Below are 111795 nucleotides of genomic sequence, written 5' to 3' on the forward strand. Positions count from 1 at the left end.
AGCGTGCTCAAGAAGATCGGACAGGGCGTCCAGACCGGCCTCGACGTCGGCCACAACCTCGGCATCTTCAGCGCTGGCCAGCCGGGCCAGCAGGCGGCGGGCGCGCAGCCCACCGACATGGAGCTGCAGAGCTTCTGGAGCGTGCTCAAGAAGATCGGTCAGGGCGTCCAGACCGGCCTCGACGTCGGCCACAACCTCGGCATCTTCAGCGCCGGCCAGCCGGGCCAGCAGGCGGCCGCCGCGCAGCCCACCGACATGGAGCTGCAGGGCTTCTGGAGCGTGCTCAAGAAGATCGGACAGGGCGCGCAGACCGGCCTCAACATCGGGCACACGCTCGGCATCTTCAGCACCGGCCAGCCCGCAGGCACGATGCACTAGGACGGCGGATCTGAAGCAGCGACCCGCGCCATTCGCAACGCGGGTCCAAGCAAGCAAGGCGGTGGGCGCACGAACAGTCCGCCCACCGCCGACCTGACATGGAGGGAGCGACGCATGGCGGATCCGAACTCAGAGCAGGAATTCATCGTGCAAGGCGAGCCGGTCAAGTCCGGCCAGCTTGCTGATCATTTGAGCCGCGAGCCCGGCGTGAAACGCGTCGGTCAGGTCGCGCCCGACGTCGTCATCCTGTCGATGACGAAGAGCCAGGCCGACCGCCTCCGATCGACTTTCAGCACGATCGTGGTGGAACCGAATGCTCCGCTGAAACCCTTTGGCGCCGGCTGACTTCAGCCGCGCCCTCCCCGACGATGTCACGAGCGAGGATGAAGGAGCCCGCAAATGGCCGCACGAAGCAAACCTGAAATCTCGGATCCGAAGAAGGATGCGGCCGGCACGGCCGTCAACGGCACCGGAGCACGGCCCGGAGCGGAGCAGCCACCAGCCGAGGCCGTTGCCGCACCGCGGGCTACAACGCCGGCAGCCGCCGCTGCAGCACCTGCCGCGCAAGGCACGGGCCGCAGCGACGGCGGCAAGGACGGCGGCAAGGCGCCGCCGGCAGCGGGCCAACCCGTCGCAACGATCTCGCAGCGACGGGCGCAGTACATCCTGGCCCCGCGCCAGCAGACGGGGCTTGCGACCTTCAGCGCCGACTTCATCGTCCAGCAACTGACAAACACTCCCGACATCGACGTGGTGAAGACCATTCAGCCGCCACGGCTGCTCGGATTCCAGAGCGCCGACCCGGGGCAAGCCCCGCTCGGCCCGATGGTGCTGGCCCGCATGGCGCCCGACAAGGCCGAATTGCTGAAGGCCCAGGCCGGCGCACGGCTCGCGGTCGAGCGCGATGCGCCGCTCACCTACATGCTCGATCCGACCGTCCCGCAGGTGCCGGCGCCGCATCAGCTTCCCAATCCCGGCGTTCTCATTCCCTTGGCCGACGGGTTCTCGACGACGATCGAAGTGGTCGGCGAGAGCGGCCCGCTGCCGGAGGTGGAAGTGTACGTGTTCGGCAGCGTGTGGCCGGTTCAGGGCGTCACCGACGCCAGCGGCCGCGTCACGCTCAAGATTCAGGGCGAGACGCCCGACACCATCCGCTCGATCCTGATCAAGCCGCGGGTCGATTACTGGACCTTCTGGCTCGATCGTCCGCAACTGACCCCCGACAGCGTGAACCGCATCGCCGCGAAGACGCTGGGTGCCTACCTGCGCGGCTTTCCCGGCCAGCAATTGCTGGGATGGGGCCAGCGCGCGATGGGCCTCGACCGCGTTCCCCTCGCCTACAATGGCGCAGGCGTGAAGATCGCGGTGATCGATTCCGGCGCAGCACCAACCCATCGCAATCTGCACGGCGTCACGATCGGCAAGAGCATCGTCGGCAATGATCCCGCGAGCTGGACCATCGATACGATTGGCCACGGCTCGCATTGCGCCGGGATCATCGCCGGCGGGCCTGTCGGCAGCGGCGGAGGCATTCGCGGCTTCGCTCCGGCGGCCGAAATCCATGTCTGCCGGATCTTCCCGGGTGGCCGGTTCAGCGATCTCGTCTCGGCGCTCGACTACTGCATGGAGAATGGCATCGACGTCGCCAACATGAGCCTGGGCGGCGGCGAGCCGTCGCAGATCATCGAGGAACGGATCTTGCGGGCCAAGCAGATGGGCCTCGCCTGTATCGTCGCCGCGGGAAATTCGTCGGGGCCGGTCCAGTTTCCCGGCTCGACGCCGCATTGCCTGTCGGTCGCCGCGATGGGCAAATGGGGCGAGTTTCCCGAGGACAGCTTCCACGCCCAGCAGGGGTTGGACGGCTTCCGGAGCGCCGACGGATATTTTCCGGCCAAGTTCAGTTGCTTCGGGCCGGAGATCGACGTCTGCGCGCCGGGCGTCGGCATCGTGTCCTCGCTGCCGGCGGATGGCTTCGGCGCCTGGGACGGCACCTCGATGGCGACGCCGCACGTCACCGGTCTCGCCGCGCTCGTGCTGGCGCATCATCCCGACTTCAAGGGCCAGTTCGCGACGCGCGACGCGCGGCGTGTCGAGCGGCTGTTCCAGATCCTGAAGGAGACATCGACGCCGCTGCAATTCGGCGATCCCAATCGTGCAGGAGCCGGGCTGCCGAATGCGATGCGCGCCCTCGGCCTGGAGGCGAGCGTGGCCTCCGCGCCCGCGGCCGATCCCTCGCTCGACGTGCTCCGTCGCCTGTTGGGACTGGCGCGCGGCGCGCGGAACGGCGCGACGTCTCCGACGCTGGCGCCGCAGGCGCCGAATGGCAAGCTCAACGGATCCGGTTCGGTTGCCCGGGGCCCGGCAACGACGACCGGCGAGTGGTCCAGCCCGGCGGTCGGTGATCCCAGTCCGGCGCAGATCCGCGACATGATGCACAAGGTCGGCTTGCTGTAGATTGCCGGCCCAGCCACAGCGACGAAGCAGCGTCGTTGCACGACGGGCAGTTTGCGCATGAGCGTCATGCGCGAATTGCCCGTCGTGTTAGTTCGTCGCACGTTTGGCACTTGCGCCGTCGGGCAAATCAGGCGCAGATTTCCGCGCGTCCCGCCTCGCAGCAAGAGGGGCGTATCGCGGTCGTCACGAACGCTGAGTGTGGGATGCGATGGGCGTGTCGGATTGCGCGTGGGGCTTGCCTCGCGCGGACGAACAATTCCGATGCGCACGGTCAAGTCGCGCGGTCCTGGCATCCCGACGCTGATGCCAAGTTTGTTGTGGTGTTCTGCATCACTCGGACGACGGTGGCCAGAAAGCCCGGCGCACCGGGGAGAACGCGAAGCAGCCGTTCAGCCATCGCGCAGGGAAGGCCGGGTGTTCCGGCTCGTACCTGTGGTTCCTGCCGCCTGCATTTTTTCCGCAGGCGGGCCATGGGTGCGGCCAGCATCCGGCCTTCCCTGCGCCTCTTCGTTATCGGAGGCGATGCATGACGCATAGCTCGGGCGCAGATGCGCCGCGGGAACGTAGCACTTTGTTTCAACCGCTCTCGGCTCTTTGAAAAGTAAAAGCCGCCAACCCCAAGCTCGTCATGGCCGGGCTTGTCCCGGCCATCCACGTCCGTCCTCATGCACGCTCTAAGTTGCGATCGTGTCGAAGAGATCATCCCAGCCCCCTGGGAACGGTCGCCCCCTGCCCTACCTTCCCTTCTCCGCCCGGCTCAGCAGGAACACGCCCTGCTCGCCGAACATGTTCCAGAACCACCAGGGCATCGCGACGCGCAAGGGACGGCCGTAACTATCAAGCGCGACGGCGCGCTCCATCTTGACGCCGATCTCATCGCAGAGCTGCACGAAGTCCTTGATGGTGCAGAAATGGATGTTCGGCGTGTCGTACCAGGTGAAGGGCAGATTGTCGGTTCGCGGCATGTGGCCGCCGACGAGCAGTTGCAGGCGCAGCCGCCAGAAGCCGAAATTCGGAAAGGTGACGATGGCGCGACGGCCGATGCGCAGCAGATTCTCCAGCACGACCTTGGGCTGCCGCGTCGCCTGCAAGGTCTGCGACAGGATCACATAGTCGAACGCATCGTCGGGATAGTCGACGAGATCGGTGTCGGCGTCGCCCTGCACCACCGCGAGCCCCTTGGCGACGCAATGATTGACGCCCTCGCGCGACAGCTCGATGCCGCGGCCGTCGATGCCGCGGCTCTCCAGCAGCTGCAAGAGATCGCCGTCGCCGCAGCCGATGTCGAGCACCTTGGAGTCGCGCTCGACCATGCCGGCGACCAGCAGATGATCCGGCCGATAGGCCAGCACCTCGCCGCCGGAAAAGCCGTTCAGCGGCAACACGCCCTGCATGCTCATGGCTCAGCCTCCGTTCGCGGCGTTGAGGCCGCGCGCCTTGCCGGCGGAATCGAGAAAGGCGCTGGCGATCTCGAAGAACTCGGGGACGTCGAGCAGGAACGCGTCGTGCCCCTTGTCGGTCTCGATCTCCGCGAACGACACCCGCGCGCTGGAGGCATTGAGCGCATGCACCAGCGCCCGCGATTCCGCGGTCGGAAACAGCCAGTCGCTGGTGAAGGACACCACGCAGAAGCGGGTCTTGATGCCGCGGAACGCCGCCGCCAGCACGCCGTCATGATCGGCGGCGATGTCGAAATAGTCCATCGCCCGCGTCAGATAGAGATAGGAGTTGGCGTCGAAGCGCTCGACGAAGGACGAGCCCTGATAGCGCAGATAGCTCTCGACCTGGAAATCGGCGTCGAACGAGAACGTCGGCAGTTCGCGGTCCTGCATGCGGCGGCCGAACTTGCGATGCAGGGCGGCATCCGACAGATAGGTGATATGCGCGGCCATCCGTGCCACCGCGAGGCCGCGATGCGGATGAGTGCCCTTGTCGCCGTAGCGGCCGTGGTCCCAGTCGGGATCGGCCATCACGGCCTGGCGGCCGAGCTCGTGGAAGGCGATGTTCTGCGCCGAATGCCGCGTCGCGCAGGCGATCGCGAGATTCGCGAACACGCGGGTGGGATAGGCCACCGTCCATTGCAGCGCCTGCATGCCGCCCATCGAGCCGCCGACCACGGCGAACAACGTGTCGATGCCGAGATGATCGATCAGCATGGCCTGAGCGCGCACCATGTCGGGGATGGTGATGATCGGGAAATCGAGCCCCCACACCTTGCCGGTGGCGGGATTCAGCGAGGCCGGGCCGGTCGAGCCCATGCAGCCGCCGATCACGTTCGAGCAGATGATGAAATAACGGCTCGGGTCAAGCGGGCGGCCAGGGCCGACCAGCGTCTCCCACCAGCCGGGCTTGCCGGTGACGGGATGGCGGTTGGCGACGTGCTGGTCGCCGGTCAGGGCGTGGCAGACCAGGACCGCGTTGGACCTGTCGGCGTTGAGTTCGCCATAGGTCTGGTAGGCGATCTGGAACGGCGACAGGTCGACGCCGCAATCGAGCCTGAGCGGCTTGTCGGCGCCGAACTGCGCGACCAGCGAGCTCGGATGATCGACCTCGTGCGAGCGCTCTTCGGGCGCAATCGTGCGCAGCGCGGAGGTGGGTTTCGGCGTCAGGCCTGTCATGTCTCTCACCCCGGCCATCCGGCAAGGGCTCCCGAACCACGTGACACATCAGGCCATGAAAAACCCGGCCTGAACTGGGGTTCGGCCGGGATCGATAACGTCCCCGGCCTGTTTAGCGAGTTTTTTAACGTGGCTGCAAGCCGGCCGGCTCAAATGACCACGGAACAGGCAGAAACTAGTCCCGCGGGCGCTCCGCGTCAAGGCAAGCTGGGGTTGACCGCCGATCGGGCGCCCCACGGCTGCAAACCAGCCAAGCCTAGGCGGCACAAGGTAAACTTGCTGTTGCGCGCGTCTCCCGCATCGGAGAGAACGACATCCGTTCCAGTCGGCCGCACGTTAACCGGTGGCCTGCGAAGAGTGACCAGCCCATGTCCAACCCGCCGCCTGCCCCGCCTTCGCTTGCCGATTTGCGCAAGGAGATCGACACGATCGACGAGCAGGTGCATCAGCTGCTCATGAACAGGGCCGACATCATCGACCGGCTGATCAAGGTCAAGAAGACCCAGGAGGTCGGCTCGGCATTCCGGCCGGCGCGAGAGGCCGACATGATGCGGCGCCTGGTGCAGCGCCATCGCGGCATCCTGCCGCTCGACACCGTCGAGGGCATCTGGCGCGTGATCGTCTCGACGTTCACTTACGTGCAGGCGCCGTTCTCGGTTCACGCCGACGTGTCGGTCGGCGAATCCGCGATGCGCGATTCCGCCAGGTTCCATTTCGGCTTCGTGGTGCCTTATGTCGCCCATTTCAGCGCCCAGGCCGCCGTCGAAGCCGTGGCGCGCTCGAAGGGCGATCTGGCGCTGGTGTCGACGACATCGGGGCATACGCCGTGGTGGATCACGCTCGAGCCCGTGGGCGCGCCGAAGATCATCGCCCGGATGCCGTTCATCGAGCGCGCCGATCATCCGGCGGCGCTGCCGGTGTTCGCGGTGTCGCGGGTCGCCGACGACGCGCTCGTGCTGGAGGTCGAGACCTGGAGCATCCGCGTCTCCGGCTGGAATGCGCAGGTGTCGCGCGCGCTGTCGCCGCTGGCCGACGTGGTCGCAGTGCCCGATACCGCCTTCGACGGCGCCGCGCTGCTGGTGTCGATCGAGGCGCCGTCGAACCTCGACAAGATCAAGGCTGCCCTAATCGCGGCGGGCGCCTCGGTCCGCTCGACGGCCCTCGTCGGCGGCCATGCGAAACGCTATACGGTTCCGAGCTGAGACGCCTCGCGCCAGTGATGATTTTCCGGAGTTGATGATGAACCGCCCCGTGCCGAACCCCGGCATCCTCGACATCGCGCCCTACACGCCGGGCAAGAGTCCCAAGCCGGAGCCTGGCCGCAAGGTTTTCAAGCTGTCGGCCAATGAGACCCCGTTTGGTCCCTCGCCGAGGGCGATCGAGGCGTTCAAGAGCGCGGCCACGCATCTGGAAGATTATCCGGAAGGGACCTCCCGGGTGCTGCGCGAGGCGATCGGCCGCACCTACGGCCTCGATCCCGACCGCATCGTCTGCGGCGCCGGCTCCGACGAGATCCTCAATCTGCTGGCACACACCTTTCTCGGCCAAGGCGACGAGGCGATCTCCACCGCGCACGGCTTCCTGGTCTATCCGATCGCGACCATGGCCTGCGGCGCCAGGAACGTGGTTGCCGCGGAGACGGAGTATCGCACCGATGTCGACGCCATCCTTGCCGCGGTGACGCCGCGCACCAAGCTGGTCTGGCTCGCCAACCCGAACAACCCGACCGGCACCTACATCCCGTTCGACGAGGTCAAGCGGCTGCGTGCCGGCCTGCCGTCGCATGTCGTGCTGGTGCTCGACGCCGCCTATGCCGACTACGTTTCGCGCAATGACTACGAGTTCGGGCTCGAGCTGGTGGCGACGACCGAGAACACGGTCGTCACTCATACCTTTTCCAAGATCCACGGCCTCGCGGCGCTCCGTGTCGGCTGGATGTTCGGCCCGGCGCACATCGTCGATGCGATCAACCGAATCCGTGGGCCGTTCAACGTCTCCTCGCCGGCGATGCTCGCCGCGGTCGCCGCGATCGAGGACACCGCGCATCAGCAGATGTCGAAGACGCACACGGAAACGTGGCGCAACTGGCTGACCGAGGAGATCGGCAAGCTCGGGCTGAAGGTGACGCCGAGCGTCACCAATTTCATCCTGATCCACTTCCCGACCGACAAGGGCAAGACCGCGGTCGAGGCCGACGCATTCCTGACCCGGCGCGGCCTCGTGCTGCGCGCGCTCGCCAACTACAAGCTGCCGAACGCGCTGCGCATGACGATCGGCACCGAGGAAGCCAATCGTCTGGTCGTGGAGGCTCTCAGCGAATTCATGAGGGCGAAATGAGCGTCGCGGGGCGGTTCGAACGCATCGCGCTGATCGGCTTCGGCCTGATCGGCGGCTCGATCGCGCGGGCGGCGCGGCTGCAGGGCGTGGCCGGCGAGATCGTCACCACCGCGCGCTCGGAAAAGACGCGCGCGCGCGTCGCCGAACTCGGCCTCGTCGACCGCGTCGTGGCGAGTAATGCGGAGGCGGTCAAGGATGCCGACCTCGTCATCCTCTGCATTCCCGTCGGCGCGTGCGGTCCGGTCGCGGCCGAGATCGCGCCGCATCTGAAGCCCGGAGCCATCGTCTCCGACGTCGGCTCCGTGAAGGGCGCCATCGTTCGCGACATGGCGCCACATCTGCCAGCGCATGTTCATTTCGTGCCGGCGCATCCGGTCGCCGGCACCGAGAATTCGGGACCGGATTCTGGTTTCGCCGAGCTGTTCATCAACCGCTGGTGCATCCTGACGCCACCCGACGGTGTAGATGCCGACGCGATCGATCGTCTCCGCGCGTTCTGGGCGGCGCTCGGCGCCAAGGTCGAGATCATGACGCCGGATCACCACGACCGCGTGCTCGCGATCACCAGCCATCTGCCGCATCTGATCGCCTACACCATCGTCGGCACCGCCGACGAGCTGGCGCAGGTGACGGAGTCCGAGGTGATCAAGTTCTCCGCCGGCGGCTTTCGCGATTTCACCCGCATCGCCGCCTCCGACCCGACGATGTGGCGCGACATCTTCCTGAGCAACAAGGATGCGGTGCTCGACATGCTCGGCACCTTCACCGAGGACCTCTCCAAGCTGACGCGGGCGATCCGCCGCGGCGACGGCGATGCGCTGTTCGATCACTTCACCCGCACCCGTGCGATCCGCCGCGGCATCGTCGATATCGGCCAGGATTCGGCGGCGCCGGACTTCGGCCGGCCGCTGCCGCAGTTGAAGAAGAGCTGAGGTCAGAACAGCGGCGGGACGCGGGCGACCTTGAACGGACCGAGCACGACGACGCCATCGGAGAAGCGCAACGGGAAGGTCCGCGCCTTGCGCCCTTCGAGGGTGGCCTCCTTGCCGAGCGCATTGATACCGAGCGCGACGCCGACATTGGCGTTCTGCTTGACGACCTTGCCGAGGCCGGGAATGGCGCGGTCGAGCGCACCGAGCAGGTTGTTGACGTCCTGCGACTTCACACCCGGCGCTACGCGATCGAGCGTCCCCTGCGGCACGCCGTTTTCGAGCATCTTGTCGAGACCGAGCGCCGGAATGACCTTTTCGATCCCGGCCACCGTCATTTGCACTTCGCCATCAATGCCGCCATTGGCGGTCAGGCTGAGCGTGCCCGACGCAACGGCCAGTAGCTCGCCCTGCTGGATGCGCGACTGGACGATCTCGACATGACCGCCCGCCGCCTGGATCTCGCGAAACCGCTCCGGCCAGGGTTTGGGCCGGAAGTCCTTGAGACCCGTGACGCGGGCCTGGATGTCGGTATTGAACGGTTCGGCAAGCAGAGGATGGCTGCCTTGGATGCTGCCGCTTTCGATCTGCAGCGCAGTCTCCAGCACCGGATGGTCGGACGGCGTGCCGTCGGCGAAGCGGCCGTGCAACTCGACGTGATCGGCGCGCGCGGCGGGCACGGCTGTCCCGCCCTCGATGCGGTCGATGGTCGGTTGTTCGAACACGAGGTCGGCGCGCTGTGGCGGCCCTGGCAGGCCGCGGACACTGGCCTCGCCGACGCGCCAGTTCGCGGAGAACGAGGTCGGTCCGCGCCCATCAGCAATCGTCGCGGGTCCCTTGAACTCCGCGATGAGCCGCTTCGGGTCCCACACCTGGGCGACGACGAGGATCTCGTCGAGCTTGGCATTCATCAAAGGCGTGCCGGCGGCCTGCGAGAACAGGTCCACGCTCGGATCCGTGCAGCGGACCTCGAGCCGGAACGGGAAGCCCGCGACCGAGCGCTTCGCGCAGTCATAGACGCGTCCCGATTTTGCTTCGCGCGCACGCCAAGCGTCGGCCTGGACATCCACTTGCGAAGCGGCGAAGAACCAGAATGCGCTCCACGCAACAGCGGCGATCAGGAGCAGAACGGGAGCTATGAAGAGCCCCCAACGAGAGCGCCTGCGGCGCGCTTGCGGCAAACGAGACATGCAGGACACCCTTTGGGCAGCAATTTTGGCAATTCGGCGATCACGGATTGTGTATCTAAATTAACAATTCGCGAGCATCACACTTAGGCTTCCGCATTGATGTCCGCAATGACCCTCTCCGAACGCGACCTTCCCCACGGCGACCTCTGGGTCTTCGGCTACGGCTCGCTGATGTGGCGGCCCGGATTCGCTTTTCTCGAGCAGGTGCCGGCGCGGCTGATCGGCGAGCATCGCGCGCTCTGTGTGTATTCGTTCGTCCACCGCGGAACGCCGGAGAAGCCGGGCCTCGTGCTCGGTCTCGATCGCGGCGGCGCGTGTCGCGGCATTGCGTTCCGGGTGGCAGCAGACAAGCGCGACGAGACCATCGCCTATTTGCGGGCGCGTGAGCAGGTGACCTCGGTATATCGCGAAGTGACGCGCTCGGTTTGGCTTGAAAACGACGCGCGCGAGCGGGTGAGCGCGCTGGTCTACGTGGTCGATCGCGGCCATGTGCAATATGCAGGCCGGCTGTCGCCGCAGGAGCAGTTGCGCCATCTACGCCAGGGTCACGGCCAGTCCGGCGCCAATCGCGACTACGTGATCTCGACCGTGAAGGCGATCGAGGCGCAGGGCTTTCGCGACGCGCAGTTGCACCGGCTGGCGACGATGCTGCACGATGACGGCCACTCGCTGCATCCTGCGCCAAGCAAGACATAGCCCTCAAGCCTTCACCGGCGCCGGCACCCGGCCAAACAACTGCGCCTGTTCCGCCTGCCCCGCGGCGACGAGCCGGCCGGTCGCCTCTTCGATGACGCTCTGAATCCGCGCCATGAACTCATCGCGCGGCAGGCCAGGCGGCAGCGGATCGAGAAACTCCACGACGAGCGTGCCCGGATAGCGCAGAAATGTGCGGCGTGGCCAAAACAGACCCGAATTCAGGGCCACCGGCAGGCAGGGTACGCCGCAATCCGTGTAGATCAAGCCGACGCCGCCTTTGTAGTCCGGCGGTGCGCCCGCCGGACGCCGGGTGCCTTCCGGGAAGATCACAAACTGACGGCCGTGCTTCACCTCCTCTGCCGCCCGCCGCATCACCTGCTTCAACGCGCGGGCGCCGGAGCTGCGGTCGATCGCGATCATGTCCGCCTTGACGAGATACTGTCCGAACAAGGGAATCCGCAGCAGCTCGCGCTTGAGAACGAAGAACGGCGCATCGAAGAAATGCAGCAGCGAGATCGTCTCCCACATCGACTGATGCTTGGCGGCGACGATCAGCGGCCCCTTCGGGATCTTCTCGACGCCGCGATATTCGACGCGGATGTTGCAGACGACGCGCATCAACAAGATGTTGCTCTGCGCCCACCAGTTGGCGACGCGCAGCAGCGCCTTGCGGGGCATAGCCAGGGTCGGCAACGCGATCAGCGCCCAGAGCACGAAGTTCGGGTAGAACAGGATGTTGAACAGCAGCGAACGCAGGAAGATCGAGACCATCAGAAACCCAGTTCAATTGGCTTGCGCCGTCGTCGGTCGGCGCGACACCGAGCCGGTTGGCGGATCGAACTCGGGCGCGAGATCGAGGCCGAGATCGGCCAGCCGCAGCCGCATCTCGGCGGCGACATATTTGGCATATTCGGACAGCAGAAGCCGCACCGTCGGCGCGCTGGTCCACCACGGCTCGTCGCGCCATTTCTCGCCAACGACCGCATAGGGAATGAGATCCATGCTCGGCATCGCATGCGACAGTTCGACGATGGCCCGCGGCATGTGATAGTTCGACGTCACGACGATCAGCGACTTGAAGCCGCGCTCGCTCGCCCATCGCCGCGTCTGCGCAGCGTTGCTGCGGGTGTTGATCGCCGAATAATCCAGATCGACGCAGCAGTTGATGAATGATCGCGCCTCGGGCAGCGACCGGGTGATGTCGCTGGCCTCGTTGGTCGGGTGCACACCGGAGATCAGCAGCCGCCGGCCATAGCCTCCCGCCAGGAGTTCCACCGCGTCCGATACGCGTGACGAGCCGCCGGTCAGGACCACGATTCCGTCCGCCTTGCGCTCGGGCTGGATCTCGGCGCCCCGCAATTGCGAGAGGAAGCCGACGAAGCCGACCGCCGCGACGAAGAAGCCGACCCCGAGCGTCGCCACGGCGCCCGCGAGCGTCCGCCACACCGCGACGGTGAGCGGCAGCTTTCGCCTGCTATGGTCAGTCTCCGGCTCCATGCAACGCCTGGCTTGTCCTTGCCTGCCTGCGCGCGGCGCCATGCCGTCGCGCGATCCCGTCGTTCAAGTCCGGGAACGCAGGCAGGTTTCGCCGGCCTCCCGATCACGTTCGCTCGCCGCCGATCCTGGCGCGCGACCTCCGCCGTGTTCGTGACCCAGCTCACCCCGTCCTGCCTCACCCCGGCGCAGACGATTTTAGGCGGTTTTCGGGCCAAGTGAAATCCGCAACGAGACGGCTGGGGATAGAAGCCGCCATCAGTCGATGCTCGCCAGGGTCGTGAACAGGGTCCGGCGTGCGGCCCAGCCGGTCACCGCGGCGATCACCACGGCCTGCAGCGCGATCGCGACATAGCCGAGCGGGCGCAGCGAGAATGTCCCCAGCAACGCCGCGAACTGATCGCCGACGGGAGTGCCGGAGAACCAGTTGGCGATCGACTCCGAGAACCCGAATCCGAGCATCGCAAGGCCGCCACCGATCACGCCCCCCTCCAGTCCGAGCTGCAAAAAGTGCCGCAGGAAGTGGTTGGCGATGTAGCGGTCGCCGGCGCCGACGAAATGCAGCACCTCGACGATCGGCCGGTTCGCGGCCATCGCGCCGCGGGTCGCGAACGACACCGAGATGATGGTGGCAGCGATCACCAGCAGCAGAATGCCGAAGCCTGCGAAAAGCGTCGCGCCTGTCATCGAGCGCATGCGCTCGATCCAGGCGCGGTGGTCATCCACGCTGGCGGTCGGCGCAACCTGGGTCACGCGGCTGCGCAGGGCGTTGAGATCGAAGCTGGTGCCGGGCTGGACGCGCGCGATGATGACGCGCGGCACCGGAAGCTCGTCGAACGACAGGCCGCTGCCGAGCCACGGCTCCAGCAGCTTGCTGGATTCCTCCTTGGTGAACGGCCGGACCTCCACGATTCCGGACTGCGCCCGCATCGCCTCCGTCACCAGGGCAATGTCGCGCTCGATGTCCCGGCCGGTCTTGGGGCGAACCTGGACGGTGATCTCGCTCGACACCTCCGACTGCCACTCGGCCGCGGACTCGCTGACCAGCAGCACGCCGCCGGTCGTGATCGAGGCCAGGAAGGTCATGATCGCCACCACGGCGACCAGCGCGCGGCCGGCGATCGAGGCGCGCGGCACGATCGGCGACACGATGCGGGCCTGCGCCGGCAGTTGCGGGCGGTCGTCGCCGAGATCGACCAGGAGGCCGCGATCGTCTACGCTACTCATAGATGTGCAATCGTCCCTGATGCAGCACCAGCCGGCGGGCCTCGTATTGGTCCATCAGCGTGATGTCATGGGTTGCGATGATGACCGCCGTCCCCGAGCGGTTCAATTCGATGAACAGCCGCAGCAGGCGGCGCCCGAGCGTCGGATCGACGTTGCCGGTCGGCTCGTCCGCGAGCAGCAGTTGCGGCCGCGAGATCACGGCGCGCGCGATCGCCGCGCGCTGCTTCTCACCACCCGACAGGATCGGCGGCAGCGCGTCCATGCGCTCGCCAAGGCCGACCCATTTCAGGAGGTCGATGACCTCCTTGCGGTAGCTCGATTCATCCCGCCCCATGACGCGAAACGGCAGCGCCACGTTCTCATAGGTCGTCATGTGGTCGAGCAGCCGGAAGTCCTGCAGCACGATGCCGATGCGCTTGCGCAGATCGGCGATCTCCTCCTTGCTGAGCAGCGAGATGTCGTAGCCGAACAGATTGACCAGGCCGCGGGTCGGCCGCAGCGATAGAAACAACAGCTTGAGCAGCGAGGTCTTGCCCGCGCCCGACGGGCCGGTGAGGAACTGGAAGGAATGGGCCGGAATCTGGAAACTGAGGTCGCGGAGGATCTCCGGCCCCAATCCATAGCGCAGCCCAACATTTTCGAACCGAACCAAAGCGTCAGCTCCGTTCGACCGCGTGCGCGGCAGACCCGCACGCTCCAAGCTCAGCGGTACGATGGCCCGATTGAGCGCCCGTTATGGTTTCCGGTTCGTTAACGGTCGCCGTGTACCATTCGCGCGATTGAGTTCCGAAGTTCGTCGACATGGCGGTCCTTGTAGCACGAACTGTCGGAAACAAAGCGGCAATGGCCGTTGGAGAACAGGCGCGATGTTCATCGTTTGCCCTCATTGTACGACATCTTATGCCATCGACGTGGCAACCCTGGGTATGGCTGGACGCAGCGTACGCTGTTCCCGTTGCAAGGAGGTCTGGCTGGCGCGACCGGAGGATGCGGTCGAGGCGCCCGCCCCCATGCCTGCCATGGCGGAGGCCGGCGCGGCGGCCGCGCCCCGTGACGCGGCCGACGAGTGGGAAGCCCTCGCGCGCCAGGAAGACGACGACGAACGGACGCCCGACGTGGAAAGTCCGCCGCTGGCTGCCGGCTGGCCCGAGGATGCCCTCGCCGAGCCCGACGACGACACGGCCGATGCCGAGCAGCCGTTGCAGAGCGGGGCTTCGCGCCTCGCCGGTCTCCGCAAGCTCATCAGGCGCCCGACGTTGCCGGATTTCCCAGGCAACAAGGTGTTGAACCTGCCGGTGCTGACGGCCGCCATGGCGGCGCTCACAATTGCGCTGGTGGTGTGGCGCGCCGACGTCGTCAGGCTGCTGCCGCAGACGGCCTCGTTCTACAAGCTGGTCGGGCTCGAGGTGAACCTGCGCGGCCTGACCTTCAAGGACCTGAAGGTGGCGACCGAAACCGTCGACGGCAAGCCGGTGCTGGTGATCGAGGGGACGATCGTCAGCCTGACGAAGAAATCGGTCGACCTGCCGCGGCTGCGCTTCAGCGTCCGTGACGCGCAGGGCACCGAGATCTACGCCTGGAACACGCTGCTCGAGCAGACCGCGCTCAAGCCCGGCGAGCGCACGACGTTCAAGTCGCGGCTCGCCTCGCCCCCTCCCGAAGGCCGCAATATCGATATACGGTTCTTCAACCGGCGCGATCTCGCCGCCGGCAGTGCATGATGGTTCCGGTCTCGTGGGTCGCCCGCGGGGCCCACGAGACGGAGACGAAACGACATGTCGCGCGTGCTGATCGCCGACGACGAAGATTCGATGCGGACCTTGGTCGCGCGCGCCATTGCCATGGATGGACATGAGATCGTGACGGCGCAGGACGGTGCCGAGGCGCTCGACATCCTGACGCGCGAGGCCGGCGCCTTCGACCTGCTGCTGACCGACATCCAAATGCCCATCATGGACGGCATCGCGCTGGCGCTGTCGGCAGCACGCGATTTTCCCGACCTGACCATACTGCTGATGACCGGCTTTGCCCATCAGCGCGAGCGGGCGTCGAATCTCAGCGCGATCGCTCACGACGTCATCACCAAGCCGTTCTCGATCGCCGACATCCGCACCGCGGTCGCCGACGCGCTGGCGTCAAAGGCTGCGAAGGCGTAGGGCGCCAACGATGATCCTCGACGTTGCTGCAGTCCGCGCTGTCATCCCTGCAAACGCAGGGATCCATAGCCACCGCCGCCGTTGAGGGACAAGACTGGTCCCACATCTCGCGCCATCACATCTCCCTGGGGGTATGGGTCCCGGGTCGGCGCCACGCCGTCGCTTCGCGCCATCGCGGCTTGCCCGGGACGACAGCGATGGGTGCGATGGAGCGCGGACGTGCCTGATGGGCTCGCGCCTGCGTAAAGGTCGCTGAAGGAACTGATCCTCTCTCCTCCGTCATTGCGAGCGCAGCGAAGCAATCCAGAATCCCTCTGCGGAGACCATCTGGATTGCTTCGCTGCGCTCGCAATGACGCTGGGGCGGCCGTCGGACGCCCCGCTCAGCTTCACGCGCTGAGCGCGCGCATCTCGGCATAGAGATCGGATTTGCCCTCGAAACCGATGCCGGGGAGGTCGGGCATCGTGATGTGGCCGTCGGTCACCTTCACGCCGTCGGGGAAGCCGCCATAGGGCTGGAACAGGTCGGGATAGCTCTCATTGCCGCCGAGGCCGAGGCCGGCGGCAATGTTGAGCGACATCTGGTGACCGCCATGCGGGATGCAGCGCGACGGCGACCAGCCATAGGTCCTGAGCACGTCGAGCGTGCGCAGATACTCGCACAGGCCGTAGGACAGCGCGCAGTCGAACTGCAGCCAGTCGCGATCGGGGCGCATGCCGCCGTAGCGGATGAGGTTGCGCGCGTCCTGGTGGCTGAACAGGTTCTCGCCGGTGGCCATCGGGCCGGGATATAAATCGGCCAGCGTCGCCTGCAGGTGATAGTCGAGCGGATCGCCCGCCTCCTCGTACCAGAACAGCGGATAGTCGCGCAGCATCTTGGCGTAGGCGATCGCAGTCTCCAGGTCGAAGCGGCCATTGGCGTCGACCGCGAGCTGATTGTTGGGGCCGATCTCGGCGAGCACGGCCTCGATGCGCTGGCGGTCCTCGTCGATCGGCGCGCCGCCGATCTTCATCTTCACGACAGTGTAGCCACGCTCGAGATAGCCGCACATCTCGCGGCGCAGCGCCGAGAGATCCTTGCCGGGATAGTAGTAGCCGCCGGCAGCGTAGACGAAGACGCGCGGTTCGGCCTTGCGGCCGTGCCGCTCCGCGAGCAGACGGAACAGCGGCTTGTCGGCGATCTTGGCGACCGCATCCCAGATCGCCATGTCCAACGTGCCGACCGCGACCGAGCGCTCGCCGTGGCCGCCGGGCTTCTCGTTGATCATCATCGCCGCCCAGGCCTTGTCCGGGTCGATGTTGTCCTTGGTGGCATCGAGCAACGATGTGGGATCAGCTTCCAGAAGTCGCGTGCGAAAACGCTCGCGGATCAGGCCGCCCTGCCCGTAGCGGCCGTTGGAGTTGAAGCCGTAGCCGACCACGGGCCGGCCATTGCGCTCGACATTGGTGATGACCGCGACCAGGCTCGACGTCATCTTGGTGAAGTCGATATAGGCATTGCGGATCGGCGACGAGATCGGCTTCGTCACCTCGCGGACGTCGACGATACGAACGGTCATGGTCATTCTCCTGGTCGGGGTCGCACGCGCCGTTTCAGAGCGAGGCGCCTGCGCAGATGGTGATGGTCTGGCCGGTGATGGCGCCCGCTTCCGGCAACAGCAGGAAGGCGGTGAGCGCAGCCACCTCGACCGGATCGACGTAGCGCCCCATCGGCGGCAGCACCGGGGCGATGCCGGCGCGGCTGGGATCGCGCAGAAACGGCGTGTCGGTCGCAGCCGGTGCGACGACGTTGACGGTGATCAGTCGCGGCGCCAGCTCGATCGCCCAGGAGCGCGCGAGGCCGGTGAGTGCCGCCTTGGTCGCGGCGTATTGGCTGCGGCCGGCCGCGCCATTGGCGGTGCGGCTGCCGATCAGTACGATGCGCCCGCCTTCGCGCAGGCGCGGCGCCAGCGCATTGGCCAGCGCCTCCGCGGCGCCGACATGGACGCGCCACATCCCTTCGCTGCTCTCGGCCTGCAACTCGCCGAGACGGCCGACACGCATGTAGCCGGCGGCGTGGACCAGCGCGGTCACGGCGCCGACGTCAGCAAGGCGCGCGATCAGCGTCTGCGGTTCGGCGAGATCGGCCTCGAAGCCACCGAAGTGTTCGTGCGACAGCACCGAGGCCGCGCGGTCGATGCCGGTCACGCGCCAGCCGTCCGCCAGCAGACGCTCGGCGATGGCGCGGCCGATGCCCGAGCTGGTTCCGGTCACCACCGCATGGCGAAGGCCCGAGCTGCTGTCGTGGTCCTGTGCCGTCATCCCTTGTACGCAGCCGCCTCGGCCCTGACCTTCACTGCATCGAAATTGTTGATCTTGTCGATCAGCTCATTGGTGTAGAGCGCAGCATAGTCCGTGATGTCCAGCCCGTTCATCGCGGCCTCGGTGCGGAACTCTTGCTCGTTGATCCCGCCCATCTTCGTATCGGCATAGGGCGGCGCGTAGAGCTTGATGCGGCGGCTGATCGACTGCAGCACGGCCTTGACCGCCGCGTCCTCGCTGGCACCGCGCGGCGCCGTCTCCGGGTACATCTTGAGAAAGGCCCTGGCGCCGGCGGTCGGATTGGCGAGCAGGAATTGCGACGCCTTGCACACCGAGCGGCCAAAGCCGACCAGGAGATCCCTGTCCTTCTCGAACGTCTGCGGCATCGCCATCAGGAACTGGCCGCCGACCATCGGGATCGTGGTCGGACGCGGCAAATAGGCCAGCTCGATGCCGGCCGCCTCGATCTGGCCGAAGCCAGTATCGAAATAAGCGAGCGCATCGATCACGCCGCGCTGCAGGGCGACGCCCGCCGGCGTGCCGTTGCCGACCGCGACCCAGCTCACATCCTTCTCGGGATCCAGGCCCAGCGCCTTCAGCACGTTCTTGGTGACGGGATATTCGGTGGCACCGAAGTCGGACACGCCGATCTTCTTGCCTTTGAGGTCCGTGTAGCTCTTGAGCCCCGAGCCGGGCGGGACGGCGATGTCCCATTTGTACGGATAGGTATATTGATAGAACAGTTTCGCGCCACTCCATTCGCCCTTGGCGAGCAGCGGCAGCGCTGTCGACGGCACGCCGACGCCGACGAAGACGGAGCCCCGGTCAGTCGCGACCTGGACGTTGGCATTGGTGCCGAGCGCCTGGACGTCGAGCGAGAACCCTTCCTGCGCGTTGTAGCCGAGCGCCTCGCCGATCACGCAATTGATGATAGTGGCGTTGAGCGCCTTGAGCCCGACGCCGAAGCGAAGCTTCTTCGCGTCCGCCGCCATCAGGCCGGCCGGCGCGCCGCTCATCAGCAGCGCCGCGCCGGCACTGCTCTTCAGGAATGACCTGCGCGAAACCATCCTTCGTTCCTCCCTGTGGTCCTATTTTTTCCGGTTGGCGCCCCAGTGCACGACCTTGGCCTCGCACCAGCGCACGATCCCATGCAGCACGATGCCGAGCACGCCGAGAATGATCAGCGCGGCGAACACGCCGGCGACGTCCGACACCGCCTGCGCCTGCGTGATGACGACCCCCATGCCACGCTGGGCGCCGAGGAATTCGGCCACGATCGCGCCGAGCAGTGCATAGACCACCGCCATGTCGAGGCCCGCGAAAATGAAGGGCGCGGCGTTGGGCAGCTTGACGATGCGGTAGGTCTCGAAGCGCGAGGCCGACAGCGAGCGCATCAGGTCGATACGCTCGGGCTCGACGGCGCGCAGCCCCGTGAAGCTGTTGATCAGCACCGGGAAGAACGACAGCAGCGCCGAGATCGCGACCTTCGAGCCGTCACCGAAGCCGAACCAGATCACGATCAGCGGCGCGATCGCCACCTTGGGCAGGCTCTGCAGCGCGAACGCATAGGGCATCACCAGGCGCTCGATGGCTTCGACCTCGGCCATCAAGGAGCCGATGACGAGGCCGAGCCCGACGCCGATGGCGCAGCCGGCGGCGGCGTTGCTCAGCGTGCTCCACAGCGGCAGGTAATAGCCGAGCGGGCTGGCCGGGCTGACCGCGAGCCCGGACCACAACGCACGAACGACCGCTTCGGGCTTCGGCAGGATGTAGGACGGGATGTTCAGCAGGTTGACCGCGGCGATCCAGCTCAGGATCAGCACCGCGAGGCCGATCCAGGCGATCGGCGAGCCCAGGCTGACGCGGCGCCGGGGGCTTGCGGGCTTCTGCGACAGGGCTGAAACGGCGACGTTGGCGAGATCAGTCATGGCCGTGCTCCTGTGCATTGAGCAGCCCGCGAACTTCCCTGGCAAGCCGCGCATAGTCCGGATGCAGCACGATGTCGTCGAAGCTGCGCTGCCGCGGGATCGGCACGTGGAGATCGGCAAGGATGCGGCCGGGACGCGCCGACATCACGATGACGCGGTCGGCCAGGAAGATGGCTTCCGAGATCGAGTGCGTAATCAGCAGGACGGTCTTGCGGTTCTCCTGCCAGATTCGCTGCAGCTCGAGGTTCAGCCGCTCGCGCGTCAGTGCGTCGAGCGCGCCGAACGGCTCGTCCATCAGCAGGATCTCGGGATCGCGCGCCAGCGCGCGGCAGATCCCGGCGCGCTGCTGCATGCCGCCGGACAGCTCATAGGGATATTTGTCGCCGAAATCGCCGAGACCGGTAACGGCGAGCAGCTGCTCGATGCGATCGCCGGCCGGCGCATGTTTGCCGCCGACGCGCAAGGGCAGCCCGACATTGTCGCGCACCGTCATCCACGGCAGCAGGTTGGCCGCCTGGAACACGACGCCGACCTTGCGCGAGGGACCGGCGACGGCCTCGCCATCGAGCAGCAGCCGGCCGTCGCTGTAACTATCAAGCCCCGCGAGCAGACGCAGCAAGGTGCTCTTGCCGCAGCCGGAGGGACCGACGACACAGACGAACTCGCCCGGCTTGATATCCAGCGAGATCCGGCTCAGCGCATGGACCGCCGCGCCGGAGGCCGAGACGTAGGTCTTCGACAGTTGATCGATCGCGATGAGCACAGCCTCGGGCACAGCCGCAGCGCGCCGGGTTGCATCGTCGACATCCATCGTCAGCATCAGCGTCCACCCGGTGTCTTTTTGTTGTGATCACGGGGCAACGGCCGGCACCGGCCGTCGCCTCTCGCAAGCTCAGGCCGCAGCCTTCACCGTCAACCCGGCCGCGGCCACCGCGGCGCGGATCGCGGCCATCTCCTCGGCGCTCGGCGCATGCGTCGGCGGCCGCACGGTGGCATCGCGGATCACGCCGGCGACCTGCATCGCCGCCTTCATGCGGCCATGCGCCTCCCCGGTCGGCTCGCCGCCGCCATACACCGCGTCCTTGAGCGGATCGATCATGGCCTGCAGCTTCATCGCAAGCTTAAGGTCGCCAGCGGTGACGGCAGCGAACAGATCGTAGATCAGATCCGGAATCAGCGAGGCGAAGCCGACCAGCGCACCATCGACGCCCTGCACCATCGAGGCCAGCAGATATTCGTCATGACAGGTCAGCAGCGCCTTGTGCGGCGCCGCGGCGCGGATCGCCTTGAGGTCGCGGGCGTATTTGTTCATCTCGCGGGTGCCGATCTTGAACGCCTGCACGTGGTCGAGGCGGGCGAGCTCGGCGAGCAGCTCCGAGGAGAACGAGGCGCGGGTCCAGGCGGGATAGACATGCACGATCAGCGGCAGCCTGGTGGCTTCGCCGATGGCGCTGAAATAATCCAGGCAGTGCTCGCGCTTGAAGCCGAAGCGCAGCCAGTGATGGGGCGGCATGATGTCGAGAGCAGTCGCGCCCGCTTCCTTCGCCATCAGCGCATGCTCGATGCCGTCCTTGATGCCTTCGCACACGACGGAGGAGATGGTCGGGCAGATGCCGGTGAGCGCCTTGGCGACGATGCGCGTCACCTCCGCGCGCTCCTTCGCCGTGAGGCTGAACACCTCGCCGGTGTGGCCGTTGGTCATGATGCCGACGATGCCGCGACGCTTGCCGAGCCAGGCTGCGTAACGCGACAGCTCGACCTCATCGATGCTGTGGTCGGCGTTGAAGGGGACGGCGATCGCCGGGATGATCCCCTTGAAGTTGGTCATGACGCTCATGCTTGCTCCTGTTTCGTCACATCGACGTTCATCGTTTCGCGACCGTCGCAGTCGCCCCGCCCATGGCCTCCAGAGCCCGGGACAGCTGGGCTGCCGCTCTGAGCAGCGGCGCCACGCCAAGCCGCTCGAAGTCGTCCGCGGTGATGCGCATGGTGGGCGCAGCGATACTGATCGCCGCGAGCGGAATGCCGTCGCGGTCGATGACGGGCGCGGCGAGCACGCACAGCCCCGGCGCATTTTCCTGATTTGACAGCGCGTAGCCGGCAGCCTTCACTTCGCACAGGCGCTGCAGCAGCGCGTCGAGATCGGTGATCGTGGTTTCGGTGCGCTTGATGCGCGGCTGCGCCTCGAGCACCTCGATCTGCGTCTCGACCGGCAGCAATGACAGGATCGCCTGGCCGACGGCGGTCGAATAGACCGGCGCGCGGCTGCCGATGCGGACGTCGACGCCGAGCCGGACGAGGCCCGCCTGGATGCGCTCGACATAGACGATGTCGCTGCCGTCGAGCACCGCGAGCGAGGCAGCCTCGTTCATCTCGCCGACCAGGCTGCGCAGGATCGGGCGCGCCTGTGTGCGTAGCTCCGAGCGCGCGATCGCGTTGAAGCCCAGATCGAGGCATTTCAGCGTCAGGCGGAAGCGCCTGGAGTCGCCGACCTTCTCGACATAGCCGAGCATCACGAGCGTGTTGAGCAGGCGGAACGTGGTGCCCTTGTCGAGCGCCGCGCGGCGCGCAACGTCGGCGAGCACCAGCTCGGGCTCCTCGCTGGTGAAGGCATTGAGCACCTGAAAGCCCTTGGCCAGCGACTGCACGACGCTTTTGCCAGCCTTGCTGTCCTCGTCCACTAGGGAGCTCCGACGTTTCCTGTTTGACGCCCGTGTTGACAGCGGGCATTTTGATTTGCTATGGTTCGGATTGCGAACTATAGTTCGTATATTAGAACGCGCCGAGTCGCCGCTGTCAAGCGCGCTCATGCGCCATGCGTCCGCGGCTTGAAATCCGCGCAGCCAGCATGATCTCTCTCTGAGGGCCGCGACATCTCGCGGCCCTTTGCAGGAGTCCCGCGTGAGCGTCGCATTCACCAAGGAAGAGAGCGCCGAAACGGCGGCCGAGACGCAGCTGCCGGACCGGCCGGTCTCGCCGCATCCGAATCTCGTGACCGCGACCGGACTCAAGGCGCTCGAAGAGCTGCTGCACGAGGCGCAGGCAGCCTATGAAGCGACGCAGACCATCGAGGACGTCAACGAGCGCAGGCGGGAATCGGCGCTGCCGCTGCGCGACGCGCGCTACTATGCAACGCGGGTGCGGACCGCACAGGTGATGCCGGCGCCGGCATCGACCGACCAGATCGCGTTCGGCAGCACGGTGACATTCAAGCGCGGCGACGGCCGCGTCCAGACCTACACCATCGTCGGCGAGGACCAGGCCGATCCCAAGCAGGGCATGATCTCCTACGTCTCACCGGTCGCTCGCCTGCTGCTGGGCAAGTCGGCCGGCGACGTCGTGGAGGCGTCCGGCCAGGAGCTGGAGATTCTCAAGATCGCCTGAGGCCGCACGCCGGCGGGGAACGATGCTCAGACTTGGAATCATCTCCGACACGCACGGCCTGCTGAGGCCCGAGGCGGTGCGGTCTCTGACCGGCGTCGATCACATCCTTCACGCCGGCGATATCGGCCGGCCTGAGATCGTGGAGCAGCTTCGCTTGATCGCTCCGATCACCGCGATCCGCGGCAACATCGACACGGCGGACTGGGCGAAGGCCTATCCCGAGACCGACACCGTGCATCTCGAGGGCCGGACGTTCTTCCTCGTGCACGATGTCCACGACCTGACAATCGATCCTGCAAAGGCTGGCATCGACGTCGTGATCTCGGGCCACTCGCATCGGGCGCGGGTCGAAACGGTCGACGGCGTGCTCTACCTGAATCCGGGCAGCGCCGGGCCACGGCGTTTCAAGCTACCGATCACGCTGGCGACGCTCGACATCTCCTCAGGGACCCTGTCGCCGGTGATCCACGATCTCGGCAGCGCCTGAGGCAAAGCGAAAGGGCGCCCATGGGCGCCCTCTGCAAATCTCGTGGATGCATCGATCAGAAGCGGTCGGCCAGCGCCATGCCGGGATCGCTGAACGAGGGACGGCCGGTCTCGACATGTCCGGCGACGCGCCGGTAGAAGCTGTCGTCGGTGTCGCTGGTGACGACGAAGTCGTACCACAGGCCGGACTTGCGCAGATGCCAGTAGAGCTCGCTGTGGCGGCCGGGCGCAGACACCTTGACGGTCCACGACGTCGATGGGCCGCCATGGCTCGGTCCGGGGAAGAAGGTCGGTGCGCCAAAGCCGAAGCCGGGAGCATCGAAGTCGGGCGCCGACCGGAAGCCCGGCACCACGCCAAAACCCACCGGATGGAAGCCCGGGCGCGGACCGAAGCCGGGACATTGCGGCTCCAGCGCGGCCGAGACCGAGGCGGTGACGGCCTGCAACGGGCCATAGATCTCGTTGGACTTCACCGTGAAGCTCACGCGGGCATGGCCGTCGTGGCGCAGCTGCATGTGCAGGCCGCCCTCGAAGACGTTGTAGCCGACGAAGATCTCCGGGTTGGCGGCATTCGACGGCCTGACCTTGTCGAGGTCGCCCTTGAAATGACGATGGAAGCCGTTCGGGCCGAGCACCCAGAGATCATACAGGCCATCGCTGCCGACGCTCCATTCATCGTCGATCATCTTGCCGGCCTCGACGGTGTAGCGGCGCGGAATGAGATCGAGATGCTGCTTGTCGTAGACGTGAAACACGGCGCCGGCAAAGCCGGTGTTGGCGAACAGCAGCTTCACCTTGCCCGCGGCGGCGTCGACCTTCGCGGTGGCGTGCAGGATATAGGGCAGCGGGCGCGAATAGCGCGCGCCGCTCTCCTGAAACAACGGCTGCGGCGTCGCGGGCGCAACCGGCGCTGGCAACGTCTTCTGGTGCGCGTCCGAGGCCTGCCAGTTGCTCTGGTCGGGCAGCTCCGGAAAGCGCGGATCGTTCGGGCTGGCGAAATCGAACGCCGAGGTCAGATCGCCGGAGACGGCGCGGTGCCAGGGGCTGATGGCGTCGACCTTGATCGCAAAGCGCTTCTCGAGGAAGCGACCGATCGAGGTGTGGTCGAACACCTGCGAGTTGACCCAGCCGCCCTTGCTCCAAGGTGAAACGACATACATCGGCACCCGCGCGGAGAGGCCCCAGGGACGGATGTTGCCGCTGATGGTGTCGGTCGCAGTCAGCACGTTGCCGACGGTATTGGAGAAATACTCGCCGTCGAGCGGCAAGGTCGCCTTGCCCATCAGCTTGCCGTTGATGTCGTAGGACGGCACTGCGGGCGCCGGCAGATGATCGAAGAAGCCGTCATTCTCGTCGAAGGTCAGGAAGAAGACGGTCTGGCTCCAGACCTCGGGATTGGCGGTCAGGGCTTCCAGCACCTGGTCGGTGAAATTGCCGGCGCGGGTCGGGCTGCCGCCGCCGGGATGCTCGGAGTTGGCCTGCGTCGGCAGGATCCACGACACCTGCGGCAAGGTGCCGGCCATCACGTCGGCCTTCAGCCGGTCGAGATAATCCGGGCCGCCGGTCAGGCCGTGCACGTAGTTCGGATCGTTCGGCTGGGCATGACGGAAGCTGGAGAACGCCAGGCAGCCGTGCATCGCGCCGGTCCAGTTGTCGTTCATGTCCTGATAGATGTGCCAGCTGACGCCGGCCTTGTTCAGCAGATCGGGCAGCGTGTCCCAGGCGAAGTCGCTGCCGACATATTTGTAGGTCGCCTGCGGTTGCGGTTGGCCAGCCACCCAATTGTGCGGGTTCGGCCAGCAGCGCAGGTTGTTGGGCTCGGAATCGTTGGTGGTGGAGTTGATGCCCTGAGCGCGCAGCGCCGGATTGAAGTTGGAGCCCGACCAGAACACGATGCGGTTGGGATCGGTGCCGGTGGTGATCGAGGCGTGGTAGGCGTCGCAGATCGTGAACGCCTCGGCGAGCGCGAACTGGAACGGAATGTCGTCGCGGCCGAAATAGCCCATCGCATAGGGCGTCTTGTACTTCGCCCAATAGCCCATCTTGCCCTGATTCCACGCCGCCTGGCTGTCGCCGAAGGAGTGCGGCGTGCCGTAGCCGACCAGCGCGTTGGAGGTCGTGGAGTCGCGGTGATAGGGCGGAATCTCGCGGCTGCCGTCGGACTGGAACCAGACCGGCTTGCCGCTCTCCAGCGGGATCGGGAAGCGATCGCCGAAGCCGCGCACGCCGCGCAGCGTGCCGAAGTAGTGGTCGAAGGAGCGGTTCTCCTGCATCAGGATGACGATGTGCTTGACGTCCTGAATGGTGCCGGTCCGGCGCCGTGCCGGAATGGCCAGCGCCTGGCGGATGCTGGCGAAGGCAGCCGCCGCCGTGGCGCCTGCCAAGAAATCGCGACGTGTTGTCATGCTGATACGACCTTTTGAAATCTTGAAGAACGTATTCAGGGTTGGCGGGGCGATCCCGACCTGCTCCTGCGAACGTCCCTGGCGTATCAGCGCGACTTGACAGCGCTGTGAAATTTTTATTTACGAAATGAAACTGAATGAGATTTCCTCAGTATCGGGGCACAGCGTGACGGGATCGACCTTTCGTTCTGGGCCGGGCGTGAACGGCATCTTGTTTCGTATTCGGGAGCTGCAGAACGAGCTGCCGCCGAAAGCGCGGCAGATCGCGGAGCTGGTCATCGCCCGGCCGGAGCCGTTCATCCACATGTCGATCACCGAGGTCGCGGAAGCCTGCGGCGTGAGCGAGGGGACGATCGTGTCGTTCTGCCGGCGGGTCGGGGTGCGCGGGTTCCAGGAGCTCAAGATCATGCTGGCGCGCGACCTGATCGAGCCGGTCCGGCTGATCCAGGAGGACCTGCATCGCGGCGATGATCCGGCGACGGTGACGGACCACATCTTCGCGGCGCATGCCGCCTCGCTGCAGGAGACGCGGCGGCTGCTGTCGATGGACGCGCTGGCGCAGGCGGCGAAGCTGCTGCGCGAGGCGCGGCGCGTCGAGATCTACGGCATCGGGAGCTCGGCGCCGATTGCGCAGGACCTGTCGTACCGGTTGCTGCAGCTCGGGCTGGCGGCCAATGCGATCGTCGATTCGCATGTCCAGGCGGTCAGCGCCGGGATGACCGGGCCCGATGTCGCGACCGTCACCGTGTCGCATTCGGGCAGCACGGTCGAGACGGTGCTGGCGACGCGGCTGGCGCAGGCGGCGGGTGCGCGGACCATCGGCATCACCCGGCTCGGCAAGTCGCCGCTGGCGGCGCATTGCGAGGTGCTGCTCTACACCGTCGCCAACGAGACGCGCTACCGGCCGGAGGCGATGAGCAGCCGTGTCGCACAGCTCGCGATCATCGACACGCTGGTCAGCTGCTGCGCGCTGACCGACACCGAGCGCTCGGTCGACCGGCTGCAGCACGCGGCGCGCATCCTGTCCGAGAAGCGCTACTGAACTGCGCGGCCTCCGGTCAAAACGGTGAGCCACGGGGATGGTCTCCCGTGGCCGATCCATCCTCAATAGTCCTTCAGCAGCCGCTCGATGTAGTCGAGCTCGAGCTGCGGCCGCGACTGATCGCCGAGCCGGCGGCGCAGCTCCTCGAGGATGCGGCGGACGCGCTGCACGTCGATCTCGCCGGGAATCTTCTGCGAGAAATCGTCGATGTCGCGCCCCGGATGCATCGGACGTCCGAGCGGATCGGTCTGCTGCGCGCCCTGCTGGCGGCCGGCGCGCTGGCCGGGGCCGTCGCCGGGCTGGTCGCCGTCGCCCTGCTGCATCGCCTCGGCGAGGCTCTGTGCGCCCTTGCGCAGCGCGTCCAGCGCCTTGCCCTGCGATTCCACGGCGCCGTCGGCATTGTTGTCGCCGAGCTGGCTGCCGGCATCGCCCATCGCGCTGTCGGCATCGTCGAGCCCGTCGCCGGAATCGCCCTGGTCGCCTTGATCCCCCTGCTCGCCTTGCTGGCCGGGCTGCCCCTTCTGGCCTTTCTGACCCTTCTGTCCCTTTTCGCCCTGCTGGCCCATGCCACGCTTGGCGAGCTGGTCCTGCAACTGCTTCAGGCGGTCGCGCAGCGCCTGCTGGTCCTGCTGCAGGTCGCCCATGCCCTGGTCCTGGTCGCCCTGCTGCTTGTTGCGGTTGCGGCGCGAGTCCTGGCCCTGCTTGAAGGTCTTGTCGCGGAGCTGCTGCTGCTTGCGGATCATGTCGCCGAGCTCGTTGAGGGCCTGCTCCATGTCGTTGTCGCCGCCCTGGTTGGGCTGCGCCATCTGCAGGTTCTCCAGCATCTGCTGCAACTGCTCGAGCAGCTCGCGCGCGCCCTCCTTGTCGCCCTGCCGCGACAGCCGCTCCATGCGGTCGATCATGTTCTGCAGGTCCTGCTGGCGCAGGATCTTGGTGTTCTGATCGAGCGGCCGCTGCGCCATCTGCGGGTTGTTGCGCAATTGCTCGGCGAGCTGGCGCATGTAGTTGTCCATCGCCTTGCGCAGATCCTCGGCGAGCTTCTTGATCTCCTCGTCGCTGGCGCCGCGCTCCAGCGCCTGCTTCAGCGCGTCCTGGGCCGCGCGCAGCGCCTTGTCGACATCGGAGATGTTGCCGTCCTCGATGGTGACCGCGAGCGCCCACAGGCTCGCCACCACCTCGCGCAGCGCATCGTCGGTGCGCGCGGCCTCGAGCTGGCGGGTCACCGAGCGCAGGCCGAGATACTGGCCGAGTTCGGGCGTGAACAGCTCCGGCGCGATCGCCAGCGCGTCGAGCGCGGTGAACACGTCGGCGTTGCGGTTGCCGTCGAGCGCCAGCAGGCGCCGCTGCTCGATCAGCGCCCGCGCCAGTGGCTTGGTGAACAGCCGCTCCGGCAGCCTGGTCTCGAACGGCTCGCTGGTGCCCTCGTTGCCGGCCTCGTCCTTGGCCGTCAGCGTGAGCGTGACGTCGGCGCCGGCGTAGGGGTCCTCGCTGAGATCCTTGACGGTCTGGCCGACGCCGTTGCGGGTGCGCGCGTTCGGCAGCACCAGCGGAAACTCCGGCGGCTGGAACAGCGGGCGTGCGGCGGGCGCGTCGGCCGTCTTGCTTTCGTTGCTCTCGGCAGCCTTGCTTTCGACAGGCCGCGCAGCGACCTTGGCGCGGGCTTCGGTGACGCCGTAATCATCCTCGAGCTTGTAGGACAGCTTCAGCGAGCCGCGCGCCTGCCGCTCGGGGTCCTTGGCCATGCTGATGACCGGCGGCTTGTCCGGCGTCGCGGCGAACACCCATTGCGGCTGCCCAGCGGGCGCGCGGACGTGGACGGTGCCGTCGGTCTTGATCGTGTAGTGCTTCTCGGTGGTGCCCTTCGGCGCCGCCTCGCCGGCCGCGACCTCGCCGGGCGCCGCCTCGGCGACGCCGCCTGACGTGATGATGTCGAGATTGCCGCCGCTGGAACGCACGATCAGCGTCGAGCCCTGGGGCACCACGATCGGGCCGCTCGACGGCACCGCGCCTTCCTTGTTGGCGGCGGACAGGATGATCGGCGGCTTCGCGGTGTAGAGCGGCGGCTTGACCCAGGCATCGACCCGGACCGTGACCGGCGTCAGCACGCCGTTCCAGTCGAACGCCGAGGCCACGCGCAGTGCCCGCTCGTCGCCGGCCGCGATAGAGGTCGCGACCAAGAGCACGATCACCAGCGCGCGCACCGCCCAGGGGTCGTGCAGCGACAGCCGCGGCCGCGGCGTGCCGGCGCGGATGCGCTTGATCGAGGCCAAGGTGCGCTCGCGCTGCGCCTGCCACAGCGCGTGCGCGATCGGATCCTTGGTGGAGAGCGTGTCGGTGAGCGCGGTGGCGGGGCGATGGGCGATGCCCGAGCCGCGATCGAGCCGCGCCAGGCCCTCGTCGCGGGTCGGCCAGCGATATCTAAGCATCGGCACGGCGGCGCCGAGCAGGAGCAGCAGAAACAGCCCGACGCCGATCATGCGGACCGCGAACGGCAGCCCGAGCCAGAGGCCGGCCCACGAGACGATCAGGAAAAGACCGACCACCGTGAGCAGCCGGGCGAGATGCGGCCAGCCGCGCTCCCAGGCGATGGCGAGACGCGCCCGCTTCAGCGCCTGCGCCAGCTTGAGCCGCGCCAGGCCATCATGCGCAGGGCCATCGGGCGTGCTGCTTGCCGGACCGGCCGGCTCGGGGGTGATGCCGCTCAACAATCTCTCCAGGTTGCCCGGATGTTCACCCTAGCACAAAGGCAGCCGTGAGGCACCCGCTCTGCGCGGGCTTTCCCGCCGCCAGCCGCGGTTCACACGGGAGTGTGACCGGCCGGGTTCCCGGGGAGTTACGGGCCACCCCGCTGCCAACACCTGCGTCCTCCCCAACGACAGCGCGGCCCAACGCACGCCGCCCACCCCAATCTCCGTCATTGCGAGCGACGCGAAGCAATCCAGGGTGGTGGGCGGGACTCTGGATTGCTTCCGCCTTCGCCCGATGGGCTTCGGCGGACACGTCGCTCCGCTCGCAATGACGCAAGGGGCGAGATCGCGACCCAAACTCCCAAGCAACGCGCAGAGAAAGCAAGCCAAGACTCATCGCTCCCGCGACGCGATCCGCGCCCGAGTGATGCCCGCCATCTCACCCTCCTCGAACAGAGGGCGCAGGGAAGACCGGGCGCCGGCCGGCGCCCATGGTCCGCGTGCAACAAAAAGCACGCGGCAGAACCACAGGCTCAGCCGAGATCACCCGGCCTTCCCTGCGCGATGGTGTTACGACTTATACGCGCTCTTCCCGGGGACCGGCTTGTTGGCCCCGTCGCGGACGACACGTCATCGCCCACTTGGCATCAGCACCGGGATGCCAGAACCACGCGACTTCCTCGTCGCACCGGGATCGTTCGTCCGCGCGAGCAAGCCCACGCTGCGTCCCCATGCGCCCACCGCATCCCGCACCCGACGTCCGTGACGATCGCGAAGCGCCCCCTCAGCGGGACGGGATGTCGGGAGTAGATCATGATTTCGGATAAAGCGCAAGAAGAAAGTATGTCATATTTTCTGCGTGGCACGATTCCTCAAATCACTCTGGGCTTCATCGGCATGATCGGCGCGGGCATGTAGCTGGCACCTTCAGAAAACAGCATCCAGGACCAACGCGCGCGGCAGAATCACGGCGGCGGCGGCGCATTACCCGACTTGTCTGATCGCTTAGGTCCACCTTTATTTGGTTCTTCAGTAGACTCGCCGATGCTCTCCCCAAGATCAAGCGCCTCGCTCTTGAGCACGGACGCCTTCAATTCAGCGATACGCGTCTCAATCTCCTCAGCCGAGACTTCAATACGAAGCTGATCTTGAACAAATTTCAGCCTGCCCTCCGCGTCACGAAGCAGCTCGGCCCAGGACTTCACCCACACTTTGTGGCTTGGCTTATCGATGAAAAGCCCAACAGCTCTATTCTCCTGGGTGATACGCTCCTTCACAACGTCATCGTAATCAGTAGTTACCAAGTAAAAATTCCAGCTAATAGACGTGTTGATAAAGTCCGGCTGCGCTAAGATTGCGTTCACATAGTCTTCCAATTGATCGAGCTCCTTGCGACCTATCGTAAGCGATGGGCGCTTTAGCTCGATCAAGAGAAATTCGCGTTGATTTTCGTCCCCACGCGGAACGAGGCGTCCCATAAATGAATCTATCCTGCCGATTTTTCCGTCGGGCTTTCTTCCTTTTGCTCCTTTGGCGCGCTTGAGAGACAATTCCTCGGACACGCGTTGCATAATTTTCGTGAGGCCGGCCTCTGGCATCGTGAAGTGAAATCCCTCGCCGAACAGCCAGGTATTGTCTCGCACGAGCACGTCGAGTTCACCTCGCTCCTTAATGGTTCGACGGTGCTTCGGTTCAAATACGATTTCCGTAAGCACCTTGAGTGCCACGATGCGGCTTGCAACGAGGTTGGACGCCGCAATGATGTTGCCCAACTCCGTTCTCTAAAGGAGCTGCGAGAATTCATCTTGCCGCACTTTTGGTAGATTGAATACGGCTTTCAGGATGCGCGACACCGACTCCGGATTATTCCTTACCGCCTCCCGCAGAAGCCCTAGAGTGATCTTTCGTGTCGGATTGTCAGCCTTCTTAAATTCGCGCGAATAGGAGGCGACTGCATGGGTGGTTATATCGAATACTTGGCGCTCACGACGCTCGACTTCGTCCTTTGGTTCTCCCTCATATGGATAAACGCCCGCGCTCATCAGCTCCTTGATTAGTTCGCCGGATTTTTCGGCTTGCCTGAATCGGAAATAATCCGTCAGCTTGTCTCGAATATGGTCGAGGACACGAGCGAAATCCGGGTCCGTTAGACCATCGAACTCAAGCAGATTGGCGTTGGCGATCTCATTGAAGAACGGGTTATACGCGTAGGCCGAAAACACGAACTCCGGTGCAGTAACATTCGCGGGCAACGAGCCGAGAACAACTCCGCTCTCTCCGCCAAAATATATTTTTCTCGCTGGGGCGTGCGACTTCCATTCGATCACGCGCAGAGTGAGGTCCTTTACAATACGGCCCGGGCAGACGATAGCCTGATTTGGAAACTCATGAGACCGTTCAATAGCGCGCTTTGGATCAACTGATTTACTGTCGTATATGATCTCAACGTCCGGATACTGAAGGATATATGGCGCGAAGATTGAGTCGAATTCCGCGCGTGCCTCATCGCCGGTAAGCCAATCGAAAGTGTCCTTAAGAGGAGCGAGTTGTACGATAGTTCCCGTGCTGGAAGTCGCATCTATAGGAATAGGATCGGATACATTGCTGATTTCTAGTCGATCTGCGTCGATATCAATCGTTAGTTTGAACAGCGTCTTGTTCTGTTCGTATGTCGAATCCCAATGCGCGCGTTGGGCCAACGAGAAGAACCGTAATCGACCTTGCCCCTCCTTGCCATGGATCGCGCGCGAAAGGACGGGCGTCCGAGCATTCGCTCGCTTCCAAGACTCACCGAGGCTCTCGAAATCATGTTCGGCTCTCTCTCGGCTGATACCCGTCCCGTTATCACGAATGATGATGCTCTCTAAGCCGCCCAAAGCGTTCCGTTCGAATTCGACGGAGGTTCGTTTTGCATCGGCGTCAAGAGCATTCCAGACGAACTCTGAAATCGCCTTCACGTGATCATGGGTACTCGCCACCTTTTGCAGGTGGTCATGTTTGGCCTTGAGAGTTAGCAGGACCATTTTCGACCATTACGGATGGGGGGGCAGCAAAATGTAGCGATCAAATGTCACGCCATACTGGACTTCAAGCGTCTATCGGTAAGAGGCGAGACAGGAGGAGATCCTCTCTTCCGCATTCCTCCCAAAACCTCGTCAACGCATTCGTTGCGGAATTCCGGTGAGAGCGCCTCGTCGCTATTAGCACCGCTAAAGATGCTCGATCTCTACGTCCTCCCATTTTTCTTTGAGGTATTCAGCCACGAGTCGACGGTGGCAATGGTGCGGCTTGTCTTCGCTGCACAACAAGCAGCCACCGTCCAATCGAGAGCGATCAATGTTCTCAATCTTCCGTCGAGCCATAAGATCGAGAAATCTTTCTGCATAGGCAGCCCATGATCCCTTGGCCTTTTTGTATTGGTCCAGCATCTCTTGCGTGGGCGCCAATTCGGATAGGTGCTCGTAGCCAATCCCTGATATTGACTTGGCAAAGAAACAAAGATCATCCCTCTTTGCGAATCCCGCCAACTGTGAAACATTGTTTAAGCGGACATCAATCAGCTTCTTGACATGCGCGCGCGAAAGCCTCTTGAAGAATGATTCTGCCGATGTTTTGGTAAAACCAATTGTAAAAAGCTTCATTAGGTGCCCCCGGCGTATTTTTGATCAACACTCGCCGGCATCGACGACTCTGGTGACTGTTCACGATATGCAATCTCCCTTCCCTGTCGTGCAAATGCTTCGCTTACGACCGTGTCATCGGTTCGGAACATATCCCGGCCAGGAACCCGCAACATCGTGACCAACCGATCAATGGTACGCGCGTGATCCTCGACGCTGCCATTCGCAAGTATATGCTTGATCGGCGTCCCGCCTTCAAACAACGTCCGCGAGACAAGAATGGTGCGGTGGCACTCTAACGGTTCTTTTTCGGCGCACATGAGAGCCAATCTGTAACGTTGCGCACCGTCCTTTACTCTTTGGATTCCACGCTTGAATAGCTCGGTTCGTGCCAGAAGATCGTACTGGACCTGACCATTACGGTAGCAACTCTTATCCTCGCTGCGCGCCCCTAGCTCGGCACCGAGAAAGACATAGGCAATGTCCGCTTCCCGCAAGGCCTTCTTGAGCGGCTCGCGGTTGAACTGAGGGTTCATGCGGCTGTAAGGCCGGGAACGTACGTCGCCGACCGCCGTGATGCCATGCCCCTTCAGCAGAGCGATCAGTTTCTCGATCGTGTGCGTTGAGTGCCCAATCGTATATACCGCGTCGACCATGCCTAGCCTATATCCGGTCGGGTGTGATGACGGCTGCTACCAATTTCGTGGCCGAGCCGTTCAGGATTTCAGCCAGACTAACACAGAGACGCGATCCGTCCACAGCGTATGAACCATTTGGTTTTGCAAAGTATTTTGTCTCAATCCAAGGATCGGTCACGACGAAATTGTAATCGGTTCCATTCAGTTTGAACTTCGCCCGTACCTTTCGCACGGTGCCGCCGCCGAACTTCGATTCTTCACCGACCACAAGTTCAAGTTGAGAGGGCTCGATAAGAAGCAGAGACCCGTCGAGAGTCTTCGCCGTTGCTTCGTCGACTTTGTCGTTTAGCCCATGAAAGCTGTGATCGCCATCCGACCACAGCGGTCCCGAGACGTTATCTGTCGCCTCAACAATCTGAGCCCAAGTTGCGCGTCCCTGGTTGGTCCAGTAGAAGCCAGCGTCAATTTGATGGTTCTCGGTCTGATGATCGCTTGGGGCAGCGGCGCTCATCGGTATGCGCACGATGTCGAGCAGGTCTGCCGCGACACCGTCCTTATATTTAGCATCTCTCTCCGAAATAGCGTTACCGTGCTTCGCATCGATCGGCCGCACCCAATCGCCCATTTGGCCGGCATCTAATTCCTTGCCAGCGATACACGCCCCACCTGGTCTGCGGGAATTGGCGAGGCACAAAATGGTTTTTGCGTAGTTTGGCGCCTGCGACATGAATATAGTCCTTACCCGAAATGGTCGAAAATATTGAAAAGCACACGCAAAGATTTAATCATGCATTTCGGAATGGCAACCGTCAAATGCGCAGCTTGCCTTTCCGAATTGGACGGTGGTCGCTGGGCTTTATCCGCATCGCCCCTTAGGGTTAGGCCAACCGCCCGAAACCTACGGCCCAATGGGTGGGACTGGGGACACACAAACCATTAGCCGAAGGCGGCGCACAAAATAGGAAGAGGCGTCGTTCGACGGCGGCACACTCCTGCACCGTGACGGTAACGCTCACCCTCGCCCTCACGGCCAAACCGGCACCCCGTCCAGACCCGCCGTCCCCTCCAGCCCGCACATCAAATTCGCATTCTGCACCGCCTGCCCGGCGGCGCCCTTGCCGAGATTGTCGACCACGCCAAGCGCGATCACCAGGTTGCGGTCGGGGTCGGCGGCGTAGCTGACGAAGGCGAGGTTGGAGCCGGTGGCCCATTTGGTCTGCGGCGGCGTGTCGGTGACGCGGACGAAGGCGCTGTTTGCGTAGAAGCGGCGGGCGGCGTCGAGGCATTGCGCCGTCGTGGCGCGGCCGCGGGCGTAGATGGTGGCGAGGATGCCGCGGGTCATCGGCACCAGATGCGGCGTGAACACGAGGCCGGCGGCGCTGCCGCCGCTGAGGCGCGCGATGGTGCTTTCGATCTCGGGCATGTGGACGTGCCGGAGCAGGGGTTACGGGGGTTACGGTGACACTGCACAAAACTCGAGACACGCGGGGGACGAGATCCAGAGCGCCGACGAGATCGAGAGCGCCGCAGTGTCAAACGCATCTCACGCGGACGCCAGTTGCGAGATGACGAGGTCGAGCAGCGCCCGCAGCCGGGCGAGCCGGCGCAGATCGCGGTGATAGCCGACATAGGTGTCCCGCCCCGGCGGCTGCTCGCCGATGTCGACGGGCCGCAGGCCCGGCGTCGCGTCGCCGAGCGGCCGGGGCAGCACGGCGAGGCCCGCGCCTTGCGCCGATAGCATGGCCTGAACGTCGCGGTTGTTGCTGCGCATCGCGACCTCGGCCTTCGGCAGTCGCTTCGCCAGCCAGCGCGCATCGGGCATGTCGGCGAAGGCCGTGTCCATGGTGACGACCCTGATCCCCTGGCCATCGCCCTCCACGGCCTGCGGGCCGTCGAGCGGGCCGTACACGGCATAGGGGATGTGCAGGAGCCGGCGCGAGATCACCTCCGGCTCGTCGAACGCGCGGATGCGAAACACGAGATCGGCCTCGCGGCGGGGAAGACTGTAGAGCCGCGCGTCGGTCAAGAGCTCGACACAGACGCGCGGGTGCAGCCGGCCGAATTCGGCCAGAACCGGCGTCAGCATCAGGCGGCCGAACCAATCCGACGACGAGATCCTGAGAAAACCGTCGAGCTGCGCCTGCGCGCCCGCCAGGCGCCGCTCGAACGCGAGCGCCTCCTCCTCCATCCGCTCGGCGTGGGCCAACACCGCCGTGCCCTCGTGGGTCAGCACGAAGCCTTCGGCCGTGCGCTGAAACAGCGTCTGGCTCACGGCCGCTTCGAGCGCCGCCAGGCGGCGTCCCATGGTCGGCTGAGACAGGCCGAGCCGGCGCGCGGCCGCGCCGAGCGTGCCCTCGCGCGCGATGGCGAGGAAGATCCGCAGGTCGCTCCACTCCATGCGAGGCCTTTCGACGACGGGGGCGACGGACACGAGGCATCCATTCAGAACTGAATGAATTGCATGCTGATACGATGATGTCCATTCACGATACGAACGCCGATGATGCCGCCATCACAACAGGAGGTCGCCATGACCATCTCGATGAAGGCTGCCATTCTCCACGAAACCGGCGCGCCGCTCCGCGTCACCGCGATCAGCCGCCCCGCGCCGGGACGCGGCGAGGTCCTCGTCCGCATCGCCGCGGCCGGCACCAACCCGCTCGATACCAAGATCCATGCCGGCCAGGCCGCGCATGCCAGGCAACCGGCTCCCGCCATCCTCGGCCTGGACATGGCCGGCACGGTCGAGGCCACGGGCGAAGGCGTCACCCGGTTTCGTCCGGGCGACGAGGTCTACGGCATGGTCGGCGGGGTCGGCGGCCACCCGGGAACGCTGGCCGAATATGTCAGCGCCGACGCGGATCTGCTCGCGGCCAAGCCGGCGAACCTCAGCATGCGCGAGGCGGCCATCCTGCCGCTGGTGACGATCACGGCCTGGGAAGGTCTGGTCGATCGCGTCGGCATCCGGCCGGGACAGACGCTGCTCGTCCTGGGCGGCGCCGGCGGTGTCGGTCACATCGTCGTCCAGCTCGGCCTCGCCTTCGGCGCAACGGTTTTCGCAACGGGAAGTCCAGAGAGCCGGCCGGTGATCGAGCGCCTGGGCGCTGTTTTCATCGACCGCAACGAACCGATCGCCGACGCCGTCGAGCGCATCACGGCGGGCCGCGGCTTCGACATCGTCTACGACACGGTCGGCGCGCTCGACACAGCCTTCGCCGCGGTCGCGCGGTTCGGCCATGTCACCTCGTCGCTGGGCTGGGGCACCCATCCGCTGGCGCCGCTGTCGTTCAAGGGCGGCACCTATTCCGGCGTCTTCACGCTGCTGCCGCTGCTCGAAGGCAAGGGACGGCGGCATCACGGCGAGATCCTCGCCCAGGCCGCACAGCTGGTGGAATCCGGCAAGCTCACGCCGCTGCTCGACTCGCGCCGGTTCGCCCTCGAGGACGTCGGTGCGGCCTATGACGCGCTCAAGACGGGCGGCACCGGCAAGATCGCCATCGACATCGCGACGGCATGAGCCGGCGCGACCCACGAGCCTCACACGCAACGGCAATATCGAGGAATAGTCCGATGAGAGTCTGGTTCATCACAGGGGCCTCGCGCGGCTTCGGCGCGCTGGTCGCGCAGCAGGCGCTGGACAGAGGCGACGCCGTCGTGGCGACCGCCCGCAATCCGAAGGCGATCGTCGATCGCATCGGGGCGCATCCCGACCTCCTGGCCCTCGCGCTCGACGTGACCAGGGAGAGCGAGGCGGTCGCGGCGGCGCAGGCGGCGATCGACCGCTTCGGCAGGATCGACGTGCTCCTCAACAACGCCGGCTTCGGCCTGATGGGCGCGGTCGAGGAAACCAGCCAAGAGGAGATCGAGGCCGTCTTCCGCACCAACGTGTTCGGACTCCTGGCCGTCACCCGCGCCATTCTGCCCCACATGCGCAAGGCACGGTCCGGCCGCATCCTCAACATCTCGTCGATCGGCGGCTATCGCGGCTCGGCCGGCTTCGGCGTCTATGGCGCGACCAAGTTCGCCGTCGAGGCGTTGTCGGAGGCGATGCGCGCCGAGCTCAGGCCGCTCGGCATCCATGTGACGGCGATCGAGCCGGGCTACTTCCGGACCGACTTCATGGACGCCTCGTCGTTGAAGGTCAGCCGCATCGTGATCCCCGATTACAGCGCGACGGCAGGTCGGGTCCGCGCGAACGCCGGCACCGTCAACGGCGCCCAGCCCGGCGATCCCGACAAGCTCGCGCGGGTGCTCGTCGACTTCGCCGGCGAGCCCGACCCGCCGGTGCGGTTACCACTGGGGGCCGACACCGTCGCGGCGATCGAGGCGAAGCACGCCTCCGACGCCGCCATCATCGCCCGATGGCGCGAGGTCGCGCTCTCGACGGGCTTCTGAGTGGGGGCCACGGTGACGGTGCACCGGATCAAACGCTGAGGAGAGACGCCGTTTGATCACCCGTGCCGTCTCCCGCTGCTGTGACAATCGCGGCCGACCTCACGGCCAGACCGGCGCCCCCTCCAGCCCCGCGGTCTCCGGCAGCCCGCACATCAGGTTCGCATTCTGCACTGCCTGCCCGGCTGCGCCCTTGCCGAGATTGTCGACGACGCCGAGCGCGATCACCAGGTTGCGCTCGGGGTCGGCGGCGTAGCTGACGAAGGCGAGGTTGGAGCCGGTGGCCCATTTGGTCTGCGGCGGCTTGTCGGTGACGCGGACGAAGGCGCTGTCGGCGTAGAAGCGGCGGGCGGCGTCGAGGCACTGCGCGGTGGTGGCGCGGCCGCGGGCGTAAATGGTGGCGAGAATGCCGCGGGTCATCGGCACCAGATGCGGCGTGAACACGAGGCCGGCGGCGCTGCCGCCGCCGATCCGCGCGATCGTGCTGATGATCTCGGGCATGTGGACGTGTTTGAGCAGGCCGTAGGGGATCAGGTTCTCGTTGCTCTCGGCGTAGCCGAAGCCTGTGCCGCCGCCGCGGCCGGCGCCGGAGATGCCGGTCTTGGCGTCGATCACGATGTTGTCGGGCGAGATCAGTTTGTCGGCGAGCAGCGGCGCCAGCGGAGTCAGCGCTGCCGCGGGGAAGCAACCGGGATTGGCGATGCGGGTCTTGCCCGCGATCTCCCTGGGCCAGACGTCGGCGAGGCCGTAGGTCCAGCCGTCGGCGTAGCGGTGGTCGCCGCCGATGTCGACGATCTTCACGCTGCTTGGCACGCGCGCCAGCGCCTCCCGCGAGGCGCCGGTGGGCAGCGAGGCGAACAGCACGTCGAGCTGCGGCAGGCGCGCGGGGTCCCACTTCTCGATCACGAGATCGGCGAGCCTGGCCGGCACGCCGGGGAAGCGCTCCGCCAGCCGCTGGCCTGCGCTGCCCTCGCCCGCGGCGTAGACCAGCTCGAACGCCGGATGCCCCGCGACCAGGCGCATCGCCTCGCCGCCGCCAAAACCGCTGATCCCGACAATGCCGACGCGAATGCTCATGGGGGTGTCCTGATGTGGAGTGGAGAAGCGAGTTGAGTAAGATACGAGCGGGCGGAGACATATGCGATGGCCCCGCTCCCGCCCGCAAGTGGTGACGTCCGACAATGAGCACCATCGACCCCACGCGATACAAGCTCTTCGATCGAATGGCCGGCGGGCTCTTTCAGGGAACTGCCAAAGTCTTCTCATCAGAAGAGCGGCTTGGCGTCTTCCTGATCGAGTTCTTCAGGGACGACGAGCTCGAACCACTGCTGGCTGAGCTCCGGGACATTGCAGCGATGGAGATGAGCGACCAGGACTGGGAAACCTATTGGTGGCGTAGCCCGGCTCAGAGCGTCCCCCGGGATGCCAAGGCGAGCCACCGGTTGCTGGAGGCTGTCATGGACGCAATTTCCACCGCAATTTCAGGCCGGGCGTAGCCAACGAACACGAGAGCGCAGATGGCGAAGAAACTGCCGCCGGTTCATCCCGGTGAAATCCTGCGGGAAGAGTTCCTCGTCCCGCTCAAGCTCACGCCCTATGCGGTCGCGGCCGCGCTGAACGCGCCGCGCACGCGGATCGAGCGCATTGCGCGCGAAGAGAAACCCGTGACGGCCGACACCGCGCTGCGGCTCGGCAAATTCTTCAAGACCGGCGATGCATTCTGGATGAACATGCAGGCCCGTTTCGATCTCGAAACAGCGGAAGACATGCTCGCGCCCGACATCGAGAAGATCGAGGCTTACGAAGCGGTATGAGCGCCAACTAGGCGGAAGAGCGCGACTTCGAGATCAACCCGCAGTCACCCTCCCCTGGAGGGGGAGGGTCGGCTCATAGGCGCGAAGCGCATGTGGGCCGGGGTGGGGTGATCTCTCGACGCCCACCGATGCCAGTGGAGAGATCACCCCACCCCGCTCGCCCGCTTCGCGCGCGATCGACCCTCCCCCTCCAGGGGAGGGTGAGACTGAGATCGCGGAGCCTTCCGTCATCGGCACGCTGGCGATTAGAGCAGGATTGCGCGTCAGCCCGCCCTCACAACCACGGCGCCGGTGTATCCATCGCGATCAGCTGCTCGACCTCGATGCGCGGGCGGATCACCGCGGACTGGTCGCCCTTGACCAGCACCTCGGGAACCAGCGCGCGGGTGTTGTAGGTGCAGGCCTGGACGGCGCCGTAGGCGCCTGATGTCATGATGGCGAGGAGATCGCCCGGCTTGGGCTCGGGCAGCGTGCGGTCGAGCGCAAGGTAGTCGCCGCTCTCGCAGACCGGGCCGACGACGTCGGCTATGAAGGACGGCGCACCCGGCGCGGGCTGGACCACCGGCAGGATGTCGTGATGCGCCTCATAGAGCGTCGGGCGGATCAGGTCGTTCATCGCGGCGTCGATGATGACGAAGTTCTTGGCCTCGCCGTGCTTCACGTAGATCACCTTGGCGACGAGGATGCCGGCATTGCCGACGATCATCCGTCCCGGCTCGAACATCAGGGTGCAGCCGAGATTGTGGCTGACGCGCTTGACCATCGCGGCATAGGCGGCGGGCTCCGGCGGCACCGCGCGGTCCATGTGATAGGGGATGCCGAGGCCGCCGCCGAAATCGACATGGGAGATGTCGTGGCCGTCGGCGCGCAGCGTCTGCACGAAGTCGGCGAGGATGCGGAACGCCGTCTCCATCGGGCCGAGATCGGTGATCTGGCTGCCGATATGGACGTCGACGCCGGTGACCTTGATGCCCTGCATCTTCGCCGCGCGGGCGTAGACGCGGCGCGCGTGCTCCAGCGGGATGCCGAACTTGTTCTCCGACTTGCCGGTCGAGATCTTGGCGTGGGTGCCGGCATCGACATCCGGGTTGACGCGCACGGAGATGCGGGCGGTGTGGCCGGTCTCGACCGCGAGGCGCGCCAGCAGATCGAGCTCGGGCTCGGATTCGATGTTGAGGCAGTGGATGTCGGCCGCGAGCGCGGCGCGCAGCTCGGCCTCGGTCTTGCCGACGCCGGAGAACACGATCTTGCGCGAGGGGATGCCGGCCGCCAGCGCGCGCTTCAGCTCGCCGCCGGAGACGACGTCGGCGCCGGCGCCGAGCTTGGCGAGCGTGCGCAGCACCGACTGGTTGGAGTTGGCCTTCATCGCGTAGCAGATCAGCACGTCCTGGCCGGCGAAGGCGTCCGCGAACACGCGGTAGTGCCGCTCCAGCGTGGCGGTGGAGTAGCAGTAGAACGGGGTGCCGACGGTGGCGGCGAGCTCGGCGAGATTGACGGCCTCGGCGTGCAGCACGCCGTCGCGGTAGTCGAAGTGGTTCATGGGTCAGGTCCGCGCACGGGGCCGCGAGAAGGTTGATTGTGGCGGCGAATTGCCGGGAAATGGGTCGGATTGTCAAACCCGCGCTGCCACCCTCCCCTGGAGGGGGAGGGTCGATCGCACGCGAAGCGGGCGAGCGGGGTGGGGTGAAGCCGCGAGGACGGTGCGCGTGGAGAGATCGCCCCACCCCGCCTCACGCTTCGCTGCGCTCACCGTGAGGCGACCCTCCCCCTCCAGGGGAGGGGGGCATCGAGCGCTGATCGAGAGGGAGTTCGAGCTCTATTTGCTGTCGAGCAGCGGGTCGAGGATGAAGGGTTTCTTCTGGCCGCGGGTGGCGGCCGGGGCGGCGTCGGCGCCGTAGCCGGAGTTGAACAGGCCGGGCTTGTTGGCGGCATCCGTCGCGGTGTCGGCGGGAGCGGCCGACATCTGCGGCGCCGGCGGGGAGTTGGCCGGCAGGTCCAACGGACCCTTGCGGCCGCAGGCGGCCAGCAGAAGGGCTGAAGCGCCCAGGACGAGCAGGACCCGGGCGGCGGAGGTTGGACGGCGAGCGCGATTCACGTGTGAAATCCCCATGCGGGCGGCACCATACAGAGAATGCACCGGCCTGACGAGTGCGGGAGTGCCACGCCGGGCCGATCAAATTTCGAACGGGAGCCCTACTTTCGCTGTTTTTCCAGCCGCTTCAGCCAGGCTTTGGCCTGCGCGGCCACGTTCTTCGGCGCGGTGCCGCCGTAGCTGGTGCGGCTCTTCACCGAGGACTCGACCGAGAGCACGCCGAGCACCTCGGCTGATATCTTCGGCTCGACCTCCTGCATCGCCTTCAGCGGCAGCTCGTGCAGGGCGACGCCCTGCTTGGCGGCCAAGGCCACGATCCGGCCCGTGACGTGATGGGCCTCGCGGAACGGCATCTTGAGCGTGCGCACCAGCCAGTCGGCGAGGTCGGTCGCCGTCGCATAGCCCTCGCCGGCTGCGGCCTTCATGCGGGCCTCGTCCGGCACGAGGTCGAGCGCCATGCCGGTCATGGCGCGGATGGCGAGCGACAGCGCCGCGAACGCCTCCATCGCGCCCTGCTTATCCTCCTGCATGTCCTTCTGATAGGCGAGCGGCAGGCCCTTCATGACGATCAGGAGCCCGTTCAGCGCGCCGATGACGCGGCCGGTCTTGGCGCGCACCAGCTCGGCGGCGTCCGGGTTGCGCTTCTGCGGCATGATCGAGGAGCCGGTGGTGAACTTGTCCGACAGCTTGATCAGGCCGACCAAAGGCGAGGTCCAGATCACGATCTCCTCGGCGAAGCGCGACAGATGCACGGCGCAGATCGAGGCGGCCGACAGGGTCTCCAGCACGAAGTCGCGGTCGGACACGGCGTCGAGCGAATTGGCCATCGGGCGCTCGAAGCCGAGCGCCTCGGCGGTGGCGTGGCGATCGATCGGGAACGAGGTGCCGGCGAGCGCGGCGGCCCCCAGCGGCGATTCATTGAGCCGCTTGCGGGCATCGAGGAAGCGGCCGCGGTCGCGCCCGGCCATCTCGACATAGGCCAGCAGATGGTGGCCGAAGGTGACGGGCTGGGCGGTCTGCAGATGGGTGAAGCCGGGCATGACCGTGCCAGCGTATTCGAGCGCGCGGGTGGCGAGCGCGTGCTGGTAGGCGGCGAGCGCCGCGTCGATGTCGTCGATGGTGTCGCGGACGAACAGGCGGAAGTCGGTCGCGACCTGGTCGTTGCGCGAGCGCGCGGTGTGCAGGCGGCCGGCGGCGGGGCCGATCAGCTCGGAGAGCCGGCTCTCGACATTCATATGGATGTCTTCCAGGGCCCGCTTGAACTCGAACGAACCCTTGGTGATCTCTGACAAAATCGTGTCTAGACCCTTAGCCATATTTTTCGCATCACCCGCGGTGATGATGCCCTGGGCGGCGAGCATGGCGGCGTGCGCCTTGGAAGCGGCGATATCCTGCGCGTAAAGGTGGCGATCGACGTCGATCGAGACGTTGATGTCCTCCATGATCTCGTCGGGACGCTCCGAGAACCGTCCGCCCCACATCGTGTTGCTCATGCCTGAACCGCTTCCAAGACCTTGCTGACCGCCGCTGGATGGGACACACCGTCCGGTATCCCGAAATTCGCGCCTCTGATAGCCGCAACCGACCCGAGATGACAAACGATAAGCCTGACCCGTCCCCTGCCCGCCCCGCATCCTCGCGGCGGACGCTGCTCGCGGCCGGTGCCGTGGCGGTGGTCGCCGTGGCCGGCATCGCGGCGGTGACCCTTGGCGGATTGCTGAAGGGACGGCCGGCGGGCGACCAGGCCTGTCAGGCGGCGGTCGACACCGCCAAGCGGATCGCACCGCTGATCAAGGGCGAGGTGGCGGCGCTGACGGCGGCAACAGTGCCGCTGCGGCTACCGGATCTCGCCTTCGAGGACGGCACGGGGGCGGCGAAGAAGCTGTCGGATTTCCGCGGCAAGACGGTGCTATTGAACCTGTGGGCGACCTGGTGCGTGCCCTGCCGCAAGGAAATGCCGGCGCTGGACGGGCTGCAGGCCAAGCTCGGCAGCGACGCCTTCGAGGTGGTCGCGGTCAACATCGACACCCGCGACCCGGAGAAGCCGAAGACGTTCCTCGCCGACGCCAAGCTGACGCAGCTCACCTATTTCAGTGACCCGAAGGCCAAGGTGTTCCAGGATCTGAAGGCGGTCGGCCGCGCGCTGGGGATGCCGACCTCGGTGCTGGTCGACGGCAATGGCTGCGAGATCGCGACCATCGCGGGTCCCGCCGAATGGGACAGCGCCGACGCGGTCAAGCTGATCCAGGCGGCGACATCGAAGGCGGCCGCGGGACTCTAATCGGGAGAACTCAGGCGGCGATGTTGAGATTGCCGCCGACGCCGGGGCCGGCATTGGCGAGCGACAATGTCTGCTGCGCGCCGCCGAGCAGCGTCAGCACCGCATCCTTCTGGGCGTTCAGGTTCTGCTTCAGCACCGACGTGGCGACCTGCTGCTGTGTCGCACTCGCCTGCTGCGCCATGACCGCAGCCACCAAGCTCATGTCCATACGCGCTTACCTCGCTAGCGGCACGCTAACCGAGGAGCCTTAACGAAGCGTATCGGTCGAGCCCGGCGGCGGTAAAATCAGCGGGTCGGCACCGGCTTGGGGCCGCGATAGTCGTAGAAGCCGCGCTGCGTCTTGCGGCCGAGCCAGCCAGCCTCGACGTATTTCACCAGCAGCGGGCACGGCCGGTATTTGGAATCCGCCAGCCCCTCATGCAGCACCTGCATGATGGACAGACAGGTATCCAGACCGATGAAATCGGCCAGCTCGAGCGGCCCCATCGGGTGATGCGCGCCGAGCTTCATCGCCGCATCGATCGCCTCGACATTGCCGACGCCCTCATAGAGCGTGTAGATCGCCTCGTTGATCATCGGCAGCAGGACGCGGTTGACGATGAAGGCCGGGAAGTCCTCGGAAACGGCGACCTGCTTGCCGAGCCGGCCGACGAACTCCTTGGCCGCCTCGAAGGTGGCGTCGTCGGTGGCGATGCCGCGGATCAGCTCGACCAGCTCCATCAGCGGAACCGGGTTCATGAAATGAATGCCGATGAAGCGCTCGGGGCGATCGGTGCAGGCGGCGAGCCGGGTGATCGAGATCGACGAGGTGTTGGAGGCGATGATCGCCTCCGGCTTCAGCACCGCGCAGAGATCGTGGAAGATCTTGCGCTTGACGTCCTCCTTCTCGATCGCGGTCTCGATGACGAGATCGCAATCGGCGAGGCCGTCGAGGGTTTCGCTGATCGAGATATGGCCGAGCGCCTGGTTGCGGGCGTCCTCGGAGATCACCTTCTTCGCGACCTGGCGGGTCAGATTGCCGTTGATGGTCGCCATGCCCGATTTCAACCGGTCGGCAGTGACGTCGTTGAGCACCACGTCGAGCCCGGCCAGCGCGGCAACGTGCGCGATGCCGTTGCCCATCTGTCCTGCGCCGATCACTCCGAGCTTGTTGATCTGAGCCATGTTGTCATCCACCCGAACGGCACGCCTGCTGCGCCCGCCCATGCCCTTGGAAGTGAGAACACCGGCCGCCGCGGTCCCACGCGGCCGGTGTCTTGAGCGTTACTTGCCGAGCTTGCCGAGCGCCTCGGTCAGCTCCGGAACCGCCTGGTAGAGATCGGCCACCAAACCGTAATCGGCCACCTGGAAGATCGGCGCGTCCTCGTCCTTGTTGATCGCGACGATCACCTTGGAGTCCTTCATGCCGGCCAGATGCTGAATGGCGCCTGAAATGCCGACCGCGACGTACAGCTCCGGCGCCACGACCTTGCCGGTCTGCCCGACCTGCCAATCGTTCGGCGCGTAGCCCGCATCCACCGCGGCGCGCGAGGCGCCGACGCCGGCGCCGAGCTTGTCGGCGAGCGGCTCGATGTACTTGGCGAAGTTCTCGCGGCTCTGCATCGCGCGGCCGCCGGAGACGATGATCTTGGCCGAGGTCAGCTCGGGACGGTCGCTCTTGGCGACCTCCTCGCCGACGAAGGTCGACAGCGCCGGATCGCCGGCCGCCGCGACGGTCTCGACCGATGCGCTGCCGCCCTCGCCTGCGGCGGCGAAGGTCGAGGTGCGCACGGTGATGACCTTCTTGGCGTCCTTCGACTTCACGGTCTGGATCGCGTTGCCGGCATAGATCGGACGCTCGAACGTGTCGGGCGACACGACCTTGATGATCTCCGACACCTGCATCACGTCGAGCAAAGCGGCGATGCGCGGCATCACGTTCTTGAAGCGCGAGGTCGCGGGCGCGACGATCGCGTCGTAGTTCGCGGCGAGCTTGACGACGAGGTCGGCGAGCGGCTCGGCGAGATCATGCGCGTAGGCCGCATCATCGGCGAGCAGCACCTTCTTGACACCGGCGAGCTTGGCGGCGGCTTCGGCCGCAGCCTTGGCGCCCTGGCCCGCGACCAGCACGTCGACATCGGCGCCGAGGGCTGTCGCCGCCGTCAGCGCCTTGTTGGTGGCGTCCTTGATGGATGCATTGTCGTGTTCGGCAATCAGCAGCGTGGCCATCAGAGCACCCCCGCCTCGGTCTTGAGTTTGTTGACGAGCTCGGCGACGTCCTTGACCTTGACGCCGGCCTTGCGGCCCGCCGGCTCGGTGGTCTTGAGCACTTCGAGCCGCGGCGTGAGATCGACGCCGGTGTCGGCGGCGGTCTTTTCGGCGATCGGCTTCTTCTTCGCCTTCATGATGTTCGGCAGCGACGCGTAGCGCGGCTCGTTGAGGCGAAGGTCGGTGGTGACGATCGCCGGCCCCTTGAGCTTCACGGTCTGCAGGCCGCCGTCGACCTCGCGGGTGACCTTGAAATCGGAGCCCTCGACCTCGAGCTTGGAGGCGAAGGTCGCCTGCGCCCAGCCCAGCAGCGCGGCCAGCATCTGGCCGGTCTGGTTGGAATCGTCGTCGATCGCCTGCTTGCCGAGGATGATCAGACCCGGCTGCTCGTCCTGCGCCACGGCTTTGAGGATCTTCGCGACCGCCAGCGGTTCCACGTTGCCTTCGGCCTTGACCAGGATGCCGCGGTCGGCGCCCATCGCGAGCGCGGTGCGGATCGTCTCGGACGCCTGCGCGGGCCCGATCGAGACCACCACCACCTCGGTCGCCTTGCCGGCTTCCTTCAGCCGCAGCGCTTCCTCGACGGCGATCTCGTCGAACGGATTCATCGACATCTTGACGTTGGCGAGCTCAACGCCAGATCCGTCGCTCTTGACGCGGACCTTGACGTTGTAATCGACCACCCGCTTGACCGGCACCAGAACCTTCATCGATCCTCTTTCGCTCTAAATTGTCCGGGGTTGACCTTTCGGGCGCGGAACCTAAAGCCCCCGTACCCCCCGGTCAACGCGCGAGGGGGAAAAAACGCAGGCCCGCACGCCCCCGCGTTAACGGTTTTGCGGGTTAACGGTTTTGGCCCGGCACCCACAACACGTCGCCGGCGCCGTTCCGGTTTGCCGCCCGGCTGGCCACGAACAGGAAATCCGACAACCGGTTCATATAACGAATGGCGGCCTCGCTGACCGGCTCGTCAGGCTTGCCGGCGAGTTCCGTCATGATCCGTTCCGCCCTGCGGCAAATGGTACGCGCCACATGCAGATGCGCCGCCGCCGCAGTCCCTCCGGGCAGCACGAACGACGTCAGCGGCGAGAGCCGCTCGTTCAGCGTATCGATGTCGCGCTCCAGGCGGTCGACCTGGCTCGCGACGACGCGCAGCCGCTCCGCCTTGCCCTCGCGCTGCGGCACGGCGAGATCGGCGCCGAGGTCGAACAGATCGTTCTGGATCAGGCCGAGCATCGCATCGATCTCGGGCGCATCGGCCAGATGCAGCCGGACCACGCCGATCGCAGCGTTGGTCTCGTCAACGGTTCCATAGGCGGAGACGCGCAGATCGTACTTGGGACGCCGCTCGCCATTGCCGAGCGCGGTCGTACCGTCGTCACCTGTCCGTGTGTAGATGCGATTCAGGACCACCATGCTGCGTTCTCAACGTCCGTTTCTCGACGCCTCGGCGTCTCGGTCTCAGCGCCCCATTGCCCAGATCGCCGCCATGGCAACGACGATCGCGACGAACTGCAGGATCACCCGCCAGCGCATCAGCTTCTGCGACAGGTTCGGCGAGCCGCCGCGCGTCATGTTGACGAGGCCGAGAAACAGCACCAGGGCGACCGCGCCAACGGCGATGGGAAGGATGAATTTACCAAGAAGTGAAGCCATCGGTGCTAGATAACACCGCAAACGCAAGAGCGCCATGGCGGATCCGCGCAGCCGGCGCTGCAACTTCTGGCTTTTGGACCCGTAATATCGGATTGTACAAATCACGTTCTTTCGCGGAGTGCAGGGACAGGTGAAGGCGCTTCGCTACATCTTCCACGTCGTCATGGACGCGTTCTACACCTTCCTCGCCGACGACGGCTGGGCGATCGCCAGCCATATCGCGCTGTCGACCCTGATGGCGCTGTTTCCCTTCCTGATCGTCCTGACCTCGCTCGCCGGCTTTCTCGGCTCCAAGGACCTGGCCGACCAGGCCGCCACCTTGATGCTCGAGACTTGGCCGGCGCAGGTGGCGGATGCGCTGACCGGCGAGATCCACGACGTGCTGACCACGACCCGGACCGATGCGCTGACCATCGGCGCCGTGCTCGCGGTCTACTTCGCCTCGAACGGCGTCGAGGCGCTGCGGGTCGCGCTCAACCGCGCCTACGGCGTGATCGAACAGCGCCGCTGGTACTGGCTGCGGCTGGAATCGATCGGCTATACCCTGGTCGCCGCGTTCACGGCGCTGGCGATGTCGTTCCTGATCGTGCTCGGGCCGCTGATGCTCGCCACCGCCCGGCGCTATTTGCCGCTGGCGGTCGAAGCCAACGAGCGCTTCGTCAACCTGACGCGCTACGGCATCACCATCAGCGCGCTGGTGGTCGCGCTGTTCATCCTGCACGCCTGGCTGCCGGCGGGGCGGCGCAGCTTCATGCAGATCCTGCCCGGCATCGTCTTCACCTTCATCGCCTCGCTGGTGTCAGGGATCGTGTTCGGCCAGTACCTGGCGCGCTTCGCCAACAACTACGTCACGATGTATGCAGGGCTCGCATCGGTGATCATCGCACTGGTGTTCCTGTATTTCATCGCCGCGATCTTCGTGTATGGCGGCGAATTGAACGCTTCGATCATCAAGTCGCGGCTGCCGCGCGGCGTGTCGCTCCAAGAAGCGCAGTCGCTAGAGCCCGCGGCGAAACGGGCTTGAGCAGGAACGCGTCCGCGCCGGCAGCCCGCGAGGCCGCCTCGTCCTCGCCGCGTCCGGACACGCCGATGATCGGGATAGTCCCGTGGGGCGCGTCCAGCTTGCGAATGCGAGCAATCGCCTCGACGCCGTTGATGCCGGGCAGCACCATGTCCATCAGCACCGCATCGTAATTGCCGGCCGCGATCCGCTCCGGCGCCGCCTCGCCGCGGCCGATGAACTCCGCCTGGTGGCCGAGTTCATTGAGGATGGTGTTGAGCACCACGCGGCCGAACGGATTGTCCTCCACCCCGAGGATCCGCAGGGGCCGCGTCGGCGCGAGGGCGACACCATCTTCCGATCCGCCGGCGGTGGCGTGCGGTGTAGCCGCAACGGTCAGCGTCACCGTCAGGGTGAAGGTCGTGCCGCCGCCTTCATGCGGCGCCACTGCGACATCGCCGCCCATGGCGCGCGCCAGTTGCCGGACCGAGGACAGTCCGAGTCCGGCCCCGCCGAAGCGCGAGGCAATCGAAACATTGGCTTGGCTGAACGGCCGGAACAGCCGCTTGATCTCCTTCAGGGTCAGGCCGATGCCCGAATCCGAGACGTGGAAGGCGATCGCGGCGCTGCCCCTGCCCGCGCCTCGGCCTGCGCCCCTGCTCGGCTTGCCGCGACCGCCGCGGCGTGCCGGAACGACCTCCAGCGCCACGCCCCCCTGCTCGGTGAACTTCACCGCATTGTCGATCAGGTTCTCGAGCGCAGCGCGCAGCCGCACGGGGTCGCCGATCACGAGTCCCGGCAAGTCGTCGGAAACGTGGACCTTGACATCCAGCCCCTTGGCGGCGGCGCGGCCCGACAGCGAGTCTCCGGCGGCCCGCGCCAGCACGCGCAGATCGAACAGATCCTCACGCGGCAGCGCGCCGGTGGTCTCGTCCTTGGCGGCATCGACGAACAGGGTGGCGAGGCTCGACAGATGCTCCGCGCCGGCCTTGATCGTATCGACCCAGCGCCGCTCGCGCTCGCCAAGCTCGGAGGTGGCGAGCAGGTCGCTGATGGCGAGAATGCCAGTCAGGGGCGTGCGCACTTCATGGGCGAACACCGCCAGCGCGGCTTCGACGACTCCTGGTGATCCAGCGGCAGCCTTGGGCACGGACTTCGCGGTCTCGGGCTTCCTCACTCCGGACTTGGCCGCGCTTCGCCGGCTCCCCGCCATCGCCGTGACCTGAGGAACGTGCTTCTTGAGCGGTCGCGCCTTGGTGCGCTCCTTGGCCGGCGCCGCCTTCGCGGCCCTGGTCTTCTGCGTTTGTGTCTTCGGCGCTTGTGCTGCGGACGACGGCATCCTCGGAGATGTCGTCCTGGAGGGCGCCTTTTCCGCGGGCGCTCTGGACGCGCCGGCGGACCTGGGCGCAGCCGGCTTGGCCGGTCGGGCCCGACGCCCCGTACTCATCTTCCGAACGCGCTTCATCATGGCCCCTGTGACATGAACTCCGAAAAACGAAGGGGCACTTGTACTGTCATGTCTCGTCGTGCCGCTTTCGATTGAAGCTCCCGATAACCCGCGCCATTGAGCAGCATGGCACGGTCGTTTCCGGGTGTCACGATGCCCCGGAGGTTGTCCCCGCCGGAAACGTTGGGAGACATCGGGGCTTGCGGCAGGACGCGGCTAGACCATGCCGATCCTGTGTCGGATTTCCGCCGGCGAGACGCCTTCCGCACGCAAGGCGCGCAATCCCGTTGCCCGGGAGGACTTGGACAGCTTGTGGCCCTGCGCGTCGCGAATCAGTTGGTGATGCCGATAGGCCGGAGCCGGCAGGCCGAGCAGGACCTGCAGCAGCCGGTGCACGCTCGTGGCATGAAACAGGTCCTGCCCACGCACCACCTCGGTCACCCCCTGCAGGGCATCGTCGAGCACGACGGAGAGGTGATAACTGGTCGGCGTCTCCTTGCGCGCCAGAACCACATCCCCCCAGGCCTCCGGCCTTGCTTCGACCCTGCCACTCTCGCCCGAAGGCCCGGCGCCATGCTCGTCCCAGGCCGGCCGGCCGGCGCGCGCGACCGCGGCGGCCATGTCGAGCCGCAAGGCATAGGGCGCGCCGCTGGCCATCAGTGCCGCACGGCGCGCCTCGGAGAGCGAGGTCGCCGTCCCCGGATAGAGCGGCGCGCCATCCGGATCGCGCGGCCAAGCCCCCTCTGCATCCCGTTGCGCGACCATCCGCGCGGCCTCGGCCCGGCTCTCGAAGCTCGGATAGACCAGCCCCATGCCCCGCAGCCGGTCCAGCGCAGCGCGGTACTCGGCAAGGTGCTCCGATTGCCGCCGCACCGGCTGCTCCCAGGCGATGCCGAGCCAGGCGAGGTCCTCATAGATCGCCTGCTCGAACTCGGGGCGGCAGCGGGTCGGATCGATGTCCTCGATGCGCAGCAGCAAGCGGCCGCCGCTCCGCTGCGCGCATTGGAAGTTCAACAGCGCCGAAAAAGCGTGGCCGAGATGCAGATAGCCGTTGGGGCTGGGGGCAAATCGGAAAACGGGTGGCATCATGATGAGTTCGACGCCACAGAGCCCTGCGCCTCTCCTGCCTGCGTTTCGCGTTCCAGACGCTCGACCACGGTCCGATAGAACTGCTCTGCCTGCTGCATCATCTCGGCCGTACTGCTGCGGCATTCGCTGAAGGCCGACCGGGCCAGCTCGAACTCGGACTCGACGAACGCGGCCACCACGGGCGGCAGCGGTGCGGTGCCGAGCTCGCGGGTCGAGGCTTTCCGCTGCATCAGCTCGGCCACCTCCGCCTGCAAGGCCGCGGGCGGATCGCACTCCGCCATCAAGGTCGGAAAATGCATCGGCGCCACCGCTTCCCTTGGGTGCAGGCGCAGCCAGCGCAGCGTCGCGGCTGGCCGCAGCGCGTAGAAGATCTTCTTCTGCGCAACCTCCGTGCCGTCGCCGAAATACGCGCGGCGTTGCCGTTCACCGAGATGCAGATAGTGCCGCGCCACGGCATCGCGGCTCGCCACGCTCCTGGCGAAGGCGAGAAAGTCATCACGAAACCAAGCGGAGCCACGATACACCACCGGCGACCGCAGCCATTCGATGATGACCGCATTGCCCTTCAGCAGCAGCTGTACCGCCTTGGCCAGGTCCCAGCCGTTGGCGTCGTAATCATCTTCGAGCGGAAACTCGATGACGTCGCGCACCGGCCATGGCTTGATATGATCGGCGGCGCGCCGCACATAGACGAACCGGCAATCATAGTCGCTGTCGGGCGAGGCAAAGCCCCAGGCGCGGCTGCCGCTCTCGATGGCGAGCGGCAGAAACACGCCGTACTCGGCAACGACGCGATCCAGCAGGGAGTCGATCCCGGCGACCTTGTGGCGGGCCATGTCGGAGGGGATGCTACGCAAGCTCATGAGAGTTCCAGCCGTGACTGATGCTGCCTTAGCCCTGGGCCTTCCTGCCGTCCACCCGGCGCGACATGGCCCAGCCTTGCGTTCGGCGACGCCATGACCCTTCACCTCGACAGCCAAGCCGTTCTCGAGGACGCGATCCGCGACCTGGTGAAGCAGGACGCGCGGCTGGCGCCCGTCCTCGAAGCGACCGGCATGCCGGCGCTCCGGAGGCGTGAGCCGGGCTTCGCCGGGATCGCCCACATCGTCTGCGGCCAGCAGCTCTCGACCGCGAGCGCGGCCGCGATCTGGGGCCGGCTGCAGGCGGCATTCGATCCGTTCGATGCCGACGCCGTCCGCCGCGCCCGCGCCGACCGGCTGGGACGGCTCGGCCTCTCTGCCGCCAAGATCAAGACGCTGAAGCACATCGCGCGCGAGCTCGGCGCCAGGCGGCTGAACCTCGACGTGCTCGCCAATGAGGACGCCGACGCCGCGCACGCCACCCTGACCGCCCTGCCCGGCATCGGGCCGTGGACCGCCGACGTCTACCTGCTGTTCTGCCTCGGCCATGGCGACGCCTGGCCGTCCGGCGACCTCGCCGTGCAGGAGGCGGTCAAGGTCGGGCTCGGGCTTGCGACGCGGCCTACGGCCAAGCAGATGATGCCGCTTGCGGAAGGCTGGCGCCCGCTGCGCGGCGCGGCGGCGCACCTGTGGTGGAGCTATTACCGCGTGGTCAAGAAGCGCGAGGGCGTGATCACGCCGGCGAACTAACAACTCCGGTGAACGGCGTTTCAAACAAAGTTGGGGTTGCAAAACGGTCATCGATGTCGGCCAGGATCGCGCCACGACGCACAGCAAACGAACGGCCGAGGTCTTCATCATGCAATCGTCCGATTTCATCGTCGCACGCGGCGATCTGCAGCAGTGCAAGACGATCGTCACCGAGCTTCCCGATGGCGACGCGCTTCCTGCCGAGGCGCTGCTGGTGAAGGTCGACCGCTTCGCCTTCACCGCCAACAACATCACCTACGCGCTGCTCGGCGAGCAGTTGAAATATTGGCAACTGTTTCCCGCGCCCGACGGCTTCGGCATCATTCCCGTGTGGGGCTTCGGCGACGTGATCGCGTCCCGCCATCCTGCCGTCGCGCAAGGCGAGCGCCTGTTCGGCTACTTCCCGATGGCGACGCATCTCGTCATCGAGGCCGCCGACGTCGGCAAGCGCGGCCTGCGCGACGCGGCCGCGCACCGCCAGGGCGTCGCGCCGGTCTACAACGCCTATGCGCGGGTGGGCGACGATCCCGCCTTTGCCGGACGGCAAGGCGATGATCAGGCGCTGCTGCGCCCGCTGTTCATGCTGTCGTTCCTGGTCGACGACTTTCTCGCCGAACAGGCTCATTTCGGCGCCACAACCGTCATCCTGTCCTCGGCCTCGAGCAAGACCGCGTTCGGTCTCGCCCACCTCCTGCATACGCGGCGCAAGGGCATCCGCGTGATCGGGCTGACCTCGCCATCGAATGCGGCCTTCGTCCGCTCGCTCGGCTGCTACGACGCGGTCGTGACCTACGACGCGGTCAACGGGCTCGACGCTGGGGTGCGCGCGGCGTTCGTCGACATGGCCGGCAACGCCAGCCTCCGCGCCGCGCTGCATCGGCACTACGGCGACAACCTCGTCTATTCCGGCCGCGTCGGGCTGACGCATCAGGACGGCAGCGATGATGCAGAGATGCTTCCCGGTGCCCCGCCCACCTGGTTCTTCGCGCCCGACCAGATCAGGAAGCGTGCCAGGGAATGGGGACCCGGCGGCATCGAAAGCCGGCTCGGCGCGGCGTGGCGGGACTTCGCTCCGCGGCTCGACGGCTGGCTCACGATCACGGAAGGACGCGGACCGGAGGCCGTACAGCGCGTCTATCTCGACACCTTGCAAGGTCATATTCCGCCGCATGAGGGCCACATGCTGACGATGGCGACGTAAGCAGGTTTTCACCCGCGACCAAACCCGTGTAGCGTTGCCCGGACCGAGGTTGCGCAGAGGCAGGGAGGCGAGGCGATGTCCATTCTCGGAACGGGCAACTACAGCTATCGCGTCGTCAAGGACTGGGCCAAGCTGCCCGAGGGCTGGGCGCTCACCGACGTCGCCTCGGTTGCCGTTGACAGCAAGGATCGCGTCTACGCCTTCAATCGCGGCGCCCATCCGATGATCGTGTTCGACCGCGACGGCAATTTCATCAAGAGCTGGGGCGAGGGCCTGTTCAGCCGCGCCCACGGCTTGTCGATCGACAGCGAGGACAATCTCTACTGCACCGACGATGGCGACCACACCGTGCGCAAATGCACGGATGACGGCAAGGTGCTGCTGACCATCGGCCTGCCGGAGCGTCCGGCGCCATTCATGAGCGGCGAGCCGTTCAACCGCTGCACCCACACCGCGCTGTCGCCCTCGGGCGAGATCTACGTTTCCGACGGCTACGGCAATGCGCGGGTCCACAAATACACACCCGACGGCCGGCTGATCCGCAGCTGGGGCGAGCCTGGCTCCGATCCCGGCCAGTTCAACATCGTTCACAACATCGCGACCGATGCCGACGGTTTTGTCTATGTCGCCGATCGCGAGAACCACCGCATCCAGATCTTCGACGGCGACGGCCGCTACGAGACGCAGTGGAACAATCTGCATCGGCCCTGCGCGCTGTGCGCCTGCGGCGCGGGGCGCAAGACCTTCATCATCGGCGAGCTCGGCCCCGGCATGCCGGTCAACCTCAACGTTCCCAATCTCGGACCGCGGCTGACCATCACCGACGCCACCGGCCAGCGCATCGCCCGGCTCGGCGGCGAGCACGGTCCGGGCCTGGAAACCGGCCGCTTCCTGGCCCCGCACGGCCTCGCCATTGACAGCCGCGGCGACATCTATGTCGGCGAGGTCGGCGTCTCCAACTGGAGCACGAGCTTCCCGGACCGGCCGATGCCGGACGAGGTCAGGATCCACCGCTGCCTGCAGAAGCTGGAGCGGGTCCCGGGCTGACCTTGGTCGTCCTGCTGGTCGTCGTCGCGCCGGAAGAGATGCAACTGATTTGCAGTGCGGCGATCGGGCGCTCTGCCACGGTTCTGACGCGCTTTGGACGGCAGCTCCAAAGGCGGGAGAAGCCATGTCAAGCCATTCTTGGGGCTTCACAATCCCGTCACGCTGCATGTAGTATGTCAGGGCATGCTGCTTCGCAGCCGTTATGGAGGCCAGGAGCGTTACTTGAACGCACATGTCTCGCAAGGCGGTTGGCCGGTGTTGGTGCTGAACGCGGACTTCCGGCCGCTGAGTTACTACCCGCTGTCTCTCTGGTCGTGGCAAGACGCGATCAAGGCAGTGTTTCTCGATCGCGTCAACATTGTCGAATACTACGACCGCGCGATCCGAAGTCCGTCCTTCGAAATCCAGCTGCCCAGCGTGGTTTCGCTGAAATCCTTCGTAAAGCCGTCGACGCATCCGGCCTTCACCCGCTTCAACGTCTTCCTCCGCGACCGTTTCGCCTGCCAGTACTGCCACTCCGGCGACGACCTGACCTTCGATCACGTCATCCCCCGCAGCAAGGGTGGCCAGACCACCTGGGAGAACGTCGTCGCCGCCTGCTCGCCCTGCAATCTGAAGAAGGGCAATCTGACGCCACAGCAGGCCAAGATGTTCCCCAAGCAGGCGCCCTATGCGCCAACCGTCCACCAGCTCCATCGCAACGGCCGGCTGTTCCCGCCGAACTACCTGCACGACAGCTGGCTCGACTATCTCTATTGGGACACCGAGCTCGATCCGTAGCGGATCGGCCCGTTGTCGGTGTTGATGCTGGACATCGCCCCGGCGGCGGCGACATGCTGCTCTCGCTGGCGTCTGCGAACGCTCGGCCGCCAGATCCGCAGGCCGAATGGCCCGGCCGTCCGGCCATATATCGGACTGGATTAACTCCACTTTAGGTCCCTGTTCAGCATGCTCGCGCGTTGCCGCATGGGCCGCCGCCATGGCTGCCCGCTTCCGTCACCGATCCAGCAGGGCCGTCCGTTCCGCGCATGCAGACCGCAACCACCGAGTGCAAAGCGGCGGCGCTCGCGAAAGCCCAGGCAGCCAGCTCGCTGCAGAACATTTCCCTCACGATGTTCGCCAATGTGGCGATCGCAACGTCGCTGGCGCTGCTGCTGTATCTCAGGGAGGGCGGCACCCTCATCTTCTGGTGGCTGGGCGCAGCCATCGTCTTCGCCGCGTTCCGCGCCGGATGGGTGTCGTACCTGAAATCGTCCGGACGGATCGAGCGCGATCCACAGCGCGTGCTGCGCAATCTCACCATCATGGCTTTCGCCAGCGGCGTGCTGTGGGCGATCGTCCCGATCGCGCTGCCGGCCTTCTCCCACGCGCACAACGTCAACGACGTCGTCTTCATCATGGCCGGCACCACCACCGGAGCCATCATCCAGAGTCTCGCCTATTCGAGGATGGCGATCGCGTTCGGCGCGCCGCTGATGGGCGCGACCGTGCTGCGGATGCTGATCTCGGGCAGCGACGTCGACTACATCGTCGCGGTCGACGTCGCCTTCCTGACCTTCATGCTGTTCCGCGCAGCGCGGCTCGGCGAGCGCAACTTCATCGCGAGCCAGAAGACCGCCATCGAGGCGACCGTGCTGGCGGAATCCGTCGCCGAGGCCAACCACGCTTTGGAGCGTCTGGTTCGCACGGACTCGCTCACCGGGCTCGCCAATCGCAGCCATTTCCGCACCGTGGCCGCCGCGGCGTGCCGTTCCGGACGCGGGGTCGCATTCCTCCTGATCGACGTCGACAACTTCAAGACCATCAACGACGCGCGCGGCCACGATGCCGGCGACCGGGTCATTCAGGCCATCGCCGCGCTGCTGCAATCCGCCTGCCGCGGCGACGATCTGCCGGTCCGCCTGGGCGGCGACGAGTTCGTCGTCGTCATGCAGGGCGACGACGTGGCGAGCCGGTCCGTCGCACTCGCCGAATGGCTGATGGCCGCCCTTGCGCAGCCGCTCGCGATCGCGGGCCAGGTGCTGCCCGTGAGCTGCTCGATCGGCATCGCGGCGCATGCGGAAGGCCCGATCGATCTGGAAGAGCTCTCCGCCCGCGCCGACGTCGCGCTCTATCGCGCCAAGGACGACGGCCGCGCCTGCATGCGCGTGTTCGACGCCAAGATGCAGTCCGAGCTGACGCAGCAGCGCCGGCTCGATGCCGAGCTCCCCGCCGCGCTGGCCCGCCGCGAGCTCCACGTCGAATTCCAGCCCCAGGTCGCGATGGCCACGCAGGAGGTCATCGGCTTCGAGGCGCTGCTGCGCTGGAAGCACCCGAGCGCCGGACTGATCCCGCCGCCGGACATCGTGTCCGCGGCGATCCGATTGCGCCTGTCCGGCCAGCTCACGGAGTTCGTGGGCGAGCGCGTCTGCGCGTTCCTGCGCGCGCTCGACCGCAAGAAGGCGCACGGCATCCGGGTATCGATCAACGTCTCGCCGCGGGAATTCCCGCTTCACTCGCCGGCGCAGACCCTCAAGACCGTCTCCGAGCGCTACGGCGTCGATCCCCACCGGATCGAGATCGAGGTGACCGAAGAGGCGATGTTCGATCCCAAGCGCTGCGCCGACGAATTGAAGCTGATCGACCAATACGGCTTTGGTCTTGCGATCGACGATTTCGGCGTCGGCCATTCCTCGATCGCGAACCTGATGGCGGTCGAGATCGACACCATCAAGATCGACCGCTCCTTCATCCACGGCATCGCCGGCAACCGACGGGATCAGCAGCTCGTCGCCGCCATCACCGCGGTGGCGCTGCCGCTCGGCCACCGCATGATCGCCGAGGGCGTCGAGAGCGAGGCGGACGCCGAGTGCCTTCGCATGCTCGGCTGCTCCTACGGACAGGGCTGGCTGTATGGCAAGCCGATGAAGGAGGACGACGCCATCGCGTGGCTCGTCCAGCATCGCAGCGGTGCTGCTGCCGCGGTCGAGCGCTTGCCGCGCAGCGCGTAGGTGCTGCGCGGACGTCGCGCTCACGGATGGACCAGCACATCGGCAAGACCATGGGCAAGGCTCGGTCCGAAGGCGCCGGCCCAGGCGGCGGCGATGACGAGGACGAGGCCGGGGACGAGGCGCAGGGCGAAGGACGACCCGCCGCTGGTCCACGCCACCACGATCTTGCTGATCGTGTTCGCCGACAGCGCCGCGAGCACCGGAGCCACGGCATCGGCGGCGCCGATCTTGCCCGACGCGGCGAGCGCAGCCGCGGCCACCGCCGGCGCATGGGTATCGACGAGACCGGCGACGGCGGCGCTCGCCACCAGGCCGGCTTCGCCGAACGCCTCGCGCAACGTGGCCGACAGCACCAGCACCGCAGAGATCGTCAGCGCCAGCAACAGCGCGCCCGGCAGGCTGAAGGCGTGTCCGGGCGGCAGGTCGGCGGAACCGCTCTGCCGCAAGCCGACGATCGTGAAGATCGCGCCGTAGATCGCCGCCGCCGCGCCGGCACAGAGCAGCGGGACCAGCAGCGCCTGCAGCGCGGGGAGGCTGGTGACGGCCAGCACCGCGGCGAGCTGGGCGATGGTCGCGACCGTCGACAATGCCGCGCCGGCGGCCGCGGCGCCGCCAAGCTCCGGTGCCTTGCGCGCCCGTGCGCCCATCGCGCCGATCGTGGCCGTGCTGGAGACGAAGCCCGAGGCGAAGCCGGACACGGCGAGCCCGCCGCGTGCGCCCAGCAGACGCATCGAGACATGTCCGGCGGCACCGATCGCCATCATCAGGACGACGAGCGTCCAGATGCTGCGCAGGTTGAGCGCGCCGTACGGACCGATCGGCTGATCCGGGAGCAGAGGCAGCACGACCAGCGTGGCCGCGGCAAAGATCAGGCCGTCCTTGAGCTCGCTCTCGCTGAGCACCGAACGGACGAAGTCATGCAGCACCGGCCGGGCCGCCAACAGCACCGCCAGCACGACGGCGACGCCCGCCGCCAGAGCAGGTTGCTCGGTGGCGAGGCCGCCGAGCAGGACGGTCAGGATCAGCGCCGCCTCCGAGGTCAGTCCCGGATCGTCGCTGCGCGAACGCCAATAGGCGATCGCCGCGAGGACCATGATTCCAGCGGTGACGACGGCCAGCAGCAGCTTGCCGCCGATCAGCATGCTCACCGCGCCGGCCAGCGACGCGACGGCAAAGGTCCGCAAGCCCGCGGGCGAGCGCCCGGGCCCCTCGCCCTTGCGGCGCTCGCGCTCCAAGCCGATCAGCAACCCGATGCCGAGCGCGACGACGATCGCGATGATCGCGGGACTGAGGCTCATGAGATCCGGCATCGACATGGTCCTACGTCAAACCGCCAGGTCTGCGCCGGGGGACATCGGGCAACCCGGTACATCGCCGCACGGTTTCCCATCGGTCCGCTCAGGCCGCGACGAACGCGCTGACGATCATCAGCATACACGTGATGAGACCAAGTGCGGGGACCCATAGCGGCACCCGCACATGGGCGGCATCCGATCCGATGCGCCGGATGCGGATACGGAGCAGGCACAGATTGACGATGGCGAAGATCGTCAGCGTCGCGAGCGAGGTGCCTTCCGCCAGCCGCTCCAGCGGGAAGGCCAGCGCGAGGATCGCGACCGCCAGCATGACGAGGCCGGTTGCGATCAGCGGCGTTCCGGTGCGCGGATCGACGCGGCCGGCGATGCGCGGCAAGTCGCCCTGCCCCGCCATGCCATAGACGACGCGCGCCGTCATCGTCATCTGAGCGAGAATGGTGTTGAGCGTGGACACGATCGCAATCGCGGTGAAGGTGGCGGGGCTGATGCCTGCGACGGCATTGAACACCAGGCTGAGCGGCGCCGGAGAGGCCGACAGCACGCCCGGCGCCACGGCGGTCACCGCAATCGCAGCAATCAGCACATACAAGACGGAGGTGATCAGCAGCGTGAGCGCCATCGCCCACGGAATGCTTCGCTGCGGGCTCTTGGCCTCCTCCACGACGTTGGCGAGGTCCTCGAAGCCGACGAAGGCGAAGAACGCGAGCAGGCCGGCGAAGGTGATGCCTGAGAGAACGCCGAGATCGAGCGGCGGCGGCGTCAGCAAGGCAGGGCCGAACGCGACGCCGGAGTGAACGGCCGAGACGACGATCCACACCAGTCCGCCGGTCTCGATCAAGGTCAGCAGTCCGGCGAGCATCACCGATTCGAGAATGCCCCAGGACGCCACGATGCCGAGCGCGACCACGATGGCCATCGCGATCAGCGGCGTCGGCAGATCGATCAGTTGCCGGATGTAGCCGGCGCCGCCGAGCGTCACCGCGGCCGCCGCGATGATGCCGGTGGCGAGCCGCAGCGTGCCGGCCGCCGTCGACAGCAGCCGCGACTTGAAGGCCGCGCGGACATAGGCGGCCTCGCCGGCGCTCACGGGATAGCGGGTCGCAAGCTCGGCATAGGAGGCCGCCGTAAACGCCATCACGAACGCCGCCAGCGCAAACGCCCAGGAGGAATGGACTCCTGCATGACCGGCGACCGCGCCGATCAGGACATAGATGCCGGCCCCGACGGTCACACCCGTGCCGTAGAGGACCAGCAGCGGCAGTCCGAGCCGCCGCCGCAAGCCAGATGGAGGCACGATTGGATCTTGCGGCACCACGACGTCCATTCTTGATCACAACGAACAACAGAGTTGTAGGGGCTTAAGGGAGCAAGCGCGAGCGCTCTTGATCCCGGTCAATCCGGAGCGCGCGCCCGCGGCCGGCTGCTGCGGCATTCGGCCGCCGGGCCTTCTTCGCGAGGCGCGTTCGCCTTCACGGCCATCGGCCAACTTGAGATGCGCCGCGTCGAGACATGACTTCGCGCTCTCGCGGCGCGATGGGCCCGAGCTGTGCTGATCGATCTCCTCTCGAAACGAGAGGGCGCAGGGAAGACCGAGCCTCGGCCGAGGCCCGTGGCCCCCGTGCGGAGAAAATGCACGGGGCAGGAACCACAGGTCCAGCCGGAGCGACCCGGCCTTCCCTGCGCGATGGTTTTCACGGCTGCTCCGCGCTCTCCCCGGGGACCGGCTTGTTTGCCCCCGTCGCTCGCAACCACGCACGAACGTGATCGCGAGCTTGGCGCCAGCTTCGGGGCGCCAGAACCACACGGCTTGACCGTCCGCCACGACATCAGTCGTCTTGCGCGCGAACGCGCCCGACCTCGCGACGGCCACCACTCCCCGCCCCCGCGTATCGTGACGACGCGTACGCCCCTCTCTGCATGAGGCGGGATGCGCGGGAGATAAGCATGATTTCCGGAAAAGCGAAACAGGAATATTTTTCGCAGGCGGACTGGACATCAGCGGCAGATTGCGCTCGCCACCTCGATCGATTTGCCCGACGGGCAGCCCGGTCCAACCTGCCTACGCCAATGCGATGGATTGCTCGTGCCCGTCCCGGCTTTCACTGCGGACGGCAGCCGCCTAGGATGCCATCGTCTCCACAATCCGGAACACGCGACGTGCCCGACTTCGAGCCGATCTACACCACGACCGGCGCCGAGAGCGTGGGCCGCTTCGTGGCAACACACTACGCGCTATCAGAGCCGCTCGCGTGCCGCCTGATGAACCGCGGCTTCAACGACGTCTATCTGATTACATCCGCAACGGGCGCACGCTACGTCTTCCGTCTGTCGCATCACCGCGCCCGCGGCCCGGCCGATGTCCGCACCGAGACCGACTTCCTCGCACATCTCGCGCGCTGCGGCGTGCCGGTGGCCGCGGCGGTTCCGGCGCGCGACGGCGCGCTGTTCGTACGCGGCGAGGCGGCGGAAGGCGGCCGCGAAGGCGTGCTGTTTCACGCCATCGAGGGACGGACCCCGGAGGTCGCATCGCAGAGCGACGCGCGCGCCAATGGCGTGACGCTTGCCCGAGTGCACGCGGCGGCGATGTCCTATCGGCCCGAAGCGCCGCTCTATCTTCTGGACCTCGACCATCTGCTGCACCGGCCGCTCGCGCGCGTTCAACAGCTCTGCAGTCTGATCGATGCCGATGATGGCGGCTTTCTCCAGGACATCGCGGAGCGAACCGCCGCACGGATCAAGGCGATGGAGGGCCTGACATGGACGCATTGTCACGGCGACTGCCACGGCTTCAATGCGCGCATCGGCGCCGGCGGCGAGGCCGTGTTCTTCGACTTCGACGACGGCGGTCCCGGCTATCTGGCCTATGACCTGGCCGTGTTCCTGTGGACCAAGCTGTCGTTCGGCCGGCGCTTTCATGCGGCGTGGCACGCCTTCGTCGACGGCTACCGCTCGGTCCGCCCGATCTCGGCCGCTGATTTCGGGGCCGCGCATGCCTTCGTGATCGTCAGGCACTTCTGGCTGATGGGCGAGCAGGCCAGCCGTTCGCGCGAATGGGGTAGCGAGAATGTCCGCTGGGTCACGCAGCAGCGGGAATTTCTCGAAGGCTGGGAGGCGCAGCAGCTTGCGACGCGCTTGCTATGAGCTTGGGCGGATCGGAGGGATTGAACCGGAGAGCTCCGGCGGCCGACGCATGATCCAGGCGTTCAGGCTTGCGGGGGTTGGGTCCTTTCCGCGGTGACGATGACGAGATTAACGTTTCGCAATCCTTCCGCCGCGACCGAAGCAGACGCAGCACGCCCGCATCGGAGATTTTGAGCCATGACAGACACGATCGTTCAGTCACGTCGGCTGGGCATCATCGGTTGCGTGATCGGGCTTGTTGCTCTGGTCGCGGCGGTTCTGCCGCATTGGGTGCTGCCGGTGATCGATCCGCCGCCGCCGATCGACCAGGTCATCGTCGATGTCGGACATCGCGTGAAGGAGCGCCTGATGGCGCGCATCAAGGGCGTCGACGACCAGGCGCCGGCGCGCGAGACGTCCTGGACCGACCGCCTGCACCAGCAATTGCCGGTGGCCGCGGTCTCGCTCGGTTTGCTTGCGATCATTCTCGGCGTCGTGGGTCAGTTGCGTCGCGAGGAGCGGCACGTCGCGGCGATGGCGACGACCCTGGGCGGCTGCGCGATCGCCGTGCAGCTTTCCTTCTTGCTGATGGGCGCGCTGATCGTGGTGGCCATCATCTATTTCCTCGGCGATTTCCTCGCGCTGTTCTGATCGCGAGGATGCACGTGCCTGGATCTGCCGGCTGCGGGCAGATGCGCCGTCGTCCATCTTCGATGCCACCCATTCTGTGCGAGCGCGGCGAAGAATCCAGTGTGGTGCGCGGGGCCCTGGATTGCTTCGTCGCTGCGCTCCTCGCAATGACGGAGAGAAAGCGAGCTGCTCGAAAACGACGGGGCATCCGTGGCCTGTACGTCACAGCGGGACATCGGTTGAATGACGCACATTGCCAATATGATCGGGATGTGATTACTACGCGCTCCGGCGTCGAGCATTCGGCTCCGCCGCACAGGAGAGAGACGATGACTGCGATCATCCGTTGCTCCGCCAGGAGCCGCCGGGACTGATCCTCACGTGAGGCGAGGCTTGGTCTGGCATGCGTGCGTCCGCGCGCGCTGATAGTCCCTGACCAGTTCTCCCTATCTTTCTCCAAGGTATTTACATGGGCAATTCCCATCGCGTGGACGGCCGTGCGGCGGTCCACGGCTTCTACTCGTCCAGCTCCTGGATCGAGGGCGCCGCTGCGCGCCAGCTCGAAACCGTGGCTGACATCTGTGGCGTGCGTGCTGTCGCCGGCATGCCGGATCTGCATCCCGGCAAGTTCGGTCCCGTCGGCTGCGCCATCCTCGCCGACCATATCCACCCGGCCTTCGTCGGCTCCGATGCGGGCTGCGGCATGGCGCTGTATCAGCTCGACCTCGCTTCGCGCCGGATCCGCGTCGACAAGGCGGCCGACCGGCTGCGCGACGTCGCCACACCCTATGACGGCGACATCGTGAGCGAGCTCGCAGCTCGTCAGCTTGCGCCGTCCGACTTCGATGCGTCGCTCGGCACGATCGGCGGAGGCAATCACTTCTGTGAGCTGCAGGCGGTCGAGGAGGTGTTCGATCCGTCCTGCGGCATCGATCGCGACCGCGCTCATCTGCTGGTGCATTCGGGCTCGCGCGGCCTCGGCCATGCGCTGCTCGAACGGCAGATCGCCGACGGCCTCAAGCCGCTCGCGCCGGACAGTGGGGCTGGCCACGCCTATCTCGCAGCACATGATCACGCGCTGCGCTGGGCGTCGCTGAACCGGCAGGTCATCGCGCAGCGGGCCGCGACGGCCCTGCGCTGTGAGGCCGATCCGGTCTGCGCGTGCTCGCACAATTGCATCGAGCATCGTGCAGACGGCGTGTTGCACCGAAAGGGGGCTGCGCCGTCCGACCAGGGTCTCGTCGTCGTGCCGGGCTCGCGCGGCGCGCTGTCCTATCTGGTCGCGCCGCTCGCGTCAGCGCCAAAGGAGGCGTTGTGGTCGATCGCGCATGGCGCCGGTCGCAAGTTCGACCGGAGCTCGATGATCGGCCGTGTCGGCGCCACGCGATCGGATCGCGAGCGTCTCGCGCGCAATCCGTTCGGCGGCCGCGTGATCTGCGAGGACCGCGCGCTGCTCGCCGAGGAGGCGCCGGAGGCCTACAAGCCGATCGCCGGCGTGATCGCCGATCTCGAAGCATTCGGGCTGGCGCGCGTCGTCGCCAGCTTCCGCCCGCTGGTGACGGTGAAGAAGATCGCCGTCCAGCGGCCGCGCAGGGAGGACCGGCGATGAGACGGCTGCTCCTCACGGCGGGACGCGGTCCGGCCGAATGCCGGATCGCGGTCGCGCATGCGCTGCGGCGGCTCGCCGACGAGGCCGAGGCGGCGGACTGCGAATGCGCGATCGCGCGAGAGCAGATCGACGGGCATGGGCCGGCCAGCGCGATCGTCGTGCTGGACGGGCCGACGGCGGCCGACCTCGCGCGGCGCTGGACGCAGGGCTCGCTGCTCTGGGTGTGCCGCAGTCCGCTGCGGCCGCATCACGGCCGCAAGAACTGGTTCGTCGGCATCGTCGATCTGCCCCTGTCGGAGCGGATGGCGGCGTTGGCGGCCACCGACGTCCGGTTCGAGAGCTTCCGTGCCGGCGGGCCCGGCGGCCAGCACCAGAACAAGACCGAGAGCGCGGTGCGCGCGGTTCACGTGCCGACGGGACTGGTCGCGATCGCGCGCGACGGCCGCTCCCAGCATCGCAACAAGGCGCTGGCGCTCGCGCGTCTCGCCGCATTGCTGGACGGCCGCGGGCGCCTAGCGGACGCCGGCGAGGCGCGCCTCATCCACGCGGCGCATGACCGCGTCGAACGTGGTGCAGCCGGGCTGCGCTTCGAGGGACCGGCATTCAGGCCGGCGGGATGATCACCGGACAGCGGGGGCGTCAGCGCCCCCGGCTGCACCTTCGACAGGCAGGATGCACAGTCATCTCTCCGCCAGACGACTGCCATGCGCGCCGCTCCGCACATTGGCGGATGACATCGCACCGCCGAACGGCTAAGCGGACCGCCCCCCGGACGGAAACGAGACGAGCATGGCGGCAGCGGCCCATTGTGGCATCGACTTCGGCACTTCGAACACCACGGTCGGCCTCAGCAATTCCGCCTCCGCAGAGCTCATCCCCCTGGAGGGCGAGCAGCGGACCTTGCCGAGTGCGATGTTCTTCGATTTCGAGGATCACGGCACCCAGTTCGGGCGCAGCGCGATCGAGCGCTATCTGACCGGCCACGACGGCCGCTTCATGCGCGCGCTGAAGAGCATCCTCGGCACCGCGCTGATTCACGAGAAGACCTATATCCGGCAGAAGGCGGTGCCGTTTGCCGGTATCCTCGGCTTCTTCTTCGCGCATCTGAAGACGCGGATCGAGACGCGGCTCGGCAGGGAGATCAATCAGGTCGTGCTCGGCCGTCCCGTCCGCTTCGTCGACAAGGATGATGCGGCCGACGCGGAGGCGCAGAGCGCGCTGGAGGGCATCGCGCGGGACCAGGGTTTCAAGCACATCGCGTTCCAATACGAGCCGATCGCCGCCGCGCTCGACTACGAGCAGCAGGTCGCCCGCGAGGAGCTGGTGCTGATCGTCGACATCGGCGGCGGCACCTCGGACTTCTCGATCGTGCGCGTCTCGCCCGAGCGGCGCAGCAAGACGCAGCGCGAGGACGACATCCTCGCCAATGGCGGCATCCACATCGGCGGCACCGATTTCGACCGGCTGCTCAGCCTGAAAAGCGTGATGCCGCATCTCGGCTACGGCAGCCTGACCGCCGACGGCAAGCGCAACCTGCCGACGCTGTACTATCACGAGCTCGCCACCTGGCACCGCATCAACCAGCTCTACAAGAAGGGCGTGATCGGCGAGCTGCGGCAGATCCGCTACGAGGCCGAGCGGCGCGATCTGGTCGACCGCTTCATCAAGGTGGTGGAGGAGCATCGCGGCCATACGCTTGCGATCGGCGTCGAGCAGGCGAAGATCGCGCTGACCGCGGCCAAGTCGCTGACCTCGGTGCTGTCGGAGAAGGACGACTGGGCGCGCATCCGCTTCACGCGCAAGGATTTCGACCGCGCCATCGGCGATTCCGTCGAACGCGTGGTCGGCACGGTGACGAAGCTGCTCGACGATGCCGGCGTCGGGGCCGCTGCCATCAACACCATCTTCCTCACCGGCGGATCGAGCATGGTGCCCGCGCTGCGTCAGGCAATCCTGGCGCTGTTTCCGGCGGCGCGCATCGCCGAGACCGACCTGCTTGGCAGCGTCGGCATCGGGCTCGCGCTCGACGCGCGGCGCAAGTTCGGTTGAGCCTGCTCAGCGCGGTTCCGACGCCGAAGGCTGCGGATCCTGCACCCGGGGCGTCCGCGGCCGTGGCGCGGCGCGCGGCGCGGCCGGTGCTGATCCGGGAACGCGGGCTTGGCTGCGCTTGGCCCGAGCCGGCGGCGAGCCGGTCGCCGCCGTTCCTGCACCCGCCTGCTGTCCGTCGCGGATGATGCGCCAGGGTTCGGGATCGATCGGACGCGATTGCGGAGCAACGACTGCGGGCCGGCTGGCGCGGCGCCGCCGCGGCGGCTCGCTTGGCGCCGGCCGCGCGACCGGACGGACTACGTCGGATGTCGTCTCGGCGGCCGGCGGCGCATCGGCGGGCATTTCGATCGGGACTGCCGCCACGGCCGGCTCGGCCGCAACAGGCTCCGCTGGAACGGCGGGCTCAGGTTGAGGCGGCCTCTCGACCTGCACGATCGATCCCGTGGTCTCCTCGACCGGCCCCGACTGGAACATGTCATTCGGCAGCAGCACGCCCGCAATCGCGAGTGCGGCGGCAAGGCTTCTGCCGAGCGAGATCCGCGCAGGACGCTCGGGCGGCAGCGCGGCGCGGCTGATCATCCGGCGGCCGGCATCGACGCCGACCACCGCGACGAAGGCCGCGAAGCCGAGGCTGCCGCCGACGCTTGGCAGAACCGCCGCCGCCTGGACCAGCAACGCGGTCAGCGCTACCGCGGCGACCAGCGGCTGGACGACACCCCGCAAACGCTGCGGCGACGACATGCCGACGAAACAACCGGCAAAATACGCGTCGGACAGGCGGGCATCGTCCGGCGCGAGCTGCTGCAGGATGACGAGACCGGCACAGGCCAGTGCTGCCGAGACGAAGATGCGCGCCGGCCGCCCTGCGGCCGCAACCCGCGGCAGCCTCAGCGCCGCCATCGTTGCGACCATTCCGACGCCGCACAGCGCCAGCATGAGCACCGAATGATTGAGACCCCTGTCGAAGCCCTGAAGGCTGGCGACGCGCACCGGTGCGCCGTCGGCGCCGAGCAGCGGCGCGAGGCTGAGGAACAGAAACGAGCCGATCGCCGCGAGCGCGCCGAAGCGGCCGCCATAGCCGCGCAACAGCACGACGCGCAGCCGCATTTCGATCGCGCAGACGCTGCAGAACACGAGGCCGCAAAACAGCGACAGCAGCAGGAAGGACCTGTCGACCGGAAGCCCCGACCGCGCCACGCTCTCGCTCAACGCAACGATCGGCGTCATCCCGCTGAAGCTGCCGCCATAGACCGAGGAGGAGAAGGTCGTCGGCAGCAGATCTCTGGTTCTTGCCGTGATCAGGCCAGCGCAGAGCAGCAGGGTGGCGGTGACCGACGCGAGCGCCGGGGACAGGCCCGACGTGCACAGGTGCAGCGTCGCCAGACAACCGAGAAAAGCGCCGGCGAACGAGGCCAGCGGCACGACATTCAGCGACCGGCGCGGCCAGCGGTGAGAGCCGGGCTCGGACGGCCGGTCGAGCGCGCCATCGCGATCCGCTGTCACGGTCCCGCCAACGTCGATGGGTCCGGCCGCCACTCCGGCGCGGGCTGCACCTCATGGCGGGCCACGATGCGCGGTCGCGCCGTCGCGTGCGGCACCACCCGTGCCTGTTGGCGCTTCAGCCGGGCAGCCAGCACGCCCGCTGGCCGACCATCGCGACCGATCCGCCGGGACGGCTCTGCGGACGCGGGCGACGCGGACTGCTGGACCGGCTCACTCGAGGGCCGCGGGGCGAGCGGATTGGCGCCCTCCGGATTCAGGATCTGAAGCGGCAGATCGGGCGCTGTATCAGCGGCGAAGGCCGGCTCGCCGGGCGCCGTGCCGTCGCGCCGATCCTCGTCGTGTGAGGGCATCGTGGTCCGCGCCGGCGCAGCGGCTTTGTCCGCGTTCACCAACGGACCGTTGGGCTCCGCCACCGGCGGCTGAAACATCAGCTCGCTGGTGAGCAGCACCGCGAAGATAGCGAGTGTGGCGACGAATCCCCGCGTCCAGGCGAGGACGGTCTGCCACGGCGATTCGCCTGCCTCGACGAACAGACGAACCGCAGCATCCACGAAGATGACCGAGACGAAGGCGATGTATCCGAGGCTGCCGCCGACGCTCGGCAGGATGGGACCGGTGAGGATCAGCAGGCACGTCAGCAGCACCACCGCGGCCATCGCCTGCGGCAGGCTGCGGAGCCGCCGCAACGACGACATGCCGACGAAGCAACCGGCGGAATAGGCGTCGAGATCAGGGGCCTTGCTGGGCAGAAGCTGCAGCACCACGAGGCCGGCAAAGGCCACCGTCGCCGCAACGAAGATGCGCACCGCGCGGCGCGACCCTGCCACGGGCGCCCAGCGCAAGGCGGCCATCGTCGCCAGCATGCCGACCGAGCACAACGCGAAGGTGAGCGCGGTGCCGCCGAGCCCCTGCTCCAGCGCGCCGCGGCGCGCGATCGGAAACAGCTCGCCCTCGGCGCCAAGCAGCGGCGCGAGACCGACGAACAGGAACGAAGCGACCGCCGCCAGCGCGCCCAGTCGTCCACCATAGCCACGCGCGAGCCCCCCGCGCAGCCACATGTCGAGCGCACAGCCCAGACAGAACACCAGTCCACAGAACAGCGAGAGCAGAACGAAGGCGGCATCGAGCGGCAGGCCGGCGCGAATGACGCTTGCGTTCAACAGCGCCACGGGAGTCATGCCGACGAAGCTGCCGCCATAGGCCGACGAGAAGAACGTGCTCGGCACCAGATCCGCGGTCCGTGTCAGGATCAGCGAGGCGCACAGCAGCAAAGCCGCCGCGGCCGAGGCAATCAGCGGCGACAGCCCGGTTGCACTCAGATGCAGGGTCATCAGACAGCCGAGGAACGCGGCGATGAACGACGCCAGCGGCGGGCAGCCGAGCTGGAACAGCTCCGAGCCGTAGAACGGCGCGGCCCGGCCGAGCTGCCGATCGCGCCATGTGCGCGGATCGAAGCTCTGCTCTGCCTGCAGACGACGTAACTGACGATCCGCCGCTTTGCGGTTCATATCCACGACACCCCGAATCGCGCCAGCCCAAGATCTGCGTGATGATCTCGCGGCAAGCGAATGGTTGACGTTCGGGCGCAACCCTGAGCCCGAGCCGGCGCAGTTTCCTGCGACGGTTGTACGCGCGCTGCATTCGTGCAGGCTGCGTGTGCTCGATTCATGCACTGCAATGCAACGTTGTGGAAGTATCGGGCTCCAGTCCGGGCGTGAAAGTTCCTGGCAACCTTAATGGCGGAGCGCGATGCGAAGTATCAATGACATGCGAGTTAGACGGCGTAGCAACCCCGGCTTGCAAACGAGCTTGGTAAACGACAGCATGGCGTCATGCTCACGCCCACGTTGCATACCGCCCGTCTGATCCTGCGGCCGCTGGCCCTCGCCGATGCGCCGGCGATCCAGCGTCAGTTCGACAACTGGAACGTGATCCGCAACCTCGCGGCCGTCGTGCCGTGGCCCTATCCTCCTGACGGCGCCGAGACCTTCGTCAGGCTGCAGCTCGACAGGATCGCGGCCGGCGAGGAGCTGTATCAATGGGTGCTGGCGCTGCGCGACGGTGACGGCGAGGCCATCGGCAATATTCACTTCCGGCCGCGCATGGAGTCGATGAAGGGCCATCGCGGCTTCTGGCTCGCTGAGCCCTATTGGAATCGAGGGCTGATGAGCGAGGCGATCGCCGCCGTGAACGACTTCGCCTTCGGTCCGCTCGGGCTCGATCAGTTCACCGTCTGCAACGTCGCGAGCAACATCGCATCACGGCGGGTCAAGCAGAAGACGGGCGCCGAGTTCGTCGGCTTCATCGAGGTCGCGCACCACAATGGCGAGACCCGCTCCGAGCAATGGATCGTGCGGCGGGAGACGTGGCTGCAACGCCGAGAAAAGCAACGCGCTCCCGCCTGAGATCGTCGGCGCTACGCGCTCGCCGTCACGTCGAGCACCGCCTGCGCAAACGCCTGCGGCGCTTCCTGCGGCAGGTTGTGGCCGATGCCGCCAGTGATCAGCCGGTGCTCGTAGCGGCCGGTGAACTTCCTGGCGTATGCCTCGGGCGCTGGATGCGGCGCGCCGTTGGCATCGCCCTCCATCGTGATGGTGGGCACGGTGATGTCAGGAAAGGTCGCGAGCTTCGCCTCCAGCGCATCGTATTTCGCCTCGCCCTGCGCGAGGCCGAGCCGCCAGCGATAGTTGTGCACGACGATGTCGACGTGATCGGGATTGTCGAAGGCGGCGGCGCTGCGCGCGAACGTGGCGTCGTCGAACGCCCATTTCGGCGAGGCCGTCTGCCAGATCAGCCTGGCGAAGTCGCGCCGGTTCTTGTCGTAGCCCTCGCGACCGCGCTCGGTCGCGAAGTAGAACTGGTACCACCATTGCAGCTCGGCGGCCGGCGGCAGCGGCATGCGGCCGGCCTGCTGGCTGCCGATCAAATAGCCGCTGACCGAGACCATCGCCTTGCACCGCTCCGGCCACAGCGCCGCGATGATGTTGGCGGTGCGCGCGCCCCAGTCATAGCCGGCGAGGGTCGCGGTCCTGATCGAAAGCGCGTCCATCAGCGCGACGATGTCGGCGGCGACGGCAACCGGCTGACCGCTGCGCAACACGGTCGGCGACAGCAGCCGCGTCGTGCCGTAGCCGCGCAGATGCGGAATGATGACGCGATGGCCGGACGCGGCCAGCGTCGGCGCGACGTCGGCGAAGCTGTGGATGTCGTACGGCCAGCCGTGCAGCAGGATGACGACGGGGCCGTCGGCCGGACCTGTCTCGGCATAGCCGATGCTGATCTCGCCGGCCTTGACCTGCTTGATCGGTCCGAGCGACGTCCCCGCCCCCGGCCGGATCGCCGGCAGCTTCGACGCCGACTTGAAGCTCTGCGCCTGCCCGGCGCTGGAGCCGAGTTGAAAGGCCGCAACGGCGGTTCCGGCAAGGGTGAGGAAACGGCGGCGGCTGGCGTGAAGGATGGTCGGCATGGCGGAGGCTCCTGGTTCCGAGGTGCGGTCGTTGTGCGCCTTGCGCCCGCGCGGCGCTTGGAGGAGGCATTGATTTTTCCTTGAGGCCGGCTTGATTTTGCGGATCGCGTGACGCGAAGGTGAAACCGGCGGCCAGGACGGTGCCTGTGGTATATTGCTTCGACGATTTCGTGCTCGATCCCGGCCGCCGCGAGCTGCGCCGCGGCGACGACCTGGTCGCGATGGAGCCGCAGGTGTTCGACCTGCTCGCGTTCCTGATCAGGACGCGCGACCGCGTCGTCAGCCGCGACGACATCCTCGCCGAGGTGTGGGGCGGCCGCATCGTCTCCGAGGCGACGCTGGCGAGCCGCATCAGCGCGGCGCGGAGCGCGATCGGCGACAGCGGCGAGGCGCAGCGGCTGATCCGCACCATTCCGCGCAAGGGCGTCCGCTTCGTCGGGGCGGTCCGTGAGCAGGCCGACGCGGTGCAGACGCCGGCCGTATCAGCCGCACCCGCCTTCGACGGCCCCGCCATCGCCGTGCTGCCCTTCACCAACATGAGCGGCGATCCCGAGCAGGACTATTTCGCCGACGGGATGGCCGAGGACATCATCACCGCGCTATCCCGTTGCAGCGGCCTCGCTGTGATCGCCCGCAACTCCTCCTTCATCTACAAGGGCAAGGCCGTCGATATCCGTACGGTCGGACGCGAGCTCGGCGTCGGCTACGTTCTCGAAGGCAGCGTGCGCCGCGCTGGGTCCCGCCTGCGCATCAACGGGCAGCTGATCGATGCGGCGTCCGGCGCGCATCTGTGGGCGGAGCGCTTCGACGGCCAGCTGGACGATGTGTTCGCGCTGCAGGACCGCATCACCGAGAGCATCGTGGCGGCGATCGAGCCGACGCTCGAGCTGGCGGAAGGCGAGCGGCGCCGCGCCACGCCGCCGCTGCATCCGGACGCCTACGATCTGCTGCTGCGCGCCGCCAGCCTGCGCGACGCTTTCACGTCCGACAGCCTTGCGGCGGCGACCGCGTGTCTGGACCAGGCGCTGGCGGTCGATCCCGCCTGCGCGCCCGCGATGGCGGCTTGGGCCTATTGCCAGGCGCTGCGCCACTTCCAGGGCTGGAGCGCGCCGGACGAGACCTATCGCACGGCCGCCGTGGCGCGGGCGTGGCAGGCGTGCGAGCATGCGCCCGGTGACGCGCAGGTGCTGTGGATGGCGGCCTTCGCGATCTGGAACATGGCCGAGGACATCGCCCCAGCACGGGAGCTGTTCCGCCGCTCGCTTGCCATCAACCCGAACTCGGCGATGGCGCTGACCTTGAGCGGCTGGATCGAGATCATGGCCGGACACACGGCTGCGGGACGGGCGATGATCGAACGGGCGCGGCGGCTGAACCCGCGCGATCCGCGGGGCTGGTTCGCAGCCGGAGCGCTGGCGATCTGTGCGGTGGCCGAGGACGATCTCGCTGGCGCCGTTCAATGGGCGGAGATCGCGCTGGCGCAGAACCGGCGTTTCGCCGTCGCGCTCCGCGTCCTGATCGTGGCCCTGGTCAGGACCGGAGAGATGTCGCGCGCCGGCGAGGTCGCGCGTCAGCTTCTGAGCCTCGAACCGCATCTCACCGTGTCCGAGTTCCTCGAACGGATCCCGTTTCCGGCCGGGACGCTCGCCACAACCTACGCGGAGGCACTGCGCGCAGCCGGTGTGCCGCCATGAGCCCGTTCGCGTGCAGTGGACCGTGTTGCAACTGAGATTTTCGACATAAACGGCAAAGTTGCGAAACTTGGCTAGACCTCGTTCATACTACCTTAGGTTCCATTCCGTAGTTTCGCGGGCATCGTTCGGCGGTCATGTTGCCGGGCGGCGGAGGGAATTGATGAAGAAATTGCTTCTCAAATTTTACGAGGATGAATCGGGCGCAACCGCGATCGAGTACGGCCTGATTGCGGCCGGCATCGCGCTTGCGATCATCACCATACTCAACAAGCTCGGACTCACCCTGGAAGGCATCTTCACGACCCTGACCACGAAGCTGAACGGCGGCTGATCGATCGATTGTCTGCGATGGCGTTCTCAGGACCGGAGCAATCCGGTCGCCATGGTCGGACTGGCCGGGCCTCGCGCCCGGCCTTTGTCTCTTGATGAGCTCCATTCTTCGATGGAGCGGCGCCGCAACCGACCTATCAATGGGTCGTGCTGCGTCCAGCCTCCTCGCACGCGTTCATGCAGCGCCGGCAGGACTCGGCGCAGATCCGGCAATGGGCATGCATCTTGGCGTGCTTATCGCACTCCTCGGCACATAGCCGGCACGCCGCCGCGCAGGCCTCGAGCATGCGGCTGATCATCTCCTGGTCGGAGCCCGTGCGCCGCGTGGCAAGACGGCCGGTGACGTTGCAGACGTCGGCGCAATCGAGATTGAGCCGGATGCACTGCGTCAGCCTGGCGACGCTATTCTCTCCGAGACACGCATCGACGCAGGAGGTGCAGATCTGAGCGCAGGAGTAGCACTCCTCGATGCAGCGGACGAGTGCGTCGTCAACTCGACCGCGGACGTGCGGGTGGGTTTCGATCATCTGTTGAGCGTGCATGGGAGCTCCTGTCCGTTGGCCCCCGCGAGCGACAATGAAGATCGGCTGCAAAGGTTCTTATCGCCGCGCCGTTCGGTGCCTGACCTGTTCCCGTGGCGCGACCCCGATCGTCTTACGATCCGCGTGACGGAATTATCAGTCCGCCTGGCGTCACGGCTTCCAGCCTTTCAGTCCTGCCTCAGGCTCATCAGCGCCATTTCGCAGAACTGCCATCCGAAACCTGGCGGCGCGCGCGTATGGACGACCCGGTTCGGTTGAGGCACAACACCTCTCATCACTGACGTCGGCGGCCAAAGCCGCGGACCAAGAATGGGCGCCCGTGCGAGGCAGCCGACGATACGGAGGAATGGATGCTGATTCCGATGGCCGACGTGCCGCGCTGGTATGCGGAGCGCAAACCCGGGGACAGCGTCGCGCTCCGGCACGGCACCGATGTCCTGACCTGGGAGCAGCTCGAGCGCCGCGCCAATGCGCGTGCGCGCGCCTTCGCGGCCAAGGGCGTCAAGCCCGGCGACTTCGTCGCGATCGGCCTGCCCAACGGCAATGCGCTGTTCGAGACCAGCTTCGCGGTGTGGAAATGCGGCGCGACGCCGACGTCGCTGTCGTGGCGGCTGCCGCGCGGCGAGGCCGCCGCGGTGCTCGAGATCCTCAAGCCGTCACTGGTGGTCGGCGGCGAGGCCGACTGGAATGCGCCGAACGCGCTGCCGGCCGATTTCACGCCCGAGGGCTTTTCCGACGCGCCGCTCGCCGCGCCGGTGTCGCGCTATTGGAAAGCAATGACCTCGGGCGGCTCGACCGGACGGCCGAAGGTGATCCTCGATCACCAGCCTGCGGTAACCGACACCGCCGCCGAGCCGCCGCTCGGCATTCCGAAGGGCGCATCGCTGCTCAATCCCGGCCCACTCTATCACAACGCGCCCTTCATCGTGTCGCATTACGCGCTGTTCGCCGGCGGCAGCCTGACCGGGATGGTGAAGTTCGACGCCGAAGAGACGCTGCGGCTGATCCAGACGCAGCACATTCAGTGGGTCAACTTCGTGCCGACGATGATGCACCGGATCTGGGCGCTGCCGGAGGCGGTCCGCAACAGCTACGATCTGTCGAGCCTGAAGATGGTGTTCCACATGGCCGCGCCGATGCCGCCATGGCTCAAGGAAAGATGGATCGAGTGGCTCGGGCCCGAGCGCGTCTACGAGCTCTATGGCGGCACCGAGCGCCAGGGCCGCACCATCATCTCCGGCACTGAATGGCTGCAGCACAAGGGCTCGGTCGGCAAGATCGACGAGTCCTGCAAATTGCGCATCCTCGATCCCCAAGGCAATGACGTCGCGCCGGGCGAAAGTGGCGAGATCTACTTCCTGCCTGCGGATGGTCCCGGCAGCACCTATCACTATCTCGGCGCCGAGCCGAAGCGCCGCGCCGACGGCTGGGAGTCGCTCGGTGACATCGGCCGGCTCGATGCCGACGGCTATCTCTATCTCGGCGATCGCCTCGCCGACATGATCCTGCGCGGCGGCGCCAACATCTATCCGGCCGAGGTCGAGGCGGCGCTGATGGCGCATCCCGACATCCGCTCCTGCGTCGTGGTCGGCCTGCCCGATCCAGAGCTTGGCCAGCGCGTGCATGCGATCGTGGAGATCGACCGCTCCAGGAATGCGCAGGGAATCGTCGACGGCATGAGCGCGTTCCTTGCCGACCGGCTCAGCCGCTACAAGCACCCCGAAAGCTATGAGCTGGTCGACATGATGCTGCGCGACGATTCCGGCAAGGTGCGCCGCACCTTGCTGCGCGACGAGCGCGCGGAGTGGGTGAAGGATGGCCGCGACTTCCGTCTCGTGCCCACGCGGGCGCGCCCGGCGGCAGACTGACGGCACGGAAATTTTTCGAACGTTTACGATGCTGGCGTAGACTCCGTGAAGGGAAGGAGAGTCCGCGCCATGATGTCGAGACGACGGTTTCTGCGCGCCGCGGGTACGGCCGCGGCGCTGCCCTTGGCGCGGATGCCGCGGGCGCGGGCCGAGCTGCGCACCATCCTCAACGACGCCAGCCGGCTCAACCCGACGCCGGTCGCCAGGCATGTGGTGATCAGCAAGCCCACGACCGACGACCTGATCGCGCGGCTGCGCGCCGAGCTCAAGGAGGCGGCCGCGGCGAAACGCCCGGTGACCGCGGCCGTGGCCCGGCATTCGATGGGCGGCCAGAGCCTGCCGCGCGACGGCACGGCGATCACGCTCGACGGCGGCGCGATCGAGCTCGACACGGCGGCGAAGACCTATCGCACCGCGGCCGGCAACCGCTGGTGGGACGTGATCGCCGCGCTCGATCCCAAAGGCTTCTCGCCGGCCGTGATGCAGTCCAACAGCGATTTCGGCGTCGGCAGCACGTTCTGCGTCAATGCCCATGGCTGGCCGGTGCCGTATGGCCCGTTCGGCTCCACGGTGAAATCGATCCGCATGCTGCTCGCCGACGGCACCTTGGTGCAGTGCTCGCGCAACGAGAATGCCGAGCTGTTCGGGCTCGCGATGGGTGGCTACGGCCTGTTCGGCATCGTCGTCGATCTCGAGGTCGAGATGGTGCCGAACCTGCTGCTCGAGCCGCGCTTCGAGCGCATGGCGCCGGAGAAATTCGCCGAGCAGTTCACACGCAACATCGACGGCGACGCCAATGTGAAGATGGCCTATGGCCGAATGTCGGTGTCCCGCAAGGCGTTCTTCGACGACGCCCTGCTCGTCACCTTCCGCCCCGCCCCCGATGCTCCGGCGACCCTGCCCGCGGCAGTCAGCTCCGGCAAGCTCACCGGCGTCGCCAACACGATCTATCGCGCCCAGACCGGATGGGAGGTCGCCAAGGGCCTGCGCTGGTTCATGGAGACCCGGCTCGGCCCCGCCATCTCCGACAGCCGCTACACCCGCAACTCGCTGATGGCCGAGCCGGTCGCCAATCTGGCGCAGAAGGACATGCACCGCACCGACATCCTGCACGAATATTTCGTCGCGCCGGAGCGGTTCGGCGAGTTCCTCACCGCCTGCCGCGAGATCATTCCCAAGGCGCGCGCCGAATTCCTCAACGTCACCCTGCGCTACGTCGCCGAGGACAAGACACCCGCGCTCACGATCGCACCGGTGCGCCGGATCGCGGCCGTCATGTCGTTCTCGCAGGCGACCTCGCCCGAAGGCGAGATCGACATGCTGCGGACGACGGAAGCGCTGATCGACCGCATCACGGCGATTGGCGGCGCGTTCTATCTGCCCTATCGTCTGCACGCGCGCCGCGACCAGGTCGAGAAGGCCTATCCGGCGGCCGCGCGTTTCGTCGCCGCCAAGCGGCAGTATGATCCGAACCTCCTGTTCCGCAACGCGATGTGGGACGCCTATTTCGCATGAATACATCAGCAGCAGATGGCTCCGCATTGGACCGCTATCGCATCGCCGCGCTGGCGCTCGCCATGGCGCTCCTGTTCGCCGCCGCGACCGACTACATCCCGACCTTTATCGATGCGCAAGGCCGCGTGTTCGGCCTGTTCCAGCTCGACATCTACAAGGATGCGCTGCATGTCGCCTCCGGCCTGTGGGCGCTGGCGGCGATGCTGACCCGCCGCAGCGCGGTGTTCTTCCTGCGCGTGTTCGGCTCGCTGTATTTCCTCGACGGCGTGATGGGCGTGTTCACGGGCTCGGGCTATCTCGACCTCTCGATCGTCATCGACGGCATCCGCGACACCTCGTGGCTGGTGAAGGTCCTCTCCAGCCTGCCGCATCTCGCACTCGGCGCGATCGGCATCGCGGTCGGCTGGTCGCCGTGGCGTAGACAGGCTGCCCTCGCATGAGCCTGCGTCGTAAAGCGCTGTATCTTCTCGGCGTCGTTTTGGCAGCCGCGGCGATCGGCGTTGCCACCACCGTGATCAGCGTCGAGACGGTCTGCGTGGCCGACGTCCCGACCCCGATGGTAACCTCCTACTTCGGCATCACCGATCCCGCATATGCGCGATCACAGGGTGACAGCTTCCTGACCTTTCCTGAATGGTACATCGTCCACGCCTATGCCGACCTCGCTGCGGTGACCGGGCAGGCCTCGGAGTCCGACTTCCACTATCTATCGAGCGTCTCCGGCTTCTGGCGCAGCCTGTGCCGGGCCACGCGCCAGGCCGCAGGCTCCGGTCCCGCCACCTCGGAGCAGAAGCTGACGAACTACATCATCGGCTTCAGCTTCACCGCCGAGATGGCGCTCCAGGGCGCTTACGAGAAGAGCATCGGGGCGATCAGCTGGGAGACCACCGACGGCGTCAAGACAGCGGAGGACGCCTTCAACCTTGCCCTGCTGAAGGACTACGCGGCGTTCCTGTATCAGACGCCCTGGTATCGGTATCCCTTCGTCGCCAAGCTCGATCAGTTCTGGCGCGAGACGCCCTTCGTGCCGTCGTTCCGCGCCGTGGAGCGGCGCGTCTCGCTCAGCCTGCAATATGCCGGGCGCGCCGCCTATGCGGCCGTCATCGGCTATGTGGCGGGCTACGATCCGGCCGTGCTGACCATCCAGAGCGTCGTCACCGGCCTGCCTGCCGCCGAGCTTGCAGCCATTCCGGGCGTGAAGGTGATCCGCGAGGTCACGGACTCCAAAGGCATGAAGGGCGTGCTGGTGGAGACCGAGCGCTACGCCAAGTTCGATTCCTTCGCCAAGGAGCTCGGCCGTCATGACGGCGCCGCGTTCGGCGAAATCGCAGGCAATCATCGTATCCTGGTCACGATCGTGGTCCCTCCGGGCGACGGACGGCTGGCAGCTTTCGATGGGCTGCCTATATTCAGTGTCCCGATCCAGTCGCGCCCCGGTGCCCGTCGCATCGGCGTCGACGTACCGGTCCGGTCTTTGGTTCAGGACATCGGCCGTTTCGAAGCCGCGGGATATACGTTCGAGCATGCCTACGACTATTGACCGGCATCCCCCGTCCCGCGCCCTTCCCTTGAAGGGCGTGCTGGCCGTTGCCCTCGTCTGGTTTGCGGGCATGGCTGCCATGGCCCTGGTGATCAAGCCGGATGCGGTGGTCGTGTTCGGCCCGTCCGACCGTATGATCTCGGCGATCGTCGCCTCCGATGGAGCCTTGCTCGATGCCGGACGTTTCCACATCGCGGCCAAAACCGGAGCCACGACTGTCGGCAGCCTGTATGCTGCCGGAGCGTGGCTGGTCTGGCCCGTGATCGGCAGGGGCTGCGGCCGCGGGTAGTTGGGAAGCCAGTTCCTCCCGACGCCGATGCGGAGCCGGCGGAACTGGCGCAGCCGGCCAAAGATGTTAAGCTCGCGTTCACGCTGTGGCCGTCACGCGACACGAAGCAGAAGCTTGGTCGATGCACCCGGGGGTATCGACAGAGCAGGAGAACGAAATGCCTTCTTTGACCGAATGGAAAGTGCCGTCCGCCTTCCAGCCTCGCGCCGAAGACTATCAATATGATCTCGATCAAGCCCTGTCCTCGATCGTGGGCCTGCATGCCATCATTCCGTCCGACGCCTTCAGCGCGGAAACGCTGGGGACCGAACGTGCCGGCAATGCCGTCGTCATCGACGACGGGCTGGTGCTGACCATCGGCTACCTGATCACCGAGGCCGAATCCGTCTGGCTGCACCCCAATGACGGACGCGTGGTCGAGGGCCATGTGCTCGGGTTCGACTTCACGACCGGCTTCGGCCTGGTGCAGGCGCTCGGATCGCTCGACCTGCCGGCGCTGCCGCTCGGCTCGTCGGCGGCAACCAAGGTCGGCGATCATGTCGTGCTCGGCGGCGCCGGCGGACGCACGCGATCGGTCGCGAGCCAGATCATCGCCAAGCAGGAATTCGCCGGCTATTGGGAATATCTGCTGGACGAGGCGATCTTCACCCACCCCGCCCATCCGAATTGGGGCGGCACCGGCCTGCTCTCGGCCAAGGGCGAACTGATCGGCATCGGGTCGCTGCAGTTGGAGCGCGAGCGCGACAGCAAGGACGAGCACGTCAACATGATCGTGCCGATCGACCTGTTGAAGCCGATCATCGATGATCTCAGGCGCTTCGGCCGTGTCAACAAGCCGGCACGCCCCTGGCTCGGCATGTACGCGACGGAGGTCGACGATCGCGTCGTCGTGATCGGCGTCTCCGACAACGGCCCGGCGGCCCGCGCCGAGCTCAAGGCGGGCGACGTGATCCTCGGCATCAACGGCGACAAGGTGACGAGCCAGAGCGAGTTCTATCGCAAGCTCTGGGCGCTCGGCGCAGCCGGCGTCGACGTGCCGCTGACGGTGCACCATGAGGGCGTCACCTTCGACGTCACCATCGCCTCGACCGACCGCGCCAAGCTGCTCAAGGCGCCGCGGCTGCACTGAGGCGGCCGCGGGCCTGCGTTCACGCGTTGACGTGCCAGGCCGCAGCGATCTGGTCGTGCAGTTGCGCATCCGTCGGCAACTGTGATGCCACCGTGGGATCGAAACCCGGATGCGCCTGGGCGTAGGTCGCCATGGCCTGCACGAGTTGCGAAACCTGGGTATCGATCTCGAGACCGCCGGCCTTGATCTCCTGCAGCTGATAGGAGCCGCCAAGGAACCAGTCGGCGACGGTGACCTGCTGATGGGTGCCGAGAATGTCGATCTCCAGATCGTTGCCCGATTTGACGAACCAGAAATTGTCGGCCGTGTAGGTCGTTCCGAAATCGAGCGTGCCTGTCGGCTTCGACAGCGACGCTACGCCGTTGATGATGACGTCGTTGCCGTCGCCTTGCGCATAGACGTAGGTGGCGCCGACGCCGCCGACCAGGATGTTGTCGCCGGCCCCGCCCTTGAGCACGTCGCTGCCGCCGCCGCCGATCAGCAGGTCGTCATTGGCGGTGCCGAACAGCGTGTCGTTGCCGCCGCCCGCGATCAGCAGCGCACCGTCGGACGCAGCAATGATCGCGCCCGGCACCGGATCGACCGCGACCGTGGTCGCCGCGTCGCTCAAGGCTGCGCTGAGCCAGTCGAGATTGTCGGTCTTGCCGCCCCAGAGCACGCCGATCGCCAGGTCGATCAGGCCAGCGTCCTCACTGTCGAAACTCGCGACAGCATCGATCAGCGCGAGCTTGCCCAGGACGTCGACAGCCGATCCGGTGTCGGCGCGCGACCACAGGTCGGACGACAGATCCGCGACCAGCAGGTTGTTGGCCGTGTCCTGATAAAGGATGCCGTGCTCATGGCCGATCACGCCCGGCGTCGCCGCGACCTCGTCGTGGTTCTGCGCCAGCAGTGCCGAATATTCCACCACGATCTCGGCCAGCGCCTTCTCGACCCCGCCGTTCTTCAGGTAGGTCGCCGCAGTGTCGGCGCTGACGCTGTTGCCGAGCACGCCACCGCCGTTGAACAGGGCCTGCACGGCGCTGTTGCCGTAGCCACTGGCGTCGGTCACCGTCGAATAGGCGATCATGTCCTTCATCTTGTCGGACGGCGCGCCTTCGCCGCTCACACCGGCCGCGGGAATGCCGACGGCCGAAGCAATGGCGTCATCCTCCAGCGGCGCCAGCAGCACAGCCGCCGCCTTCTTCCAATCCTGGGCACCGTTGTCGCTCGCCCACTGCATCATCGTCAGCAGCGCGATCGAGTGCAGGCTGACCGGATCCTGACCGAGATCCGTGCCCGCGCCGAGCACGGTCTTCTGCTCTGACGAGATGCCGATCGCAGCATGGGCGATGGCAAGCGCGCCGGCGACCGGTCCGAGCTGCAGCAGCGCCAGCGGCGCTTCCAGCACCGGCGCCGCAGCCCGCACATATTGCAGGATCTCGCCGGACAGGGAGACCATGTGAATGTCGGAATAGCGGTCGACCGGGTGCGACGTCAGCGCGCCCCAGAAGCCGTGCAACTGGTCGTAGCGGACCTCAGCCGCGAATTCGAACGGCATCGCGTCATACGCATAGGCCACCTTGTCGTTGAGCGCCGCGATGTAGCCGGCAAGTCCGCCGCCGAGCGAATGTCCGGTCAGCGAGACGTTCGATGTCGCCCATGTCTTGTAGTAGGACTCCGCATCCGGGAACTGCGTCGGCCAGCCGGCCAGACCTGCACCGCCAAGCCACGATGGCACGTCGGCGAGACTGTCGGTGCCGCGAAACGAAATGATCCGTGTCGATGGATCGCCCGCGAGCTGATAGGTCGCGGCCTCGAAATTGTCGGCGGTCGAGGTCACGCTCGCCGCCACCAGCTCATAGCTCCCGATACGGTTGAAATTGACCACGAGCGTCGGGTTGACGCCCCTGTTGTAGACGTCCATGGCGAGCACCGCGTTGATCAACGCGGCCGACGGCGATTTGGTCATGATGCGAATCCCCCCTCGGCAACCGATCGGCAGTTTTGACCCAGGGCGGTGATCCACGAGGAACCCTCCGCCGCGCCGCCGGCTCTCACCAAGTGCGACATCGCGCCCGAATTTTGTCAATCAACTATCGTCTGCGCGTGTATTCGCGCGCGACTCACCTGCCGCGCGCGACGGCAGCGTCCGGACCGTGTTGACTTGCAGGAGCCGCATCGCGAGATTGCGGCTTCGCGGAGCGAACACGCGTTCGGAAAATGGTCATTGCCCGGACGCCCGATTTTGCGTTGCATGACCGGCAAGCAGACGAGACGGCCAGCCCCGCGTATCGCGTATCAAGGAGACCTGCATGACGGATGCCGTGGTGGATGACATTCTCATCGTGTTGCCGCCACTGCTGCAGACGCTCGAAGCCCTGTCCCACGTTGCACGCTACCTGAACCCGCCGGATTTCGATCGCGTGATGGCTGACGTCGGCGATCCCGAGCAGGTGCTGCACACGGCGCGGATTCATCTCACGTCGTGGCCGGCGGACTTCGCCCATATCCGTATCGCCTTCGACACCGCAGCGGACGCAGCGCTGATGTCGTTTGCCGGCCTGCGCGCCGTTCAGCGCGGCGAGGGCGACCTGGTCGACGTGTTCAGGGCCCTCCGTCAATTGCCCCGCGCACTCGAGGCGCTGTTTCCACTGGCCGCGACGCTGCCGCCGCTGAGCGAGTTCTTCCTCGATCCCGCCGTCGACGGTGACGACGGGCTGCGCCAGCTGCTGGCCGCGTCCTCTGCAGGCAAGGACACCGTGTTTCACGACCATAACGAGATCGGCAATCGCGGCGGCTTTTCGCTGTATGTGCCGGAATACTACACGGCGGACCGAGACTGGCCGCTGGTCATGGCGCTGCATGGCGGCAGCGGCAACGGCCGCGACTTTCTCTGGAGCTGGCTGCGCGCCGCGCGCAGCCTCGGCGCGATCCTGGTTGCCCCCACCGCGGCAGGACCGACCTGGGCGCTGATGGGCGACGACGCCGATACGCCGAACCTCCTGCGCATTCTCGACCTCGTCCGCAGTCGCGTCGCGATCGATCCCGCCCGCATGCTCCTGACCGGGATGAGCGACGGCGGCACGTTCTGCTACGTCAGCGGACTGGCCGCAGGCTCGCCGTTCACGCATCTTGCGCCGGTGGCCGCGACGTTCCATCCGCTGATGGCCGAGATCGCCGACCGGGACCGTCTGCGCGGCCTGCCGATCCAGATCGTGCACGGCCGGCTCGACTGGATGTTTCCGGTCGAGATCGCGCGGCATACGGCGGACGCCCTGGCCAAGGCCGGCGCCAACGTCGCCTATCGCGAGATCGACGATCTCAGCCACTGCTATCCGCGCGAGGCGAATGTCGAGCTGCTGCGCTGGCTGATGCGCTGAGCTTGATTCCCTTGCTACGACATGGCTGATCGGCAATGCCGCCGACACAATGTCGGCGGATTTTGTCCGCATTGGTTCTGCTCGGTCATACAGCGGGGGCGCTGCACACGGGCGGCCATGACGCCGCCGAAGGTCTGCTCATGCCCTCGCCGCTGATGCCCTCGCCTGCCGCGTCCGTCGCGCAAGTCTCGTCCGCCCGCTCCTCCACCTCCGTCGTGCTCGCCAATGGCGTCAACCGTCTCGAGGTGACGCTGAAGCTCACGACCGCGATCCTGGCGCTGGCCGCCGGCGTCTACACCTATCTTGGCGTCCGCGAGCTGCTCAACGGCAGTCCGACCACGGTATTCTTTGCGGCGGTCATCTACTCAGTCGCGGTCTCGGTCGGCATCTACGCCTTCTGGGTGTTCATGATGCAGTTCATGCCGCACGTCACCAGCGCGATCGGGCGCTTGATGATGGCCGGCTGCATGCTGCTGGGCTCGCTGATGATCGTCGCGATGTCGTCCTGGCTGAATGCGTCGGCCCTGGCCGGCGCCGCAGCGATCCAGCAGCATCTCGCCATCACCGTGCAGAACTACACACGCGACCTCGACAGGGCCAACAGCCAGGCCATCGCTGCGCAAAGCCTGCTGCCGGACATCCAGCTCGCCTCCTCCCGCTTCGCCAAGCTGGCGGACGCCGAACGCGCGGGCTCGCTCACCGGCACCTCCGGATCGGGCACCGTGGTCCAGCTCCTCGCGCAGATGTCGACGCAGCTCGACGGACTGGGACAACAGGTCCAGGAGTCAGGCAAGCGCGTCTCTGCTCTCTACGAGCAGGGCGGCAAGAGCCTCGCCAAGATGCGCGAGCTGATCTCCGACCGCGGGCCGATCGCAACGCGTAGCGATGCCTTCGCCACGGAGTCGTTGAACCTGATGGGCGTGATCGCCAATCTGCAGCAGACCTCGGTGGCACCTGCGGTGAGGCGCGCCGCGACGTCGCTTTCGGCCGGATTCATCGCGCCTGCCGCAGGCGGACGCAGCGGCGACCTGGCCGAGCGCCAGACCGCCGTCGTCGGCAAGGTCGAGGGCGCGATCGCCACCCAGGCCGCCTCGCTCGCCGACGCCGCCGACAAGATCCTGGCGCTGCCGCGCATCGAGCCGACCCGGTTCCAGACGCTGTCGCCCGCTGAAGCCGTGCTGCACTACGCCGGCGACTTCATCCCGAGCTGGGCCGGCGCAATCTCGATCGACCTGATGCCGGCGGTGCTGGTGCTGATCCTCTGCGTCGTCCATGCCGCCATCCGCCGCGAGGGCCTGCCCGCCGTGAGCGCCTCCAGCCTGACCGCCGCCGATCTCGTCACCGCATTGCAGATTGCGCGCGAGGTCGAGGACGCCAGGCGGGCGGCCGAGCGACGGCCAGCCGAAACGCCCACGGAGGAGCCTTCTGCACCGGCCATTGAGCCGGCGCCGGCCGCGGTGGATGAGAACGTGACGTCGCTGTCATCGGCTCGAATCGGAAAGTAGTCCCGTGGCTTCGGCGCTGAACCGACGCGTCCATGCCTGGCTCGCGGACAATCCCGATGAGAGCATTCTGCGTTGGGTCTTCCGCAGCATCCTCGTCGTCACCGTCGCAGTTCTCGCGGCGGACCTGCTCGAGTTGAATGCTCCGCAAGTGCCATCGGATGCGGCCCCGCCTCAGCTCGACATTCGGCGCGACGCGCCGGACCTGCCGGAGGAATCACCATCCGTGCTGGCGCCCCTGATGAAGCGGCTGATGCCGCTGCCGCAGGGCGATCGTGCCTTGCAGCAGCCGATTCAGTTCGAGCTGCGCGGCGGCGGCCGGCTGTTCGCGACCGGCACGATTACACCCGGCAGCGCGCGCAGCTTTGCGGACGCAGTCGAACGTCATGGCGAATATATCAGGACGATCGTGCTGAACTCGCCCGGCGGCTCCGTCGCCGACGCGTTGGCGATGGGGCGACTGATCCGCGCGCGGAAATTCGCAACCGAAGTGGAGGCGGGAAAATATTGCGCCTCGTCGTGCCCGCTGGTGTTCGCCGGGGGTCTCGAGCGCCGGGCCGGCGAGCGGGCGATCATCGGCGTGCATCAGATCGCCGCAGTCCCCACGTCCGGGACCGCCGTGAGGTCCGGCGACGACATGAGCCTTGCGCAGAACATCTCGGCGCGATGCCAGCGCCATCTCGCCGAGATGGGCATCGATCTGAAGGTCTGGGTGCATGCGATGGAGACGCCGCATGACCAGCTGTTCACGTTCAAGCCCGACGAGATGAAAACACTCAATCTCGTCACCTCGCTGCCGGAATCGCGGCCTGAAAAATCGCGCAGTTAGGATGTTCTGATCGCGGTGGACCGGGACCGCGGCGGGCGTGGAACCAAGTTTCGACCGCGGCGTTATTGGCCGTCACACTGGAGAACATGACATGCGGACATTCGTGGGAATGATCCTGGGGGCTCTCATTCTGGGGTTCGGCGTCTACATCCATGATTCGATGCAGACCTCCGAGGTCGCCAACGGGCCGACCGCGCAGACGCGCCGGACGATCGTGAACTGGGACGTCGCGGCGGACAGCTGGAATTCACTCAAGACCCGCGCGCATGACGACTGGGTTCGCATCTCGTCGAAGTAACGCGCACGACGCTGCTGTTTTCAGGGCGCCTCGGCCGTTGGTCGGGGCGCCTTTGCTTTGCCAATCAGTTGGCCGCCCTGGCCTTGCGCGCGTCGGCGATGACCTGCTCGAACTGCGCCATGGTCAGCACGCCGGGTACCCTGAACTTGCCGACGATGAAGGACGGCGTACCGCGGAAACGCAATCCCCGCGCCTGCTTGTCGTTGCGCGCCAGCATGTCATCGATGGCCTTGGCGTTTGCGGCGAGGTCGCGCTTGGCGCGGTCGACGTCGACTCCTGCTCCCGCGAGCAGCTCGTCGATGCGCGGTTCGGTGAGCTTCGAGCTGACGCCGATCAACGCCTCATGCGCCTTGGCATATTTGTCCTGATATTTGCAGGCCAGCGCCATCCGCGCGGCAACCACGGAAGTCGGCCCGAGAATCGGCCACTCCTTGAGAACCCAGCGCACCTTGCCATCATCATGGATGACCTGCTGCAGCTCGGGATCGAGCTTGCGGCAATACGGACAATTGTAGTCGAACCATTCGACGATCGCGATGTCGCCCGAAGGATTGCCGAGCACCGGCGCATCGGGGTCGCGCAGCACCGCGCCCTCGTCGGGCTCGTCGGCATCCTCGGCGCGACCGTCGCGGGGCCACAAGGAAAGCGCCGCGCCTGCGCCAAAAAGCGTCAACACGTCACGCCGGCTGCTGGCGGAGGTGATCGCAGTCGAGGGGACGCGCTTCATTGAGGTCAGCTCCAGATATGCAGCAGGCTGCGCGTCAGCATATACAGCGCCACCACCGCGATCACGACGGAAAACACCACGTTCAATGCGCCGCGCCGTCCAGAGAGATGGCGCGCCAGGCGCGTGCCGGCAAGGCCACCCGCGATCCCGCCGGCGATGAACAGTCCGGCGAGATCCCAGGCGACGAGCCCGGACCAGGCATAGCTCGCCGCGGTGGTGAGCCCGAAGGTCGTCACCGCGACCAGCGACGAGCTGACCGCATTCATGATCGGCATGCCCGTCGCAGCCATCAGCGCCGGCACGATCAGGAAGCCGCCGCCGATGCCGAAGAAACCGGACAGCGTGCCGGTGCCGAGACCGAAGCCGACGATCGCCGGGACGTTGGCCATGCTCATCTTCACATCGGGGGTGCCGATGCGGGCGCGCGTCTTCAGCATCAGCATGGCGATGACCATCATCACCAGCGCGAACAGCGCCAGCAGCTTCTGGCCGTCGACCATCTTGCCGAGCAGCGAGCCGGTGAAGGCGCCGACGATGCCCGCCGTTGCGAACAGCGCCGCGATCGGCCAGATCACAGTGCCGCCGCGCGCATGATTGGCGAGATTGATGGCCGCGTTGGTGGCGACCGCGATGGCGCTCGAGCCGATCGCGATGTGCGGCTCGGGCACGCCGACGACATAGACCATCAGCGGCACCGCCAGCACCGAGCCGCCGCCGCCGACGAGGCCGAGCGAGAACCCGACCATCGCGCCGCAAAACAGGCTGAGCACACCTTGGACAGCAGAGATCATGGCGAGAGCAGGGTCATTTCCCGCACGGGAAGGCAAGCCCCAAAATCACCGGAGCAGCAATTCCGCCGCCACCGGCGCGAACCGCCGCGCGACCGGCGCCGAGCCGAGTCCGGCCGGCGGTCTCGCGGCGATGCGGGGCGTCGAGAGCGGCGGCCGAACGCATGATGCCTCCGGCCGCCGGCAACGTCTCGTCAACCCGGATCAGGCAGCGCCCTTCAGCTTCTTGGTGCATTCGCTGTAGTAGCCGCCGCCCTTCTGGATCCACTTCAGGCCGCCATTGGCGTTGGTCGCCTTGTTGGCATTGTACTGATCGACGCAGGTCTGCAGACGCGCCTTGCCGGGCTTCTCCTTGGCGTATTTCGGGTCCACCGCGTTGGGGAACACGGCGGGACCGGTCGGCGCGGGAGCGGCCTCCTTGGCGTCGGATTTCGCCGCCTTGGCCGGCTTGGCCTCGGCCGCAGGTGCGGCCGGAGCCGCCGGTGCCGCGGCAGCGGTGGCATCGCTGCCGCACTGGGCCTTGCGGAAGTCGTTCCACTTCTGGCCGCCCAGCGTGCCGGCCTCCTTCGCCTGCTTGTACTTGGCGCTGCATTCCTGCGCGGTCAGCGCTTTCGCCGGCGCGGCGGCGAACGTCGCGAGCCCGATCACGGCCAGCGTAGCGAGTGACGAAGCAACCAATGATTTTGCGTGAAAACTCATCCTCGATCTCCCTGTGGAGCATGGTGGAATGGGACGGTAATTCTAGCGAGACGCCCGCGACCGACAAAGCCGGCGGGAGCATGGCCGCGCGAAAATATAATTTGCGTCGCGCGGCGATCCGGCTCATTCCATTCACTGCGGGTTCAGCATCGCCGGACATCGCAGCGTGCCTTTCGTTCGAGGACTTCAGCATGAGATTCACTGCCCGGGCGGCGATTGCGGCCATCGCAATGGCCACCCTGTCGGCTGCGGGCCCCGCCCGCTCGCAACCCGGATTGACGCTGCCGTCGCGGCCCGATGCCGCCACCGACAAGTTCGCTACCCTCGACAAGGCGGCGCGGCGGACGATTTCCATCGCCTGCTCCAAGGAGGCCGACGAGCAGGGGCTGAAGGGCAAGGCACGCGGCAAATTCCGCTCGGCCTGCAAGCGCGACAAGGCCGCGGCCGCCGCCGCGACCACACCCGTGCCCGCTCCCTTGCCGACGCCCGACAAACCGAAATGACCGGCCCCTGCGGGCGCATGCGCGCATGGCGCCTGCGCAGCGGCGGGAATTGTTCGCGCAGGCAGGTTTTGGCATAAGGCGCCGTGCGCCAGATCATCTCCTCCCTCCCCTTTGACCTGCCGAGCCGCGCCAAGACCCTGAGCGCGATCGAGACCCTCGTGCTCGGCACCGCCGGCGGCCTGATCTTCCTCGTCGCCCATCTGCCCGGCGGGCTGATCTCCGGCGCGATGATCGCGACCGCGATCGCCGCAATCGCCGGCCGCCCGCTGGCGATGCCGCCGATCCTGACCCAGACTGTGCTGCTGCTGCTCGGCATCTCGATCGGCGCCGTGGTCTCGCGCGAGCTGATCAACCATGTCAGCGCCTATCCGGTGACCATCGGCCTCCTGGCGCTCGCGACGTTCTGCTCCACCTTCGGCTCCAGCCTCTATCTGCAGCGCGTCCATGGCTGGGACCGCACCTCGGCGCTGCTCGCCGGCAGTCCCGGTGCGCTGTCGCAGATCACGATGCTCGCGGTGGAGCGCGGTGCCGACCTGCCGGCGATCGCCGTGGTGCAGACGCTGCGGGTGATCATCCTGACGGCGGCGCTGCCGCTGGTGCTGGCAGTGGCCGGCGTCGCACCGGCGGCGCCGATCTCGCTCGGCCAGAGCGTCGCCTCACCGCTCGGCCTGCTCGCACTGCTGGTGGCCTCGCTGGTCGCGGCGATGCTGATGCAGCTGATCAGGTTTCCGGCGAGCTGGCTGTTCGGCGCGATGGTCGCCAGCGGCGTCCTGCACGGCACCGGCCTCGTCGAGGGCGGCCTGCCGGATTGGATGCGCGGCGTGGCGCTGGTCGGCATCGGCGCCCTGATCGGCAGCCGCTTCGCCCGGATGCGGGTGAAGACCCTGGTCGGCCATATCAGGGCGGCGCTGGGCTCGTTCGCGATCGCGGTGGCGATCTCGGCGCTGTTCGTCACCGTGATCGTGCTGGTGACGCATGTGCGCTTTTCCGACACCATCGTCGCGTTCGCGCCCGGCGCCATGGACGCGATGATGGCGCTGGCGCTGACGCTGCACATCGACCCGATCTTCGTCGGCGCGCATCACCTGTCGCGCTTCGTGTTCGTCACCATCGCCACCCCCGGCATCGTCCATCTGTTCGGACGGCCGCAGGAGGATGTCGACGACTAGGCGCGCTTCCGGGTGATGCCCCAGCCGGCGATGGCGGCGATCAGAAGCGAGATCAGCACGCTGTAGCCGGCGAGCGACAGGCCGAGGAAGCGGAATTGTACCTCGTCGCAGCGTACGACCTTGACGCTGTCGAGCCGCTCCAAGAGGCTGCCGGCGCTGCCGAGATTGCCGATCGGCCCGGTGCATTCGGTCGGCCCCGGCCAGAAGCCCCATTCGACGCCGGAGTGATAGACGCCGAGCCCGGCATTGCCGAGCGCGGCCAGCGCGACCACGCCGAGCCCCGCGAGCACCAGCGCGCGCGGCGCGCCGCCTTTGGCGGCGAGCGCGATGAGCAGCCCGAGCGGCACGATCGCATAATAGGCCCAGCGCTGCTTCAGGCAGAGCTCGCAGGGCTGCAGGCCCCAGACCAGCTGCATGTACCAGGCGCCGGCCAAGGCCGCCGCCGCGATGCCGGCCGCGAGCAGCGCCGCCGCCACCGCCGGGCTCATGGCTCCCGCCGCGGGGCGCGCCATCACAGAAGTATTGGTCATCGGTCCTCCCGAACGGGGCTGCATCCGGTCCCATGCCGGGCCGTTCCGGCTCCTACTCCGGCCCGCGAAAGCTGTCGAGATGCGCGCCCATCACGTCCGTGCGGGTTGACCCGGCCCGGCCGCCCGCTATAGTCCGCCCGCTTCGCTATGGTTCCTGCACAGGCCCGGCGAATGCCCCTGTGGCGGAACTGGTAGACGCGCTCGACTCAAAATCGAGTTCCGCAAGGAGTGCTGGTTCGATTCCGGCCAGGGGCACCATTTGGGCGTTCGCCCGCATCCGCCGACGTTCGTTTCCCCCTCAAAATCAAAGATCGACCGCCGTCTGCCCGTCACCGGCGTCCGCCCGTTTTGTTGGTATCCGCCCCCTCTGCTGGTATCCTTGATGGTAGCGCGCGGGGGTCATGATATCGCGAGCCTTGGGTGGAATCGAACCTATGCCGGCCAAATCCGCCCCCTATTTCCGGCACCTGAAGCCGGCAACGAAAGACTACAAGCGCTCAAATGAAGGCGGGCTCTTCATGCTCGTCACCGCGACCGGATCGTAACTTTGGCGCTTCGCCTATTGCTACGACGGCATGCAGAAACCGCTCGGAAACTAACCTCCATAGGCTTCCTTCGCTGACAAGCGTGGGTCAGTCAGACGCTGGTGGAAGCCCCAACTCGGGGATCCTGTCGCGCTGCGGATCCTGGAAGTCGAACAGCATGCGGCCAGGGATCTTGCCAATCTCGAGATTTTCGATGAGGAACGCGCGAACACCGAAGTGGCCCTTGAAGTCCTGTCGCACCTTGTCCCAGTCCGAGAAGGCGCAGAACTTCTCCTTGGGAATCGTGCAGGGTTGGGTCGGTGGATTCTTCTGTGAGAAGCCGAGCGGATGCCAATCGCGGTAGAGGCCGCCGACGAGCTCCTTGGCGGCGTAGTGCCCGCAGAAGAAGGTCTGCGCCAGCTCGCAATAATGCGGGTAGAACGGCTTGAAGTTGTCGATACGGTAGGTCTGAATGCCGGTGTCGCCGAACTCCCTGAGCTCCGCGTCGTGAAGCTTGCCGGGCTTGAGAAAGCGATCCTCCGGCGCAACGCCGGCCTCGACATTGCTGACGACCTGCAACAGACCCCGCGCATTGGCCGGATAGAGATCGATCTGCAAGGGAAAGATCACGACTGATACACGGTAGCCGGCGACGTAGCCGATGCCGAACAGGTCGAGCGCTTCCTTGACCGTATGACCCTTCAACTCCTCGTAGTCGGCGACGAAGGAATACTTCTGCCGGGGCGGACCGAGCTGGGTCAGCGCGTCGATGCCGAGGGCGGCATCGGAGGGGCTGCGCGAGATCATGCGGATGACGTAGCGCACACGTCTGTTGCTGGCGAGATCGTCGATCGCTTCATTGACCGACTTCCTGCGAATCGGATCCTGCGACACGTAGAACAGCGCCAGCGACGGACCGGCCGCGGAGAACAGGATGCCACCAACCAGGCAAAGGAAGAACGCCGCCTTGAAGAACGAGGTGACCTCTTCCGGTTTTGACCTGAGCGCGATGCAGGCGAACACCGTGGTGATGAGCAGCAGGATCAGTCCGACCGCCAGCAGCGCTGCGGTCGAGGATGAGGCGAGCACGAAGCTCAGCACCTGAACGAAACCATCGATGGCCTTGTCCATATCATCTCCCTCCGTCGTGAAGCCGTAGAGCTTCCAAACCCAGTCATGACTGCCAGCTCAGTCCTTGTCGGCGGTGCAGCGTCCGCCCGAGAAGCCAGCGAAGGCGGCACAGGTCTTGAAATTGAGCGAGAGCTTGTACAGGTCCGTTCGCTTGGCCGTCTCCTCGTTGCGCCCCTTCTGATAGGAGAAGGCGAGCGCGACGTTCGGGTTGACGTCGTATTTGATCGTGCTGTCGAGCCAGCTGCCGCTCTGCCCGGAATAGACCTCGCGCCACCAGTGATAGGTAACGGCGCCGCTCAGACCGGCGAGCGGCTCGGCCCAGGCCGGCAGCGCGGTGCCGAAGTCCGCAACGCGGAACAGAAACGTCGCTTCGGGGCCGATGCGCAGCGAGCGGCCGAGACCGGAGAAGCCGATCGGTACGACACCGCCCTGGCGCTCGTCATATTGCACCTTGAGGTCGGGACGGAAATTGGTGGTCACGAAGGTGCCCGGAATCTGCCGGCTCACGCGGAGATACATCGGCATCCATTCGAGCTTGGCCTGCCCAGTGGTTCGGTTCAGGATCCCGTCGCGGGTTTCGAGCCAGCTGCCGCGGACATAGTCGGCGCCACCGATCGGGTTGATGAATCCGACCTCGGCGCTGCCGCCGACGGTGATCGCATCCCGGCTGTCGTCGCTTGCCGCGGCGGAATGCGCTTCCTTGTCGACCTTCACATAGGACGCCAGGCTGGCACCGATGAAGCGCGAGTAGTCTTCGTTGAGATAGCTGTAGGCGAGACCGACCAGTCCATTGACCTGCCAGATCGTGTCGGCGGCCGTGTTGTTGCGCGCCCAGGACAATTCCGCACCCGTCGCCTTCTCATTGGACTGCGGCTTGCCGAACATGTCGACATCGGCGAAGTCCTTGCGCACGAACCAGATGAAGTCGCTGACCGGCGCGGGCCCGGGCGCCGTCTTCACCGCCAGCGCTGCGGCTGCGGCCGACGCCCGCTGCGGGCGCGGCGTGGCGGCGACGGGCCACTGCTGCCCGCAGGCTTGTTTCAGGCGCTTGTGCGCATAGTCGCGCGCGATCGCCGTCCAGTCCGGCTCGGCCGCGGGGGCGGTCTTGTAGCACGCGAAGATGTCGTCAGCAGCTGCCGCCTCGGCTGCGGCCTGCGCCGCAAGGATGCCGCCCGCGACGACGACGGTGAGACTGGCGAGGCTCATGCGCTTCATCGGTACCTTCCTTCATGTGGTGGGCTGGATCCCGCCGGTGCCCGCCTCAGTTTCCGGCGGTGCGGACCTTCTGGTAGATCAGCGTCACGATATCCTTCACCAGTTCGCAGCCGGCGAACTCACTCGGCGTGTAGCTGGCGCGGCGCCACCCCCGCAGATGCCGGCCGATGTCGTAGATGTCATAGGCATCCAGGCCGAGATCGCCGGCGAGCGAGGTCGCCTCGGTCGCCGAGGGCCACTGGCGATGGAAATAGTCGAGGACGTATTGCTCCACTCTGTCGCGCGTCGTCGTCATGGATTGCTCCGGGATTGAGGAATTGGGCCCGCGCGCTGGCGGACGAAACCTGCAGGACGCGGCCTGCAGGTTTCATCCGCCGCTCGCCGCATCACTTGCCAAACAGAGGACCGACGGACGGAAGAATGACCGCCGTGACCGTTCCCTTCGCACCGTCCGCAGACGGATTGCCGAAGCCGAGGTTTGCAGGCGACGGGAAATTGCCTGGCGACCCTCCGCCTGTGCCCTTGCACCAGCCATTGGCCGGCGCGCCCTGGCCTCCGGGGCCCGGATTGCCCGGGCTGCCGCCCCGACCTGGGAGTCCGGCCCTCCCGCCGACATTGTTGATCCGCGAATAGCTCAGGACTTCGTAGGCAGGTCTGGTCGTGACGAAGATGAGATCGGCACCTTGTCCCCCAGCGCCGGCGTCACCGCCGCGTCCTCCGGGACCGGCAGCGCCTCCCGTCCCGCCGGGGCCGCCACCCTCCTTGCAGTCGAACAGGCTCGTAGCGCCCTCCTTGCCGTTTCCGGCCCGGCCGCCGTTGCCGCCTTTCCCCCCGGTCCCACCATCGCCGCCGTCAATGCCGCGGAAGAGAAGGACGAGGTTGAGAAGACCAGCCGGGATCGGCCCTTTCGGATCGGAGAGTTCTCCGGCGACCAGATAGACGTCGGGCAGTTGCCGGGTCTGTCCGGCCACGGCAGGCCCGCCAGGGCCGCCGGGGTAACCGGGATTGCCAGTCCGGTTGGTCTCGCCGGGATTGTCGGCGCCATTGGGACCTGCGGGGCCGTCACTGCCGACGGCGGCCACGGCCTGCGGATCGCGCTGGATGATGCTGTAGGTGTCCGGGTTGGCGAACTTGATGCGTTGCGCGGCCACCACGATGTAGGGATAGTTCAATCCGGTCAGCGTCAGCTTTGCCCCCGCCGCGAAGGAAATCTCATCCGCCTTGATGATCTGCTGCGCGAATTTCTCCTCGCCGCTGATCGGAATCAGCGTCTGCGTCAGCGGAGCCGCCTTGATCGCGGCCGCGATGTCGGGCGGCAGTGAGCCTGTCGGAATCTGCTGTTGCGCCAGAGCGACGCTGGGCAACAGCATGGCGGAGCAGGCCATCAGTCGAAGACTCTTCATCTGCAATCTCCTCACGTCATCATGGATTGTTTGAACCAGCGGCCCGCTTTCGAGACGTCGCGCCTGGACGGCGAGCAGTCATCCATGTCGCCGAATAGCGCCTAGCGAGATCCCGGAATCGGGAAGCGGACGTTTCCCTCGGCGCTGTTCCGGGTCACGTTGCCGCCGAGCGAGACATCGCGGTTGACGTTGAGCCGCGGCTCGTTGGTGGAAGGATCACGGCTGATGTTCGGATAGTTGGTCGGAGGCGGGGCTGGAGCGCGGAAGTTCTGCAACCGCTCGCTGTCGGTCTGTTGATGCGGCTGATAGGTCGGCACCAGGTCCTTGAGGTTCTGACCGGAGGCCTGGGACATCAGCAAGGGCGAGATGATCAAGCCCATCACGATACGGATATTGGATCTGCGCATTGAATCCTCCTGTGTCTCGTTTGCACGGGAGGAACTATGCCGAGGCGGTGTGAGACGATCGTCAGGACATCGCAAGAGCATCGTCAAAAATGCATCGGAACGACGCCATCTGCACTCACGCACTTGCGCTATCGCGCGCGTCGGCAAGGGCGCAGCGCAAGAGGCATCGGATTCAGGCTGGGAGTCGAGGCGCGCGGCTGTGCTGGCTCACTGTCTGCCAGCATGCTGCGATTGCGCGGCGGCGAACCAGGGAGTCGGGCTCACCGCAAGTTTGGGCTGCGCGGATAGGTCCGCGGCGGCAGGCCGGGGTGGCCGCTCGCACGCAGGATGAAACTGCCGATACGGGCATGGTCACACGGCGAAGTGGCGACCGCGTCCTGCTTGATCGGCTCGAGCACGGCGGCGCCCGGCGGCGGGATGTCGGAGCTGGCCACGGGACCGTCGGTCACCGCAAGCGACGCAAGCACCGGGCCCGGTTGCAGCGATGCGAGATAGTCTGCGAGCCGACGTACGAGTTGCGGCGCTGCCACGCTGGTGCCGCGCATCGCCACCACCGAACCGCTCCGGGTACCGGCCGCGAGCACGCCCCAATGCGCGGGCCCCTGGTCGGCGATGGCAGCACAATCGGGCTCGGCGCGCCCCGGCGTCGGACCGCTCGCCGTATAATCCGTCGGCTGGCCCGCGGCATCGACGGCGCCGACCACGAGCGCGCCCGCACCGGTCGCGAGCGCCGACAGTGTGTCCTCGCGAGTCATGGGGCAGCCGCTGCTGTCCGGATCGCTGTAGCTGCCATCCAGCGCCGCACGCTGATAGCCCCCTGCATGATCGAAATAGGACTGACGTCCATGCTGCACGTAGCCCAGCGGGGTATCGTCGCGCTGGATGTAGAGATGTGCGGTCAGCGGCGCCTCCGATCCGTTGGTGATGGAAAGCCGCCAGCGTCCGGCCGGCGCCGGTTGCCTCACGCTCCAGCGCGCGGTGGTCGGATTGACCGACAGATGAAAGCGGACGCGGTCGGGCTGGCCGGCCACCTTGGCGAGGTGGCCATTGATGGCGGCGATCGGCTTGCCGTCATCCTCCAGCACCTGCACATCGCCATCACCGAATCCATCGATCTTGCGCGGCACATCGCCGGGCGGCGTCAGGCTGACGCCGACGCGCGGCCATTGCTGCGCGATCGCTTCGCCGTCGAGCCAGATCTCGAGATGATTGGACGTACCGTCATCCGGCAGCATGATCCAATCGATCTGATCGGAGGCGCCGGGCTGCACAACCATCCGCCCCGTCGTCCGCTCGCGATAGCTGTTGCCGGCCGGCAGCACCAGATAGGTCGGGCCGCCGCGTTGGTTGCGACGCTCGATCATCCGCGACAGAGCCTGCTCGATCTCGTGGCTGCCGTTCTTGGGGCCGGCCGCGATGCCATAGCTGAAATTGATGACGAGCGGCAGCTTCGGGTTGATCCGGTCGGCCCACAGCATGATCTGGCGCGCCCCCTGCAGCACGTAGCTCGCCATGGTAACGCCGGTCGTATCGCCGGACACCGGCGACGGCAGTTGCACCGCCAACAGAGGCCGCTTGCTGCCGATATCCTCCGCGGTCGGATCGTAGCCGCCGGAGAGATCGAGGATGTGTGTGCCGTGCGAGACGCGTTGCGCCAGCGGCTTGCGTTGCTCATTGCCGAAATCGGTCATGCCGAACGCGCGATAGATGTCGGCTTCGCTTGCATTCGCCGCAAACAGCACGTCGAGCTCCTCGCCGGTGAGCCGCTGCCCGGCGGCGACGCCGAAATCCGTGGTCCGGCGCTCGACATCCTGCAGCCAGATCGCTCGGATGCGCGATCTGCCGCCCCTGCTGCGAAAACGGCGGTTGGCAAAGGCGATGCCGTCATCGATGACGCCGATAGCGACCTGCCGCGTCAAATCCGTCAACGGCTTGCCGAGATCGGTCGGCGCGGCGATGACGGAGTCGAAGCGCAGGCCTGGAATCGGCGGGCCGACATGGATCGCGGTGAAGAGACCGTTGGCGGCAGTGCGATTGGCGATGTCTTCGGGCCGGTAGATGAAGAACTGCACATCGCGCGGATCGTTCGGCGGCGGGACGCGACCGATGCGGATGTCGTCGATCAGCTTCGTCAGCAGATCGAATTCGTCGGCCGACATGCGGATGGTCAGCGCGTCAGCAGGCTCGTCCGGCTCGTGGCCGGCGGCCACGATGGCGGCCAACTGGCCGAGATGGGCCACATAGCTGCCGTTGGCCTCCGGCAGCAGTTGGATCTGCACGCTGCACCAGTCCAGCCTCTTGCCGAGCGGCCTGTTGCGCAACTCCCAGTCCAGATAGGGATTGGCTCGTTCGGCCCGATCTCCTCGCCAGTCTCTCATGCGCCTGTCCTTTCGTGTCAGCCGACGATCAGGCGGCACTCGGCAAGCGCCTGCGTCCAGAGATGCTGCAAGATCGGCGAGGCTGGAACGGTCGATGGCGTGCCGGCCTCGATGATCGCGCCGCCGCCACCCTGCTCGCTGGCGACGTTCGCAGCAGCCGATCGCCTGTAGGACATCGCCAGCACATCGTCGTAGCGGAAATCGTCGTTGAACCCCCGCCCGTCGAACTTGCGCATCGTGACCTGGCCGCAGCCAGAGCAGCGCGCAATGAACAGCTCCGCCAAGGTCCAGCCCAGCACCATACCGGCCACGCTGTCGACCGGAAAATGCACGCCGGCGACCGTCCGGTTGATGGCAATGCGCTCGGCGTGGCGCATCAGCTGCACGAACACTGGATCGGTCGCATCGACATCGTCTCGCCCGGTCCTCGCCTTGCGCATGAGGGCGTTGATCACGAAGGCCGCAGCAAAGGATTCCGTGGCATGGCCGCTCGGCAGCGACCCATGCCCCGGCGTCTGGATCATCGGCTGTATCTGCGGTGAATATTCGATTGGGCGCCGGCAGGTGAGCGCATGCTTGACCCGCATTTCGATCGTGGTCGTCACCTGCAGGATCAGCGCCAGCAGCTCGGCGGTGTGCGGGCTGCGGCTCGGATTCCAGTATCCGACCAGGCCCAAGAAGCTGGTGAAATCGTGCAGCTCGGCCAGGATCTCGCTACTGCGTTCCATCCGGAGCGCGGCATAGTTGAACACCCAAGCCGCTTGTTCGGCGAAGTCCGAGGCATTGGGACGGATCATGTGCACGATCGGCGTGAACGTCTCATCGCTGCGGCCACGGTACTGAAGCGAGATCGAGGTCTCGCCTTCGTCATAGACAAGGCCCGACAACAGCTCGCCAGCGAAGATGCGCAGTCGCACGTCGCGCGACCAGCGATCGAGCGCCTCTGGCCCGGCAGTATAGTGATCAGGCGTGTGTGACGGCTGGTTCCAGTAGCCGACGACGCCCTCCCGGCTGGTAATCAGCGCGCGTGCACGCGATGAGGCGCGGACACGGCGGCCTTCGCCGCTCTCACCGCTTTCGCCGCTTTCGCCGCTCTCACCACTTTCGCCGCTTTCTCCGCTCTCACCGCTTAGCCATGCCATCTGCCGCCTCCCTGCCTGGCCCGGCGGACTTGCTCCGCCCGTTACCACTGAATGGTCGTTTTGACGGCACGCGCGGTCAAGCCGCCGGCCTTCGAAATGACGGCGTTTCACGGATTTTTCACGTTGACAGCAAGGGTGTTGGAGACTTCACTACTCAATCATTGGTTTCCGTATTTTCACGACTGATTACATCATGGTTGTGGGCGACGAATGTGAGCTCAGATCCAAAATTGCTGATCAAGCTTCTTGGTCCGTTCCGCGTGGTCAAGGCTTCTGGCGAGGATTGCACGCCTAGAGGACGCAAGGCTTGCGCCCTCATTGCGATGTTGGCGCTGGCGCGTGAGCACAAGCGGTCGCGGGTCTGGATCCAGGACAGGCTCTGGGGGAGCCGCGGCAAGGAGCAAGGCGCGGCCAGCCTTCGCCAAAGCCTGACCGAAATCCGCAAGGCGCTGGCCGACTGCCGCTCCCTGCTGTGCGCCGACAGCTTCGTCATTTCGCTCGATCCAAAGCTATTTGAGACCGACATCGCCCGTTACGCTGCCGCGTCGCCGCAGCAGGAGATGGCGCCTCCCCAAGGTGAGCTTCTTGAAGGCTTTGACATTGCAGAGGAGGAGTTCGAGGATTGGCTGCGCGAGGAGCGTGCGCGATTCCAGATGCACGTCGCGCCGTCGCCTGACCTCCGCCACGCTGCCAATCTCGCGACCGATCTTGCAGCGCACCTGCAGCCCGCCGATGAGCGGCCCTCGCGAAACCGAATCGTCCTGATCCCCGGCTGCCGGACAGGCCCGTCGGATACTGCGGTCGTGACGGACAGCCTCGTCGATTCCATCGCCAAGACGATCAAGGAACTGGGCGTAGCCACGATCCAAGACCGGCGCGACATGAGCGCGTCGGCGGCCTGGCCGGCGGACACTTTGCCTGGCGATGGCCCGATTGGTGACGATGGCTCCTCGGCCGGCACGCTCTCCCTGCGTTCTGATGTGTTCGGATCTGACACGAGCAAGATCGTTCGGCTCGCGCTGTTGCAGCGCCCTGCCAACACGCTGGCATGGTCGTCGACATTGCAGATCAACGGCGAGGGTACGCTCGACCTGAACGACACCAATGTGATGAGAACCATCAACCTGGTGGTCAACTTCGCCGTCGATCAACTCGCTCATATCAAGGATGGCGCTCCGAGGTCTGCCTCCCATCTATGCTATGCTGGTATCCTGCGCCTGTTTCGACTTGGCAGAGCCAACTTCGAGTCCGCCGACAAGCTGTTCGCGGCTGCTTTCGCGGCCGAGCCACGCGGCATCTATCTCGCGTGGCGCGCCTATTTGCGCACCTTCATGCTCGCCGAGCGCCAATTCAACTGCCGCCAGACGCTTGAGGCGGAGGCTTTCGATCTGATGTACCGGGCGCTGGAGCTCGAACCCTACAACTCCTATGTTGCTGGCCTGAGCGCGCATGTCCATTCCATGATGCGACGCTCGTATGTTGCCGCCTATGAGCTGGCCGAGCGAGCCATTCAACTGAACCACGCCAACCCGATCGCCTGGGCCTGCCTGGGAATCGCAAAGAGCTATCTCGGCAAACCAGAGGACGGCTTCCAGCACACATTGCTTGCCCGTACGATCGCTGGTGCGGCACCTTTCCGTTTTCAGCTCGATGCCCTGAGCTGCATTGCGGGGACCATGGCGGGAGAACTCGACAAGGCCGTCCATCTTGCAGAAGCCAGCCATGCTCTTGCTCCGACCTTTGCTCCACCCTTGCGATATTTGTCAGCTCTCTATGCCCATAATGGGCACCGTGAGCTTTCTTTCGAGATGGTTCGCAAGCTGCAGACAACGGAGCCGGACTTCTCATATGACAAGCTGAGGGATAAAGCCTACCCCGCGGCTGGCCTCCATCGAACATCAATCATCAACTCGCTGCCAGCCCGACAGTTCTAGCGGCGTCACACTTCATCCGAGAGACCATGGAGCGGCAATCCACGAGCGCCTGACGGTCTAGAGGAGCCTCGCGTTGAGGCAATCAGCTCCGCTGGCGTGCTCAATCCGCATCTCGTTCCCGCAAACCCGAACATGCATCGTCGCTGAAAGCGATTCATTTCGCTGCCGCATTTCACGGCTTCTGGATCTCGCCAGCTTGCAGGAATGCTCGCGAAACAGGGCCTTGAAACCTTCCGGCGGCCGCTCTTAGACTACCTCCAGTCTGCTGACTGCAATGGGGTTGCCGCGGGTGAGTACCCATGACCAAGAATAGTTGTGTCAACCTCGCGCTATTCGCGACGCAGCAAAAGCTTCTTTTTGCGGACTTCTTCAAGCTTTACCAGACTGTCGCACAGCCCTGCCGGATCTTCGTGATCGCGGCGGACGTCAACGCGGTCGCGCGGGTCGAGAAGCTCGCAAAGCGCATCAACAAGACCGGATTCGTCGAGGGCAAGAGCTTTGTCGAGATGGCGCTGCTGCGGGTGCCGATCTCGTTTCGAGATGTCGCAGGCCGAATCGAGAGGTGGGTGGCCCCAACCCGCAAACAAGGTCCTGCCCTGCTCGTCGTCGACATGAGCTGGGGCCTCGAGACCAACTCGGCGACGGCCAATTTCGAGGGTTGGCCCGCACTTGCGGAAACGCTCACCCAGCAGTCCGAGGTCTCGATCGCCTCTCTCTATAACCGCCGGGTGCTGATCGACGAGCAGTTGCTCGTCGCGCTGCGCGGCCATCCGCAGATCCTCACCAGCGCCGGACTCGTGGACAATCCGCATTGGCTGCCGTCGCGGCTGCAGACGCGCGGCGCATTGCGCGAGCAGGTCGATTTCTGGCTCGGCGCGATCGCGCCGGAGTTGCGGATCGGGACATCGGTGGCCGCGCTGCACGCAGCCGAAGGCGCCGACCCCATGTGGCTGTTGCGACGATCGGCGGAAGAGCCCAGTACAGTTCATCTCGACAGCCGCGACCGCTGGAAGATCCGCTGCTTCGGACGCTTGCGGATCTATCGCAACGACGGCAGCCAGGTGAACTGGGACCCGCCCGGCGGAGCGACCCGCAAGACTAAGACCCTGTTCGCCTATCTGCTGCAGAAGGGCGGCCATGGCGCAGCCACCGACGAGCTTGCGGATCTGCTCTGGCCCAACGCCGAGGACATTGAGGCTGCGCGTAACCGCCTCTATCACACCGTGCGCTATCTGCGGCTGGCGCTCGGCCAGCCCAACGGACGCGACGAGACGCGCAACTATGTCCGGCGCGAGGGATCGCGCTACGTGCTGGTTCCCCCGGAGCGCAGCTGGCTCGACATCTCGACCTTCGAACAGCTCTGCCGTCAGTCCCAGGGTCACATCAAGGCCGGCGCGAGCGACGAGGCGCTGATCTGTCTGCAGGCGGCGGACCGTCTGTACACCGGAGACCTGTTCGAGGACATTCCGGTCGAGTACGCCGACGATGGCGAGCGCGACTGGTGCTGGAGCAAGCGCTATTGGCTGCGCGACATGTTCTTCAAGGTGCAACGCGACGCGGCACGGATCTATCTCGAACGCAACGACCACTCGGCCGCGCTCGCGCATTGCCAGAAGGCGCTGGCGATCGACCCCTTGTGCGAGATGGCGCATGCCGAGGCAATGCAGGTGTTCAAGGCGCAAGGCCGACGCGAGGCGATCGACCGCCAGTTCAAGCTGTACCTCGACTCGCTCAAGCATTTCGACAACCGGCCGAAGAGCGCCTCGCTTCAGGAGCTGCACCGCAAGCTCACGGCGTGAGGCCGCTCGTTCGCGACCGGCTCGGTCACACGACCTTTGCCGGCCAAGCCATGCGCCATGGGGGGGGTGCCGCCGCCAGCAGAATTGACGATTTATCTCAATTTACCATAGAGTTAGGGGCTAAAGAAAACCCAAAGGCCGCCGCTTAGAGTGAGCCCATGACAACGTCGCCGGCAAAGGCGGCGAATGGGAGGACGACATGCCAGGTTCGGCAGCTCAGCTGGCGCGGTGCCCCTATAGCGACGCCGCCAAAGACTTCGATCCCTTCGAGATGCGCGATCCGTTCCCGTTCTATGAATGGGCCCGCGCCGAGGCGCCGGTCTTCTTCTCCGACGAGCTGAAATACTACGTCGTCGCGCGCCACGCCGACATCAAGGCCGTGTTCGACGACTGGCGCACATTCTCCTCGGAGAACGCCCAGGCCCCGCTTCGCCCGATGTGCGAGGAAGGCAAGCGCATCATGCGCGAGGGCGGCTTCACCGCCTATTCCGGCCTGTCGGCGCGGGTACCGCCCGATCACACCCGCATCCGCAAGCTGGTCCAGGGCTGCTTCGGGCCGCGTCGGTTCAGGGCGATCGAGCCGGAGATCAAGGCGATCGTCAACCAGGCGATCGATGCCTTCGCCGATCGCGGACATGCCGACTTCTTCCGCGAGTTCGCCTATGATGTGCCGGCGCTGGTGCTGTTCAAGCTGGTCGGCATTCCCAATATGGACGTGCCGCGCGTGAAGTCGTGGGCGGTGAGCCGCGCGCTGCTGACCTGGGGCGACCTCAGCGACGACGAGCAGATCGTGCATGCGCGCAACATGGTCGAATACTGGACCTACTGCCGCGCGCTGGTGCGTCAGCGCCACGACGATCCGACCGACGATCTGCCGGGCGATCTGGTCCGACTCCAGAAGGACGGCGCCGAGATCAGCGACGAGGAGATCGCCGGCGTTCTCTACAGCGCACTGTTCGCCGGCCACGAGACCACGACGACCTTGATGGCCAACGGCATGCGCGAGTTGCTGCAGCGGCGCGACAACTGGGAAGCCATCATCGCCGAGCCGCAGCTCATTCCGAATGCGGTCGAGGAGTGCTTGCGCTTCAGCCCGTCGATCGTGGCTTGGCGCCGGCGCGCCCTGAAGGATACCCAGATCGGCGGCGTGACGGTGCCGAAGGATTCCAATATCCTCCTGCTCATCGGCTCCGCCAATCGCGACGAGGCGGTGTTCTCCGCGCCGACCCGTTTCGACGTCCGGCGCACCGACGCGAGAAGCCATCTGGCCTTCGGCTACGGCATTCACACCTGCGTCGGCCAGCAGCTGGCCCGAATCGAGTTCGCGATCGCGCTCGGCGAGCTGACCCGCAGGCTTCCTGGTCTCCGGCTCGCTGCCGACCAGACCATCGACTTCGTTCACAACATCTCGTTCCGCGTGCCGACAGCGCTTCGGATCGAATGGGACGTGGCCTGACACGACGATCGTCATTGGACCGCGTTTCACAAGCAACAACAAGTCCGGAGCCGATCCGGGCCATAAGGTGGGGAACAGACGCATGGGCGCCAACGCAGCCGCATCCTTCATCGTGCCGTTCGAAGACGCACGCGAGGACGACTTCCCGCGCATCGGCGGCAAATGCGCGAGCCTGGCGCGCATGATCGCACAGGGCGTGCGCGTTCCTGCGGGATTTGCGGTCGCGACCGACGCCTACGCCCTTCATCTTCGAAGCAACGGACTCGAGGCGACGATCAGCGAGCGCCTGTCGCGGATCGTGCTCGACGATGTCGATGACGAAGAGAAGTTGTCGCACGAGATCCGCGACGCAATCATGGCGCAGCCGATGCCGGGCGCGGTCGAGCAGGCGATCCGCGAGGCGTATCGCCGGATGTCGCCCGACGGTCAGTTGCCGGTGGCGGTGCGCTCGTCGGCAACCGCCGAGGATCTGCCTGACGCCAGCTTCGCCGGCCAGCAGGATACCTATCTCTGGGTGGTCGGCGAGGACGCCGTGGTCGAGAAGGTCAAGGCGTGCTGGGCCAGCCTCTTCAACGCGCGCGCGATCTCCTACCGTGCCGAGAACGGGCTCGGCCAGATCGACGTGCTGATGTCGGTCGGCGTCCAGAAGATGGTCAACGCCGCCGCCGCGGGCGTGGCGATGACGCTGGATCCGATCAACGGCGACCGCACCAAGATCGTGATCGATTCCGCCTTCGGGCTCGGTGAGCCGGTGGTCTCCGGCGAAATCACGCCCGACAATTTCGTCGTCGAGAAGGTGCTTCTGCAGGTCATCAAGCACCGCATCGCCGAGAAGGATTTCGAACTCGTCGCCGATCGCGCCGAGCGCCGGACCGTCGAGCGCGTAATCGCGCCGGAGCGCCGCACCCTGCCCTCCCTGACCAATGCCCAGGTGCTCGCCGTCGCCAGGCTCGCCAAGTCGCTCGAGCGCAGCATGGGCTGTCCGCAGGACGTCGAATGGGCGATCGACGCCGATCTCCCTGAAGACGAGAACCTCGTGGCGCTGCAGAGCCGGCCGGAGACCGTCTGGAGCCAGAAGAAGAAGCAGTCGACCGCGATCTACGAGACCGGGATTGCGGGTGTACTTGGAACGCTGCTGGCCCCGGTCCAGGCCAAGCGGTGAGCATCACGACAACAAGCAACAGAGAAACCGAGGGGAAACGACAATGACGGCGCATGCGAAATTCCCAAGTCCCTATGACCTGAAGACGCCGGTCGGCGCCGAGGGCTGGGAGAAGCTCTATCCCTATTATCTCCAGTTCCAGAACAGCCTGCGCGACAAGGAGGACGGCAAGTTCTGGTTCTGCGACTCGCAGCACTGGCCGAGCCCGTTCAAGCCGTTCGACGCCGTCACCGTGGAGTTCGCGGTCAAGTGTCTCGGCCAGTACAACACGCGGCACTATCTGATCCCGCCGGCGAACGGCGTCGAGTACCGCATCCACAATGGCTATTGCTACATGAGCCCGGTGGCGGTGGCGCCCGAGCTGATCGCTGGTCGCGTACCGCATTTCATGGAGCGCGCCGGCTACTACTTCCAGAACTGGGACCGCCTGCTGGCGAACTGGGACAAGAAGGTCCGCGCCAACATCGCCGATCTCGAGGCGCTCAATTTCGAGCCGCTGCCCGAAGCCGTGCCGCTGGAGTGGATCACGGCCGGTGTCGGCCTCGACAACACCTACGCGCTGATGGAGACCTACGACCGGGCGATCCAGCTGCTCTACAAGACCTGGCAGTACCATTTCGAGTTCCTGAATCTCGGCTACGCGGCCTATCTCGACTTCTTCAGCTTCATGAAGGGGCAATTCCCCACCATTCCCGATCAGGCGATCGCCAAGATGGTGCAGGGCGTGGAAGTCGACCTGTTCCGTCCGGACGACGAGTTGAAGAAGCTCGCCAAGCTCGCCGTGAAGCTCGGTGTCGCCGATGCCCTGAAGAGCGGATCGGTCGACGAGGCGCTGGCTGCGGTCGGCCGTGCGCCGAACGGCGCCGAATGGCTGACGGCCTGGAACGAGGCGCAGGATCCCTGGTTCAACTTCACCTCCGGCAACGGCTTCTACTCGACCGACAAGTACTGGATCGAGCATCTCGACATCCCGCTCGGCTATGTCAGGGACTACGTCGTCCGCGTGCAGCGGGGAGAGGAGATCGACCGGCCGACGGAGGCCATTGCCAAAGAGCGCGACCGCATCACGTCCGAATATGCCGAGATGCTCGATGCCGACGCCCGCGCAGCCTTCGAGGGCAAGCTCGGGCTCGCCCGGACCGTGTTCCCCTATGTCGAGAACCACAATTTCTACATCGAGCATTGGTCGATGAGCGTATTCTGGCGCAAGATGCGTGAGCTCGGCGCCATCTTCCGCGATGCCGGCTTCTGGAAGGACGCCGACGACCTGTTCTATCTGAACCGTCAGGAAGTCCGCGACGCGCTGTTCGACTACGGCAACGGCTGGGCCGTTGGCGCACCGGCGATCGGTCCGACCTATTGGCCGCCCGAGATCGAGCGGCGGAAAAAGATCCTGGCTGCGCTCGCGACGACGCCGCCGCAGCCCGCGCTCAACAATCCGCCCGATGTCATCACCGAGCCGTTCACGATCATGCTGTGGGGCATCACCACGGAGAGCATCGGCCGCTGGCTCGATGGCGCCGCCAACACCACCAAGCTGTCCGGCATGGCCGCTTCCCCCGGCATCGTCGAGGGCCGCGCTCGCGTGGTGCGCTCCGCCGATGAGCTCGGCCAGATCCAGCAGGGCGAGATTCTGGTTGCGCCGGTCACAGCGCCGAGCTGGGCACCGATCTTCGGCAAGATCAACGCGATCGTCACGGACATCGGCGGCATGATGTCCCACGCCGCGATCGTGTGCCGCGAATACGGGCTGCCCGCCGTCACCGGCACGGGACGCGCCAGCTCCTCGATCAAGAACGGACAGATGCTGCGCGTCAACGGCTCGACCGGCGAAGTGACCATCCTGTCCTGACCCAATCGAGAGAGGCCGGCGGCGCCGGCCTCTCTCCGCATATGGAGCATTGCAATGCTCGATAGGTCCGATGTCGGCAACCGCTATGACGAAGTCTGGCGCATCAGCGAGCCGTACATGCGCGCGCGCAAGAACGACGTCCACATTCCCCTGTCCTATGCCTATGCGCGCAAGCTGCTCGCTCAATATCCGGACGCAGACGAGGACATCGTTTCGCTCGCAATCATCCTGCACGACATCGGCTGGTACACGATCGACATGAAGGACATCATCGAGAAGGGATTCGGTCCCAACATGATGCAGTCCGATGTGCGCTTTCTCCACGAAAGCGAAGGCGTCCGCATGTCACGCGAAGTCCTCGAACAGGCCGATTGGCCGGAGGACATCATCGTCGCGGTCGGCGAGATCATCGACGGCCACGACACTCGCCCCTACCCGCGCTCGCTGAACGACCGGATCGTGCGCGACGCCGACAAGCTGTGGCGCTACACGACCACCGGCGTTGCGGTGGCCTGCGACTGGTTCAAGATGACGCCGCGCCAATATGCGTCGCGCCTGACGGCGCAGCTCGCCGTGCTCGAGACTGAAGCCGGACGACTCATGGCTGAGGAGGCGCTGGGCGAGACCCGAGCCGCGCTGATGCTCGACCTGATCTGAACGAGAGGTCGCGGACATGGACATGTTCATCGATGGCCGCTGGGTTGCAGCCCAAAGCGGAGCGACCTTCGACGTTGTCGATCCGGCAACGGGCGAGACGGTCGACAGCGTCCCGGAGGCTGGGCGCGCGGATGTCGATGCCGCCATCAACGCAGCCGACATCGCATTCCAATCGTGGAAAACGACGCCCGTGGCAGAGCGCGCCCGCCTGCAGAGGAACGCGGCGCGGCTGATGCGCGAGAGTGCCGGTGAGCTCGGTCGCCTGCTGACCAGGGAGCTTGGCCGTCCGCTGGCGGGAGCCGTCAGCGAAATTCAGCGCTCGGCAGAACTGCTCGACGTCTATGCCGAGGAAGGCCTGCGCCTGCACGCCGAGATGCCGCTGACGGGTGTGGCCGGCGAAAAGATCGTCATCACACGCGAGCCGGTCGGCGTCGTGGTCGCGATCACGCCTTTCAACTATCCGGTGACGCTGCTCTGCTTCAAGCTCGGCGCCGCGCTGATGGCCGGTTGCACCGTCGTCGCCAAGCCCGCCGAGGACACGCCGCTGTCGACCTTGCGGCTCGCTGAACTCTTTCGGGCCGCTGGGTTTCCGGACGGCTGCTTCAATGCCGTGACCGGTCGCGGCCCTGACCTCGGCATGCAGATGATCGCGCATCCGACGCCGCGCAAGATTGCGTTCACCGGCGGCACCAGGGCCGGCAAGGCGATCGCTGCTGCTGCAGCCGGAACGATGAAGCGCGTCACCCTCGAGCTCGGCGGCCAGTGCCCGGCCATCGTCTGCGCCGACGCCGATATCGGCGCCGCCGCGGCTGCGATCGCCCGTCACGCCTTCGCCAATTCCGGCCAGTTCTGCTACCGCGTCAATCGCGTCTATGTCGAGCGCCCCATCTACGCGGCCTTTCTCGCTGCGCTCGCCGACAAGGTCGCGCAGCTCGACGTCGGCAACGGCCTGACCTCGGATTGCGCGCTGGGACCGCTCATCAACGAGAAGATCTACCGCAACAGCGAGCGGCAGATCGCCGATGCCCGTGCCAATGGCGCAACCGTGCTGACCGGCGGCGTCCGGTTGACGGGCGGGCTCTACGACAAGGGCTGGTTCCTGCCGCCGACCGTGATCGCCGATGCGCCCCCCTCCGCGCTCGTCATGACCGAGGAAACGTTCGGCCCCGTGCTTGGTGTCGCCCCGTTCGACGATCGCACCGAGGCGCTGCGGCTCGCGAATGCGACGGTCTATGGACTGGCCGCCTTCGTGTTCTCGCGCAACCTGGCGACAGGACTGACCCTGGCCGAGCGCCTCGAAGCGGGCTCCGTGTGGGTCAACGACATCCAGCGCTCGAACCAGCGCGCGCCGTTCGGCGGCATGAAGCAGAGCGGAATCGGCCGCGAGAAGGGCCGCTACGGCATCGAGGACTATCTCGAATACAAGACCATCTATCTCACCTACGACGCGGAGCTGCGCTGATGCATTTTCTGCGCGAACAGGATCTGCCGATCTGGCTCGCGGCGCGGCCGTGGCTGGACGTCCGCTCCAACGACGAGCATACGCTGATCTCCTATCGTCTCGGCCAGGCGCTGCTGCGGATCCATCCCGACGCGGACGCCGCCGTGGTGCTGCCGGCGATCCTCATGCACGACGTCGGCTGGAAGAAGTTCCCGCCCGAGCAGCTCGCCGCCGCCGTCGGCCCCAATCCCAGATATCCCGAGCTGCAACGTGCCCACGAGATCGAAGGCGTGAAGATCGCAGCCGAGGCGTTCGCACGGCTGGCGATCCCCGGGCTAAGAGTCGAGACCATCCTGGCGATCATCGACGGCCACGACACCCGAAAGACGGCGATCTCGCATGAGGATGCGCTGATGAAAGACGCCGACAAGCTGTGGCGCTTCACCGGCCATGGGGTCGCGACGATCGGCGGCTGGTTCGATACGCCGCCGAAGGAGACGCTCGCGATGCTGGAAAGCTTCGTGCTGCCGTCGATGCTGACCGAGGCCGGCACCACCATGGCCCGGGCGCTGATCGCCGAGGGCACGGCGTCTGCGTTCATGGCGGATCTGCTGCACATCGAGGTTGCCACATGAGTCCGATCCAACTGCAAGGCAAGCGCGTCATCGTCACCGGCGCGGCCGGCGGGCTGGGCCGCGGATTCGCGCTCGCCTTTGCTGCGGCCGGTGCCGAGGTCGTCGCCGCCGACATCCGTCTCGGCGGCGCCGACGACACCGCGCGGCTGATCCGCGACCGCGGCGGCAAGGCGCACGCGGCGGAGGTCGACGTCGCGAACGAGACGTCCACCGCGGCGCTGGCGCAATTCGCGCTGGCGCGCATGAGCGGCCTCGACGTGCTGGTCAACAATGCCGCGATCTATGCCGGGCTCGAACGCCGCGGCTTCGAGGCAATCCCGGAGGCCGAGTGGGACCGGGTGATGCGCGTCAACATCAAGGGCGTGTGGATGATGAGCAAGGCGGCCGCGCCACTGCTGCGACGCGCCGGCGGTGGCGCGATCGTCAACGTCTCGTCGGCCACCGTCATGAGCGGCTCGCCGATGTGGCTGCACTACGTCTCGTCGAAAGGCGCCGTCATTGCGATGACGCGTGCGCTGGCGCGCGAGCTCGGCGACGACAAGATCACGGTCAACGTCATCGCGCCCGGCTTCACGCTCACCGAGGCCAGCCTCGGCCTGATGGAGAACGCCGCCGAATATGGCGTGTCCCGCGGAGCCCTGAAGCGCGCGGCCGACGTCGACGACATGGTCGGCGGCGCGCTGTTCTTCGCGTCGGCGGCCGCGGCCTTCATCACCGGTCAGACCCTGATCATCGACGGCGGCCGGCAGTTCATCTAGGGACACGCAACGACCCATGCCCAGAATCACCTTCATCGAGACGGACGGCACCGTGCGCC

The 111795-nt window shown here is 66.3% G+C and carries 106 protein-coding genes, 1 tRNA gene, 1 pseudogene and 1 riboswitch (1 of these 109 only partly in view); of the genes and pseudogenes, 54 read left to right on the forward strand and 54 right to left on the reverse strand.

The genetic code is table 11. The features are described 5' to 3' along the window. The 3 genes from ACQR0W_RS30480 to ACQR0W_RS30490 form a co-directional block, all read left to right on the forward strand. A partial coding sequence (locus ACQR0W_RS30480) for a hypothetical protein (RefSeq protein WP_316171787.1) occupies positions 1–378 on the forward strand: 378 nt, incomplete at its 5' end. 114 nt (positions 379–492) lie between these two features. Further along, entirely contained in the window at positions 493–723 is a 231-nt protein-coding gene (locus ACQR0W_RS30485) for a hypothetical protein (protein WP_315718098.1), read from the forward strand. 54 nt (positions 724–777) lie between these two features. After that, positions 778–2832 carry a S8 family serine peptidase gene (locus ACQR0W_RS30490; protein ID WP_316171788.1) on the forward strand — a complete coding sequence of 685 codons (2055 nt, stop codon included), beginning with the start codon at positions 778–780 and terminating at the stop codon, positions 2830–2832. 734 nt (positions 2833–3566) lie between these two features. Here the strand turns inward: ACQR0W_RS30490 and metW are convergent. Both metW and metX read right to left on the reverse strand, forming a co-directional pair. Further along, a complete protein-coding gene (gene metW / locus ACQR0W_RS30495) occupies positions 3567–4232 on the reverse strand; it encodes a methionine biosynthesis protein MetW (protein WP_315718100.1) in 666 nt (221 codons plus the stop codon). A gap of 3 nt (positions 4233–4235) precedes the next feature. After that, on the reverse strand, positions 4236–5450 hold the full coding sequence (metX, locus tag ACQR0W_RS30500) for a homoserine O-acetyltransferase MetX (RefSeq protein ID WP_315753818.1): 1215 nt from the start codon (positions 5448–5450) through the stop codon (positions 4236–4238). 91 nt (positions 5451–5541) lie between these two features. Then, positions 5542–5621: riboswitch (SAM riboswitch) on the reverse strand. Positions 5622–5818: 197 nt separating this feature from the next. On the opposite strand from metX, the gene ACQR0W_RS30505 reads away from it, so the two are divergent. From ACQR0W_RS30505 to ACQR0W_RS30515, 3 genes are read left to right on the forward strand one after another with little or no spacing between them, the layout of a single operon-like run. Beyond that, the gene (locus tag ACQR0W_RS30505; RefSeq protein WP_315753820.1) at positions 5819–6652 is read left to right on the forward strand and encodes a chorismate mutase; all 834 of its coding nucleotides are present in this window, start codon (positions 5819–5821) and stop codon (positions 6650–6652) included. 37 nt (positions 6653–6689) lie between these two features. Then, positions 6690–7787, forward strand: coding sequence for a histidinol-phosphate transaminase (gene hisC / locus ACQR0W_RS30510; protein WP_315753822.1), 1098 nt, complete (start codon positions 6690–6692; stop codon positions 7785–7787). Beyond that, positions 7784–8719 carry a prephenate/arogenate dehydrogenase family protein gene (locus ACQR0W_RS30515; RefSeq protein ID WP_315753824.1) on the forward strand — a complete coding sequence of 312 codons (936 nt, stop codon included), beginning with the start codon at positions 7784–7786 and terminating at the stop codon, positions 8717–8719. Before hisC ends, ACQR0W_RS30515 begins: the two co-directional genes overlap by 4 nt. A gap of 2 nt (positions 8720–8721) precedes the next feature. On the opposite strand, the gene ACQR0W_RS30520 is transcribed toward ACQR0W_RS30515, so the two are convergent. Continuing rightward, on the reverse strand, positions 8722–9906 hold the full coding sequence (locus ACQR0W_RS30520) for a DUF2125 domain-containing protein (protein WP_316171789.1): 1185 nt from the start codon (positions 9904–9906) through the stop codon (positions 8722–8724). A gap of 99 nt (positions 9907–10005) precedes the next feature. Here ACQR0W_RS30520 and ACQR0W_RS30525 point away from each other — a divergent pair, with 99 nt between their 5' ends. Continuing rightward, on the forward strand, positions 10006–10602 hold the full coding sequence (locus ACQR0W_RS30525) for a gamma-glutamylcyclotransferase (RefSeq protein WP_410051264.1): 597 nt from the start codon (positions 10006–10008) through the stop codon (positions 10600–10602). 3 nt (positions 10603–10605) lie between these two features. Here ACQR0W_RS30525 and ACQR0W_RS30530 read toward each other — a convergent pair whose 3' ends face one another. The 4 genes from ACQR0W_RS30530 to ftsE all read right to left on the reverse strand — a co-directional run bounded on the left by ACQR0W_RS30530 (position 10606) and on the right by ftsE (position 13975). Beyond that, positions 10606–11373, reverse strand: coding sequence for a lysophospholipid acyltransferase family protein (locus ACQR0W_RS30530; protein ID WP_315718107.1), 768 nt, complete (start codon positions 11371–11373; stop codon positions 10606–10608). A 12-nt stretch (positions 11374–11385) separates the two neighbouring features. After that, positions 11386–12099, reverse strand: a complete 714-nt coding sequence (locus tag ACQR0W_RS30535; RefSeq protein WP_315718108.1) for a YdcF family protein — start codon at positions 12097–12099, stop codon at positions 11386–11388. Between the two features lie 255 nt (positions 12100–12354). Beyond that, entirely contained in the window at positions 12355–13323 is a 969-nt protein-coding gene (locus ACQR0W_RS30540; protein ID WP_315826642.1) for a cell division protein FtsX, read from the reverse strand. Continuing rightward, positions 13316–13975, reverse strand: a complete 660-nt coding sequence (ftsE, locus tag ACQR0W_RS30545) for a cell division ATP-binding protein FtsE (protein WP_006615648.1) — start codon at positions 13973–13975, stop codon at positions 13316–13318. Before ftsE ends, ACQR0W_RS30540 begins: the two co-directional genes overlap by 8 nt. A 214-nt stretch (positions 13976–14189) precedes the next feature. On the opposite strand from ftsE, the gene ACQR0W_RS30550 reads away from it, so the two are divergent. Both ACQR0W_RS30550 and ACQR0W_RS30555 read left to right on the forward strand, forming a co-directional pair. Further along, complete coding sequence (locus ACQR0W_RS30550; protein WP_316187402.1) at positions 14190–15044, forward strand: MJ0042-type zinc finger domain-containing protein; 855 nt, start codon at positions 14190–14192, stop codon at positions 15042–15044. A gap of 54 nt (positions 15045–15098) precedes the next feature. After that, positions 15099–15479, forward strand: coding sequence for a response regulator (locus ACQR0W_RS30555; RefSeq protein WP_315718112.1), 381 nt, complete (start codon positions 15099–15101; stop codon positions 15477–15479). Between the two features lie 388 nt (positions 15480–15867). Here ACQR0W_RS30555 and ACQR0W_RS30560 read toward each other — a convergent pair whose 3' ends face one another. From ACQR0W_RS30560 to ACQR0W_RS30590, 7 genes are all read right to left on the reverse strand, one after another. Then, complete coding sequence (locus tag ACQR0W_RS30560) at positions 15868–17037, reverse strand: mandelate racemase/muconate lactonizing enzyme family protein (RefSeq protein WP_316187397.1); 1170 nt, start codon at positions 17035–17037, stop codon at positions 15868–15870. Positions 17038–17071: 34 nt separating this feature from the next. Further along, positions 17072–17779: an SDR family NAD(P)-dependent oxidoreductase gene (locus tag ACQR0W_RS30565; protein ID WP_315718115.1), complete on the reverse strand. Its 708-nt coding sequence runs from the start codon at positions 17777–17779 to the stop codon at positions 17072–17074. After that, positions 17776–18846, reverse strand: a complete 1071-nt coding sequence (locus ACQR0W_RS30570; protein WP_315718116.1) for an ABC transporter substrate-binding protein — start codon at positions 18844–18846, stop codon at positions 17776–17778. Before ACQR0W_RS30570 ends, ACQR0W_RS30565 begins: the two co-directional genes overlap by 4 nt. 21 nt (positions 18847–18867) lie before the next feature. After that, positions 18868–19707: an ABC transporter permease gene (locus ACQR0W_RS30575; protein WP_315718117.1), complete on the reverse strand. Its 840-nt coding sequence runs from the start codon at positions 19705–19707 to the stop codon at positions 18868–18870. Next, a complete protein-coding gene (locus ACQR0W_RS30580) occupies positions 19700–20527 on the reverse strand; it encodes an ABC transporter ATP-binding protein (RefSeq protein WP_315718118.1) in 828 nt (275 codons plus the stop codon). The genes ACQR0W_RS30575 and ACQR0W_RS30580 overlap by 8 nt, the downstream gene beginning before the upstream one ends. A gap of 72 nt (positions 20528–20599) precedes the next feature. Then, complete coding sequence (locus tag ACQR0W_RS30585; protein WP_316171794.1) at positions 20600–21544, reverse strand: dihydrodipicolinate synthase family protein; 945 nt, start codon at positions 21542–21544, stop codon at positions 20600–20602. 28 nt (positions 21545–21572) lie between these two features. Continuing rightward, entirely contained in the window at positions 21573–22388 is an 816-nt protein-coding gene (locus tag ACQR0W_RS30590; protein WP_315753841.1) for an IclR family transcriptional regulator, read from the reverse strand. A gap of 220 nt (positions 22389–22608) precedes the next feature. Here ACQR0W_RS30590 and greA point away from each other — a divergent pair, with 220 nt between their 5' ends. Both greA and ACQR0W_RS30600 read left to right on the forward strand, forming a co-directional pair. After that, positions 22609–23091, forward strand: a complete 483-nt coding sequence (gene greA, locus ACQR0W_RS30595; protein ID WP_316171797.1) for a transcription elongation factor GreA — start codon at positions 22609–22611, stop codon at positions 23089–23091. A gap of 22 nt (positions 23092–23113) precedes the next feature. Beyond that, positions 23114–23578, forward strand: a complete 465-nt coding sequence (locus ACQR0W_RS30600) for a metallophosphoesterase family protein (RefSeq protein WP_316171798.1) — start codon at positions 23114–23116, stop codon at positions 23576–23578. Positions 23579–23633: 55 nt separating this feature from the next. On the opposite strand, the gene ACQR0W_RS30605 is transcribed toward ACQR0W_RS30600, so the two are convergent. Further along, positions 23634–25982, reverse strand: a complete 2349-nt coding sequence (locus ACQR0W_RS30605; RefSeq protein WP_316171799.1) for a phosphocholine-specific phospholipase C — start codon at positions 25980–25982, stop codon at positions 23634–23636. 211 nt (positions 25983–26193) lie between these two features. On the opposite strand from ACQR0W_RS30605, the gene ACQR0W_RS30610 reads away from it, so the two are divergent. Next, entirely contained in the window at positions 26194–27024 is an 831-nt protein-coding gene (locus tag ACQR0W_RS30610) for a MurR/RpiR family transcriptional regulator (protein ID WP_316171800.1), read from the forward strand. A gap of 62 nt (positions 27025–27086) precedes the next feature. On the opposite strand, the gene ACQR0W_RS30615 is transcribed toward ACQR0W_RS30610, so the two are convergent. From ACQR0W_RS30615 to ACQR0W_RS30650, 8 genes and pseudogenes are all read right to left on the reverse strand, one after another. Beyond that, positions 27087–29729 (reverse strand): TIGR02302 family protein, encoded by a 2643-nt coding sequence (locus ACQR0W_RS30615; protein WP_316171801.1) that lies wholly within the window; start codon positions 29727–29729, stop codon positions 27087–27089. A gap of 947 nt (positions 29730–30676) precedes the next feature. Continuing rightward, the gene (locus ACQR0W_RS30620) at positions 30677–31483 is read right to left on the reverse strand and encodes a hypothetical protein (RefSeq protein WP_434840880.1); all 807 of its coding nucleotides are present in this window, start codon (positions 31481–31483) and stop codon (positions 30677–30679) included. Between the two features lie 9 nt (positions 31484–31492). Next, on the reverse strand, positions 31493–32734 hold the full coding sequence (locus ACQR0W_RS30625; RefSeq protein ID WP_434840881.1) for an ATP-binding protein: 1242 nt from the start codon (positions 32732–32734) through the stop codon (positions 31493–31495). A 186-nt stretch (positions 32735–32920) separates the two neighbouring features. After that, entirely contained in the window at positions 32921–33352 is a 432-nt protein-coding gene (locus ACQR0W_RS30630) for a DUF488 domain-containing protein (protein ID WP_316171803.1), read from the reverse strand. Next, entirely contained in the window at positions 33352–33987 is a 636-nt protein-coding gene (locus tag ACQR0W_RS30635) for a DUF488 domain-containing protein (RefSeq protein WP_316171804.1), read from the reverse strand. Before ACQR0W_RS30635 ends, ACQR0W_RS30630 begins: the two co-directional genes overlap by 1 nt. A gap of 7 nt (positions 33988–33994) precedes the next feature. After that, positions 33995–34696, reverse strand: coding sequence for a dual OB domain-containing protein (locus ACQR0W_RS30640; protein ID WP_316171806.1), 702 nt, complete (start codon positions 34694–34696; stop codon positions 33995–33997). Between the two features lie 297 nt (positions 34697–34993). Next, positions 34994–35410, reverse strand: a pseudogene (locus ACQR0W_RS30645) (Asd/ArgC dimerization domain-containing protein); the annotation flags it as partial. Positions 35411–35512: 102 nt separating this feature from the next. Continuing rightward, positions 35513–36367 (reverse strand): LysR family transcriptional regulator, encoded by an 855-nt coding sequence (locus ACQR0W_RS30650; RefSeq protein WP_041751260.1) that lies wholly within the window; start codon positions 36365–36367, stop codon positions 35513–35515. Between the two features lie 132 nt (positions 36368–36499). On the opposite strand from ACQR0W_RS30650, the gene ACQR0W_RS30655 reads away from it, so the two are divergent. Together ACQR0W_RS30655 and ACQR0W_RS30660 are read left to right on the forward strand one after the other, a co-directional pair. Further along, positions 36500–37486 carry a zinc-dependent alcohol dehydrogenase family protein gene (locus ACQR0W_RS30655; protein WP_316171807.1) on the forward strand — a complete coding sequence of 329 codons (987 nt, stop codon included), beginning with the start codon at positions 36500–36502 and terminating at the stop codon, positions 37484–37486. Between the two features lie 53 nt (positions 37487–37539). Continuing rightward, the gene (locus ACQR0W_RS30660; protein WP_316171808.1) at positions 37540–38364 is read left to right on the forward strand and encodes an SDR family NAD(P)-dependent oxidoreductase; all 825 of its coding nucleotides are present in this window, start codon (positions 37540–37542) and stop codon (positions 38362–38364) included. A 99-nt stretch (positions 38365–38463) separates the two neighbouring features. Here ACQR0W_RS30660 and argC read toward each other — a convergent pair whose 3' ends face one another. Further along, positions 38464–39438: an N-acetyl-gamma-glutamyl-phosphate reductase gene (gene argC, locus ACQR0W_RS30665; RefSeq protein ID WP_316171809.1), complete on the reverse strand. Its 975-nt coding sequence runs from the start codon at positions 39436–39438 to the stop codon at positions 38464–38466. Between the two features lie 104 nt (positions 39439–39542). Between argC and ACQR0W_RS30670 the strand changes: the two genes are divergently transcribed. Continuing rightward, entirely contained in the window at positions 39543–39857 is a 315-nt protein-coding gene (locus ACQR0W_RS30670; RefSeq protein ID WP_316171811.1) for a hypothetical protein, read from the forward strand. 21 nt (positions 39858–39878) lie between these two features. Beyond that, entirely contained in the window at positions 39879–40175 is a 297-nt protein-coding gene (locus tag ACQR0W_RS30675; RefSeq protein ID WP_315718139.1) for a HigA family addiction module antitoxin, read from the forward strand. A gap of 274 nt (positions 40176–40449) precedes the next feature. Here the strand turns inward: ACQR0W_RS30675 and lysA are convergent, their stop codons facing one another. From lysA to argH, 3 genes are all read right to left on the reverse strand, one after another. Then, positions 40450–41715: a diaminopimelate decarboxylase gene (gene lysA / locus ACQR0W_RS30680; protein WP_316171812.1), complete on the reverse strand. Its 1266-nt coding sequence runs from the start codon at positions 41713–41715 to the stop codon at positions 40450–40452. Between the two features lie 276 nt (positions 41716–41991). Next, positions 41992–42285 (reverse strand): LPS translocon maturation chaperone LptM, encoded by a 294-nt coding sequence (lptM, locus tag ACQR0W_RS30685; protein WP_315718142.1) that lies wholly within the window; start codon positions 42283–42285, stop codon positions 41992–41994. A gap of 83 nt (positions 42286–42368) precedes the next feature. Next, positions 42369–43760, reverse strand: a complete 1392-nt coding sequence (argH, locus tag ACQR0W_RS30690) for an argininosuccinate lyase (protein ID WP_315718143.1) — start codon at positions 43758–43760, stop codon at positions 42369–42371. Positions 43761–43858: 98 nt separating this feature from the next. Here argH and tlpA point away from each other — a divergent pair, with 98 nt between their 5' ends. Continuing rightward, entirely contained in the window at positions 43859–44548 is a 690-nt protein-coding gene (tlpA, locus tag ACQR0W_RS30695; protein ID WP_316171813.1) for a thiol:disulfide interchange protein TlpA, read from the forward strand. 10 nt (positions 44549–44558) lie between these two features. Here the strand turns inward: tlpA and ACQR0W_RS30700 are convergent, their stop codons facing one another. The 6 genes from ACQR0W_RS30700 to ACQR0W_RS30725 all read right to left on the reverse strand — a co-directional run bounded on the left by ACQR0W_RS30700 (position 44559) and on the right by ACQR0W_RS30725 (position 48451). Continuing rightward, the gene (locus ACQR0W_RS30700) at positions 44559–44756 is read right to left on the reverse strand and encodes a putative motility protein (RefSeq protein ID WP_315718145.1); all 198 of its coding nucleotides are present in this window, start codon (positions 44754–44756) and stop codon (positions 44559–44561) included. A 77-nt stretch (positions 44757–44833) separates the two neighbouring features. Next, the gene (locus ACQR0W_RS30705; protein ID WP_315718147.1) at positions 44834–45712 is read right to left on the reverse strand and encodes a 3-hydroxybutyryl-CoA dehydrogenase; all 879 of its coding nucleotides are present in this window, start codon (positions 45710–45712) and stop codon (positions 44834–44836) included. A 99-nt stretch (positions 45713–45811) separates the two neighbouring features. Then, the gene (locus ACQR0W_RS30710) at positions 45812–46756 is read right to left on the reverse strand and encodes an electron transfer flavoprotein subunit alpha/FixB family protein (protein WP_316171814.1); all 945 of its coding nucleotides are present in this window, start codon (positions 46754–46756) and stop codon (positions 45812–45814) included. Further along, complete coding sequence (locus ACQR0W_RS30715) at positions 46756–47505, reverse strand: electron transfer flavoprotein subunit beta/FixA family protein (RefSeq protein ID WP_315718150.1); 750 nt, start codon at positions 47503–47505, stop codon at positions 46756–46758. Before ACQR0W_RS30715 ends, ACQR0W_RS30710 begins: the two co-directional genes overlap by 1 nt. Positions 47506–47638: 133 nt before the next feature. After that, positions 47639–48211, reverse strand: a complete 573-nt coding sequence (locus tag ACQR0W_RS30720; protein ID WP_315736202.1) for a cob(I)yrinic acid a,c-diamide adenosyltransferase — start codon at positions 48209–48211, stop codon at positions 47639–47641. 45 nt (positions 48212–48256) lie between these two features. After that, complete coding sequence (locus ACQR0W_RS30725) at positions 48257–48451, reverse strand: twin transmembrane helix small protein (RefSeq protein WP_315718162.1); 195 nt, start codon at positions 48449–48451, stop codon at positions 48257–48259. A gap of 130 nt (positions 48452–48581) precedes the next feature. Between ACQR0W_RS30725 and ACQR0W_RS30730 the strand changes: the two genes are divergently transcribed. Continuing rightward, positions 48582–49475: a YihY/virulence factor BrkB family protein gene (locus ACQR0W_RS30730; protein WP_315718152.1), complete on the forward strand. Its 894-nt coding sequence runs from the start codon at positions 48582–48584 to the stop codon at positions 49473–49475. Here the strand turns inward: ACQR0W_RS30730 and ACQR0W_RS30735 are convergent. The 3 genes from ACQR0W_RS30735 to ACQR0W_RS30745 form a co-directional block, all read right to left on the reverse strand. After that, positions 49402–50556, reverse strand: coding sequence for an ATP-binding protein (locus ACQR0W_RS30735; protein ID WP_409999241.1), 1155 nt, complete (start codon positions 50554–50556; stop codon positions 49402–49404). The genes ACQR0W_RS30730 and ACQR0W_RS30735 overlap by 74 nt on opposite strands. A 558-nt stretch (positions 50557–51114) precedes the next feature. Then, positions 51115–51984: a tRNA glutamyl-Q(34) synthetase GluQRS gene (gluQRS, locus tag ACQR0W_RS30740; RefSeq protein ID WP_316171837.1), complete on the reverse strand. Its 870-nt coding sequence runs from the start codon at positions 51982–51984 to the stop codon at positions 51115–51117. Then, on the reverse strand, positions 51984–52850 hold the full coding sequence (locus tag ACQR0W_RS30745; protein ID WP_316171816.1) for a nucleotidyltransferase domain-containing protein: 867 nt from the start codon (positions 52848–52850) through the stop codon (positions 51984–51986). The genes gluQRS and ACQR0W_RS30745 overlap by 1 nt, the downstream gene beginning before the upstream one ends. A gap of 93 nt (positions 52851–52943) precedes the next feature. On the opposite strand from ACQR0W_RS30745, the gene ACQR0W_RS30750 reads away from it, so the two are divergent. The 5 genes from ACQR0W_RS30750 to ACQR0W_RS30770 all read left to right on the forward strand — a co-directional run bounded on the left by ACQR0W_RS30750 (position 52944) and on the right by ACQR0W_RS30770 (position 58835). Beyond that, positions 52944–53597: a DNA-3-methyladenine glycosylase family protein gene (locus ACQR0W_RS30750; RefSeq protein ID WP_316171817.1), complete on the forward strand. Its 654-nt coding sequence runs from the start codon at positions 52944–52946 to the stop codon at positions 53595–53597. A 109-nt stretch (positions 53598–53706) separates the two neighbouring features. Then, complete coding sequence (locus ACQR0W_RS30755) at positions 53707–54798, forward strand: DUF2855 family protein (RefSeq protein WP_316186179.1); 1092 nt, start codon at positions 53707–53709, stop codon at positions 54796–54798. 75 nt (positions 54799–54873) lie between these two features. Then, a complete protein-coding gene (locus ACQR0W_RS30760; protein WP_315753879.1) occupies positions 54874–55845 on the forward strand; it encodes a peptidyl-alpha-hydroxyglycine alpha-amidating lyase family protein in 972 nt (323 codons plus the stop codon). 222 nt (positions 55846–56067) lie between these two features. Then, complete coding sequence (locus ACQR0W_RS30765) at positions 56068–56625, forward strand: HNH endonuclease (RefSeq protein ID WP_006610584.1); 558 nt, start codon at positions 56068–56070, stop codon at positions 56623–56625. Positions 56626–56873: 248 nt separating this feature from the next. Then, the gene (locus ACQR0W_RS30770) at positions 56874–58835 is read left to right on the forward strand and encodes a putative bifunctional diguanylate cyclase/phosphodiesterase (RefSeq protein WP_315753881.1); all 1962 of its coding nucleotides are present in this window, start codon (positions 56874–56876) and stop codon (positions 58833–58835) included. A gap of 20 nt (positions 58836–58855) precedes the next feature. Here the strand turns inward: ACQR0W_RS30770 and ACQR0W_RS30775 are convergent, their stop codons facing one another. Next, positions 58856–60151, reverse strand: coding sequence for an MgtC/SapB family protein (locus ACQR0W_RS30775; protein WP_316171818.1), 1296 nt, complete (start codon positions 60149–60151; stop codon positions 58856–58858). Between the two features lie 82 nt (positions 60152–60233). After that, positions 60234–61445 (reverse strand): APC family permease, encoded by a 1212-nt coding sequence (locus ACQR0W_RS30780; protein WP_316171819.1) that lies wholly within the window; start codon positions 61443–61445, stop codon positions 60234–60236. Positions 61446–62308: 863 nt separating this feature from the next. On the opposite strand from ACQR0W_RS30780, the gene ACQR0W_RS30785 reads away from it, so the two are divergent. From ACQR0W_RS30785 to ACQR0W_RS30805, 5 genes are all read left to right on the forward strand, one after another. Further along, complete coding sequence (locus ACQR0W_RS30785; protein WP_316187384.1) at positions 62309–63292, forward strand: phosphotransferase enzyme family protein; 984 nt, start codon at positions 62309–62311, stop codon at positions 63290–63292. A gap of 177 nt (positions 63293–63469) precedes the next feature. Next, positions 63470–63922 carry a hypothetical protein gene (locus tag ACQR0W_RS30790; RefSeq protein WP_315826610.1) on the forward strand — a complete coding sequence of 151 codons (453 nt, stop codon included), beginning with the start codon at positions 63470–63472 and terminating at the stop codon, positions 63920–63922. Positions 63923–64370: 448 nt separating this feature from the next. Next, a complete protein-coding gene (locus ACQR0W_RS30795) occupies positions 64371–65510 on the forward strand; it encodes an RNA ligase RtcB family protein (RefSeq protein ID WP_316187383.1) in 1140 nt (379 codons plus the stop codon). Beyond that, on the forward strand, positions 65507–66130 hold the full coding sequence (gene prfH / locus ACQR0W_RS30800; protein WP_315754357.1) for a peptide chain release factor H: 624 nt from the start codon (positions 65507–65509) through the stop codon (positions 66128–66130). The genes ACQR0W_RS30795 and prfH overlap by 4 nt, the downstream gene beginning before the upstream one ends. A 169-nt stretch (positions 66131–66299) precedes the next feature. Next, positions 66300–67559, forward strand: a complete 1260-nt coding sequence (locus ACQR0W_RS30805; RefSeq protein WP_316187382.1) for an Hsp70 family protein — start codon at positions 66300–66302, stop codon at positions 67557–67559. A gap of 6 nt (positions 67560–67565) precedes the next feature. On the opposite strand, the gene ACQR0W_RS30810 is transcribed toward ACQR0W_RS30805, so the two are convergent. Next, the gene (locus tag ACQR0W_RS30810; RefSeq protein WP_316187381.1) at positions 67566–69062 is read right to left on the reverse strand and encodes a hypothetical protein; all 1497 of its coding nucleotides are present in this window, start codon (positions 69060–69062) and stop codon (positions 67566–67568) included. Continuing rightward, the gene (locus ACQR0W_RS30815; protein ID WP_316166733.1) at positions 69059–70570 is read right to left on the reverse strand and encodes a hypothetical protein; all 1512 of its coding nucleotides are present in this window, start codon (positions 70568–70570) and stop codon (positions 69059–69061) included. The genes ACQR0W_RS30810 and ACQR0W_RS30815 overlap by 4 nt, the downstream gene beginning before the upstream one ends. A 324-nt stretch (positions 70571–70894) precedes the next feature. Between ACQR0W_RS30815 and ACQR0W_RS30820 the strand changes: the two genes are divergently transcribed. Continuing rightward, positions 70895–71467 carry a GNAT family N-acetyltransferase gene (locus tag ACQR0W_RS30820; RefSeq protein WP_315754349.1) on the forward strand — a complete coding sequence of 191 codons (573 nt, stop codon included), beginning with the start codon at positions 70895–70897 and terminating at the stop codon, positions 71465–71467. Positions 71468–71478: 11 nt separating this feature from the next. Here ACQR0W_RS30820 and ACQR0W_RS30825 read toward each other — a convergent pair whose 3' ends face one another. Next, complete coding sequence (locus ACQR0W_RS30825; RefSeq protein WP_316187380.1) at positions 71479–72528, reverse strand: alpha/beta fold hydrolase; 1050 nt, start codon at positions 72526–72528, stop codon at positions 71479–71481. A gap of 146 nt (positions 72529–72674) precedes the next feature. Between ACQR0W_RS30825 and ACQR0W_RS30830 the strand changes: the two genes are divergently transcribed. Both ACQR0W_RS30830 and ACQR0W_RS30835 read left to right on the forward strand, forming a co-directional pair. Continuing rightward, positions 72675–74222 (forward strand): winged helix-turn-helix domain-containing protein, encoded by a 1548-nt coding sequence (locus tag ACQR0W_RS30830; RefSeq protein ID WP_316187401.1) that lies wholly within the window; start codon positions 72675–72677, stop codon positions 74220–74222. Positions 74223–74382: 160 nt separating this feature from the next. Continuing rightward, complete coding sequence (locus tag ACQR0W_RS30835; protein WP_284418181.1) at positions 74383–74553, forward strand: Flp family type IVb pilin; 171 nt, start codon at positions 74383–74385, stop codon at positions 74551–74553. 136 nt (positions 74554–74689) lie between these two features. On the opposite strand, the gene ACQR0W_RS30840 is transcribed toward ACQR0W_RS30835, so the two are convergent. Then, positions 74690–75094 carry a four-helix bundle copper-binding protein gene (locus tag ACQR0W_RS30840; protein ID WP_315754344.1) on the reverse strand — a complete coding sequence of 135 codons (405 nt, stop codon included), beginning with the start codon at positions 75092–75094 and terminating at the stop codon, positions 74690–74692. 350 nt (positions 75095–75444) lie between these two features. On the opposite strand from ACQR0W_RS30840, the gene ACQR0W_RS30845 reads away from it, so the two are divergent. The 6 genes from ACQR0W_RS30845 (at position 75445) to ACQR0W_RS30870 (ending at position 81435) form a co-directional block, all read left to right on the forward strand. After that, entirely contained in the window at positions 75445–76962 is a 1518-nt protein-coding gene (locus tag ACQR0W_RS30845) for an AMP-binding protein (protein WP_316187379.1), read from the forward strand. A 69-nt stretch (positions 76963–77031) separates the two neighbouring features. Further along, positions 77032–78477, forward strand: coding sequence for an FAD-binding oxidoreductase (locus ACQR0W_RS30850; RefSeq protein WP_315754340.1), 1446 nt, complete (start codon positions 77032–77034; stop codon positions 78475–78477). Next, on the forward strand, positions 78474–78917 hold the full coding sequence (locus ACQR0W_RS30855; protein WP_316171826.1) for a DUF4383 domain-containing protein: 444 nt from the start codon (positions 78474–78476) through the stop codon (positions 78915–78917). The genes ACQR0W_RS30850 and ACQR0W_RS30855 overlap by 4 nt, the downstream gene beginning before the upstream one ends. Continuing rightward, a complete protein-coding gene (locus ACQR0W_RS30860) occupies positions 78914–80017 on the forward strand; it encodes a hypothetical protein (protein ID WP_316171827.1) in 1104 nt (367 codons plus the stop codon). Before ACQR0W_RS30855 ends, ACQR0W_RS30860 begins: the two co-directional genes overlap by 4 nt. Next, a complete protein-coding gene (locus ACQR0W_RS30865; protein ID WP_315754336.1) occupies positions 80001–80306 on the forward strand; it encodes a hypothetical protein in 306 nt (101 codons plus the stop codon). The genes ACQR0W_RS30860 and ACQR0W_RS30865 overlap by 17 nt, the downstream gene beginning before the upstream one ends. 157 nt (positions 80307–80463) lie before the next feature. After that, positions 80464–81435, forward strand: a complete 972-nt coding sequence (locus tag ACQR0W_RS30870; RefSeq protein WP_315716217.1) for a S1C family serine protease — start codon at positions 80464–80466, stop codon at positions 81433–81435. 19 nt (positions 81436–81454) lie between these two features. Here ACQR0W_RS30870 and ACQR0W_RS30875 read toward each other — a convergent pair whose 3' ends face one another. After that, complete coding sequence (locus tag ACQR0W_RS30875) at positions 81455–83386, reverse strand: calcium-binding protein (RefSeq protein ID WP_316171828.1); 1932 nt, start codon at positions 83384–83386, stop codon at positions 81455–81457. Positions 83387–83729: 343 nt separating this feature from the next. Between ACQR0W_RS30875 and ACQR0W_RS30880 the strand changes: the two genes are divergently transcribed. The 4 genes from ACQR0W_RS30880 (at position 83730) to ACQR0W_RS30895 (ending at position 87426) form a co-directional block, all read left to right on the forward strand. Beyond that, positions 83730–84797 carry a phospholipase gene (locus tag ACQR0W_RS30880; protein WP_315716219.1) on the forward strand — a complete coding sequence of 356 codons (1068 nt, stop codon included), beginning with the start codon at positions 83730–83732 and terminating at the stop codon, positions 84795–84797. A gap of 155 nt (positions 84798–84952) precedes the next feature. After that, positions 84953–86302: a hypothetical protein gene (locus ACQR0W_RS30885; RefSeq protein WP_316171838.1), complete on the forward strand. Its 1350-nt coding sequence runs from the start codon at positions 84953–84955 to the stop codon at positions 86300–86302. 4 nt (positions 86303–86306) lie between these two features. After that, a complete protein-coding gene (locus tag ACQR0W_RS30890) occupies positions 86307–87128 on the forward strand; it encodes a hypothetical protein (protein WP_315716220.1) in 822 nt (273 codons plus the stop codon). A gap of 91 nt (positions 87129–87219) precedes the next feature. Further along, a complete protein-coding gene (locus tag ACQR0W_RS30895; RefSeq protein ID WP_172111383.1) occupies positions 87220–87426 on the forward strand; it encodes a hypothetical protein in 207 nt (68 codons plus the stop codon). Positions 87427–87490: 64 nt separating this feature from the next. On the opposite strand, the gene ACQR0W_RS30900 is transcribed toward ACQR0W_RS30895, so the two are convergent. The 3 genes from ACQR0W_RS30900 to ACQR0W_RS30910 all read right to left on the reverse strand — a co-directional run bounded on the left by ACQR0W_RS30900 (position 87491) and on the right by ACQR0W_RS30910 (position 89640). Next, complete coding sequence (locus ACQR0W_RS30900) at positions 87491–88153, reverse strand: DsbA family protein (RefSeq protein WP_315826596.1); 663 nt, start codon at positions 88151–88153, stop codon at positions 87491–87493. A gap of 5 nt (positions 88154–88158) precedes the next feature. Beyond that, positions 88159–88944, reverse strand: a complete 786-nt coding sequence (locus ACQR0W_RS30905; protein ID WP_316171829.1) for a sulfite exporter TauE/SafE family protein — start codon at positions 88942–88944, stop codon at positions 88159–88161. 201 nt (positions 88945–89145) lie between these two features. After that, positions 89146–89640 (reverse strand): hypothetical protein, encoded by a 495-nt coding sequence (locus ACQR0W_RS30910; protein WP_315716224.1) that lies wholly within the window; start codon positions 89638–89640, stop codon positions 89146–89148. Positions 89641–89831: 191 nt separating this feature from the next. Between ACQR0W_RS30910 and ACQR0W_RS30915 the strand changes: the two genes are divergently transcribed. Together ACQR0W_RS30915 and ACQR0W_RS30920 are read left to right on the forward strand one after the other, a co-directional pair. Beyond that, a complete protein-coding gene (locus tag ACQR0W_RS30915) occupies positions 89832–90143 on the forward strand; it encodes a PsiF family protein (protein WP_316171830.1) in 312 nt (103 codons plus the stop codon). 83 nt (positions 90144–90226) lie between these two features. Continuing rightward, positions 90227–91312, forward strand: a complete 1086-nt coding sequence (locus ACQR0W_RS30920) for an AbrB family transcriptional regulator (RefSeq protein WP_316171831.1) — start codon at positions 90227–90229, stop codon at positions 91310–91312. Here the strand turns inward: ACQR0W_RS30920 and ACQR0W_RS30925 are convergent. Continuing rightward, positions 91309–91842, reverse strand: coding sequence for a disulfide bond formation protein B (locus ACQR0W_RS30925; RefSeq protein WP_316171832.1), 534 nt, complete (start codon positions 91840–91842; stop codon positions 91309–91311). The genes ACQR0W_RS30920 and ACQR0W_RS30925 overlap by 4 nt on opposite strands. 173 nt (positions 91843–92015) lie before the next feature. Here ACQR0W_RS30925 and ACQR0W_RS30930 point away from each other — a divergent pair. Beyond that, positions 92016–92100: transfer RNA gene (locus ACQR0W_RS30930), tRNA-Leu, on the forward strand. A 374-nt stretch (positions 92101–92474) separates the two neighbouring features. Here ACQR0W_RS30930 and ACQR0W_RS30935 read toward each other — a convergent pair. The 7 genes from ACQR0W_RS30935 to ACQR0W_RS30965 form a co-directional block, all read right to left on the reverse strand. After that, positions 92475–93497 carry a hypothetical protein gene (locus ACQR0W_RS30935; RefSeq protein ID WP_316170803.1) on the reverse strand — a complete coding sequence of 341 codons (1023 nt, stop codon included), beginning with the start codon at positions 93495–93497 and terminating at the stop codon, positions 92475–92477. A 57-nt stretch (positions 93498–93554) separates the two neighbouring features. Further along, the gene (locus ACQR0W_RS30940) at positions 93555–94712 is read right to left on the reverse strand and encodes a hypothetical protein (RefSeq protein WP_316170802.1); all 1158 of its coding nucleotides are present in this window, start codon (positions 94710–94712) and stop codon (positions 93555–93557) included. A gap of 46 nt (positions 94713–94758) precedes the next feature. Next, complete coding sequence (locus tag ACQR0W_RS30945) at positions 94759–95007, reverse strand: hypothetical protein (RefSeq protein ID WP_315826591.1); 249 nt, start codon at positions 95005–95007, stop codon at positions 94759–94761. A gap of 91 nt (positions 95008–95098) precedes the next feature. Continuing rightward, complete coding sequence (locus tag ACQR0W_RS30950; protein WP_315826590.1) at positions 95099–96115, reverse strand: hypothetical protein; 1017 nt, start codon at positions 96113–96115, stop codon at positions 95099–95101. A gap of 101 nt (positions 96116–96216) precedes the next feature. Continuing rightward, a complete protein-coding gene (locus ACQR0W_RS30955) occupies positions 96217–96522 on the reverse strand; it encodes a hypothetical protein (RefSeq protein ID WP_315716237.1) in 306 nt (101 codons plus the stop codon). A 260-nt stretch (positions 96523–96782) separates the two neighbouring features. Further along, positions 96783–98900: a S8 family serine peptidase gene (locus ACQR0W_RS30960; RefSeq protein WP_316170801.1), complete on the reverse strand. Its 2118-nt coding sequence runs from the start codon at positions 98898–98900 to the stop codon at positions 96783–96785. 17 nt (positions 98901–98917) lie between these two features. Beyond that, complete coding sequence (locus ACQR0W_RS30965) at positions 98918–100153, reverse strand: phosphatase PAP2 family protein (RefSeq protein WP_316205791.1); 1236 nt, start codon at positions 100151–100153, stop codon at positions 98918–98920. Positions 100154–100272: 119 nt separating this feature from the next. Between ACQR0W_RS30965 and ACQR0W_RS30970 the strand changes: the two genes are divergently transcribed. The 10 genes from ACQR0W_RS30970 to ACQR0W_RS31015 form a co-directional block, all read left to right on the forward strand. Further along, a complete protein-coding gene (locus ACQR0W_RS30970; RefSeq protein WP_316170800.1) occupies positions 100273–101976 on the forward strand; it encodes a hypothetical protein in 1704 nt (567 codons plus the stop codon). 299 nt (positions 101977–102275) lie between these two features. Then, positions 102276–103775, forward strand: coding sequence for an AfsR/SARP family transcriptional regulator (locus ACQR0W_RS30975; protein ID WP_315751492.1), 1500 nt, complete (start codon positions 102276–102278; stop codon positions 103773–103775). Positions 103776–103974: 199 nt separating this feature from the next. Further along, positions 103975–105231 carry a cytochrome P450 gene (locus ACQR0W_RS30980; RefSeq protein ID WP_315826586.1) on the forward strand — a complete coding sequence of 419 codons (1257 nt, stop codon included), beginning with the start codon at positions 103975–103977 and terminating at the stop codon, positions 105229–105231. An 82-nt stretch (positions 105232–105313) separates the two neighbouring features. Next, on the forward strand, positions 105314–106393 hold the full coding sequence (locus tag ACQR0W_RS30985; RefSeq protein ID WP_315751486.1) for a PEP/pyruvate-binding domain-containing protein: 1080 nt from the start codon (positions 105314–105316) through the stop codon (positions 106391–106393). Between the two features lie 43 nt (positions 106394–106436). Continuing rightward, positions 106437–108245 (forward strand): PEP-utilizing enzyme, encoded by a 1809-nt coding sequence (locus ACQR0W_RS30990; RefSeq protein ID WP_315751484.1) that lies wholly within the window; start codon positions 106437–106439, stop codon positions 108243–108245. Between the two features lie 54 nt (positions 108246–108299). Continuing rightward, positions 108300–108902 carry an HD domain-containing protein gene (locus ACQR0W_RS30995; RefSeq protein ID WP_315826585.1) on the forward strand — a complete coding sequence of 201 codons (603 nt, stop codon included), beginning with the start codon at positions 108300–108302 and terminating at the stop codon, positions 108900–108902. Positions 108903–108918: 16 nt separating this feature from the next. Further along, positions 108919–110364 (forward strand): aldehyde dehydrogenase family protein, encoded by a 1446-nt coding sequence (locus tag ACQR0W_RS31000; RefSeq protein ID WP_316170799.1) that lies wholly within the window; start codon positions 108919–108921, stop codon positions 110362–110364. Further along, positions 110364–110978: an HD domain-containing protein gene (locus ACQR0W_RS31005; protein WP_315826583.1), complete on the forward strand. Its 615-nt coding sequence runs from the start codon at positions 110364–110366 to the stop codon at positions 110976–110978. Before ACQR0W_RS31000 ends, ACQR0W_RS31005 begins: the two co-directional genes overlap by 1 nt. Further along, complete coding sequence (locus ACQR0W_RS31010; RefSeq protein WP_315826582.1) at positions 110975–111736, forward strand: SDR family NAD(P)-dependent oxidoreductase; 762 nt, start codon at positions 110975–110977, stop codon at positions 111734–111736. Before ACQR0W_RS31005 ends, ACQR0W_RS31010 begins: the two co-directional genes overlap by 4 nt. Before the next feature lie 16 nt (positions 111737–111752). Further along, positions 111753–111795, forward strand: the start of a protein-coding gene (locus ACQR0W_RS31015) for a 2Fe-2S iron-sulfur cluster-binding protein (protein WP_315826581.1). It continues 281 nt past the right edge of the window; 43 of the gene's 324 nt are visible here — the first part of the coding sequence; it begins with the start codon at positions 111753–111755; its stop codon lies off the right edge, out of view.

It is taken from the genome of Bradyrhizobium sp. HKCCYLRH1034 (assembly GCF_051168375.1).
In the GTDB taxonomy this organism is placed as follows: domain Bacteria; phylum Pseudomonadota; class Alphaproteobacteria; order Rhizobiales; family Xanthobacteraceae; genus Bradyrhizobium.

Excerpts from the sequence above, each read along its gene's own strand:
- ACQR0W_RS30725 (WP_315718162.1), bottom strand. The coding sequence starts at position 48,451 with ATGGCTTCACTTCTTGGTAAATTCATCCTTCCCATCGCCGTTGGCGCG.
- ACQR0W_RS30675 (WP_315718139.1), top strand. The coding sequence starts at position 39,879 with ATGGCGAAGAAACTGCCGCCGGTTCATCCCGGTGAAATCCTGCGGGAA.
- hisC (WP_315753822.1), top strand. The coding sequence starts at position 6,690 with ATGAACCGCCCCGTGCCGAACCCCGGCATCCTCGACATCGCGCCCTAC.
- ACQR0W_RS30540 (WP_315826642.1), bottom strand. The coding sequence starts at position 13,323 with ATGAGTAGCGTAGACGATCGCGGCCTCCTGGTCGATCTCGGCGACGAC.
- ACQR0W_RS30705 (WP_315718147.1), bottom strand. The coding sequence starts at position 45,712 with ATGGCTCAGATCAACAAGCTCGGAGTGATCGGCGCAGGACAGATGGGC.
- lysA (WP_316171812.1), bottom strand. The coding sequence starts at position 41,715 with ATGAACCACTTCGACTACCGCGACGGCGTGCTGCACGCCGAGGCCGTC.
- ACQR0W_RS30985 (WP_315751486.1), top strand. The coding sequence starts at position 105,314 with ATGGGCGCCAACGCAGCCGCATCCTTCATCGTGCCGTTCGAAGACGCA.
- gluQRS (WP_316171837.1), bottom strand. The coding sequence starts at position 51,984 with ATGCCACCCGTTTTCCGATTTGCCCCCAGCCCCAACGGCTATCTGCAT.
- ACQR0W_RS30635 (WP_316171804.1), bottom strand. The coding sequence starts at position 33,987 with ATGGTCGACGCGGTATATACGATTGGGCACTCAACGCACACGATCGAG.
- ACQR0W_RS30900 (WP_315826596.1), bottom strand. The coding sequence starts at position 88,153 with ATGAAGCGCGTCCCCTCGACTGCGATCACCTCCGCCAGCAGCCGGCGT.
- ACQR0W_RS30840 (WP_315754344.1), bottom strand. The coding sequence starts at position 75,094 with ATGCACGCTCAACAGATGATCGAAACCCACCCGCACGTCCGCGGTCGA.
- ACQR0W_RS30515 (WP_315753824.1), top strand. The coding sequence starts at position 7,784 with ATGAGCGTCGCGGGGCGGTTCGAACGCATCGCGCTGATCGGCTTCGGC.
- ACQR0W_RS30950 (WP_315826590.1), bottom strand. The coding sequence starts at position 96,115 with ATGAAGAGTCTTCGACTGATGGCCTGCTCCGCCATGCTGTTGCCCAGC.
- metX (WP_315753818.1), bottom strand. The coding sequence starts at position 5,450 with ATGACAGGCCTGACGCCGAAACCCACCTCCGCGCTGCGCACGATTGCG.
- ACQR0W_RS30585 (WP_316171794.1), bottom strand. The coding sequence starts at position 21,544 with ATGAGCGTCATGACCAACTTCAAGGGGATCATCCCGGCGATCGCCGTC.
- ACQR0W_RS30625 (WP_434840881.1), bottom strand. The coding sequence starts at position 32,734 with ATGGTCCTGCTAACTCTCAAGGCCAAACATGACCACCTGCAAAAGGTG.
- ACQR0W_RS30995 (WP_315826585.1), top strand. The coding sequence starts at position 108,300 with ATGCTCGATAGGTCCGATGTCGGCAACCGCTATGACGAAGTCTGGCGC.
- ACQR0W_RS30990 (WP_315751484.1), top strand. The coding sequence starts at position 106,437 with ATGACGGCGCATGCGAAATTCCCAAGTCCCTATGACCTGAAGACGCCG.
- ACQR0W_RS30505 (WP_315753820.1), top strand. The coding sequence starts at position 5,819 with ATGTCCAACCCGCCGCCTGCCCCGCCTTCGCTTGCCGATTTGCGCAAG.
- ACQR0W_RS30565 (WP_315718115.1), bottom strand. The coding sequence starts at position 17,779 with ATGACGGCACAGGACCACGACAGCAGCTCGGGCCTTCGCCATGCGGTG.
- ACQR0W_RS30485 (WP_315718098.1), top strand. The coding sequence starts at position 493 with ATGGCGGATCCGAACTCAGAGCAGGAATTCATCGTGCAAGGCGAGCCG.
- ACQR0W_RS30520 (WP_316171789.1), bottom strand. The coding sequence starts at position 9,906 with ATGTCTCGTTTGCCGCAAGCGCGCCGCAGGCGCTCTCGTTGGGGGCTC.
- ACQR0W_RS30790 (WP_315826610.1), top strand. The coding sequence starts at position 63,470 with ATGACAGACACGATCGTTCAGTCACGTCGGCTGGGCATCATCGGTTGC.
- ACQR0W_RS30770 (WP_315753881.1), top strand. The coding sequence starts at position 56,874 with ATGCAGACCGCAACCACCGAGTGCAAAGCGGCGGCGCTCGCGAAAGCC.
- argC (WP_316171809.1), bottom strand. The coding sequence starts at position 39,438 with ATGAGCATTCGCGTCGGCATTGTCGGGATCAGCGGTTTTGGCGGCGGC.
- ACQR0W_RS30715 (WP_315718150.1), bottom strand. The coding sequence starts at position 47,505 with ATGAAGGTTCTGGTGCCGGTCAAGCGGGTGGTCGATTACAACGTCAAG.
- ACQR0W_RS30575 (WP_315718117.1), bottom strand. The coding sequence starts at position 19,707 with ATGACTGATCTCGCCAACGTCGCCGTTTCAGCCCTGTCGCAGAAGCCC.
- ACQR0W_RS30845 (WP_316187379.1), top strand. The coding sequence starts at position 75,445 with ATGCTGATTCCGATGGCCGACGTGCCGCGCTGGTATGCGGAGCGCAAA.
- ACQR0W_RS30560 (WP_316187397.1), bottom strand. The coding sequence starts at position 17,037 with ATGACCGTTCGTATCGTCGACGTCCGCGAGGTGACGAAGCCGATCTCG.
- ACQR0W_RS30855 (WP_316171826.1), top strand. The coding sequence starts at position 78,474 with ATGAATACATCAGCAGCAGATGGCTCCGCATTGGACCGCTATCGCATC.
- ACQR0W_RS30755 (WP_316186179.1), top strand. The coding sequence starts at position 53,707 with ATGCAATCGTCCGATTTCATCGTCGCACGCGGCGATCTGCAGCAGTGC.
- ACQR0W_RS30860 (WP_316171827.1), top strand. The coding sequence starts at position 78,914 with ATGAGCCTGCGTCGTAAAGCGCTGTATCTTCTCGGCGTCGTTTTGGCA.
- ACQR0W_RS30955 (WP_315716237.1), bottom strand. The coding sequence starts at position 96,522 with ATGCGCAGATCCAATATCCGTATCGTGATGGGCTTGATCATCTCGCCC.
- ACQR0W_RS30700 (WP_315718145.1), bottom strand. The coding sequence starts at position 44,756 with ATGGACATGAGCTTGGTGGCTGCGGTCATGGCGCAGCAGGCGAGTGCG.
- ACQR0W_RS30865 (WP_315754336.1), top strand. The coding sequence starts at position 80,001 with ATGCCTACGACTATTGACCGGCATCCCCCGTCCCGCGCCCTTCCCTTG.
- ACQR0W_RS31005 (WP_315826583.1), top strand. The coding sequence starts at position 110,364 with ATGCATTTTCTGCGCGAACAGGATCTGCCGATCTGGCTCGCGGCGCGG.
- ACQR0W_RS30895 (WP_172111383.1), top strand. The coding sequence starts at position 87,220 with ATGCGGACATTCGTGGGAATGATCCTGGGGGCTCTCATTCTGGGGTTC.
- tlpA (WP_316171813.1), top strand. The coding sequence starts at position 43,859 with ATGACAAACGATAAGCCTGACCCGTCCCCTGCCCGCCCCGCATCCTCG.
- prfH (WP_315754357.1), top strand. The coding sequence starts at position 65,507 with ATGAGACGGCTGCTCCTCACGGCGGGACGCGGTCCGGCCGAATGCCGG.
- ACQR0W_RS30745 (WP_316171816.1), bottom strand. The coding sequence starts at position 52,850 with ATGAGCTTGCGTAGCATCCCCTCCGACATGGCCCGCCACAAGGTCGCC.
- ACQR0W_RS30805 (WP_316187382.1), top strand. The coding sequence starts at position 66,300 with ATGGCGGCAGCGGCCCATTGTGGCATCGACTTCGGCACTTCGAACACC.
- ACQR0W_RS30535 (WP_315718108.1), bottom strand. The coding sequence starts at position 12,099 with ATGGAGCCGGAGACTGACCATAGCAGGCGAAAGCTGCCGCTCACCGTC.
- ACQR0W_RS30910 (WP_315716224.1), bottom strand. The coding sequence starts at position 89,640 with ATGAGTTTTCACGCAAAATCATTGGTTGCTTCGTCACTCGCTACGCTG.
- ACQR0W_RS30605 (WP_316171799.1), bottom strand. The coding sequence starts at position 25,982 with ATGACAACACGTCGCGATTTCTTGGCAGGCGCCACGGCGGCGGCTGCC.
- ACQR0W_RS30600 (WP_316171798.1), top strand. The coding sequence starts at position 23,114 with ATGCTCAGACTTGGAATCATCTCCGACACGCACGGCCTGCTGAGGCCC.
- ACQR0W_RS30815 (WP_316166733.1), bottom strand. The coding sequence starts at position 70,570 with ATGAACCGCAAAGCGGCGGATCGTCAGTTACGTCGTCTGCAGGCAGAG.
- ACQR0W_RS30915 (WP_316171830.1), top strand. The coding sequence starts at position 89,832 with ATGAGATTCACTGCCCGGGCGGCGATTGCGGCCATCGCAATGGCCACC.
- ACQR0W_RS30775 (WP_316171818.1), bottom strand. The coding sequence starts at position 60,151 with ATGTCGATGCCGGATCTCATGAGCCTCAGTCCCGCGATCATCGCGATC.
- ACQR0W_RS30490 (WP_316171788.1), top strand. The coding sequence starts at position 778 with ATGGCCGCACGAAGCAAACCTGAAATCTCGGATCCGAAGAAGGATGCG.
- ACQR0W_RS30835 (WP_284418181.1), top strand. The coding sequence starts at position 74,383 with ATGAAGAAATTGCTTCTCAAATTTTACGAGGATGAATCGGGCGCAACC.
- ACQR0W_RS30825 (WP_316187380.1), bottom strand. The coding sequence starts at position 72,528 with ATGCCGACCATCCTTCACGCCAGCCGCCGCCGTTTCCTCACCCTTGCC.
- ACQR0W_RS30875 (WP_316171828.1), bottom strand. The coding sequence starts at position 83,386 with ATGACCAAATCGCCGTCGGCCGCGTTGATCAACGCGGTGCTCGCCATG.
- ACQR0W_RS30880 (WP_315716219.1), top strand. The coding sequence starts at position 83,730 with ATGACGGATGCCGTGGTGGATGACATTCTCATCGTGTTGCCGCCACTG.
- ACQR0W_RS30655 (WP_316171807.1), top strand. The coding sequence starts at position 36,500 with ATGACCATCTCGATGAAGGCTGCCATTCTCCACGAAACCGGCGCGCCG.
- ACQR0W_RS30925 (WP_316171832.1), bottom strand. The coding sequence starts at position 91,842 with ATGACCAATACTTCTGTGATGGCGCGCCCCGCGGCGGGAGCCATGAGC.
- ACQR0W_RS31010 (WP_315826582.1), top strand. The coding sequence starts at position 110,975 with ATGAGTCCGATCCAACTGCAAGGCAAGCGCGTCATCGTCACCGGCGCG.
- ACQR0W_RS30630 (WP_316171803.1), bottom strand. The coding sequence starts at position 33,352 with ATGAAGCTTTTTACAATTGGTTTTACCAAAACATCGGCAGAATCATTC.
- ACQR0W_RS30555 (WP_315718112.1), top strand. The coding sequence starts at position 15,099 with ATGTCGCGCGTGCTGATCGCCGACGACGAAGATTCGATGCGGACCTTG.
- ACQR0W_RS30975 (WP_315751492.1), top strand. The coding sequence starts at position 102,276 with ATGACCAAGAATAGTTGTGTCAACCTCGCGCTATTCGCGACGCAGCAA.
- ACQR0W_RS30670 (WP_316171811.1), top strand. The coding sequence starts at position 39,543 with ATGAGCACCATCGACCCCACGCGATACAAGCTCTTCGATCGAATGGCC.
- ACQR0W_RS30945 (WP_315826591.1), bottom strand. The coding sequence starts at position 95,007 with ATGACGACGACGCGCGACAGAGTGGAGCAATACGTCCTCGACTATTTC.
- ACQR0W_RS30870 (WP_315716217.1), top strand. The coding sequence starts at position 80,464 with ATGCCTTCTTTGACCGAATGGAAAGTGCCGTCCGCCTTCCAGCCTCGC.
- ACQR0W_RS30850 (WP_315754340.1), top strand. The coding sequence starts at position 77,032 with ATGATGTCGAGACGACGGTTTCTGCGCGCCGCGGGTACGGCCGCGGCG.
- ACQR0W_RS30980 (WP_315826586.1), top strand. The coding sequence starts at position 103,975 with ATGCCAGGTTCGGCAGCTCAGCTGGCGCGGTGCCCCTATAGCGACGCC.
- ACQR0W_RS30940 (WP_316170802.1), bottom strand. The coding sequence starts at position 94,712 with ATGAAGCGCATGAGCCTCGCCAGTCTCACCGTCGTCGTCGCGGGCGGC.
- ACQR0W_RS30650 (WP_041751260.1), bottom strand. The coding sequence starts at position 36,367 with ATGGAGTGGAGCGACCTGCGGATCTTCCTCGCCATCGCGCGCGAGGGC.
- ACQR0W_RS31000 (WP_316170799.1), top strand. The coding sequence starts at position 108,919 with ATGGACATGTTCATCGATGGCCGCTGGGTTGCAGCCCAAAGCGGAGCG.
- ACQR0W_RS30885 (WP_316171838.1), top strand. The coding sequence starts at position 84,953 with ATGCCCTCGCCTGCCGCGTCCGTCGCGCAAGTCTCGTCCGCCCGCTCC.
- ACQR0W_RS30820 (WP_315754349.1), top strand. The coding sequence starts at position 70,895 with ATGCTCACGCCCACGTTGCATACCGCCCGTCTGATCCTGCGGCCGCTG.
- ACQR0W_RS30960 (WP_316170801.1), bottom strand. The coding sequence starts at position 98,900 with ATGAGAGACTGGCGAGGAGATCGGGCCGAACGAGCCAATCCCTATCTG.
- ACQR0W_RS30935 (WP_316170803.1), bottom strand. The coding sequence starts at position 93,497 with ATGGACAAGGCCATCGATGGTTTCGTTCAGGTGCTGAGCTTCGTGCTC.
- ACQR0W_RS30760 (WP_315753879.1), top strand. The coding sequence starts at position 54,874 with ATGTCCATTCTCGGAACGGGCAACTACAGCTATCGCGTCGTCAAGGAC.
- ACQR0W_RS30530 (WP_315718107.1), bottom strand. The coding sequence starts at position 11,373 with ATGGTCTCGATCTTCCTGCGTTCGCTGCTGTTCAACATCCTGTTCTAC.
- ACQR0W_RS30720 (WP_315736202.1), bottom strand. The coding sequence starts at position 48,211 with ATGGTGGTCCTGAATCGCATCTACACACGGACAGGTGACGACGGTACG.
- ACQR0W_RS30905 (WP_316171829.1), bottom strand. The coding sequence starts at position 88,944 with ATGATCTCTGCTGTCCAAGGTGTGCTCAGCCTGTTTTGCGGCGCGATG.
- metW (WP_315718100.1), bottom strand. The coding sequence starts at position 4,232 with ATGAGCATGCAGGGCGTGTTGCCGCTGAACGGCTTTTCCGGCGGCGAG.
- argH (WP_315718143.1), bottom strand. The coding sequence starts at position 43,760 with ATGAGCAACACGATGTGGGGCGGACGGTTCTCGGAGCGTCCCGACGAG.
- ACQR0W_RS30580 (WP_315718118.1), bottom strand. The coding sequence starts at position 20,527 with ATGCTGACGATGGATGTCGACGATGCAACCCGGCGCGCTGCGGCTGTG.
- ACQR0W_RS30570 (WP_315718116.1), bottom strand. The coding sequence starts at position 18,846 with ATGGTTTCGCGCAGGTCATTCCTGAAGAGCAGTGCCGGCGCGGCGCTG.
- ACQR0W_RS30660 (WP_316171808.1), top strand. The coding sequence starts at position 37,540 with ATGAGAGTCTGGTTCATCACAGGGGCCTCGCGCGGCTTCGGCGCGCTG.
- ACQR0W_RS30550 (WP_316187402.1), top strand. The coding sequence starts at position 14,190 with ATGTTCATCGTTTGCCCTCATTGTACGACATCTTATGCCATCGACGTG.
- lptM (WP_315718142.1), bottom strand. The coding sequence starts at position 42,285 with ATGGGGATTTCACACGTGAATCGCGCTCGCCGTCCAACCTCCGCCGCC.
- ACQR0W_RS30750 (WP_316171817.1), top strand. The coding sequence starts at position 52,944 with ATGACCCTTCACCTCGACAGCCAAGCCGTTCTCGAGGACGCGATCCGC.
- ACQR0W_RS30795 (WP_316187383.1), top strand. The coding sequence starts at position 64,371 with ATGGGCAATTCCCATCGCGTGGACGGCCGTGCGGCGGTCCACGGCTTC.
- ACQR0W_RS30710 (WP_316171814.1), bottom strand. The coding sequence starts at position 46,756 with ATGGCCACGCTGCTGATTGCCGAACACGACAATGCATCCATCAAGGAC.
- ACQR0W_RS30525 (WP_410051264.1), top strand. The coding sequence starts at position 10,006 with ATGTCCGCAATGACCCTCTCCGAACGCGACCTTCCCCACGGCGACCTC.
- ACQR0W_RS30640 (WP_316171806.1), bottom strand. The coding sequence starts at position 34,696 with ATGTCGCAGGCGCCAAACTACGCAAAAACCATTTTGTGCCTCGCCAAT.